106 protein-coding genes, 3 pseudogenes and 1 riboswitch (1 of these 110 running past the window's edge) are annotated in these 115343 nt (G+C 27.0%); of the genes and pseudogenes, 92 read left to right on the top strand and 17 right to left on the bottom strand.

The window, feature by feature from the left end; translation table 11 throughout:
• The 4 genes from I2H23_RS09760 to I2H23_RS09745 form a co-directional block, all read left to right on the top strand.
• Nucleotides 1-321: the 3' portion of an HAD family hydrolase gene (locus tag I2H23_RS09760; RefSeq protein ID WP_092925350.1), read on the top strand. 477 nt of this gene lie to the left of the window's left edge; only the last 321 of its 798 coding nucleotides appear in the window; the start codon falls outside the window, past its left edge; the stop codon is at nt 319-321.
• A 200-nt stretch (nt 322-521) separates the two neighbouring features.
• A complete protein-coding gene (locus I2H23_RS09755; protein WP_092925352.1) occupies nt 522-1310 on the top strand; it encodes an FAD binding domain-containing protein in 789 nt (262 codons plus the stop codon).
• Nucleotides 1310-1759: a (2Fe-2S)-binding protein gene (locus I2H23_RS09750; protein WP_092925355.1), complete on the top strand. Its 450-nt coding sequence runs from the start codon at nt 1310-1312 to the stop codon at nt 1757-1759. Before I2H23_RS09755 ends, I2H23_RS09750 begins: the two co-directional genes overlap by 1 nt.
• Nucleotides 1760-4024, top strand: coding sequence for a xanthine dehydrogenase family protein molybdopterin-binding subunit (locus I2H23_RS09745; protein ID WP_195581574.1), 2265 nt, complete (start codon nt 1760-1762; stop codon nt 4022-4024).
• A 132-nt stretch (nt 4025-4156) separates the two neighbouring features.
• Here the strand turns inward: I2H23_RS09745 and I2H23_RS09740 are convergent, their stop codons facing one another.
• The gene (locus tag I2H23_RS09740) at nt 4157-5005 is read right to left on the bottom strand and encodes a DegV family protein (protein WP_195581573.1); all 849 of its coding nucleotides are present in this window, start codon (nt 5003-5005) and stop codon (nt 4157-4159) included.
• Between the two features lie 234 nt (nt 5006-5239).
• Between I2H23_RS09740 and I2H23_RS09735 the strand changes: the two genes are divergently transcribed.
• The 3 genes from I2H23_RS09735 (at nt 5240) to I2H23_RS09725 (ending at nt 7404) form a co-directional block, all read left to right on the top strand.
• On the top strand, nt 5240-5989 hold the full coding sequence (locus tag I2H23_RS09735; protein ID WP_195581572.1) for an acyl-[acyl-carrier-protein] thioesterase: 750 nt from the start codon (nt 5240-5242) through the stop codon (nt 5987-5989).
• A 170-nt stretch (nt 5990-6159) separates the two neighbouring features.
• Nucleotides 6160-7092, top strand: coding sequence for a DUF362 domain-containing protein (locus tag I2H23_RS09730; RefSeq protein ID WP_195581571.1), 933 nt, complete (start codon nt 6160-6162; stop codon nt 7090-7092).
• An 87-nt stretch (nt 7093-7179) separates the two neighbouring features.
• Nucleotides 7180-7404 carry a hypothetical protein gene (locus I2H23_RS09725; protein ID WP_195581570.1) on the top strand — a complete coding sequence of 75 codons (225 nt, stop codon included), beginning with the start codon at nt 7180-7182 and terminating at the stop codon, nt 7402-7404.
• A 37-nt stretch (nt 7405-7441) separates the two neighbouring features.
• Here I2H23_RS09725 and I2H23_RS09720 read toward each other — a convergent pair whose 3' ends face one another.
• Complete coding sequence (locus tag I2H23_RS09720; protein ID WP_195581569.1) at nt 7442-7792, bottom strand: hypothetical protein; 351 nt, start codon at nt 7790-7792, stop codon at nt 7442-7444.
• A gap of 282 nt (nt 7793-8074) precedes the next feature.
• Here I2H23_RS09720 and I2H23_RS09715 point away from each other — a divergent pair, with 282 nt between their 5' ends.
• The 11 genes from I2H23_RS09715 to I2H23_RS09665 all read left to right on the top strand — a co-directional run bounded on the left by I2H23_RS09715 (nt 8075) and on the right by I2H23_RS09665 (nt 17232).
• Entirely contained in the window at nt 8075-8794 is a 720-nt protein-coding gene (locus tag I2H23_RS09715) for a TVP38/TMEM64 family protein (RefSeq protein WP_330615409.1), read from the top strand.
• 82 nt (nt 8795-8876) lie between these two features.
• Complete coding sequence (locus I2H23_RS09710) at nt 8877-9698, top strand: (Fe-S)-binding protein (protein WP_092925368.1); 822 nt, start codon at nt 8877-8879, stop codon at nt 9696-9698.
• Complete coding sequence (locus I2H23_RS09705) at nt 9691-10344, top strand: TVP38/TMEM64 family protein (protein WP_166505576.1); 654 nt, start codon at nt 9691-9693, stop codon at nt 10342-10344. The genes I2H23_RS09710 and I2H23_RS09705 overlap by 8 nt, the downstream gene beginning before the upstream one ends.
• Nucleotides 10345-10360: 16 nt before the next feature.
• Entirely contained in the window at nt 10361-10945 is a 585-nt protein-coding gene (locus I2H23_RS09700) for a CDP-alcohol phosphatidyltransferase family protein (protein ID WP_092925370.1), read from the top strand.
• Nucleotides 10946-11151: 206 nt separating this feature from the next.
• Complete coding sequence (locus I2H23_RS09695) at nt 11152-11643, top strand: QueT transporter family protein (protein WP_195581568.1); 492 nt, start codon at nt 11152-11154, stop codon at nt 11641-11643.
• Between the two features lie 18 nt (nt 11644-11661).
• Nucleotides 11662-12405 carry a cell division protein gene (locus I2H23_RS09690; RefSeq protein WP_207733574.1) on the top strand — a complete coding sequence of 248 codons (744 nt, stop codon included), beginning with the start codon at nt 11662-11664 and terminating at the stop codon, nt 12403-12405.
• A gap of 106 nt (nt 12406-12511) precedes the next feature.
• On the top strand, nt 12512-13222 hold the full coding sequence (gene yqeC, locus I2H23_RS09685; RefSeq protein ID WP_195581567.1) for a selenium cofactor biosynthesis protein YqeC: 711 nt from the start codon (nt 12512-12514) through the stop codon (nt 13220-13222).
• A 90-nt stretch (nt 13223-13312) separates the two neighbouring features.
• Nucleotides 13313-13891 carry a molybdenum cofactor cytidylyltransferase gene (mocA, locus tag I2H23_RS09680; protein WP_092925376.1) on the top strand — a complete coding sequence of 193 codons (579 nt, stop codon included), beginning with the start codon at nt 13313-13315 and terminating at the stop codon, nt 13889-13891.
• The gene (locus I2H23_RS09675) at nt 13878-14897 is read left to right on the top strand and encodes a molybdopterin-binding protein (protein ID WP_092925378.1); all 1020 of its coding nucleotides are present in this window, start codon (nt 13878-13880) and stop codon (nt 14895-14897) included. The genes mocA and I2H23_RS09675 overlap by 14 nt, the downstream gene beginning before the upstream one ends.
• Nucleotides 14898-14987: 90 nt before the next feature.
• The gene (locus tag I2H23_RS09670; RefSeq protein WP_166505574.1) at nt 14988-16607 is read left to right on the top strand and encodes an ABC-F family ATP-binding cassette domain-containing protein; all 1620 of its coding nucleotides are present in this window, start codon (nt 14988-14990) and stop codon (nt 16605-16607) included.
• Between the two features lie 76 nt (nt 16608-16683).
• Nucleotides 16684-17232 (top strand): hypothetical protein, encoded by a 549-nt coding sequence (locus I2H23_RS09665; RefSeq protein ID WP_195581566.1) that lies wholly within the window; start codon nt 16684-16686, stop codon nt 17230-17232.
• A gap of 28 nt (nt 17233-17260) precedes the next feature.
• Here the strand turns inward: I2H23_RS09665 and I2H23_RS09660 are convergent, their stop codons facing one another.
• Nucleotides 17261-17509 carry a hypothetical protein gene (locus I2H23_RS09660; protein ID WP_092925384.1) on the bottom strand — a complete coding sequence of 83 codons (249 nt, stop codon included), beginning with the start codon at nt 17507-17509 and terminating at the stop codon, nt 17261-17263.
• Nucleotides 17510-17726: 217 nt separating this feature from the next.
• Here I2H23_RS09660 and I2H23_RS15490 point away from each other — a divergent pair, with 217 nt between their 5' ends.
• Together I2H23_RS15490 and I2H23_RS09655 are read left to right on the top strand one after the other, a co-directional pair.
• Nucleotides 17727-17861: a hypothetical protein gene (locus tag I2H23_RS15490; RefSeq protein ID WP_271893476.1), complete on the top strand. Its 135-nt coding sequence runs from the start codon at nt 17727-17729 to the stop codon at nt 17859-17861.
• A 208-nt stretch (nt 17862-18069) separates the two neighbouring features.
• The gene (locus tag I2H23_RS09655; protein ID WP_195581565.1) at nt 18070-19239 is read left to right on the top strand and encodes a CD0519/CD1768 family membrane protein; all 1170 of its coding nucleotides are present in this window, start codon (nt 18070-18072) and stop codon (nt 19237-19239) included.
• A gap of 111 nt (nt 19240-19350) precedes the next feature.
• On the opposite strand, the gene I2H23_RS09650 is transcribed toward I2H23_RS09655, so the two are convergent.
• Nucleotides 19351-19515 (bottom strand): hypothetical protein, encoded by a 165-nt coding sequence (locus I2H23_RS09650; RefSeq protein WP_176698671.1) that lies wholly within the window; start codon nt 19513-19515, stop codon nt 19351-19353.
• Between the two features lie 162 nt (nt 19516-19677).
• Here I2H23_RS09650 and I2H23_RS09645 point away from each other — a divergent pair, with 162 nt between their 5' ends.
• The 5 genes and pseudogenes from I2H23_RS09645 to I2H23_RS09625 all read left to right on the top strand — a co-directional run bounded on the left by I2H23_RS09645 (nt 19678) and on the right by I2H23_RS09625 (nt 28624).
• Complete coding sequence (locus I2H23_RS09645; protein WP_195581564.1) at nt 19678-21276, top strand: Na/Pi cotransporter family protein; 1599 nt, start codon at nt 19678-19680, stop codon at nt 21274-21276.
• 300 nt (nt 21277-21576) lie between these two features.
• Entirely contained in the window at nt 21577-25791 is a 4215-nt protein-coding gene (locus tag I2H23_RS09640; protein ID WP_195581563.1) for a 2-hydroxyacyl-CoA dehydratase, read from the top strand.
• A gap of 281 nt (nt 25792-26072) precedes the next feature.
• Nucleotides 26073-27380 carry a hypothetical protein gene (locus tag I2H23_RS09635; RefSeq protein ID WP_092925391.1) on the top strand — a complete coding sequence of 436 codons (1308 nt, stop codon included), beginning with the start codon at nt 26073-26075 and terminating at the stop codon, nt 27378-27380.
• Between the two features lie 97 nt (nt 27381-27477).
• Nucleotides 27478-27789, top strand: a pseudogene (locus I2H23_RS09630) (Spx/MgsR family RNA polymerase-binding regulatory protein); the annotation flags it as partial.
• Nucleotides 27790-27919: 130 nt separating this feature from the next.
• Nucleotides 27920-28624 (top strand): N-acetylmuramoyl-L-alanine amidase, encoded by a 705-nt coding sequence (locus tag I2H23_RS09625; protein WP_195581562.1) that lies wholly within the window; start codon nt 27920-27922, stop codon nt 28622-28624.
• Nucleotides 28625-28684: 60 nt separating this feature from the next.
• On the opposite strand, the gene I2H23_RS09620 is transcribed toward I2H23_RS09625, so the two are convergent.
• Nucleotides 28685-28915 carry a hypothetical protein gene (locus I2H23_RS09620; protein ID WP_166505568.1) on the bottom strand — a complete coding sequence of 77 codons (231 nt, stop codon included), beginning with the start codon at nt 28913-28915 and terminating at the stop codon, nt 28685-28687.
• A 143-nt stretch (nt 28916-29058) separates the two neighbouring features.
• Between I2H23_RS09620 and larE the strand changes: the two genes are divergently transcribed.
• The 8 genes from larE to truA all read left to right on the top strand — a co-directional run bounded on the left by larE (nt 29059) and on the right by truA (nt 36974).
• The gene (gene larE, locus I2H23_RS09615; RefSeq protein ID WP_195238182.1) at nt 29059-29868 is read left to right on the top strand and encodes an ATP-dependent sacrificial sulfur transferase LarE; all 810 of its coding nucleotides are present in this window, start codon (nt 29059-29061) and stop codon (nt 29866-29868) included.
• Between the two features lie 9 nt (nt 29869-29877).
• Nucleotides 29878-31020 (top strand): THUMP domain-containing class I SAM-dependent RNA methyltransferase, encoded by a 1143-nt coding sequence (locus tag I2H23_RS09610; RefSeq protein ID WP_195581561.1) that lies wholly within the window; start codon nt 29878-29880, stop codon nt 31018-31020.
• A 60-nt stretch (nt 31021-31080) separates the two neighbouring features.
• Entirely contained in the window at nt 31081-31752 is a 672-nt protein-coding gene (locus I2H23_RS09605) for a hypothetical protein (RefSeq protein ID WP_195581560.1), read from the top strand.
• A 162-nt stretch (nt 31753-31914) separates the two neighbouring features.
• Nucleotides 31915-32538: an HDIG domain-containing metalloprotein gene (locus tag I2H23_RS09600; RefSeq protein WP_092925404.1), complete on the top strand. Its 624-nt coding sequence runs from the start codon at nt 31915-31917 to the stop codon at nt 32536-32538.
• Nucleotides 32539-32548: 10 nt separating this feature from the next.
• The gene (locus I2H23_RS09595) at nt 32549-33952 is read left to right on the top strand and encodes an FG-GAP repeat domain-containing protein (RefSeq protein WP_092925406.1); all 1404 of its coding nucleotides are present in this window, start codon (nt 32549-32551) and stop codon (nt 33950-33952) included.
• 17 nt (nt 33953-33969) lie between these two features.
• The gene (walR, locus tag I2H23_RS09590) at nt 33970-34668 is read left to right on the top strand and encodes a cell wall metabolism DNA-binding response regulator WalR (protein WP_092925408.1); all 699 of its coding nucleotides are present in this window, start codon (nt 33970-33972) and stop codon (nt 34666-34668) included.
• 2 nt (nt 34669-34670) lie between these two features.
• The gene (locus tag I2H23_RS09585) at nt 34671-36140 is read left to right on the top strand and encodes a sensor histidine kinase (RefSeq protein WP_092925410.1); all 1470 of its coding nucleotides are present in this window, start codon (nt 34671-34673) and stop codon (nt 36138-36140) included.
• Between the two features lie 96 nt (nt 36141-36236).
• A complete protein-coding gene (truA, locus tag I2H23_RS09580) occupies nt 36237-36974 on the top strand; it encodes a tRNA pseudouridine(38-40) synthase TruA (protein ID WP_166505563.1) in 738 nt (245 codons plus the stop codon).
• A gap of 30 nt (nt 36975-37004) precedes the next feature.
• Here truA and I2H23_RS09575 read toward each other — a convergent pair whose 3' ends face one another.
• A complete protein-coding gene (locus I2H23_RS09575) occupies nt 37005-37385 on the bottom strand; it encodes a DUF4363 family protein (RefSeq protein WP_195581559.1) in 381 nt (126 codons plus the stop codon).
• A gap of 25 nt (nt 37386-37410) precedes the next feature.
• Nucleotides 37411-38061 (bottom strand): DUF421 domain-containing protein, encoded by a 651-nt coding sequence (locus I2H23_RS09570; protein ID WP_092925416.1) that lies wholly within the window; start codon nt 38059-38061, stop codon nt 37411-37413.
• 194 nt (nt 38062-38255) lie between these two features.
• On the opposite strand from I2H23_RS09570, the gene miaB reads away from it, so the two are divergent.
• Nucleotides 38256-39689 (top strand): tRNA (N6-isopentenyl adenosine(37)-C2)-methylthiotransferase MiaB, encoded by a 1434-nt coding sequence (gene miaB / locus I2H23_RS09565; RefSeq protein ID WP_092925418.1) that lies wholly within the window; start codon nt 38256-38258, stop codon nt 39687-39689.
• 121 nt (nt 39690-39810) lie between these two features.
• Here the strand turns inward: miaB and I2H23_RS09560 are convergent, their stop codons facing one another.
• Nucleotides 39811-40422, bottom strand: a complete 612-nt coding sequence (locus tag I2H23_RS09560) for an NUDIX hydrolase (protein WP_195581558.1) — start codon at nt 40420-40422, stop codon at nt 39811-39813.
• A 224-nt stretch (nt 40423-40646) separates the two neighbouring features.
• Here I2H23_RS09560 and I2H23_RS09555 point away from each other — a divergent pair, with 224 nt between their 5' ends.
• The 20 genes from I2H23_RS09555 to I2H23_RS09460 all read left to right on the top strand — a co-directional run bounded on the left by I2H23_RS09555 (nt 40647) and on the right by I2H23_RS09460 (nt 61977).
• Nucleotides 40647-41693, top strand: coding sequence for a hypothetical protein (locus I2H23_RS09555; protein ID WP_092925422.1), 1047 nt, complete (start codon nt 40647-40649; stop codon nt 41691-41693).
• A gap of 124 nt (nt 41694-41817) precedes the next feature.
• A complete protein-coding gene (locus I2H23_RS09550; RefSeq protein ID WP_092925424.1) occupies nt 41818-42471 on the top strand; it encodes a diphthine--ammonia ligase in 654 nt (217 codons plus the stop codon).
• Between the two features lie 200 nt (nt 42472-42671).
• Nucleotides 42672-44288, top strand: coding sequence for a Na/Pi cotransporter family protein (locus I2H23_RS09545; RefSeq protein WP_092925426.1), 1617 nt, complete (start codon nt 42672-42674; stop codon nt 44286-44288).
• 138 nt (nt 44289-44426) lie between these two features.
• On the top strand, nt 44427-44966 hold the full coding sequence (locus I2H23_RS09540; protein ID WP_092925428.1) for a chromate transporter: 540 nt from the start codon (nt 44427-44429) through the stop codon (nt 44964-44966).
• Nucleotides 44963-45529, top strand: a complete 567-nt coding sequence (locus I2H23_RS09535) for a chromate transporter (protein WP_207733573.1) — start codon at nt 44963-44965, stop codon at nt 45527-45529. The genes I2H23_RS09540 and I2H23_RS09535 overlap by 4 nt, the downstream gene beginning before the upstream one ends.
• 229 nt (nt 45530-45758) lie before the next feature.
• Nucleotides 45759-48788, top strand: a complete 3030-nt coding sequence (gene mutS, locus I2H23_RS09530) for a DNA mismatch repair protein MutS (RefSeq protein ID WP_195581557.1) — start codon at nt 45759-45761, stop codon at nt 48786-48788.
• 41 nt (nt 48789-48829) lie between these two features.
• Nucleotides 48830-50950, top strand: coding sequence for a DNA mismatch repair endonuclease MutL (gene mutL, locus I2H23_RS09525; protein WP_166505557.1), 2121 nt, complete (start codon nt 48830-48832; stop codon nt 50948-50950).
• A gap of 14 nt (nt 50951-50964) precedes the next feature.
• On the top strand, nt 50965-51906 hold the full coding sequence (gene miaA / locus I2H23_RS09520) for a tRNA (adenosine(37)-N6)-dimethylallyltransferase MiaA (RefSeq protein ID WP_092925434.1): 942 nt from the start codon (nt 50965-50967) through the stop codon (nt 51904-51906).
• A gap of 85 nt (nt 51907-51991) precedes the next feature.
• Entirely contained in the window at nt 51992-52234 is a 243-nt protein-coding gene (gene hfq / locus I2H23_RS09515) for an RNA chaperone Hfq (RefSeq protein ID WP_092925437.1), read from the top strand.
• Nucleotides 52235-52392: 158 nt separating this feature from the next.
• Nucleotides 52393-53670: a methionine gamma-lyase family protein gene (locus I2H23_RS09510; protein WP_092925439.1), complete on the top strand. Its 1278-nt coding sequence runs from the start codon at nt 52393-52395 to the stop codon at nt 53668-53670.
• 329 nt (nt 53671-53999) lie between these two features.
• Nucleotides 54000-54095, top strand: coding sequence for a helicase C-terminal domain-containing protein (locus I2H23_RS09505; protein WP_166505556.1), 96 nt, complete (start codon nt 54000-54002; stop codon nt 54093-54095).
• Nucleotides 54096-54286: 191 nt separating this feature from the next.
• Nucleotides 54287-54484 (top strand): hypothetical protein, encoded by a 198-nt coding sequence (locus I2H23_RS09500; protein ID WP_092925443.1) that lies wholly within the window; start codon nt 54287-54289, stop codon nt 54482-54484.
• A gap of 156 nt (nt 54485-54640) precedes the next feature.
• Nucleotides 54641-56410 (top strand): hypothetical protein, encoded by a 1770-nt coding sequence (locus I2H23_RS09495; protein WP_242871312.1) that lies wholly within the window; start codon nt 54641-54643, stop codon nt 56408-56410.
• A gap of 81 nt (nt 56411-56491) precedes the next feature.
• Nucleotides 56492-57205, top strand: coding sequence for a DUF434 domain-containing protein (locus I2H23_RS09490; RefSeq protein WP_166505555.1), 714 nt, complete (start codon nt 56492-56494; stop codon nt 57203-57205).
• Nucleotides 57206-57325: 120 nt separating this feature from the next.
• Entirely contained in the window at nt 57326-58798 is a 1473-nt protein-coding gene (locus I2H23_RS09485) for a protein adenylyltransferase SelO (RefSeq protein WP_195581556.1), read from the top strand.
• Between the two features lie 274 nt (nt 58799-59072).
• On the top strand, nt 59073-59729 hold the full coding sequence (locus tag I2H23_RS09480) for a hypothetical protein (protein ID WP_195581555.1): 657 nt from the start codon (nt 59073-59075) through the stop codon (nt 59727-59729).
• Nucleotides 59730-59782: 53 nt separating this feature from the next.
• The gene (locus tag I2H23_RS09475) at nt 59783-60334 is read left to right on the top strand and encodes a hypothetical protein (protein WP_195581554.1); all 552 of its coding nucleotides are present in this window, start codon (nt 59783-59785) and stop codon (nt 60332-60334) included.
• A gap of 13 nt (nt 60335-60347) precedes the next feature.
• Nucleotides 60348-60800, top strand: a complete 453-nt coding sequence (locus tag I2H23_RS09470) for a YdcF family protein (RefSeq protein WP_195581612.1) — start codon at nt 60348-60350, stop codon at nt 60798-60800.
• A 227-nt stretch (nt 60801-61027) separates the two neighbouring features.
• Nucleotides 61028-61186: a hypothetical protein gene (locus I2H23_RS15380; protein WP_240275773.1), complete on the top strand. Its 159-nt coding sequence runs from the start codon at nt 61028-61030 to the stop codon at nt 61184-61186.
• Between the two features lie 260 nt (nt 61187-61446).
• Nucleotides 61447-61977 carry a transcription repressor NadR gene (locus I2H23_RS09460; RefSeq protein ID WP_242977238.1) on the top strand — a complete coding sequence of 177 codons (531 nt, stop codon included), beginning with the start codon at nt 61447-61449 and terminating at the stop codon, nt 61975-61977.
• 97 nt (nt 61978-62074) lie between these two features.
• Here I2H23_RS09460 and I2H23_RS09455 read toward each other — a convergent pair whose 3' ends face one another.
• Both I2H23_RS09455 and I2H23_RS09450 read right to left on the bottom strand, forming a co-directional pair.
• Nucleotides 62075-63028 carry an L-lactate dehydrogenase gene (locus I2H23_RS09455; protein WP_166505551.1) on the bottom strand — a complete coding sequence of 318 codons (954 nt, stop codon included), beginning with the start codon at nt 63026-63028 and terminating at the stop codon, nt 62075-62077.
• Nucleotides 63029-63346: 318 nt separating this feature from the next.
• The gene (locus tag I2H23_RS09450; protein WP_166505550.1) at nt 63347-63946 is read right to left on the bottom strand and encodes a hypothetical protein; all 600 of its coding nucleotides are present in this window, start codon (nt 63944-63946) and stop codon (nt 63347-63349) included.
• A gap of 238 nt (nt 63947-64184) precedes the next feature.
• On the opposite strand from I2H23_RS09450, the gene I2H23_RS09445 reads away from it, so the two are divergent.
• The 13 genes and pseudogenes from I2H23_RS09445 to I2H23_RS09380 all read left to right on the top strand — a co-directional run bounded on the left by I2H23_RS09445 (nt 64185) and on the right by I2H23_RS09380 (nt 80109).
• On the top strand, nt 64185-64742 hold the full coding sequence (locus I2H23_RS09445; protein ID WP_195581553.1) for a hypothetical protein: 558 nt from the start codon (nt 64185-64187) through the stop codon (nt 64740-64742).
• 182 nt (nt 64743-64924) lie between these two features.
• A riboswitch (SAM riboswitch) is annotated at nt 64925-65028 on the top strand.
• 55 nt (nt 65029-65083) lie between these two features.
• A complete protein-coding gene (locus I2H23_RS09440; RefSeq protein ID WP_195581552.1) occupies nt 65084-66355 on the top strand; it encodes an O-acetylhomoserine aminocarboxypropyltransferase/cysteine synthase family protein in 1272 nt (423 codons plus the stop codon).
• Nucleotide 66356: 1 nt separating this feature from the next.
• A pseudogene (locus I2H23_RS09430) lies at nt 66357-67247 on the top strand (homoserine O-acetyltransferase/O-succinyltransferase family protein).
• Between the two features lie 135 nt (nt 67248-67382).
• Nucleotides 67383-68174, top strand: coding sequence for an EcsC family protein (locus I2H23_RS09425; protein WP_166505548.1), 792 nt, complete (start codon nt 67383-67385; stop codon nt 68172-68174).
• A gap of 131 nt (nt 68175-68305) precedes the next feature.
• Nucleotides 68306-69430 carry a hypothetical protein gene (locus I2H23_RS09420; protein WP_195581550.1) on the top strand — a complete coding sequence of 375 codons (1125 nt, stop codon included), beginning with the start codon at nt 68306-68308 and terminating at the stop codon, nt 69428-69430.
• 84 nt (nt 69431-69514) lie between these two features.
• Complete coding sequence (locus I2H23_RS09415) at nt 69515-70387, top strand: DMT family transporter (RefSeq protein ID WP_330615408.1); 873 nt, start codon at nt 69515-69517, stop codon at nt 70385-70387.
• A 180-nt stretch (nt 70388-70567) separates the two neighbouring features.
• Nucleotides 70568-71773: a zinc dependent phospholipase C family protein gene (locus I2H23_RS09410; RefSeq protein WP_092925475.1), complete on the top strand. Its 1206-nt coding sequence runs from the start codon at nt 70568-70570 to the stop codon at nt 71771-71773.
• Between the two features lie 230 nt (nt 71774-72003).
• Nucleotides 72004-73392, top strand: coding sequence for an MATE family efflux transporter (locus I2H23_RS09405; RefSeq protein ID WP_195238152.1), 1389 nt, complete (start codon nt 72004-72006; stop codon nt 73390-73392).
• A 216-nt stretch (nt 73393-73608) separates the two neighbouring features.
• Nucleotides 73609-75531, top strand: a complete 1923-nt coding sequence (locus tag I2H23_RS15605; RefSeq protein ID WP_207741717.1) for an FUSC family protein — start codon at nt 73609-73611, stop codon at nt 75529-75531.
• Between the two features lie 271 nt (nt 75532-75802).
• Nucleotides 75803-76831 carry a threonine aldolase family protein gene (locus tag I2H23_RS09395; protein ID WP_195581548.1) on the top strand — a complete coding sequence of 343 codons (1029 nt, stop codon included), beginning with the start codon at nt 75803-75805 and terminating at the stop codon, nt 76829-76831.
• 206 nt (nt 76832-77037) lie between these two features.
• Nucleotides 77038-77601, top strand: a complete 564-nt coding sequence (locus I2H23_RS09390; RefSeq protein WP_092925483.1) for a PepSY domain-containing protein — start codon at nt 77038-77040, stop codon at nt 77599-77601.
• Nucleotides 77602-77792: 191 nt separating this feature from the next.
• A complete protein-coding gene (locus I2H23_RS09385; protein WP_195238146.1) occupies nt 77793-79214 on the top strand; it encodes an NAD(P)/FAD-dependent oxidoreductase in 1422 nt (473 codons plus the stop codon).
• A gap of 4 nt (nt 79215-79218) precedes the next feature.
• A complete protein-coding gene (locus I2H23_RS09380) occupies nt 79219-80109 on the top strand; it encodes an FAD-dependent oxidoreductase (protein ID WP_195581547.1) in 891 nt (296 codons plus the stop codon).
• Between the two features lie 109 nt (nt 80110-80218).
• Here the strand turns inward: I2H23_RS09380 and I2H23_RS09375 are convergent, their stop codons facing one another.
• A complete protein-coding gene (locus tag I2H23_RS09375) occupies nt 80219-81595 on the bottom strand; it encodes an MATE family efflux transporter (RefSeq protein ID WP_195581546.1) in 1377 nt (458 codons plus the stop codon).
• Nucleotides 81596-81899: 304 nt separating this feature from the next.
• On the opposite strand from I2H23_RS09375, the gene I2H23_RS09370 reads away from it, so the two are divergent.
• The gene (locus tag I2H23_RS09370) at nt 81900-82718 is read left to right on the top strand and encodes a MerR family transcriptional regulator (RefSeq protein ID WP_195581545.1); all 819 of its coding nucleotides are present in this window, start codon (nt 81900-81902) and stop codon (nt 82716-82718) included.
• Between the two features lie 574 nt (nt 82719-83292).
• Here the strand turns inward: I2H23_RS09370 and I2H23_RS09365 are convergent.
• A complete protein-coding gene (locus tag I2H23_RS09365; RefSeq protein ID WP_195581544.1) occupies nt 83293-83466 on the bottom strand; it encodes an ankyrin in 174 nt (57 codons plus the stop codon).
• Nucleotides 83467-83634: 168 nt separating this feature from the next.
• On the opposite strand from I2H23_RS09365, the gene I2H23_RS09360 reads away from it, so the two are divergent.
• Nucleotides 83635-83829, top strand: a complete 195-nt coding sequence (locus tag I2H23_RS09360) for a hypothetical protein (protein WP_195581543.1) — start codon at nt 83635-83637, stop codon at nt 83827-83829.
• A gap of 271 nt (nt 83830-84100) precedes the next feature.
• On the opposite strand, the pseudogene I2H23_RS15600 reads toward I2H23_RS09360, so the two are convergent.
• Together I2H23_RS15600 and I2H23_RS09350 are read right to left on the bottom strand one after the other, a co-directional pair.
• Nucleotides 84101-84457, bottom strand: a pseudogene (locus tag I2H23_RS15600) (VOC family protein).
• A 105-nt stretch (nt 84458-84562) separates the two neighbouring features.
• Complete coding sequence (locus tag I2H23_RS09350; RefSeq protein WP_195581541.1) at nt 84563-85288, bottom strand: GntR family transcriptional regulator; 726 nt, start codon at nt 85286-85288, stop codon at nt 84563-84565.
• Nucleotides 85289-85548: 260 nt separating this feature from the next.
• Between I2H23_RS09350 and I2H23_RS09345 the strand changes: the two genes are divergently transcribed.
• The 16 genes from I2H23_RS09345 (at nt 85549) to I2H23_RS09270 (ending at nt 101383) form a co-directional block, all read left to right on the top strand.
• On the top strand, nt 85549-86538 hold the full coding sequence (locus tag I2H23_RS09345; RefSeq protein ID WP_195581540.1) for an ADP-ribosylglycohydrolase family protein: 990 nt from the start codon (nt 85549-85551) through the stop codon (nt 86536-86538).
• Nucleotides 86539-87432, top strand: coding sequence for a PfkB family carbohydrate kinase (locus I2H23_RS09340; protein ID WP_195581539.1), 894 nt, complete (start codon nt 86539-86541; stop codon nt 87430-87432).
• 1 nt (nt 87433) lies between these two features.
• Nucleotides 87434-88123, top strand: a complete 690-nt coding sequence (gene pnuC, locus I2H23_RS09335; RefSeq protein WP_195581538.1) for a nicotinamide riboside transporter PnuC — start codon at nt 87434-87436, stop codon at nt 88121-88123.
• Nucleotides 88124-88339: 216 nt separating this feature from the next.
• A complete protein-coding gene (locus tag I2H23_RS09330; RefSeq protein ID WP_330615407.1) occupies nt 88340-88639 on the top strand; it encodes a PH domain-containing protein in 300 nt (99 codons plus the stop codon).
• A gap of 219 nt (nt 88640-88858) precedes the next feature.
• Entirely contained in the window at nt 88859-89791 is a 933-nt protein-coding gene (locus tag I2H23_RS09325; protein ID WP_195581537.1) for an ABC transporter permease, read from the top strand.
• Between the two features lie 10 nt (nt 89792-89801).
• The gene (locus I2H23_RS09320) at nt 89802-91253 is read left to right on the top strand and encodes a metallophosphoesterase (RefSeq protein WP_243248271.1); all 1452 of its coding nucleotides are present in this window, start codon (nt 89802-89804) and stop codon (nt 91251-91253) included.
• Nucleotides 91254-91584: 331 nt separating this feature from the next.
• Nucleotides 91585-92409 (top strand): MurR/RpiR family transcriptional regulator, encoded by an 825-nt coding sequence (locus I2H23_RS09315; RefSeq protein ID WP_092925519.1) that lies wholly within the window; start codon nt 91585-91587, stop codon nt 92407-92409.
• 140 nt (nt 92410-92549) lie between these two features.
• The gene (locus tag I2H23_RS09310; protein WP_092925521.1) at nt 92550-94223 is read left to right on the top strand and encodes an ABC transporter substrate-binding protein; all 1674 of its coding nucleotides are present in this window, start codon (nt 92550-92552) and stop codon (nt 94221-94223) included.
• A gap of 59 nt (nt 94224-94282) precedes the next feature.
• Complete coding sequence (locus I2H23_RS09305) at nt 94283-95245, top strand: ABC transporter permease (RefSeq protein ID WP_166505530.1); 963 nt, start codon at nt 94283-94285, stop codon at nt 95243-95245.
• A gap of 10 nt (nt 95246-95255) precedes the next feature.
• Nucleotides 95256-96179 (top strand): ABC transporter permease, encoded by a 924-nt coding sequence (locus I2H23_RS09300; RefSeq protein WP_092925525.1) that lies wholly within the window; start codon nt 95256-95258, stop codon nt 96177-96179.
• Nucleotides 96180-96190: 11 nt separating this feature from the next.
• Nucleotides 96191-97198, top strand: coding sequence for an ABC transporter ATP-binding protein (locus tag I2H23_RS09295; RefSeq protein ID WP_195581535.1), 1008 nt, complete (start codon nt 96191-96193; stop codon nt 97196-97198).
• Nucleotides 97191-98213: an ABC transporter ATP-binding protein gene (locus tag I2H23_RS09290; protein WP_092925529.1), complete on the top strand. Its 1023-nt coding sequence runs from the start codon at nt 97191-97193 to the stop codon at nt 98211-98213. Before I2H23_RS09295 ends, I2H23_RS09290 begins: the two co-directional genes overlap by 8 nt.
• The gene (locus I2H23_RS09285) at nt 98206-98907 is read left to right on the top strand and encodes an N-acetylmannosamine-6-phosphate 2-epimerase (protein WP_092925531.1); all 702 of its coding nucleotides are present in this window, start codon (nt 98206-98208) and stop codon (nt 98905-98907) included. Before I2H23_RS09290 ends, I2H23_RS09285 begins: the two co-directional genes overlap by 8 nt.
• Before the next feature lies 1 nt (nt 98908).
• On the top strand, nt 98909-99847 hold the full coding sequence (locus tag I2H23_RS09280) for an ROK family protein (protein WP_092925533.1): 939 nt from the start codon (nt 98909-98911) through the stop codon (nt 99845-99847).
• Nucleotides 99822-100736: a dihydrodipicolinate synthase family protein gene (locus I2H23_RS09275; protein ID WP_195238126.1), complete on the top strand. Its 915-nt coding sequence runs from the start codon at nt 99822-99824 to the stop codon at nt 100734-100736. Before I2H23_RS09280 ends, I2H23_RS09275 begins: the two co-directional genes overlap by 26 nt.
• 8 nt (nt 100737-100744) lie before the next feature.
• On the top strand, nt 100745-101383 hold the full coding sequence (locus tag I2H23_RS09270) for an SGNH/GDSL hydrolase family protein (protein ID WP_207733571.1): 639 nt from the start codon (nt 100745-100747) through the stop codon (nt 101381-101383).
• Nucleotides 101384-101516: 133 nt separating this feature from the next.
• On the opposite strand, the gene I2H23_RS09265 is transcribed toward I2H23_RS09270, so the two are convergent.
• Entirely contained in the window at nt 101517-102068 is a 552-nt protein-coding gene (locus I2H23_RS09265; RefSeq protein WP_092925537.1) for a TetR/AcrR family transcriptional regulator, read from the bottom strand.
• 217 nt (nt 102069-102285) lie between these two features.
• On the opposite strand from I2H23_RS09265, the gene I2H23_RS09260 reads away from it, so the two are divergent.
• From I2H23_RS09260 to I2H23_RS09240, 5 genes are all read left to right on the top strand, one after another.
• Entirely contained in the window at nt 102286-102987 is a 702-nt protein-coding gene (locus I2H23_RS09260) for an ABC transporter ATP-binding protein (RefSeq protein ID WP_195581534.1), read from the top strand.
• Between the two features lie 10 nt (nt 102988-102997).
• Complete coding sequence (locus I2H23_RS09255; protein ID WP_195581533.1) at nt 102998-106405, top strand: FtsX-like permease family protein; 3408 nt, start codon at nt 102998-103000, stop codon at nt 106403-106405.
• A 184-nt stretch (nt 106406-106589) separates the two neighbouring features.
• Complete coding sequence (locus I2H23_RS09250) at nt 106590-107906, top strand: FAD-dependent oxidoreductase (protein WP_195581532.1); 1317 nt, start codon at nt 106590-106592, stop codon at nt 107904-107906.
• 259 nt (nt 107907-108165) lie between these two features.
• Nucleotides 108166-110082, top strand: coding sequence for an anaerobic carbon-monoxide dehydrogenase catalytic subunit (gene cooS / locus I2H23_RS09245; RefSeq protein WP_195581531.1), 1917 nt, complete (start codon nt 108166-108168; stop codon nt 110080-110082).
• A 190-nt stretch (nt 110083-110272) separates the two neighbouring features.
• The gene (locus I2H23_RS09240; protein WP_092925547.1) at nt 110273-111181 is read left to right on the top strand and encodes an SDR family oxidoreductase; all 909 of its coding nucleotides are present in this window, start codon (nt 110273-110275) and stop codon (nt 111179-111181) included.
• 58 nt (nt 111182-111239) lie between these two features.
• Here I2H23_RS09240 and I2H23_RS09235 read toward each other — a convergent pair whose 3' ends face one another.
• Nucleotides 111240-111797, bottom strand: coding sequence for a spore coat protein (locus tag I2H23_RS09235; RefSeq protein ID WP_092925549.1), 558 nt, complete (start codon nt 111795-111797; stop codon nt 111240-111242).
• 443 nt (nt 111798-112240) lie between these two features.
• Here I2H23_RS09235 and I2H23_RS09230 point away from each other — a divergent pair, with 443 nt between their 5' ends.
• On the top strand, nt 112241-112750 hold the full coding sequence (locus I2H23_RS09230; RefSeq protein WP_195238120.1) for a DUF2798 domain-containing protein: 510 nt from the start codon (nt 112241-112243) through the stop codon (nt 112748-112750).
• 245 nt (nt 112751-112995) lie between these two features.
• Here I2H23_RS09230 and I2H23_RS09225 read toward each other — a convergent pair whose 3' ends face one another.
• On the bottom strand, nt 112996-113550 hold the full coding sequence (locus tag I2H23_RS09225) for a TetR/AcrR family transcriptional regulator C-terminal domain-containing protein (RefSeq protein WP_092925553.1): 555 nt from the start codon (nt 113548-113550) through the stop codon (nt 112996-112998).
• A gap of 171 nt (nt 113551-113721) precedes the next feature.
• On the opposite strand from I2H23_RS09225, the gene I2H23_RS09220 reads away from it, so the two are divergent.
• Nucleotides 113722-114642, top strand: coding sequence for an alpha/beta hydrolase (locus tag I2H23_RS09220; protein ID WP_195581530.1), 921 nt, complete (start codon nt 113722-113724; stop codon nt 114640-114642).
• Nucleotides 114643-115343: the final 701 nt, after the last annotated feature.

Genomic DNA, 115343 nt, shown 5'->3' with positions numbered 1-115343 from the left:
AATATTAAAGATTATAAGAAAGATTTAAGTATATCTATGTCTGGGCCTAATAGTCTAGATATATGTGAATCTAATGGAAATAAAAAGCAAGCTATAAAAGTAATACAAAAAAAATTTAATATATCATATGAAGAAACTATGGTATTTGGAGATCATATGAATGATTTAGAGATGATGGAATCGGCTTACTATAGTTTTGCAATGGGAAACGCAGAGGATAAAATAAAAGAAAAAGCAAGGTTTGTAACAAAAACCAATGATGAAAATGGAGTTATAGAAGCTATAAAAGAATTAGCTATAGGAAATGAAGCTTTTGCTTAATATTTAAATTTAAAGGTCATTCTAAAAAATATTTAGAATGACTTTTTTTATTAAAAATAGTAAATATATTTTAAGTTAAATAAAATCGAACTTACTTTTTAAATGGAAAATAAACGTTAGTATATATAACGAATTTTATTGTCTAGAATGGCTAAAATATGGTATAATTAATCAAAACTAATACAAATTGGGGAGGAAATATGTTTACACTTACAGACATTGTTCAACCGACAACAATAGAAGAAGCATATGCCATATTAATGAAAAGAAAAAATAATCAGATAATAGGTGGAAGTGCTTTTTTAAGGATGGGTAAAAAAAGAATAGGCACAGGAATAGAGTTATCTAATTTAAATCTAGATTATATAAAAGAAGATGAAGATTATGTTGAAATAGGTGCTATGACAACATTTAGAGAATTAGAAACTAGTGATATAATAAAAAATAACTTTGGTGATATTTTAAACCACAGTGTAAGAGATATAATAGGAGTTCAATTTAGAAGTGTTGTAACTGTAGGTGCTACAGTATTTTCTAAGTATGGATTTTCTGATTTAATAATAGCTCTACTTTGTTTAGATACTGAAATAGAGACTTTTAGTAAAGGAAGAATGACTTTAGATAAATTTTTAGATAAAGGTTATGAAAAAGATTTATTAACTAAGATATACATAAAAAAGAATAATAAAAAAGCATCATATAAATCTTTAAGAAATGCTAAAAGTGACTATCCAATAGTAAATGTAGCAGTATCAAAATTAGATAATACATTTAAAATATGTATAGGAGCTAGACCTCAAGTTGCAAAAGAAGCAAAAAATGCAAGTGAGTTTTTATCGAACAATAATATAACTGATGAAAATATAGATAAGGCTGTACAAATAGCAGTTGATGAATTATCTTTTGGAACTAATATGAAAGCATCTAAAGAATATAGATATGCTATGGCTAGGGTACTTATAAAAAGAGCTATAATGGAGGTTATATAATGTTAGTAGAACTTAAAGTAAATGGTAAAAAAAGAAAAGTTGACATAGAATGTGAAGAGTATTTAGTAGACACTTTAAGAAAATTAGGGAACTTAAGTGTAAAAAGAGGCTGTGATACAGGATGCTGTGGCTTATGTTCTATATGGATAGATAAAAAGCCAGTACTATCTTGTGCAACTTTAACAGTTAGAGCTATAAATAAAGAGATAACAACAATAGAAGGATTAGAAAAGGAAGCTAGTGACTTTGCTAAGATATTAGTTAGTGAAGGTTCTGAACAATGTGGATTTTGTTCACCAGGATTTATAATGACAGTAATAGCAATGAAAGAAGAATTAAACAATCCTACAGAAGAGGATATAATACACTACTTAACTGGAAATCTATGTAGATGTACAGGGTATATGGGACAGCTAAGAGCAGTTAAAACTTATCTGGGGGTAAATTAAATGAAGATAATAGGTAAAAGTATAGGTAAAATAGACGGAATGGCAATAGCTACAGGAAAACCAGTATATACAGACGATTTAGCATCAAAAGATGCTTTAGTTGTAAAAATACTAAGAAGCCCGTATGCATATGCGAAAATAAAAAATATAGACACTAAAAGAGCTTTATTAGTAGATGGAGTGGAATGTGTACTTACATATAAAGATGTACCAGATACTAGGTTTACACTAGCAGGTCAATCTTACCCAGAGCCATCGCCATATGATAGATTAATACTTGAAGATACTGTTAGATATGTAGGAGATGAAGTTGCAATAGTTGCTGCTAAGGATGAAAAAACAGCAGTTAAAGCTATGAATATGATAAAAGTAGAATATGAAGTACTAGAACCAGTACTTGATTTTGAAAAGGCAACTGAAACTAATATATTAGTTCATGATGAAGAGAGACATTGCAACTTTGATATAGGTATGATTAGAGAGAAAAATATAGTATCAACTCATAATTATACTAAAGGAGATGTAGAAAAAACTTTAAATGAATGTGACGTAGTTATAGAAGAAACATATTATACTCAATCACAACTTCATTCTATGATGGAAACTTATAGATCTTATAATTACCTAGATCATATGGGAAGATTGGTAGTAGTAAGTTCTACACAAATACCATTTCATGTTAGGCGACATCTATCGAGAGCTTTAAACATATCATCTAGTAAGATAAGAGTTATAAAACCAAGAATAGGTGGTGGTTTTGGAGGTAAGCAAACTGCTTGTGTTGAAATATTTAGTGCAATAGTTACACTTAAAACTGGAAAACCAGCCAAAATACTTTATGACAGAAAAGAAACTCAAAATTGTTCAACTAGTAGACATGCTATGAAATTAAATGTTAAAATAGGTGCCACTAAAGATGGAATAATAAAAGTTATAGATATAGATGCATTATCTGATACTGGTGCTTATGGAGAACATGCATCAACTACATTTGGATTAGTAGGTGAAAAAACTATGCCAATGTACAATAAATTAGAAGCATCTAGATTTAAAGGGCATGTAGTATATACTAATAAAATGCCAGCAGGAGCATTTAGAGGATATGGTGCTACTCAAGGATGTTTTGCAGTAGAGTCTACTATAAATAAATTAGCAAAAGAGATAAATATGGACCCAACTGAACTTAGGCTTAAAAATATAGTAAATGAAGGAGAAATTTCATTTGCATATGATAAGACTTTAAATTCAGTAGATCTAAAAGAGTGTATAGAAAAAGGGAAAAATCTTATAAAATGGAATGAAAAATACCCATCTAAAGACTTAGGAAATGGAAAAGTTAGAAGTGTTGGTATGGCACTTACTATGCAAGGTTCTGGAATTGCAGGGATAGATACAGCAAGTGCTGAAATAAGATTAAACGATGACGGAAATTATACATTACTAGTAGGCTCAACGGATATGGGTACGGGAAGTGACACTATACTTTCTCAAATGGCTTGTGAAATACTTGAAACTACCATGGATAAAATAACTGTAATAGCAGCAGATACAGATGTAGTTCCATATGATCCAGGTTCATATGCATCATCTACAACATATGTAACAGGTATGGCAGTAGTAAAAGCTGCTAATGAACTTAGAAATAAAATAATGAGTTTAGGAGCAACTAGACTTGGTGTAGATAAAGAAGATGTAGAGTTTGATGGGGAAAAAGTATTTACAGAAAATAAGTCTATATTAGTATTTGATATAGCTGTTGACTGTACCGTAGGGCCTGAAAAAAATCAATTAGTGGGATGTGCATCTCATGGTAGCCCTGTTTCACCTCCTCCATTTATAGCAGGATTTGTAGAAACTGAAATAGATAAAGAAACCGGTAAAGTTGATGTAATAGATTATGTAGCAGTAGTAGACTGTGGAACTGTTATAAATAAAAATCTTGCTAAAGTTCAAGTTGAAGGTGGAATAGTACAAGGTATAGGACTTGGATTATTTGAAGAAATAAGATATACAGATAAAGGTAAAATGGATACTAATACGTTTATGCAATATAAAATACCAGCTAGATGTGATGTAGGTAATATAATAGTTGATTTTGTAGAAACTCATGAACCAACAGGTCCATTTGGAGCTAAGTCTGTTGGAGAAGTTGTTGTAAATACTCCAGCACCGGCTATACAAGACGCTATATACAATGGCGTAGGTGTTAGAATAAATGATTTACCAATGACTCCAGAAAAAATATTTATGGCTATGAATAAATAATGATAAAAGGTATAGTATACAAATTTGTATACTATACCTTTTATAATATTTAAAAGTTATTTACTTAAATAAAAATGAAAAATATGTAATTCACAAAATGTTATTAATAAATAATAAGTGCCTAAAATTATATTATTTTGTATAGTAAGCAATACCTATACTTCCAGGCCCAACATGAATCCCTATAATAGGTCCTATAGACTGTATTTTAACAGGAATATTTAACTTAGATTCTAAAGTTTTAGCAAGTTTTAAACCGTCATCTTCACAATTTATATGATGGACTATAACATCTCCAAGTCCATTTTTTTCGATATCTTCAAATACAGCATCAGCAATCGTATTAATTGCTTTTTTTCTAGTTCTAACTTTGGTATATACTCCCGTTATACCATCTCTAACAGTAAGAATTGGTTTTATTTGAAGTAAAGTACCTAAAAGAGCAGAAGCTGAACCTATTCTACCGCCTTTTTTTAAATAATCTAGTGTTTCTGGTGTAAATAAGAAATTGCTTTTATCAAGTGTATGATTTACTATATCAACTATTTCGTCTTTGGATTTTCCTTCTAAAGATGCTTTAGCACCTTCAATAGCTGCAAACCCCATTTGCATACAAGTAGTATTAGAATCTATTATTGTAATATCTGCATTTGGGTAATTTTCAATCGTCATATTCTTTATTAAGTTAGCATTTGAAAAAGTCCCGCTTAGTTTAGAAGATAAGAATATTCCTACAATAGAATCTCCATTTTTTACTATTTTCTCAAATGTATCTAACATTTCTTCTGGAAATGGTTGAGATGATTTAGGGATTTCCTCACATTTTTCCATATCATCATAAAAGACTTTGTTATCTACATCTAACTCACGTATACTGTCATTATCCATAACTACATTTAATGAGACTATAGATATGTCATATTTTTGTATGTACTCCTTAGGTATGTAAGAAGTACTATCGGTAACTATTTTTACAGCCATATATGTATATCTCTCCTTTTTTATATGAACAATATTATAATAAATATATTATAATTTGGTAATAGAATATTAAATAATTACTCTATAATAGAATTATATACTAAATTTGTAACTAAGTAAAATATATAGTTTTTGAGTTCAGTCATATAAAATAATATTAATTTGATTTCGAATATAATTTAAAGTATAATCAATAAAGTAAAGGAATAAGTACGAGTATTAGGAGTTGGTATTATGTCTAAAATTTATGAAAAAATGTATGAGGTAACGTATAGAGATACGAATATAAGAGGTGAATGTAATTTTTCGTCATATATGGATTTTATGTCAGATGCAGCATTTAGTCAAGATATTAGCTTAGGAGCATCAATTTCTGATTTTAAAGAAAGTGATTCTGCTTGGGTTATATTTAATTATGATATAAAAGTATATAGTAAAGCTAATTATAAAGAAAAGCTTAAAGTTGTAACATATATAAAAGCATTTAGAAAATTTTATGCACTAAGAAGTTTTAAAATATATAATGAAAAAGAAGAACTAATATTAAGTGGAGAAACCTTAGCATTTTATATAGATATAAAAAAAGGTAAACCTTGTAGTATACCAAGCATCTATTATGATAGATATGAAGTAAAAGATGATAGAAGCATTAAAATAAATAAGTTAAAAATGAAAAGGCCATCTAGAATAGATATATCTAAAAATTTTGATATAAGATACTCTGATATTGATATAAATATACATGTGGGTAATTCTCATTATGTAATGTGGATAATAGACTCAATGCCTTTAGAAGTAGTTAAAAATTATAGAGTAAGTGAGCTTTTAGTAGCCTATGAAAAACAGCTTAAATATAATAATGAAGTAATGGTAGAAAGTCAGATAGAATACGAAGATGATTATATAATAGCAATACATCAAATAATTGATGAAAATAAAAATGAAATATCACTTCTTCAAAGTAAATGGGAAAAAATAGTCTAAGTTTATATAAACTTAGACTATTTTTTATGTATACATTAAATTATAATCCTTTAGTAATTACTAGTATTTTATTTAAATATATGAAAATAATAGATATATAAATATTGATGATAATAGATAGCTACATAAAAATTATAATTTAAAAAAAATAGTAAATAAGAGGTGAATTTATGATAAGAGATAGAAGGGTTAATGAACCTATAGTTGCAATAACTAAGGCAATGACAGAATCTAAATCATTAGAAAAAGCTTTAGATTTATTGCCAATAGATAAAATTATAAAAAAAGGAGACGTAGTAGTTATAAATCCCAACTGGGTAAAAGATAGCAAACCAAAAGATGCAGGAATTGTAGGTCCTAAAACTTTAAAAAAACTTATACAGTATATAAAAGAAAAAGAGCCTAGTAAAATATATATAGCAACAGGATCTGGAAGTAAAAAGACTACAGAGATTATGAAAAATGTAGGATATGACAAAATAATAGAGGAAGAAAAAGTAGGCTTTATTGATATGAATTATGGTCCATATATAGATTTAAAATTAAAGCATGACATAATAAAGTCAACTCCTATAAATGAAATAGTAAATAAAGCAGATGTAATAATATCATTTACTCAGTTAAAGCATCATGAAGAAGCAACAGTAACAAGCGCTATAAAAAATATAGCAATGGGATGGCCACCAGCGGAAATCCATGGATATCCAAAAAAAAATACAGGAATTCATGAGGATTTGCATGGATTCATAAGAGCTATGGCAAATGAAATACCTATAGACTTAAGTATAATAAGCTGTGATAAAGCTATGGTAGGGACAGGACCTCATAATGGAATGGCAGTGGATACACCAGGACTTATTATAGCATCCACAGACCCATTAGCAGCAGATTGTATAGGTGCGAGGCTTCTAGGTTTTTTACCACAAGCAGTATGTTATCTTTATGGATTAGATAAAGATAATATAGGAGAATCTGACCCTAAGAATATGGAAATAAAAGGACTAAGCTTAGAAGAAGCAGAAAAGATATTTAGCAAGTGTGCATATGGAGATAGTGAAGTAAGGGTTGATAAAGAAAAGTTAAAAGATATACATGGTAGATAGGTATATAAATTGGTAATGTTTTATAAGAATTTTAAATTATAGAAGTGAAATAATATATATAGAAATAAAACCAAAGGATGTGGCAACATGACTAACCAAAAAAAACATAGTACTAGAAGAATGCAAGATTATGAAAAGGAAAAATTAGAAATAGCACATGAATTAGGTATAAATGGAGCTAATGAAACTGAAGTAAATGCTAAGATGGCATCAGAAAATGAAGCTATTTATAGTAGCAAAACTAGAACTAAAAAGAGTAATTTAAACGATGAACAAAAAACAGCAAGAGAAAAAAATTACTACAGAGAGTAATTTAGAAAAAGGCTATAATGCATAAATTATAGCCTTTTTATTTTTTGTTATTGTATTTTTTTATGTATTTTTTCTTGATTTTTTTTATTCTCTTTCTTGGGGTGCTTCTTAAAAATACCTCATTAATTTCATCACCTTCTACTTTATCATTTAATTCTTTAAATTCTTTATTGGTTTCTTTACATATTATTCTACTTTCAGAAAGTAAAGATAATTGTTCTCCTAAAACTATAAAAAATGTACCAAGAAGTGCTAATTCTTCATCGTTTTCTATTTCTTGACCTATGATTGCTGCCAATATAGTAACTAGTATGAGGTTTTGATTAGAAAATGAATTACAATTATTTATTAATAAGTTACAGTTATTAAAACCTTTATTTCTAGGCATAAAACCTCCAATTATAAATATTAATATTTATAATATGTATCTTCATGAAAATTGTTACAACAAATTTATGTATAAATAAATCTTTGTAAAATATAAATTATGTATAGAAAAAATCAATATATGTAGTTATTGGTATATAAAATTACAATATATATATTTATAAGAATTTTGCACTGTTTATGCTAAAATATTTAAGAATGACTTTAAAAATTTAAATATTATTATGAATTATATTATAAATGGTCATAATGTCATAAAAAATATATAAATAGGACATAGTAGGTGATAAAAATAGATAATAAATTAAAAAATATATCAGTAAAAATAGGTGTATCGTTATTAGTAATAGGTATATATTTATTTATACCGCAGATAAATAAAGGTATAAATCAGATGATGTTTTATTTAAGTATGCTAAACATAGATGCTATAAAAGAATATATATTATCTTTTGGTATATTAGCACCTATAATATCTTTTTTACTTATGATACTTCAATCAGTGGCAGCACCACTTCCAGCATTTTTAATAACTTTTGCTAATGCGGCTTTATTTGGGTGGGTAAAAGGAGCAATGCTTTCATGGACTAGTTCAATGGTAGGAGCAGCATTATGCTTTTATATAGCAAGATTTTTAGGTAGAGATGTAGTTATAAAGCTTACAAGCAAATATGCATTAGATAACATAGATAACTTCTTTGACAAGTACGGAAAACATACAATATTAATAGCTAGATTACTACCATTTATATCTTTTGACCTTGTTAGCTACGCAGCAGGTCTTACTTCAATGAAGTTTAGTTCATTTTTTATAGCAACAGGCATAGGACAGCTTCCTGCAACTATAATATATTCTTATGTTGGAGATATGTTAACAGGTTCCTTAAAATTTGTAGTAACAGGCCTTATGATATTATTTGCATTAAGTATACTTGGATATATGCTTAAAAAGATTTACAATGAAAAAAATAGTAATTTAAATAAATCTTTAAAAGAAAAATAATGTGGATTGGCTAAGCCAATCCATATTGTTTTGTAAATTATATAAAAAATTATTTTAAAATAAGTTTAAGGAAGGTGATAAAATGAGTAAACTACCATATAAAATACATCAAATTAGCAGCAATAATAAATTATTTAGAAAAACTTTTATAGATGAAGATGCTGATGTATTATTTATGCCAGGGTGTAGTTTGAGTGGGTATGATGAAAAGATTATACTAAATATATATAATTATTTAAGAGGTCATATAAAAAATATAGGAATAACTTTTTCTTGTTGTTATAAACCAAGTATAATGATAAAAGATTATAAATCATTTGAAAAATACTATAAAAATTTAGATGAAACTCTAAATACTAACAATGTTAAAAAGGTTATAACGTCATGTCCTAATTGTTATAAAAGTTTAAGTGAAAATAGTAAAAATATAGAAGTATATTTTTTATTAGATGTCATAAGAGAATTTGGATTAGATAATAGGTTAATTGGATATTATAGTGATCTAAATATAGAATTTGCAATACATGATTCCTGCGCAATAAGAGGTGTTGAATCTATATATACAAGTGCTAGAGATATACTTAAAAGCTTAGGAATTAAATACACTGAATTTGAAAAAAATAGAAGTAGTTCTATGTGTTGTGGAGCTATATTTACAGACAATGAAAATAAGAAAAAACAACTTAAAAAAAGATGTTCTCAAACAAAAAGTGATTATACTATATGTTACTGTGAAACATGTGTTAAGTTTATGATAAATGGAGGGAAAAATTCAATTCATATATTAGACTTAATTTTTAATGAAGAATATTTAAACAAAGATAAGTTTACACAATATAATAAATCTAGTATAAATTCATGGATAAATAGATATAAACTAAATAATAGGAGAAAATATGAATAATAAGTTAAAAAAAATACTAGTCATAATAGGGATATTAGCTTTTGTAGTAATTACAAATAGATATATAGGTAATAATGTTGATATATATACAATAAAAGAATATGTAAAAACATTTGGTGTATTAGCTCCACTTATATATATAGTGATGTTTTCATTAGTACCTCTAACATTTTTTCCAGATTCAGTACTTGCAATATCAGCAGGTCTAATATTTGGATTTAGTAAGGGGTATATATATACAACAATAGGAGCTTTAATAGGTGCAAGTATAGCATTTTTTATAGCTAGGTATTTAGGAAAAGAAATAATTAAAAGAAAGTCAAGTGATAAGTTAGAAAAAATAGAAAGATTAATAGAAAAAAATGGATTTTATATAATATTTCTATTAAGGTTAATACCACTATTTCCATTTGATGTAATAAGCTATGGAGCAGGTATTACAAATGTAAAATATAAGGATTTTATACTAGCTACACTATTTGGAACTATTCCTGGTATAGCAGTATTTACAAATATAGGGGCTACTTCTTTAAATATAAAAAGTACTAGCTTTTATATTTCAATAGCTCTTTTAGTATTATTATTTACTGTATCAATATTTTTAAAAAATAAATTTCTAAAAGATAAATTAGAAGAAAAACATTAAATAGAAGGGAAATAATATGTTAGACACACATGCTAGAAAATATGTAAATCCATTTATAGAATTTGGAGCAAATATATTTATAAAAAGAAAAATTAGCGCAAATACTGTAACTACACTAGCTCTTATACTGGGGGTATTATCAGCAGTATTATTATATTTAGATAAAAATATACTAGCTGTAATGCTACTTTGGATATCTGGATACTTAGATGCAGTAGATGGAAGTATAGCTAGAAAAACAGACTCATCATCTAGTTTTGGAACAGTGTTAGATGTTACGTTTGATAGGATAGTAGAAATAGGTATAATATTTGTAAGTGCACTAAAATTTGAAGAGATAAGATTAAATATTATTGTATTATTAGCTTGTATATTAATATCAATGGTAATATTTTTAACAGTTGGTGCAGTTAGTGAAAAAAGCGGAATAAAATCATTTTATTATCAAGCAGGAGTAGCTGAAAGAAGTGAAGGATTTATAATGTTATCTCTTATGATGATTTTTGAAAGTTATTTAGGTATAGTAGTTAATATATTTTCGTTTATAGTTATAATAACAGCACTTCAAAGAATGATTGAAGCTAAAAACATATTAAAGTAATATTAAAATATTTGAAATAAAAAAATATATATTATATAATATCGTAAGTAACCTTAAAAAGACAGTTCGAAAGCCTCCTGTCTATAAAAAAAACTACGGTTAAAATAGGCATTTAATTAACTGCCATTAAAACTGTAGAATTTCTACGGTTTTTATTTTTTCCAAGTAGATTAGGCTATAAATAATAAGCACTTAGGAGAAAAAAGATGAGAAACAACACTAAAAAGATAGTTAAAACTGGAGTAGTAGCAGGTGTTTATGCAGCAGTTACTTTAGCTTTTGGTTTTATAAGTTATGGAACAATACAATTTAGAATAGCTGAGGTTATGACACTACTACCACTTATAAGTAAGGAATACATATTAGCTTTGACAATAGGATGTTTTTTAGCTAATGTAATAGGTCCTTATGGTGTTCTTGATATTATATTTGGAACTTTGGCAACATTTATAAGTGTATACTTAGTTTACTTAACAGGTAAAACAATGAAAGGAAAAAAAGGTTATGTACTAATCGCATCATTATGGCCAACAATAGTAAATGCTATAATAATAGGTATTATGCTAAATAAATTATTTGGTGTGCCTCTTATACTTTCAATGCTACAAGTAGGTTTTGGACAATTTGTAGTAATAACTATAATTGGTGTTCCATTATTTAAGATATTAGAAAATAAATATCTTAAACTATTAAAGTAATCTGATTAAGGAGATATTATGAATATAGAAGAAAAATTAGAAAAAGCTAAAATAATAGGTATAGGAAATGATGGAATAAATACATTAAATTCTATTAAATTTAAATTAGAAAATAATATGGATATAGAAGAAATATCTATAAATCAAGATGTAGATAAGGATTATGTTAGAGAATTATTAGATGGAGTAGACTTATTATTTTTAACTTATAATAGTGAAGATAAAAAGGCATTACAGATAGTCAATGCAATAGGATATATGGCAGATGAAAGAAGAATATTAAGTATAGGAATAGATTCTTCTAATAAAGAAAATAAAGACGAAGTAAATATAAATAGAGAATTTAAAGTAGATGAAGCTTCAATGGATAAATTTATAAATTTAGTAAATATGTTAGTTGAATCTATATCATATCAATGCATGATAAACTTAGACTTAACAGATTTAAAAGAAACTTTATGTACAGATGGTGGAATAAAATATTCTTATAAAGAGTTTGGTAAAGACATATCTAAAGAAGACATGGTAAGAAATTTACTAGAAAATGTAAGTGGATCACATAATGAACTTTTAAATAAAAAGCAAATAATATTTATTGAAATGGGATCTAATTATTGCAAAGAAGATGAAATGATATTTGTTGTAAATGATATATTAACTATTATAAAAGAAAAAAGCGAAAATTCTTGTGATAGCATTTTCTCATTGTATGTAAAAGAACAAACAAAAGATAAAATAAAAATAGGATTAGTATGTAATTAATCTGTATAAATCCATAGAATAATGTTATAATTATTCTATGGATTCTTTATTTTACATTAAAAAAATATTAAATAAAAGTTTATAAATATATAAAGTTAGGGTAGATATGAATTTAAAAGAAGCATTAAACTTAAGAGAACAAGAGATTATAACAGTAATAGGAGCTGGAGGAAAAACCTCACTTATAAATAAGTTGGCATCTAGCATTAATAGCAAAAAAATACTTATAAGCACAACAACAAAAATATATGTACCGCCAAAAGAATTATATGACAATATGTACATATTAGATAGTGCAAAATATAAAAAATGTGAAAAAGAAAGAGTCGTTATTGTTGGATCATATATAAATTTAGATAATAAGATAATAGGGCTAGATTTTTATGATTTAGATAAGATCAAAGGTGATTTTGATATTCTTTTAATAGAAGGTGATGGTTCTAAGAGAAAAAAGCTTAAAGGATGGAATATAAATGAGCCGGTAGTATATCCTAAAACCACGAAAGTTATAGGGGTATTAGATATAACTTCTTATGATATGTGTATAAACGATAAAAATATACATAGACTTAAAGAATTTGAAAAATTAACAAACACTAAAAATAAAGTAACTATAGAAAATATGGTTGATATAGTAATAAATAAAAATGGTATGTTTAAAAATATCAATTGTGAAAAAATATTATTAATTAATAAAGTAGAAACAAAAAAGCATTTAGATATAGCAAAAAATCTTATTAACAGTATTAATAAACATGAACATAATATAAAAATAATATATGGAAGTATATTAAATGATTTATTTTATTGTGTATAGAATATAAGATTTATTTTAATATCATAAATAATTAGTGTTTTATATTTGTATAAAAATAAACTTTTTAATAAATTAATAAGGATATAAAAAATGATAACAGCGATTATAATGGCATCAGGGCTATCAAAAAGAATGGGAGAAAATAAGCTCTTACTAAAATACAAAGATAAAACTATAATAGAATATGTATTTGATGAAATATCAAAAGTTGAATTTAAAGAAGTTATAGTTGTTAGTTCATATGATGAAATAAAGGATATTTCAAAAAAATACAACTATAAATATATAGAAAATAAAAAAAATTATATAGGTCAAAGTGAATCTATAAGATTAGGTATAAATAATAGCAAGCAATCCTTTGGATATATGTTTTTTGTAGGAGATCAACCTTTAATTGATAGCAAATATATAAATAAAATGATAGAAGAATTTAATGAAAATAAAGATTTTATAATAATTCCAAGATATAAAGATAGGAAAGGAAATCCTGTAATATTTCCAGAGTATAAAAGAGAGGAATTATTAAGTTTAAAAGAAGATGAAAAAGGTAAAAAAGTTATAACTAATTCATGTAAAATAAAATATGTAGATGTCAGTGAGTATATGTTATTTGATATTGACACAAAAAAAGACTATATACAATTAGGGGGAATATATGAAAAAGATTAAAACAGTAGATGCTATAGGACATATACTTTGTCATGATATAACAAAGATAATTCCAGGTGAATTTAAAGGAGTTGCTTTTAAAAAAGGTCATATAGTAAAAAAAGAAGATATAGAAGTTTTACTATCATTAGGTAAAGATCATCTATATGTTTGGGAAAAAAATGAAGATATGGTTCATGAAAATGATGGCGCTATATTTTTAAAAGATTTAACAGCAGGAGAAAATTTAGATTTTAGTGATATAAAAGAAGGTAAAATAGATTTTATATCAAATAAATATGGACTTTTAAAAATAGACGTAGATACATTATTAGAACTTAATATGATAGATGATATAATGTTATCTACCCTACATAATAATTTTATAGTAAATAAAGGAACTAAAGTAGCAGGAACAAGAGTGATTCCTTTACTAATAGATAAAAATAAGCTAACCGAAGCAAAAAATATAGTAGGTAATAAAAAAATAGTAAATGTAGTAGAGTTTAAACCTAAGAAGGTTGGTATAGTTACAACTGGAAATGAAGTATTTTATAAAAGAATAGTAGATAAATTTGGACCTGTTATAAAAGAAAAGGTTGAAAAGTTTGGGTGTGAAGTTATAGGTCAAGCTATATGTAAAGATGATACTATTATGATAAAAAATGCTATAGAAGATTTTATAAATCAAGGTGCAGAACTTATATGTTGCACAGGTGGTATGAGTGTAGATCCAGATGATGTAACACCTACTGCTATAAAAGAAAGTGGAGCAAGTATAATAACCTATGGTTCACCAATACTTCCTGGGGCAATGTTTTTATTAGCATATAAAGGTGATATACCTATAATGGGGATACCAGGATGTGCAATGTATAATAAAACAACAGTATTTGATGTTATTTTACCAAGAGTACTAGTAGATGAAAAATTAACTAAAAAAGATATAGCAATGTATGGGCATGGTGGACTTTGTATGAATTGCGATATTTGCACATATCCAGCCTGTAATTTTGCTAAGGTGTAGTACTCATCAGTTGACTAAATTAAATATTTATTATATTATAAAAATGTTATGTAATTTACGAAAATTAAAGAAAGAAAGGAATACACATTAATGTTACAAGTTACAAATGTTGGACTTAGATTTGGTGATAAAGAGTTATTCAAAGATGTTAACTTAAAATTCACTAAAGGAAATTGTTACGGGATAATAGGAGCTAATGGTGCAGGAAAATCAACTTTCCTTAAAATATTAGCTGGTGATATAGAGCCAAACACAGGAAGTGTTTCAATAACTGAAAAAGAAAGAATGTCAGTACTTAGACAGGACCACTTCAAATATGAAGAAGATACAGTTTTAGATGTAGTTATAATGGGACACGAAAGACTATACTCTATAATGAAAGAAAAAGATGCATTATACATGAAGCCTGATTTCACTGAAGAAGATGGTATAAAAGCTGCTGAACTTGAAGGTGAATTTGCCGAACTTGATGGATGGGATGCAGAGACTAATGCAGAGAGACTTTTAATGGGTCTTGGTATACCTAAAGAGGTACATTATAAGCAAATGAAAGAATTAACAGGTGGAGAAAAGGTTAAAGTATTACTTGCCCAAGCATTATTTGGTAAGCCTGAGATACTAATAATGGACGAACCTACAAACCACTTAGACTTCCAATCTATAAACTGGTTAAATGAGTTTATAATGGGACTTGAAGATTCTATCGTTATAGTTGTATCACATGATAGACACTTCTTAAATCAAATATGTACAAATATAGTTGACGTTGATTTTGGTAAGATACAAATGTATGTAGGTAACTACGATTTCTGGTATGAGTCAAGCCAATTAGCATTACAACTTGCTAAGGATCAAAATAAAAAGGCTGAAGAAAAAATAGCTCAACTTAAAGAGTTCATCGCAAGATTCAGTTCAAATGCTTCTAAAGCAAAGCAAGCAACATCTAGAAAAAAACAATTAGAAAAAATACAAGTTGAAGAAATACAACCATCAAGAAGAAGATATCCATATGTAGGATTTACACCTGAGAGAGAAATAGGAAATGAGGTTTTAGAAGTTGAAGGATTAACTAAAACTGTAGATGGTGTTAAAGTACTTGATAATGTATCATTTAGACTTGATAAAGATGATAAAGTAGCATTTATGGGTGACGAAATAGCTATAACTACATTATTCAATATAATAATGGGTGAAGATACTGCTGATAGTGGAACATTTAAGTGGGGAGTTACAACTTCTCAAAGTTACTTACCTAAAAATCACAATCAATACTTTGATGGTGTAGAATACTCATTAGTTGATTGGTTAAGACAATATTCTGAAGAAAAGAGTGAAAGTTTTATAAGAGGATTCTTAGGTAGAATGTTATTTAGTGGAGAAGAAGCTCTAAAGCAAGCTCAAGTTTTATCAGGAGGAGAAAAAGTTAGATGTATGTTATCAAAACTTATGTTAAGTAACGCTAACGTATTAGTTTTAGATGACCCAACTAACCACTTAGACCTTGAAAGTATAACTTCTGTAAATAAAGGACTTGAAAAGTTCCCAGGAGTATTAATATTTAATTCTCATGACCACGAAATGATACAAACTCTAGCAAATAGAATAATAGAAATAACTCCAGGTGGTGTTATGGATAGAAAAACTACGCTAGATGAATACTTAGAAAATAAAGACATACAAGCTCAATTAAAAACTATGTATGGTAAATAAATTAATACCCTCTAAGCACAGAGTATTTTATACTTTGTGCAAGGAGGTATTTTTAATATCCAAAAAGGAGAAATATATGAAAAAAGTAGATATAACTAATAAAGCCATAATGCTTTTAACCGCACTAAGTGTTATATACGCTATATTAGAAGGAAATATACTGTTTTTATCACCAATAGTCACAATAGCTATTCCATATAGACTAACTAGATATAAAGAAGATTATAACTATGGCAAAAATAAAAATAAGTTAACTACACTATTTTTATTTAATATAGCATCTTTTATTTTAGTAGCAATAATTAGTGATAGTATGACACAAGAGTTACTAGATAATGTAATAAATATTTTTGTTGCATTTATGTACTTTAAGATAATGTTTATATTAGAGAGAAAAAGTGAGCAAAATAATAATCCTAGGGCTGTATATGAGAAATTACAAAAGACTGTATATGTACTTGAAGCTATGAGTACTAAAATGGAAGATGAAATAAGAAATGCAAAAAGTGAAAAAACTAAAAAGAATATACAGCTTAAAAAAGAAAAAATAGAAATACAATTAGTAGCATATAAAAGTCAATTAGAAATATTAAAAATGAAAATAGATTCAGAGAAAAATAATTAAAAGTAGACTAAAATTAGTCTACTTTTAATTATTTAACACTATTTCTTATTAAAGCATCTATTACTTTATCTAAATTTAAATTATCAGTATCTATATCCTCAATTTCAACGATATAGTCTTCAAGTTCTACCTCAACATAAGAACTATGATTACCATTATCTTTTATATAATCAACAATTTTATAATCTTGTATCTCATCTTTGAAATATTCTTTTAATTCTTCATATTCATCATTACTTATTTTTGATTTATTGCACTTGCAGTTTGGACAAGACATGACGTACCTCCTCATTTTATGAAAATTAACTTTTATATTATAACCTTTATTATAAACTAAAAGTCAAAAATATAAAATAATATTGTATATATAAGTTAAATTGATTAAGTTTGGCATAAAAAATTTGATAAAAAATAAACTTTTAATAAAAGTATTGACTTGATACAGTATATTGTATACAATATCCTAAGTAGAAAACATAAAGGGGGAGTTAAAAATGGCAATGATAAATAAATTAGCAAAAACATTAAAAGGAATAAGCAACTACTTATTAGTAAGTGAAAGAATAAATAGTCAAAAATGCTTAGCTAAAGATTTAGATACAACAAAAACTATAATAGATAATAAGTAGAAATTAATATATAAATGTAAATGTTTAAAGTACTACCATATGGTAGTACTTTTTTATTAATAAATATAAATGCAAATTATCGCAAAGAAAAAATAAATATTTACATAAAAATAAATTTAATATATTATAGAATAATAAAAAATATTCTTTAAATTTATAATTTTAAGTTTAAAAGACACAGATAATAATTACATAGGGGATGATTTGTATGCAAAATACTACAACTAAAAGGAAAGTCAGGTCGGTAAATCTAGAGACATTTGTATTTTTAGCTATCTTATTAGGCGGATTTACCTATGTAGCAAGTATCATGGGAGCAGGTATAATGTTTAAAGTCATAATGAACACTGCTCACGATTTATTATTAAATACTGTATTTTTAATAATGGCAATGGCTGTTTTAGCAGGGGCACTAAGTGCATTATTATCAGAATTTGGAGTAATATCACTACTTAATAAAATATTTGCTATTTTTATGAAGCCTTTATATGGACTTCCAGGAGCTAGTATAGCAGGAGCTGTAACTACTTATTTATCTGATAATCCAGCAATCATATCATTTAGCAAGGATAAATCTTTTACTAGGTATTTTAAAAAGTACCAAGTGCCAGCACTTTGTAATTTGGGTACATCTTTTGGAATGGGTCTTATAGTTACAACATTTATGATATCTCAGGGTGAAAAATATGTACTTCCGGCGTTAGTAGGAAATATAGGTGCCATAATAGGTAGTATAATTAGTGTTAGAATAATGTTGCACTTTACAAAAAAATACTATAAAGATGAGATAGATAATACTAGTTTAGAAATAGAAAATTCTAAGATAGAAGAGTATAGAGAAATAAGAGATGGAAGTATATTCCAAAGAGTCCTAGATGCAATACTTGAAGGTGGAAAATCAGGTGTAGAATTAGGATTAGCTATAATACCAGGTGTTTTAATAGTATGTACATTAGTAATGTTACTTACATTTGGCCCAAGTATAGATCCAAATACCGGTAAAGAAGTATATACAGGGGCAGCATATGAAGGTATAGCTCTTTTACCTGTAATAGGAAAGAAGCTAAACTTTATATTAGAACCATTGTTTGGATTTACATCAGCACAAGCTATAGCATTTCCTATAACATCATTAGGTGCAGTTGGTGCAGCTATGAGTTTAGTACCACAGTTTATCAAAGATAATGTTATAACTCCTAATGATATAGCCGTATTTACGGCCATGGGAATGTGTTGGAGTGGATACTTAAGTACTCATGTAGGTATGATGGATGCATTAAATGCAAGAGGACTAACTAGTAAAGCAATAATTTCACATACGATAGGTGGAATATGTGCAGGTGTATCTTCTCATTTTATATTTATGCTAATTTCATAAAATTTATAGAAAATAGACTTAGATGATATCTAAGTCTATTTTTATTTGTATTAGGATATTTAAAATTATATTGATTAGTAATCTTGCACCATAAAAATTTTATATTTTAGATTACTTCTTTCTAGGCTTTATAGGTCTAGATGTATTTTGACTAACAGAACCAGTTTTGCTAGGTCTTAATCTTGGTGATATATTAAGTTCTTCAGCTATTTCTAGACTTGAACTTGCAACATTTTTACTTTGTTGAGGGGCTTTACAAGCTTTTTTTCTAGTCATATAGTCCTCCTTAAATAATTTATTAAACAATAATAATTTAACCTAAAAATATAATTACTATTCTAATCAATAAAATGTAGCTTTAGAAATTAGAGTGAATTATTAAATGGAAAAAGGAGAAAAATATATATAGAATGATGTTTAACCAAAGGAGGAATTAATTTGGAGATACTAATAAGTCTTATAGGAGGACTAGGACTTTTTTTATATGGTATGACATTAATGGGTAATGGACTTCAAAAAGCAGCTGGGGAAAAACTAAAGAAAATAGTAGAGCTTTTAACAAGTAATGTTTTACTTGGAGTATTAGTTGGAGCAGGAGTAACTGCGATAATACAAAGTTCTAGTGCTACTACTGTTATGGTAGTTGGTTTTGTAAATGCAGGTATAATGACGTTATCTCAAGCTATAGGAGTTATAATGGGAGCAAATATAGGTACAACTATAACTGCTCAATTAGTAAGTTTTAATTTAGAGGGGCTTGCTCCTATAACTTTAGGTATAGGTATAGCACTTTATCTATTTTCATCAAAAAGTAAAACTAAAAATATAGCAGAGATATTGCTTGGATTTGGTATATTATTTACGGGTATGGAGTTTATGAAAGATGCTGTCAGCCCTCTTGCTGAATATAAAGGATTCACAGATGCACTTGTTAATTTTGGTCATAGACCACTACTTGGTGTACTGTTAGGTCTTATAATAACAGGAGTAGTTCAAAGTTCAAGTGCATCAATGGGGATGCTTATAGCATTAGCATCACAAGGAATTATACCACTTCAATCTGCACTTCCTATACTTTATGGAGATAATATAGGTACTTGTGTTACATCATTATTGTCTAGTATAGGTGCTAACAAAAATGCAAAAAGAGCAGCAATTATGCATTTATTATTTAATATTTTGGGTACACTAATGTTTTTATTAATATTAAACAAGCCAATAGTTGCAGTAGTAACAAGAATTAATCCAACAGATGTAGCAAGACAAATAGCAAATGCACATACATTATTTAATATAGTAACAGTTATAATACTTTTACCATTTTCTAAGTATATTGTAAAATTAGCTATGAAGATAGTTCCTCAAACTGAAGAAGAAAAGGAAGTTAAAACTTATTTAGATGAGCGAATGTTAGAAACACCATCAATAGCATTTGCAAATACATTAAAAGAAACTAATAAAATGGCTAAAGTAACAAATTTATGCTTAAATTCATCTATGAGTGCATTTTTAAATAAATCTAAAAAAGATGTAGAAGAAACATTTAAAATTGAAAAAGATATAAATGATTATCAAAGAAATATATTAAACTATTTATTAAAATTGTCTAAGACATCTTTAACTGGTAACTCAGTAGAAGAGGTAGATAATTTATTTAACACTATAAATGATTTGGAAAGAATAGGAGATCATTCTGAAAATATAGCTGAACTTGCTGAGATAGCAATTGATAAAGATGTAAGCATATCCAATGATGGTCAAAAAGAAATTGAAGAAATGTTTGAAAAAGTCAAAAAAAATTATGAAGATGCTTTAATTCTTATAAATAAAAAAGACAAAAAAATAGCTGAAAGAATAATTAAAACAGAAGAAGAAGTAGACAATATAGAAAAATCAATAAGAGCAAATCATATATACAGATTAAACAATAATACATGTGAGATAGACTCTGGGATATTATATCTAGATTTAGTATCAAACTTAGAAAGAATTTCAGATCATTGCTCAAATATAGCTATAAGAGTATTAAATTATTAGCACACTAAATAAGTGTGCTTTTTTACTTATTAATGTAATATATTTACTTGAAAGTTGTGGATAATCTATGAATTAAAGTTATAGTAACATATTTAGAAAAAGTAAAGATATCCGCATATACAGTAGCTCAAAAATAATTTTTAAGCAACGAACGAAGTCGTTGGAGACATGAACGAAGCGAATTTTTTATGTATATATATAAATATCAACTTAAAAAACTTATAAATTTTGGCTACATATAAATATCTAAAAAAGCATAAAACTTAATAATAGATAAACAGAAAATATGGGGGATTTAACATGAATAGATTATTTTCATTAGGTATAGATATTGGCTCAACTACAGTCAAAGTTGTGGTATTTGATGATGATAATAATATTGTATATAAAAATTATAAAAGACATTTGTCAAGTATAAAAAATACAGTTTTAGATACATTATTAGACGTGCAAAGTATACTAGAAGGTAGAGAAATAACTGTAGCAATAACAGGGTCATGTGGAATCGATATGGCTAAGAGACTAAAAATAGATTTTATACAGGAAGTAATAGCATCTACAGAAGCTATAAAGTATTTTTATCCAGAAACTGATGTGATTATTGAATTGGGAGGAGAAGATGCAAAGGTAACTTATTTAACAGATGGAATAGATCAAAGGATGAATGGTATATGTGCAGGAGGAACAGGTGCATTTATAGACCAAATGGCATATCTTTTACAGACCGACTCTAATGGATTAAATGAACTTGCAAAAAATTATGATACGATTTACAAGATAGCATCAAGATGTGGTGTATTTGCAAAAACAGATATACAACCTCTTTTAAATGATGGAGCTAAAAAAGAAAACATTGCAATGAGTATATTTAATGCAGTTGCTATACAAACTGTTAGTGCATTAGCTTGTGGGAGAGAGATAAAAGGTAAGGTTGCTTTTTTAGGAGGACCGTTATATTTTTTATCAGAACTAAGATATGCTTTTAAGAGGGTGTTAAATTTAGATGAAGAAGATATAATATTTCCTAAGGATGCCCAACTTTATGTATGTATGGGAGCTAGTTTAATATCAAAAAAAGGCAGCAAAGTTAACCTTGAATCATTGATAGATAAAATTAAGAATTTGGATAAAGAAGGTATAAATAAAATAAGTAAATTAGAGCCACTATTTAAAGATAAAAATGAATATGAAATATTTTTAAAAAGACATAACAAAAAAGATATAGGATATAAAGATATAGAAAAAGTAGTAGGGAATTGTTATTTAGGTATAGACGCAGGGTCAACTACAACAAAAGTAGTTTTAATAGATGAAGAAAAAAATATATTATATAGTCACTATAGTAGTAATAATGGAAGACCTTTAGATACGGTTAAAGAAGTTTTAATTGATATATATAGCAAATTACCTAAAAAAGCTAATATATGTTACTCAACAGTAACAGGTTATGGTGAAGGTCTTATAAAGAAGGCATTAGGTATAGATTTTGGGGAAATAGAAACTATAGCACATTATAAAGGAGCAAAGTATTTCAATGATAAAGTTGACTTTATATTAGATATAGGTGGGCAAGATATGAAGTGTTTAAAAATTAAAGACGGTGTAATTGATAATATAATATTAAATGAAGCATGCTCATCTGGATGTGGTTCATTTTTAGAAAATTTTTCAGAATCATTGTCTATAGACATAAAAGAATTCGCAAAAATAGGAACATTATCTAAATTACCAGTAGATTTAGGTTCAAGATGTACTGTATTTATGAATTCAAAGGTAAAGCAAGCACAAAAAGAAGGCGCTAGCATAGCAGACATATCAGCGGGTCTTTCCTATTCCATAATAAAAAACGCATTATATAAGGTTATTAAAGAAAATAATTTTGATAATTTAGGGAGTAATATAGTTGTCCAAGGAGGTACATTTAATAATGACTCAGTACTTAGAAGTTTTGAAAAGATAATAAACAAAGAGGTAATAAGACCATCTATAGCTGGGTTAATGGGGGCTTTTGGATGTGCTTTAATATCAATGGATATGTATAATGGTAGCAATAAAAGCACCTTACTTAATTTAGACAAAGTAAAAAACATAGAAGTTAGTTCAGAAACTTCAAGATGTGGTGGATGCTCAAATAATTGTTTATTAACAATAAATAAATTTTATGATGAATTATTCATATCAGGAAATAGATGCGAGAGGGGAGAAGCTTTATATAATGATAATAAAATAAAAGAAAATAAGATAAATCTTTATAAATATAAATATAATCGAATATTTAACTACAAGCCATTAGAAAAATCTAAAGCATTTAGAGGTGAAATAGGTATTCCAAGAGTATTAAATATATATGAAAACTATCCATTTTGGCATACTTTTTTTACAGATATGGGATTTAGAGTAGTTTTATCTAAACGTTCATCAAAAGATTTATATGAAAAAGGAATATCATCTATAACATCAGACACAATTTGCTACCCAGCTAAGATGGTACATGGGCACATAAAAGATTTAATAGAAAAAGATATAAAATATATTTTTTATCCTTGTGTAGTTAATGAAAAAAAAGAAGATGAACGATGTGACAATAATTATAATTGCCCAATAGTTATATCTTACTCAGAAGTTATAAAAAATAATATAGATGAAGTAAAAAATATAAATTACATTAATCCTTTTATAAGTCTAAATAATCGTGAGAAACTTATTAAAAACTTATATGAAGAACTATTTAAGTACTTTAATATATCTAAGACTGAGGTAGAAAAGTCTCTAGATAAGGCATATATAGAACAAGAGAGATACAGAAAAGATATAGAAATTGAGGGAGAAAAAGCCTTAAAAGAGATTTATGATAAAAATGAAAAAGGTATAGTTTTATGTGGAAGGCCATACCATATAGATCCGGAGATAAATCATGGAATACCAGAACTTATAAACTCTTTAGGAATAAATGTATTAAGTGAAGATTCTATATGTCACTTATCTAAAATAAATAAATCACTTAGAGTAGTTGATCAGTGGGTATATCACCATAGAATGTATAAAGCAGCAAGTTTTGTAAAAGAAAGTTCTAATTTAGAACTTGTTCAACTAAATTCATTTGGATGTGGTATAGATGCTATTACAATAGATCAAGTCAAAGAAATCTTAAATGAGAAATCTAAAATTCATACAGTTATAAAAATTGATGAGGGAAATAATCTAGGTGCAGCTAAGATAAGGATAAGGTCATTAAAAGCTGCAATAGAAGAAAGAAAAAATAATAAATATATAGAAAATGATCATATCGAATATAAAAAAGGTAGAATAAATAAAAAACATACTATATTAGTACCTCAAATGTCACCTATACATTTTCAATTTTTTAAAGAAACAGTAAATTTAAGTGGGTATAATTTGGTTATTTTAGAAAATATAAAAAGAGAAATAATAGATGAGGGGTTGAAATATGTAAGCAATGATGCATGTTATCCTGCAATAATAGTTATAGGTCAAATTATAGAAGCTTTAAAAACTGGTAAGTATGATTTAAATAGCACTTCTGTAGCTATAACACAAACTGGTGGAGGATGTAGAGCTACTAATTATATAGGATTTTTAAGAAAAGCCCTTTATGATTCTGGTTACAAAGATATACCTGTAATATCTTTAAGTGTAAATGGAATAGAGAAAAATGGATTATCAAAACATATTACACTTAGTATGGCTAATAGATTATTAATGTCTTGTATATATGGAGATTTATTGATGAAAGTTTTATATAGAACAAGACCTTACGAAAAGTATACAAACAGTGCCAATAAATTGTATGATAAATGGGTTTGTATATGCAAAGAATCATTAAAAAAATCTAGTATATTAGAGTTTAAGAAAAATATAAAAAGTATAATACATGATTTTGATAATTTAGAGTTAATAGATATAAAAAAGCCTAAGGTTGGGTTAGTAGGAGAAATATTAGTAAAATTTCATCCTCTTGCAAACAATTATTTAGTTGATATTATAGAAGCTGAAGGAGGAGAAGCGGTAGTACCTGAGTTATCTAACTTCTTTCTTAGTTGTTGCTTAAATGCAGAATATAAATTTAAACATTTAGATGGAAAATGGATAAATAAAGAATTAGGAAATCTATTTATAAATGCAATGAATATTTATCAAAGCACTTATAATAAAGAATTAATGAAAAGTAAAAGGTTTATTCCTCCAAAAAATATAAGAACTATATCTAAGTATACTGAAAATGTAATATCATTAGGAAATCAAACAGGAGAAGGTTGGTTATTGACAGGAGAAATGTTAGAGTTATTAGAAGATGATATTAAAAATATTATATGCATGCAACCTTTTGGGTGCCTTCCAAATCATATAACAGGAAAAGGTCAAATAAAGAAAATAAAAGAAATGTATAAAGATGCAAATATAATAGCTATTGATTATGATTCATCAGCAAGTGAAATAAATCAAATAAATAGAATTAAATTAATGTTATCAACAGCATTAAAAAATAATTTTTAAAGTATGAATTAAGCCCCTTAAAATAGATAGAATTTAAAGTTATTAGATAACACTACTTTAAGGGGAATCTTTATGTAAGGAAATAATTCAAATATGTGTTTAAAAGAAGAGATTGAAAATGCTATAATATTATATAAAATTAATTTAAGTTAAAATGAAAAAGATAATTAGTATAATAGATAGTTATATACATTGATATAACAACGATTAATTTAAATCTTAGCTAAAGTTTATTATTTATGATATAATCAAGAAGTACTGCATGGAAGGAGGAAAACATTATGAAAGAAATAAATAGTGCTATATCTTCAGAATACTTAAGATACAAAATAGATGAAGATATAATCATATATCAAGGTAGATTTTGTATTTATTTAGATAAAAAATATAAATGTAGCGGAATAGTGTATTATAAAATGACTCCTCCAGTATCTATAAACTTTAAAGCACAAATACTTTCTGCATATGATGAAGATATAGACTTAGATTTAGATTATGATAATGCAATACTTGAAATTTATGGATATAAGCCAATTTCGATAAGTATAAATTCGATAAATGATTTTAATATAGAAGGATATACAAATGATAGCTATATAAAGTCAAAAAATGCATATGTAGATTATATAGATTTTCATATAATAAACTTAGATAAATTTCCGGGAACACTTATAAAACACGTGGATAAGTTGTTCGCAGGTAGAATTCAATTTGAAATTAATGACTTTGTAGTTACAATAGATAAAAGGTATGATTATAGAAAAGAATTAAATGAAAAACTAAAATCTAAATCTGGTAGTATAATAACTCATATAGGGAGAGTTCAAAGAAAAGATAAAAAACAATTTAAAACTAATAATATAATAGATTTTTTAGATAGGATATCAATAGCACTTAGCTTTATGTGTGGAAGGCATATTGGAATATGCTTAGCTAAAGGGTATCAAGGAAATAACAATGTCTATAGGTTATGGAGAGAAAACATAGTAACTCCATTTAAGTTTGTACCAACTTGGACAGATACTATATCAAATCACCATAATATAGAAAAGTATATGTCTTTAATGTGCAAAAAACTAGAAGATGGATATTGTGGACAAGTTATAAAAAATGTAATAGATTGGTATATAGAATCATTAGGTGAGATAACAATAGAAAATAATATAATATCAATTCAAATTGCATTAGAAGCACTATCTTATATGATACTTGTAGAGCAAGAACAAATACTTAATGATGATGAATTTGACTTAAATAGTGCAGCTAAAAATATAAAAATGGTACTAGATATATGTAAAATCCCATATGGAATGGAAGAATTAGATCTATTTGATGATTGGACTAAAACAAGATTTGATGATGGGGTAGATCTAGTAATATACTTTAGAAATAAAATAGTGCATCCAAGCAGAAGAGATAATAGAGCAAATCTTAGTGTTGAGGATATGTGGAATATAATACAAATAGGGACAAAGTATTTAGAACTAATAGTATTATCTTTTATAGGATATAAAGGAGAATTTTCTAATAGACTAAATGAAAGATGGTTTGGGGAAGTAGAAGTAGTTCCATGGAATAAGTTTGATTAAAAGTATAGCTGTTGGGTAAATATAAAATAAAATGTTAACTAAAAGGGTGAGACAAATGATAAAATTATATGGGTATTCAAAATGATCGACTGTAAGAAAAGCCAAGGCTTGGCTTAAGGAAAATAACTTAGAATTTGAGGATATTGAAATAGTTAAAAATCCTCCAACTAAAGAAGAATTAAAAAAAATGTATGAACTAAGTGGATATGAATTAAAAAAATTCTTTAATACTAGTGGTGTAAAATATAGAGAGCTAGGGCTTAAAGATGTAGTTAAAACTGAGAATGATGATAAATTACTAGATATATTATCTAGCGATGGAATGCTTATAAAAAGGCCTATAGCATTTGATGGAAAACATGTTGTGGTAGGTTTTAAAGAAGAGGAATGGAAAGAAAAATTACTATAAAACAAAAGCTGTGTTGTATAATTTATAACACGGCTTTTTGTATTAAAAATAATGTCAAATTATATACCTAAATCATATAATATATAGGGCTATTTATTATAGCTTAAGTACTATAAAAGGAGAATTAATTATGGTAAAAAAGGTATATATAGATCCAGGTCATGGTGGAAATGATAGTGGAGCTATTGGTATTAATAATCTATATGAAAAAAATATAAATATAGAAGTATCTAAAAAGGTAGAGAAATTATTAAAGAAACAAGGAATAGAAGTAAGGTTAAGTAGATCTGAAGATAAAACAATATCTTTAGAAGCGAGAACTAGTGATGCAAATAGTTGGGGTGCAGACTGTTTTGTATCTATTCATTGTAATTCATTTAATGGCACAGCTAACGGTATAGAGACGTACTCTCATACATCATCAACTAAGGATTTAGCAAATTATATACATGAAGAATTGCTAAAAACCAAAGCATATACTAAAAATAGAGGAGTAAAGACTGCTAATTTTTATGTAATAAGAAATACTAATATGAGAGCATGTCTTATAGAGCTTGCTTTTATAGATAATCAGGAAGATTACAAAATTCTTACTCAAAAGCAAGAGGTATTAGCAGATGGGATAGCAAGAGGCATATGTAGATATTTAAATATAACGTATACTCCAGTTGACAATGATGTTAATAAACCTATAACACCTATAGATAATAGGGATACTTTATATAGGGTAGTATGTGGCTCATATAATAATAGATTGAATGCTGAAAAAAGAATAGAAGAGTTAAAAGAAAAAGGATTTAATGATGCTTTTATAGTTATATACAAGAAGGAATAAGTAATAGATTAATTAATAAAATCCCAGAGAAATATTACTCTGGGATAAATTAATTATATTCTAGTTTTCTTTTACATATATTTTAGGAATATATATAGTTAAATTATCTAAATTAATAATACTTTCGTAAATTACTTTAGCATTAAGTTTCATGTCGCTATTTTGTAACTCTAAAGAAAGTATAGTGTTATTATAGTTACATATATCTAATGTTTTTTTATCCTCTTTAAATTTTAACTTTATGTTTTTGTTACATCTAAGAAAATTTTGTAAGATGTCATAATAATTCATAATAGTCATCCCTCCCCCTTTACTATTTTAATATTACAATAAATATATAAAAAACTCAATTTTAAAGTAAAGAGAAATTAAAGTTTGCTTTATATTATAACATTATATATAATTAATTTATTAAATAAGGGAGAGGTGTATTTGTGGAATTAAATGATAAGCTAGAAAAATTAAAAAATATATTAGCTAAATTAGACAATGTAGCTATAGCTTATTCTGGAGGAGTAGATAGCAATTTTTTACTTAAAGTAGCTAAAGATGTATTAGGTGAAAAAGTAGTGGCTATAACTTTAAATGCTATGATGCATAGTGAAAAGGAAATAAACGAAGCAAAAAAGTACGCAAATGAATTTGGTGTTAAGCACCTAGTTATAGATATAGATAATTTAGAATTAGATGAGTTTATCGAAAATAAAAAAGATAGATGCTATCATTGTAAAAAATATGTGTTTAATACTATTAAAAAGATAGCAAAAGATAATAATATAGAGTATGTACTAGATGGAACAAATATAGATGATTTAGGTGATTATAGGCCAGGGCTAAAAGCACTAGAGGAATTAAATATTATAAGTCCATTAAAAGAGTGCAATTTAACTAAAAAAGATATAAGAGTATTATCGAAAGAAATGGGACTAAAAACATATAATAAGCCGGCTTTCGCATGTCTTGCAACTAGAGTCCCATACAATACAAGAATTACTAAAGAACTTCTTACAAAAATAGAAATGAGCGAACAATATTTAGCAGATTTAGGATTTAATCAGTTTAGAGTAAGAATACATGAAAATATTGCTAGAATTGAAGTTGGATTTGATGAGATAGATAAGTTTTTTATTAAAGAAGTACTTAAAAACACTAGTAATAAATTTAAAGAATTTGGATTTGAATATGTTACCCTAGATATGAATGGATATGAAATGGGTAGTATGAATAAAGATATAAGCAACTAAGGAGGACGTATGAAAAGTTATACATTAGTATCACCATGCTTTTTTGGTATGGAAAAAATGCTAGCAAGAGAAATAAAAGAGCTAGGTTTTGAAATAGTAAAAACAGAAGATGGTAGAGTAACTTATAAAACTGGAGAAGATGGTATCGCTAAAGCTAATATGTGGTTAAGATGTGCAGAAAGAGTACACCTTAAAATTGCTGAATTTGAAGCTAAAACTTTTGACGAATTATTTGAAAATACTAAGAGAATAGATTGGTCAAGATACATTCCTTATGAAGCTGAATTTCCAGTATCAAAAGCATCATCTATAAAGTCAAAGTTATATAGTACTACACATATACAATCAATAGTAAAAAAAGCTATAGTAGATAGTTTAAAAGCTAAGTATATGGAAAGAGGACTACTAAAAGAATGTAAAGAAAAATATCCTATATATGTATTTATACATAAAGATATAGTAACTCTTTACATAGATACAACAGGAGATGCTCTTCATAAAAGAGGATACAGAGAAAGAGCTAACAAAGCACCTATAAGAGAAACTTTAGCTGCTGGTATAGTTGATTTAACACCTTGGAAACCAGGTAGAATATTGGTTGATCCTATGTGCGGTTCGGGGACTATGCTTATAGAAGCAGCTATGAAAGCTATAAATATGGCACCAGGTATGAATCGTGAGTTTATATCTGAAAAATGGAGAACTATAGATAAAAAAATATGGTGGGATGTTAGAAAAGATGCCTATGAAAAAATAAATGAAGATATAGATTTTAAAATTTATGGATATGATATAGATGAAGAAACTATAGAAATAGCTAAGGAAAATGCAGAAATAGCTGGAGTTGATCAATATATAGAATTTAATGTTTTAGATGCAACTAAATTTAAAAGTGATGAAGAGTATGGGTTTATAATAACAAATCCACCTTATGGAGAAAGACTTGAAGACAAAGAAAGTGTCCAAATGCTATATAGAAATTTAGGAAATGCCTTCTTTAGACTTAGAAATTGGTCATATTATTTAATAACTTCTTATGATGAATTTGAAAAAGAGTTTGGAAAACAAGCTGATAAAAAGAGAAAGTTATACAATGGAATGTTAAAAACAAACTTATATCAATATATAGGTCCAAAACCACCTAGAAAATAGTAATATTTAACCCTCTAATATACTATATATAATATAAAGAGTATTTTAGGGGGTGTATTTATGCTTAGAGTTAATAGTAAAAATCGAAAAAAATCACCTAAAGAAAAAACAATTAAGGCACCTAAATATGAAGAGGATTTAAATGAAGTCATACTTAATGATTTCCTTACTGAAGAAAGAAAAAATAATGATGAGTTAGAAAAAGATGTTAAGTCAAAAAAATCAAATAAGTTAAAGGTAAATTTAGGCCTAGGAAGCAAAAAATCTAAACCAAAAAACTCTAAGAAACATCAAGAAGAAAAAGATTTAGCACAGGTAGAGGAAAAAAATAGTAAACAAGTAGAAGAAAAGAGCAAAAATAGCAATAATCCTAGCAAAAAGAGTAAAAATCAAAAAAGTAATAAGTCAGCAACTAAGAAACCTTCTAAAAATAATAAGATAAAACCAAAAGAAGAAGTTAGCCATAAAAAAGTCAAAAGTAAAAAGTCTTCAAATCAAAAAGGAAAAAAAGTAAAACCTTTAAGTGATGAAAGTAATATATATGTAGATGAAAATCAACTTAGTAATGAAATTAATTCTGACGGATATTATGAAATTGAATCAGATGATTCAGTAGGATTTAGAACTATACAAGAAGAGTCATCTAATGAAGATAATGTAGTGGAAAGTGAAGAAAGCAGCAATAAATTTGAAAATATAGTTTGGTCAGAAGAAAAGTTTACAAAAAAATAAAGCTGTTAAAATCATATATAAATAAAAAAAAATAAATAGTGATAAAATAAAAAAGCTTAGTTATTCTAAGCTTTTTTTATATATTAAGGTATTATAAATATGTTCGCCAACACGTTGCTTAGGCGAAGTGAATTTTTTATTAAAAAAATAAGGAGAAAAAATATGACTAGTAAAGAGATATTTAATGAGGTAGATGAAATATTACTTAAAAGTAATAAACCTTCTAAAGATATAAGAAGGTTAATTGAAAATGGAGAATTTGATAAAGAGCCATTTGAAATGATAAAAAATCTAGAGAAGGTAGAACAAAATCTAAAATATCATCCAGAAGGAAATGTATTAAATCATATACTATTAGTAGTTGATAAAGCTAGTGAAGTAAAAAAACTTTCAGAAAATGAAAGAGTATTTATGTGGTCAGCTTTACTTCATGATCTAGGAAAACTTACAACGACAAAAATTAGAAGGGGCAAAATAACATCCTATAATCATGATATAGAAGGTGAAAAAATTGGTAAAGTTTTTTTAGATATGGTAAGTAATGACAAAAAATTTAATGAAAGTGTATCTAAAATGATAAGATATCACATGCAACCATTATTTTATGATAAAAATCTTCCTTTTTTTAATCCACAAAATATGATAAATGATGTAAAATATAAAGAGATAGCATTATTATCTTTTTGTGATAGATTAGGAAGAGGAAATTTAAGTTTAGAGACTATAAATAATGAAAAGGAAAGAATAGAAAAGTTTAAACAATATTTTAAAACATACAAAGGATAGGAGGTTTTAGATGAAATTTTTTAAGTTATTAATTGGGGCTAGCTTAATTGTATTTTTAACAACTGGATGTAGTATAACTTCAGAATCTCCTGAAGAGCTTATTAAAGATAAGCCTTTATATAATCAAAATGAATCAGATTTATATAAAGGTATAAAAAAATTACTAACAAAACAAACATCTTTGTTACAGCCAAATAATTCAAAAGAAGCAGCAAAAATAAATGAGGTAGATTTAGACAATGATGGAGAAAAGGAATTAGTAGTATTTCAAAAGAAAGAAAGCCAAGATGATAAAAAAGATGAAGTGGGATTTATTGTATTAACTAAGAATCCTGATGGTACATATACAAATAAAGAAAAAGCTTATTCACTTCAAGAAGGTGAAGAAATACAATATGCTAATTTTTATGATTTAAATAATGATGGAAAAAAAGAAATAGTACTTCTTATAAAATCAGAGGGAAAAACTAATATGTATATATATAATTTTATTGATGATGAAGTAAAAAAAGTATACACATTAGATCCTACATGGTTAGAAGATAGTAAAAATCTTTTAGATATGAAAGTAAAAATTGGATATATTGATGGAGATGATAAGTTAGATATATTAATGCTACATTTTAATCCAAAGACTAATAAAGCATATGCAAGTTTAGCTAACTTTGATAAAGGCCTTAAGCTTGTTAACTATGTTGAGTTTGATAATATAAAAAGTCTGAATAATTCATATATAACATTAGGCACTATATCAACTGAAAATAAAAAGGGTAAAACAATTGAACATAAAGGCATAGTACTTGATATGCCTATACTTAAAAATGATAACTATATAACACAGATATTGTACTTAAAAGATGGTAAATTAAAAAAAGCATTTAAAGATGACGATAAAAGTATAATGAAGCCATACTACATACCAGTAGAGGATATAAACAATGATAAGGTTATAGATATACCTATAGTAAATGGAAGTGGAAATATATATACTTCAAAAACCTCAGCAACTATAAGCTGGTATAGATGGAATGGAAAAGAAAATCTAGAAGATTCATCATTATTATTTACAATTCAGATATATTATAATTATCAATATAAATTTAGCCTTTTAATACCTAATGAACTAGTAAACAAGTTCTATATAGAACAAGATTATCAAGAGCAAAGTAGTGATGTATTATTTAAATTCTATTATTATGATATACTAGAAACAAAACCTAAAGAATTATTTACAATAGCTGTTGTTAATAAAAATATAATTGATGAAAATAAAAAGAATGTCAATCAATCGTCAATAACACTTGGTGAAAATAACGATTATACTTTCACATTATATATAAACAACTTAGAACAATTAAAAAAATTAAAAATAAATGAAGAGGCATTGAAAGAGTATTTCTCACTTATATATTAATTATTGGGAGGTTTAATATGAAGGAAAAAATATTAATATTAGAAGATGAAATAGGAATAAGAAGTTTTGTTAGTATAAACCTAAAAAGGGAAGGATATGAAATAATAGAAGCAGGAACAGGACAGGAAGCATTAGAAAAAATAAGCAAAGAACCAGATATAAAGCTAGCTCTTTTAGATGTTATGCTTCCAGATATAAGTGGTATAGAAGTATGTAAGTTTATTAGACAAAACTTTGATCAGGTAGGTGTAATAATGCTTACAGCTAAAGCACAGGAAGATGATAAAATCGAAGGGTTTATATCAGGTGCAGATGATTACATGGTGAAGCCTTTTAGTATAAAAGAACTATTAGTAAGAGTATCAGCGCTTTTAAGAAGAGTTAAAAAAGACGAAAATTTATCAAAGGGAAATGAGATAGTATCAGATTCATTTGTATTAAATTTAGATAAAAGGAAATTATTCAAAGATAATGAAGAAATAGAACTTACACCTACTGAATTTTCAATAGTTAAATACTTAATGAAAAATTCAAATCAATCATTAAGTAGAGATCAAATACTTAATGAAGTGTGGGGAACTAATTATTTATATGATTTTAAAATTGTAGATGTAAACATAAGAAGAATAAGAAATAAAATAGAAGAAGACCCATCTAAGCCTAAATATATACAAACAGTTTGGGGTTATGGATACTGTTTTAGAAAGGAAGAATGATATTGTTACATTTTGAAGGCTTAAGAAAGAAGATAATAAAAAATTATTTTACTATAATAATTATAACTGTTATATTATTTGAAGGTCTTTTTATGTTTTATGTACAAAACTACTATTATGATTATGTAAGTCAAATTTTAAAAAGTGAAGCAAATAATATAAATAGACAATATAATAATAACATAGTAAATGAAGCTGATAGCTTTGAAAATAAAGTAAATGCTATACTACAAAAAGAAAATAAAATAAATGCTATATTACAAAAAGAGCACTCAAGTAGTGATTCAAAATTTGCTATTTCAATTATAGATAAAAACTCAAAGATGATTATAGATCAATATGGATTTAAAACTAACGTAGATGTAAATGGAGAAGATATAAGTAGAGCTTTAAAAGATGAGAATAATTTGACTCCATATGTATATAAAATTCCTGAAACAGGGGAGCATGTTATGAGTATATCTGTTCCTCTTAAGACTAACAATATAATAGAAGGTGTAGTAAGATATACTATTTCTTTAGAAGAGATAGATTCAACTATATTTAGAGTAATACTTGGGTTAGTATTAGCAGGAATTTGCATATTGCTAATAGCAATATCTTTAAGTCTTAGATTTGCAGAAACTCTTATACAGCCTCTTAGAGAATTAAAACAATTTGCAAATGAACTAGCACACGGAAACTACAGTATAAAACTTAAAAATGTTAATATATCAGATGATGAAATAGGTGATTTAGCAGAAACTTTCATACATATGGCAGAGGAAATAGACAAAAGTGAAAAGTTAAAAGAAGAATTTATATCATCTATATCTCATGAACTTAGAACTCCTCTTACATCTATAAAAGGATGGAGTGAGACACTTTCTTATGAAGGTATAGGCAAAGAAGAGTTAGACCTAGGCTTAGGTATTATACAAGATGAAACAGAAAGACTTATAAAGCTAGTTACAGAATTACTTGATTTTTCTCGCCTTGCATCTGATAGAATAAAATTAAAAATAGATTTAGTAGATATAAGAAAATTATCAGTAGGTGTTGTTAATCAGTTGAAAGTTAAATCTAGTGAAAAAAATATAGATTTATCTGTAGAATTTATAGGAGATTATTTTGAACCTATACAAGGAGATAAAGATAGACTAAGACAAGTTTTAATAAATTTAATACAAAATTCTATCAAGTTTACAGATAACAATGGATTTGTAAAGCTTATAGTATCTCAAAATGAGGAGTATACAACAATAAAAGTTACTGATAATGGTTGTGGTATAGAAACAGAAAATTTAGATAAAGTACTAGATAAATTCTTCCAAGAAGATTATAACAAAGCAGGTAGTGGTTTAGGGCTTGCAATAAGTAATGAAATTGTAAAACTTCATGGTGGATATATGAATCTAGATAGTGAAAAAGGTGTTGGAACAACTATGACGATAGTTGTAAAAAATAAACTTTTAGAATCTATAGATTATTAAATAGTATTAAATATCATAAAAATAGGATATACTTAGATAAAGTATATCCTATTTTTATATAATTAAGGATTATAAATTAATGAAAAGAGGAACAAAATGAGAAATATAAAAATGACAATAAAATATGATGGCTCAAGATATAAGGGGTTTCAAAGATTAAAAGATAATGATATGACAATACAAGGAAAGATAGAAGATGTTCTTAGTAAAATGACTAACGAACATATAGAAATAATAGGATCTGGAAGAACTGATATGGGAGTTCATGCAAGAGGACAGGTTGCTAATTTTAAGACAAATTCTAAGTTAAGTTTAAAAAAAATGCAAGATTATCTATATAATTATCTACCGGAAGATATAGTTATAACTGAACTAGAAGAAGTTGAAGAAAGATTTCATAGTAGATATAATGTTAAGTCAAAAACTTATTTATATAAAATAGATAATAATAAATATCATGACCCATTTACTAGAAGATATACTACTCATATAGAAAAAAAACTAAATATAGATTTAATGAGAGAGGCAAGTGAATATTTAGTTGGGGAGCATGATTTTACTAGTTTTGCTTCTTCTAAATCTAAGAAAAAATCAAATGTTAGAGAAATACATTCAATAGTAATAAATGAAAATAATAATATGATTGATATATATGTTCAAGGTAATGGATTTTTATATAATATGGTAAGGATAATAGCGGGAGCATTAATAGATGTTGGGTCTAAAAGAAAAACTCCACAAGACATAAAAATAATGCTAGAAAATAAAGACAGATCTAAATCATCTGATACGGCACCAGCTAAAGGACTTTGCTTATATAAAGTTACATATTAATACTAAAATAGATGGGAGAAATCCCATCTATTAGAATATATGATTTAAGTCAAACTGTTCATTTTCTATTATATTATGTAATGCATTTTTTATTCTTTGTATCTGTTCAAGTGACATACCTTTATCTTTAGCATAAATAGAACCTTGAAGAATATCTAAATATAAAGATACTTCTCCAAAATACTCATGATTAAATACTTTATACCAAGAATCCTTACTTTCATTAAAGCTTGTGTCATATTCATCTAAAGCTTTTTTAGCACTATCCCAATCACCATCCTTTATATGAAGTTCTATTGATTCAGCTTTTTCAGTGTATAATTTAGCAAAATCATCAAATTTATCAAGAGAATAAAAACTAAATAATAAAAATAAAACTGTCCAAATAAGTGAACATATTAAAGCCTTCAATAAATTTCACCTCATATCTATCGATTTATCTTGTTTGTATAAATACCTTATCATTTTCATCAATACTTAATAATAGGATATCTTTTTTATTTTTTATATTTTTTTTACTTAATATTTCATATAGCCATTTTTTATCTTTTCCAATAATTCTAAGATTTTTATCTATAATATAACCATCTATTATAAGAGACATAGGAAGATGTTCAAAGCATTTTGTAGGGATATCTTTGTATGATGGTGAAGGTAATATACTTAAATTGCCATCTGTTTCAAGTATTGCATATTGAACATCACAAACCTTAAAATACCCTTCAATTCTAAGTTGTTCAAGAAGTTCATCTATTGTAACTCTTTGTTTTTCTAATTCCTTATAATCTATTTTGCCTTTATTTATTAAAATAGATGGAGCCCCGCATAAAAAAGTTCTAACTTTTCTATTTTTTAAAGTTATATAAGAAACAACTATTTGAATAAGCGTAAGGCCTGTAACAGAAGCTATACCATTAATTAAAGGTATATTATTGTTTTCCATAGGCAATGCAGCAACTTCTGCTATTAAAAGAGTTATTACTAAATCAAATGTATTCATTTCTGCTATTTCGCCTTTTCCCATAATTCTCAAAGATATTAAAACAACCATATAAAGTAAAATACTTCTTACCAATACTAACACCATAATTATTTTCCTTTCACATTATATGATAAGTTATTTTACCCTTATTTATAAATTATGATACATAAAACTTAAATTTAATATCTTTAAAATAATTTATAAATTTGATATAATATGGTTTAGTAAATTTGTTTGAAAATAAATAAATATTAATATAAATGTGTAGTTCATTTAAAATTACTGAGGAGATGAAATAGATGAGCAAAAGAAAACAAATAGAAGTTCCTATAGAAAAAATAAAAGAACAAGATAAGTTTATAGATGCAATAAAAGAACAAAACACTAGATATTATGCAATACATCAAGCAAAACCTAGATATTTGATACAAACATTTGGATGTCAAATGAATGAACATGATTCTGAAAAACTATGTGCTATGCTTGAAGCTATGGGGTATGAAAAAGGATTGACTGCTGGAGAATGTGATTTAATAATATACAATACTTGTGCGGTTAGAGAAAATGCAGAATTAAAGGTATATGGTAATTTAGGTCAGTTAAAAGGTCAAAAAAGAAAAAATCCTAATTTAAAAATAGCAGTTTGTGGATGTATGATGCAACAACCTCATGTTGTTAAAGAATTAAAGTCAAAATATAGACATGTTGATTTAGTATTTGGAACACATAATCTATACAAATTCCCTGAATTATTAGTTAAGTCAATGGATGAAAATACTATGTTAGTTGATGTATGGGATGTTGATGGTGAAGTTGTAGAAGGTTTAAGAAGCAATAGAAAATTTGAACTTAAAGCTTTTGTAAATATAATGTATGGTTGCAATAACTTCTGTACTTACTGTATAGTACCATACACTAGAGGTAGAGAAAGAAGTAGAAAGCCTGAAGATATAATATCTGAAATAAAAGAATTGGTAGCTAATGGGACAAAAGAGGTTACATTACTTGGGCAAAATGTTGATTCATATGGAAAAACACTAGAAGAACCAATAAGCTTTGATAAGTTGCTTAGAATGGTAAATGAAATAGAGGGAATAGAAAGAATCAGATTTATGACTTCTCATCCTAAAGATATATCTGATGAAGTTATATATGCTATAAGAGATTGTGACAAAGTATGTGAATTTTTACACTTACCAGTTCAATGTGGAAGTTCAACTTTACTTAAAAAGATGAATAGACACTATACTAAGGAATATTATTTAGAAATTATAGAAAAAGCTAAAAAAGAAATACCAGATATAGCATTTTCTACTGATTTAATGATAGGATTCCCAGGTGAAACAGAAGAAGATGTATTAGATACTATAGATGTAGTTGAAAAAGTAAGATATGACTCAGCATTTACATTTATATATTCAAAGAGAGAAGGAACTCCAGCAGCTAAGATGGAAGATCAAATACCAGAAGATGTAAAACACGAAAGATTTAATAGAGTACTAGACAAAGTTAATGAAATAGTTGCTCAAATAAATAAAAGTTATGTAGGTAAAACTGTTGAAGTTTTAGTTGAAGGAAAAAGTAAAACTGATGATAATAAGTTTACAGGAAGAACAAGACAAAATAAGTTAGTAAACTTTGAAGCTAAAGAGGATGAAGATTTAATAGGAAAGTTAGTAATGGTTGATATAACTAGTGCTACTAACTTCTCATTAGTAGGAAAAATAAAATAAATAAAAAAGGTATCTCTTGTGTAATTTCAAGAGATACCTTTTTATTTAAAATATAGAATATTAACTAGATGTATATAAGAATTAACAAAATTTTTAATTATTAAGGAAGTAATTAACACTTCTAATTAGATATTATAGATAAAAAGTTTTCTAGTATTTTTGCTGTTATACCCCAAATTGTATAATTTTTATAAGAATAAAATAAAACAGAATAATTACCTGTATCAAATTTATAATTTTCTTTATTAGGAATTTTATCAAATGGAAAATCTGAACTTGGTATAGTTTTAACATCGCTATTATAAATATTTGGTACACTTTCTAGTAAATATGATATAGGAACTAAGAATATGTGATCTACCTCAGAAGTATTTATACTAAAATTATCTATATCATTTATATATCCTAAAAATGGATGTATTATTAAGTTTGATGGAGTAACTAGTAAATCTAATTCACAAATAATATCAATATTATTATAAGTTGTTCCAAGCTCTTCACATGTCTCCCTTATAGCCGTATCTATAGGTAATTCCCCAAGCTCTATTTTACCACCAGGGAAACATATTTCATTAGGTTGTGCTTTTAAATTTTTAGATCTAACTTCAAATAAGATATAGTGCTTATTATCTTTTTTTACTATTGGAATTAACACAGATGCTTTTTTCATATTTTCATGTCCGTTTATATATGCCTTATAGTTTTTAAATTTTTCTTTAAAATTGTAAATCATAAAGTCCTCCTTGTTAATGTCATAATACTATTATAATATGAATTATAAAAAATTATAGCAAAATACAATTTAAATAATAGCTAATTAGTAAAATAATAGAAACATCAACTAAAAATATATGCTTATATAAGCTAGTTAATTTTTAAATTTAAAAACTAACTATAAGATAAAATTCATGTTATAATTATATATGACTTTAAACTATAATTAGTAAGGAGATTAAAATGTTAGAAGACATCACAAGAAATGACATAAATATATATGTAAAAGAAGATGAAAGATACATAAGCATACCAAAAGATATAATAAATAATAATACACATCTATTAGGTGATTATATAAAAATACAGTCAAGTATAAATAACTTAAAATCTGATATAAATAGATATCTATTTGATAAAAATAGTGCTAAAAACGATACACAGATATTAAATGATATTATAAAATTAAAAAGTGAAGAAAAATTAGAAGATGTACTTGCTTATACTGACATAGATTTAAGTAATATAGAAGATAAATTAAAAAAGCTTTGTGCATGTTTTTCTATAAGTGTAGATGATATAAATTCTATCAAAGATGAATTAGCAAGTAATTATGTAAATAATTCACACGATATGGGTGTAGTAGACAAGTTATACATAAATGAAATAATTAAACATATAGAGGATTCTCATATGTATTCCCTTAGAGATAGATCTAGATATGGGACTATATCTAATGAATATAAGGTAAAAAGTAGAGATGAGATAATAGATTTAAATGAACATGAAATAGGTGGACAATATGCTCCAATACTTGTTATATATAGACCTGCAAAGTATGTAAGAGGTGAATATATACTAGAAGAGAAATCTTATGTATATATAAAAAGGCAACCATTAAATGCCCTTATAAATCAAGAAAGATTAGAAGAAAAAGGTATTGATTCTATGGGAGCTATAATTTATAAAAAGTTAAAGGCAGATCTTACCAATGAAAATCTTCAAGAAATACTAGCCGAACTTTATGTATATTCACAACAAAACTCTTTAAAATTTGAAAATATAAGACTAGCAGATATAACTTCCAATAAAGTATGGATGACAGCAGATAAATTAAAAAAAGAATTCAAAGAACTTAGATATTACAATAAAAACCTTACACAAAAAGTTAAAGAAATATATGATTCTGCTAATAATTATTACACTCAAATAGGAGGAAAGTACATATTTAACACAAGAGAATTTATGCACTCATACAAAACATTTAAAGGTAAGGATATTAGTAAATAAAAATAAAGTCTACATATATTGTAGGCTTTATTTTTGTAAATTTACTTTTGAGTTGATACATAAAATGACTTTTTATATAATTAATATATAGTGTCATAAAAAATCAGATAAAAGGAGAACGTGTATGGGAGAGAAATTTGTAATGTCATTTAGCGGGGGAAAAGATAGTACTCTAGCATTATATAGAATGATAAAAAGAGGTTATGAGCCCGTGGGTTTACTTGTAACCTTTAAAAAAGGCAAAGATAGTTCATTTACACATAGTATAAAAAAAGATTTATTATATAAAGTAAGTAAGTCTTTAGATATACCATTATTAATAGTAGAATGTGACATGAATAATTATGAAAAAGAATTTACAAAAACACTTTTAAAAGCCAAGGATATGGGAGCTAAAATTTGTGTATTTGGGGATATAGATATAGTAGATCACAGAAAATGGTGTGAAGATAGATGCAGTGAAGCTAATATAAAGTGCGAACTTCCACTTTGGCAAGAAGACAGAGAAGCTTTAGTTTATGAATTTATAAACGAAGGATTTGAAACTGTTATAAAAATAGTTAACTTAAAATATTTACCAATTGATTTATTAGGACAAACTTTAAATAAAGATGTAGTTAAAAGAATAAAGGATTTAGGAAGTGATCCTTGTGGAGAAAATGGAGAGTATCATACTTTTGTAGTTGATGGACCTATATTTAAAAATAAAATAAAGTACATACAAAATGAGAATGTCGTAGATAATAACTATGGTATATTAGATATATCATTAGTATAATTATATTTTGTACAAGTAAAAAGATATAGTTTTTAACTATATCTTTTTATGATTATTTAAATATAAAAAATATTTAAAAAGTTAAAGAAATGTAAAAAATTTAACATAAAATTAACAAAACATGTCGAAAATTCTGATAAGATAAAGAGGTGACAAAAAAGTAAGAAAAATAACCATAATTTTCTGAGGAGGAATAGACAGTGAGCATATTCATAAACCTTATTGGAGGTTTAGGACTTTTCTTATATGGAATGAACTTAATGGGAGAAGGTCTTCAAAAATCTACTGGACCTAAGCTTGAAAAAGCTATCGAACTTTTAACTAGTAATGTAGTAATGGGTGTTTTAGTTGGTGCCGTTGTTACAGGAATTATACAAAGTAGTGGAGCTACTACTGTAATGGTAGTTGGTTTTGTAAATGCAGGTATAATGAGTTTATACCAAGCAATAGGTGTTATAATGGGTGCAAATATAGGTACTACAGTAACAGCTCAGTTAGTATCATTTGATGCAAGTATAATATCATCATTAGCCCTTGGGGTAGGAATTATATTATATATGATAGGATCTAAATCAAAGCCAAATCTAAAAAATATATCAGAAATATTAATAGGTTTTGCTATATTATTTATAGGTATGGAATTTATGAAAGAGGCTGTGGCACCTTTATCTAAAATTGAAGCATTTAGAAATATGCTGCAAGGTCTTGCAAGTCATCCAGTAATAGCTTTACTTGCTGGTTTTGCTATGACAACTTGTTTACAAAGTTCAAGTGCATCAATGGGAATATTAATAGCGTTAGCATCACAAGGATTAATGCCACTTTCTGGAGCATTACCAATATTATACGGAGATAATATAGGAAGTTGTACAACATCTTTAATATCAAGTATAGGAACTAACAAAAATGCAAAAAGAGCTGCAGTTATGCACTTAACATTTAATGTAATAGGAACAATATTATTTATGATAGTACTTAACAAACCAATAAGTATGATAGTTACACATTTAGATCCAACAGATATATCAAGACAAATAGCAAACTCTCATACTTTATTTAATATAATAAATGTAATAATATTATTACCATTTTCTAAGTACATAGTTAAGATAGTGATGAAGCTTATACCTGATAATGGTGATGAAGAATATGATGAAAGAGCAACTAAGTTTTTAGATGAGCGAATGCTAGAAACTCCATCAATAGCATTAGGAAATGTTGTAAAAGAAACCTTAAGAATGGGAAGAAAAGCCAATGAAACATTAGAGTGTTCAATAAAAGCTATTAGAGAAAATTCACAAGAAGATATTCAAAAAACTTTTGATAAAGAAGACATAGTAAATCAATTACAAAAGAAGCTTATAGATTATTTAGTGAAATTATCTAAGAAATCTTTAGATGATAAATTAATAGAGCAAGTTGACTTTTTATTTAATACAGTAAATGATATAGAAAGAGTTAGTGATCATTCTGAAAATATGGCTGAACTAGCACAAGATCTTATAAATTCAAATGCTAATTTATCAAAAGAAGCAAAAGATGAAATAGCATATATTTATGAAAAAGTTACAAAAGTATATACATTATCTCTTCAAGCTATGAAAGAAGATAATAAAGAACTAGCAAAAGAGGTACTAGGCTTAGAAGAAGAAGTTGATTGTATGGAGAAATCATTTAGATCAAGTCACATGGAAAGATTAAATAAAAATCTATGCAAAATAGACTCTGGTATAGTTTACTTAGATTTATTAAGTAATTTAGAAAGAATAGCAGATCATTCAACTAATATAGCTAAAAGAGTTATACATTCAAAATAATTAAAAAAACAACCCTAAAAAACAGGGTTGTTTTTTTATGATTTATATTACTATTTTGTATTAAAAATTTAAGATATAGATTTTTACAATACAAAATAGTAATATATACATATATGGTAGAAATAATAAGGAGACGATATGAAAGAGTTACTTGATTTATTTAAAACTTTTGCAAGGATCGGTGGATTAACATTTGGAGGTGGTTATGCAATGCTTCCTATGTTAGAAAAAGAAATAGTAGATAATAAAAATTGGGTTACAAATGAAGAACTATTAGATTACTACGCAGTAGGGCAAGCTACACCAGGTGTAATAGCAATAAATGTTGCAACATTTGTAGGATATAAAACAAAAGGTATATTAGGAGCAGCTTTTGCTACAATAGGAATGGTATTCCCATCACTAGTTATAATTATATTAATAGCATCAACTCTTAAGAATTTTTCTAATTATAAAATTGTACAGCATGCATTAGGTGGCATAAGGGTAGCAGTAAGTGTTTTGATATTTAATGCAGTTTGTAAGCTGTATAAAAACTCAGTTAAAGATAATATAGGAACTATAATATTTTTATCAACCGTTATACTAGGTGCATTTTTCTATGTTTCTCCTATTTATATAGTAGTAGGGGCGGCAGTATTTGGTATAGCCTTTAAATATAGGAGAGATGAAAAATGATTACATATATACAGTTATTCTTTGAATTTTTTAAAACTGGACTATTTGCAGTAGGTGGTGGACTTGCAACACTCCCGTTTTTAAGTGATATAGCAAGTAAATATAATTGGTTTGATAAATCAATGTTAGCTGACATGGTGGCAGTTAGCCAATCAACACCAGGGCCTATGGGAATAAATATGGCAACATTTGCTGGATATAATGCTAAAGGTATTATAGGTTCTTTAGTTGCAACAACAGGACTTGTACTTCCATCATTTATAATAATAATTATAATAGCTAACTTTTTAAATAAATTTAAAGAAAATACTATAGTTACATCTATATTTTATGGATTAAGACCCGCAGTAACTGGACTTATAGCAGTAGCTTTATTTGAAATATTAAAGTTATCTATAATAACTGTAAGTAATTTTGTTGAAAGTAAAAATATATTATATATATTTGACTACAAAGCTTTAATATTAGCTATAGGTATATTTATATTATCTAGAAAATCTAAAAAACACCCGGCTATATTTATTTTAATAGGAGCAGTAGCTGGAATAATATTAGGGCTTTAAAAGATTAGTCAATTTGACTAATCTTTTTTATGATAAAGCAATAACTGTAGAGTTAAAATAGATTTAATAAAAAAGAACTGACATAAATTTTGCTAGTTCTTTTTTATTATTAACTTAATAACAATTTTCAGTTATGGTATAATAAATAATTAGATTAAAGTTAAAGATTAAATATTTAAACTTACGAAGTCTTAAAATAAACATTAGCATAAAACATAAGGAGGCAAATATGAATATAGACAGAAATAAACTAACTCCTATGATGAAACAATATTTTGAAGTTAAAGATAGATATCCTGATTGTATATTGTTTTTTAGATTAGGAGATTTTTATGAAATGTTCTTTGAAGATGCAATAGTTGCTTCAAAAACACTTGAAATTGCACTAACAGGAAAATCTTGCGGATTAGAAGAAAGAGCACCAATGTGTGGGGTACCTTTCCATTCTGCAAATGCATATATATCAAAGTTAGTAGAAAATGGATATAAAGTAGCTATAGGTGAGCAATTAGAAGACCCAGCTAGCGTTAAGGGAATAGTTAAAAGAGATGTTATAAGAGTAGTAACGCCAGGGACAGTACTTGATGGAAGCTTACTTGAAAATAAGAAAAATAACTACTTAATGAGTTTATATAAAAACAATGATAATATAGGTCTTACTTATGTTGATATAAGTACAGGTGAAGTAAATGCCACTTTCTTAAAAGAAGAGAAAGTTATAGAAGAAATAGCAAAAGTTCACCCAACTGAAATTATATTAAATGATTTAGATTTTATAGAGAAACTAAAAAACATAGCAACAGTTAGTAATATATATATAAATGAAAACTTTGATAATAACTACCTAGATGCTGAAATACTTAAAGAATACTTCACAGAGGCATACCTTCAAAGATTAAACTTTGATGATAATGGACTTATAAAGTCTTCTTTATCAATATTACTTAACTATATATACAACACTCAAAAGCAAGTAACATCAAATATTAATAATATAAACATATATAATAGTAGTGAATATATGGTATTAGACATGTTTACAAGAGTAAACTTAGAACTTACTCAAACTATAAGAGGAAATAAGAAAAAAGGTTCACTTTTACATGTATTAGACAAAACATCTACTGCTATGGGAGGGAGACTTCTTAGAAAATATGTAGAAGAACCATTAGTTAATAAAGAGCGTATAAAGAGAAGACTTGATGTCATAGAAGAAATCAAAGAAGATTTTATGTTAAGAGAAGATTTAAATGAAATACTTAAAACTGTATACGATATAGAAAGAATATGTGGGAAAATTGCCTTTGAAAGAGTTACTCCAAAGGAACTAATACACCTTAAAAATTCTATAGAAAATCTTCCAAAGCTTAGAGAAACTATAAATGATTCTAGTGCAAGTATACTTAAAAAATATATAGCTAATATGGATATATTAGATGATATATATAATCTTATAGAAGAAGCTATAAAAGAAGACCCAGGTATAAATTTAAAAGAAGGAAACATAATAAAATCTGAGTTTAATGATGAATTAAAAGAGCTTCGTGATATATCTAAAAATGGAGCATTTTTAATAAAAGAAATTGAAAATAGAGAAAAAGAAAAGCTTGGTGTTAAATCACTTAAAATTGGATTTAACAAGGTATTTGGATATTTTATAGAAATAACTAAAGCTAGCTTAGCTACTGCTAATATAGATGAGAGCTATATAAGAAAGCAAACTTTAAGTAATGCAGAAAGATTTATAACTCCAGAACTTAAAGAAATAGAAGATAAGATATTAAATGCTGAAGAAAAGATAAAGTCTTTAGAGTATGAGATATTTGTAAATATAAGAAATAACATATATGAAAATATAGATAGAATACAAAAAACTGCTAAAACAATAGCAAATATAGACGTATTTGTGTCACTTGCTACTGTGGCATATATTAACAACTACGTTAAGCCAACTATAAGTGACAACAATAAACTAGATATAAAAAATGGTCGTCACCCTGTAGTTGAAAACTTAGTAGGAGAAGAAAACTTCGTACCAAATGATACTTATTTAAATACTGGTGAAAATATAATAAATATAATAACAGGGCCAAATATGGCAGGTAAGTCTACATATATGAGACAAACTGCAATAATAGCTTTAATGGCACATATTGGTTCATTTGTACCAGCAGAGTTTGCTGAAATTCCTATAATGGATAGAATATTTACTAGAGTTGGTGCTAGTGATGATTTAAGTCAAGGGCAATCTACATTTATGGTAGAAATGAGTGAAGTATCTCATATACTTAAAAATGCTACAGAAAAAAGTTTAGTTATACTTGATGAAATAGGAAGAGGAACAAGTACTTATGACGGTATAAGTTTAGCTTGGTCAATAGTTGAATACATTCAAAATAATATAAAATGTAAAACACTATTTGCAACACATTATCATGAATTAACAGATTTAGAAAATGAGTTTAGTGATGTCAAGAATTATTCTATAGCTGTTAAAGAAGATAATGACAATATAATATTTTTAAGAAAAATAGTACCACAAGGCGCTGATAAGAGTTATGGGATATATGTTGCTGAACTTGCAAAGTTACCAGATTTAGTTATAGCTAGAGCTAAAGAAATACTTAGTGATTTAGAAAAAAATCATATGTATGAAAGTGTAACTATAAACAATGAAAAGAATTTAGTTTTAAGTGATAGTATTGATATAGGTAGATTAGAAGACGAATACAATATATTAAAGTATAAATATGAAGAGCTAAATAGGGACTATATATCTTTACAAAATAGTTATAATAATCTAGATAAAGAAAACGAAGAATTAAATAGAAAAATAAATAGTAGTAACATGATAAAAGAAGTTGCAATATCTCAAGAATTAGAGGATGCTTTAAGTAAAGCAGAGGTTAATATAGATTCTTCAAAAGAGTTAGAACTTGAATCATTAAGAACTGAGGTAAATAAATTAGAAGACGAATATAATATATTAAAGTATAAATATGAAGAGTTAGATAGAGACCATATATCTTTACAAAATAGTTATAATAATCTAGATAAGGAAAATGAAGAATTAAATAGAAAAATAAATAGTAATAACAGGGTAAAAGAAGTTGCAATATCTCAGGTATCATTTGATAATCTGGGGCAAACATCTTTACTAGATGAAATAGCAAATATAGACATATTAAATATGACTCCACTAGATGCTATGAATACTATATATATGCTCCAAAGAAAAGCTAAGGATTCACTTAAATAATTACCTTACTAAACTAAAGGTTTGATAAGGGAGGAATAAATATGAATAGAATTAACATCTTAGACGATTTAACTATAAATAAAATAGCAGCAGGAGAAGTGGTTGAAAGACCATCTTCTGTTGTTAAGGAATTAGTTGAAAATAGTATAGATGCAGGAAGTACTAAAGTAATAGTTGAGATTATTGACGGTGGTAAAAAGTTAATAAGAATAACTGATAATGGTTGTGGTATAGCCTCTAGTGAAGTTGATAAGTCATTTTTAAGACATGCAACAAGCAAAATTGAGAAAATTGATGATTTATATGACTTATATTCCCTAGGTTTTAGAGGAGAGGCACTAGCATCTATAAGTGCGGTAAGTAAGCTTGAAATGATAACAAAAACTAAGGAAGAATCAATAGGAACCAAGGTTATAGTTGAGGGTGGAAAGATTATATCTAAGGAACCAGTAGGATGTTCTAATGGAACTACTATCATAATAAAAGATATATTCTTTAATACTCCAGCTAGACAAAAGTTCTTAAAATCAAATCATGCTGAAACTATAAATATAAGTGATTTAATAAACAAATTAGCTATAGGAAATCCTAATATTCAATTTAAATATATAAATAACAACAAACCTATGTTAAATACACCTGGAGATAATAGATTAATTAGCGCCATAAGAAGTATATATGGAAAAGATGTATGTGAAAATTTAGTTAAGCTTAAATATAAAAGTGATAACTTTGAAATAAAAGGTTATGTTGGAGATAATAATGTGTATCGTTCAAATAAAAACCTTCAGCATATATATATAAACAATAGATTTGTTAAAAGTAAAATTATATTAGATGCTATAAATGAAGCTTATAAAGGTATAATACCTATAAATAAACATGCTGTATGCTTTTTAGATATAAAAATTAATCCAGGTAGTATAGATGTTAATATACATCCAACAAAACTTGAGGTAAAGTTTGAAAATGAAAAAGAAGTATATATAGAACTTAGAGATTTAATAAGAAGAACATTACTTAACAATCATTTAATAGGAAAATATGAAGCTAGCGATAGTATAAATAATTTAGATAAAATTAATGCAGTAGATAATAAAAGTAGTATACTAAATAAAAAAGAAGGCAAAGTTAATTTAGATGATATAGCTATGGATAAGATAGAGGTAGTAGAATTAGACAGTCAAAAACCTATAGATAATTTTTTAGGATTAGATGATGTATTAAAAAGTAAAACATCAAACGACAAAAATATAAATGTTTCACATGAAAACAAAAATATTTTATACAACGAAGAAAGTACTAAAGAGGATGTTATAAAAGAAAATACACCTAAAATCTATATAGATGACGATATTAAATTAACTAAGGATTCAAATAATGAATTTTTAATAGAAGGAAAGATAAATTTAGACAAAACATTTTCTATAGAGGAAATAAGTAAGTTAGATGAAGATAAAAATGATAGCTTACAAAAAAGTTTAGAAAACAATATATTAAACACTACTAATATAAATGATTTATCTATAACAAGTGATAGTGAAAGTATTCAAGAAGGATTTTTTAAAGAGGAAAAAAGTAAATTCTCTTTAAGTGAATACAAAGTATTAGGAACTATATTTGATACTTATATAGTAATGTCCAAAGGAAATTCTATGTATTTGCTAGATCAACATGCAGCACATGAAAAGGTCTTATACGAAAGGTATATGGACAAGTTTTATAAAAGTGATATAAGTATGCAAATGTTACTAGATCCAATAATATTAGAGTTATCAAATGTAGATATGCTTCAGGTAGAGAAAAACTTGGAATTATTTATGAAATTTGGGTTTGAAATTGAAATCTTTGGTAATAATCATATAATGATAAGATGTGTACCAACTGTATTTGGAGTCCCTGAAAGTGAGAAATTTATACTACAAATAATAGACAATATAGAAGATATAAATAATAACTATGAACTAAAAGGAGAAAAGTTTGCATCAATGGCTTGTAGATCAGCTATAAAAGCTAATGATAAGATAAAAAATGTAGAAATAAATAGCTTATTTAGTCAGATGGAAGCTTGTGAAAATCCTTTTACTTGTCCTCATGGTAGACCAGTATTAGTAGAGATTTCTAAAAAAGAAATAGAAAAAATGTTCAAAAGAATTATGTAGATAGGAAGGTAATTATGAAAAAGATTCCACTTATAATACTTACAGGACCAACAGCTGTTGGTAAAACAGAATTATCAATAAATTTAGCAAAGTCCTTAGATGCTGATATTATTTCAGCAGATTCTATGCAAATATATGAGTATATGGATATAGGAAGTGCGAAGGTAACTAAAGAGGAAATGAACGGTGTAACTCATTATTTGATAGATGAAGTAAAACCTAACTATGCTTTTTCGGTGTCGGAATTTCAAAGTCGAGCAAACAAATATATAGAAAAAATACATCAAGAAGGTAAAAATGTTTTAGTAACTGGTGGTACGGGATTATATCTAAACTCATTAATATACAATATGGATTTTGCAAAATCTGATGCAAACAACGAATTAAGAGATAAATTACAGCAAGAATTAAAAGAAAATGGAATAGATTATATGCATCAAAAACTAAAAGAACTAGATAGTGATGCGGCGGATAGAATACACAAAAATAATACAAAAAGAGTTATAAGAGCATTAGAAGTATGTCTTAGCGGAGAAAAAATGAATGATTTTTCTAATGACTTAAGATTTAATGAAAAATATGAACCGATAATAATAGTTCTAAATAGAGAAAGAGAACATTTATATGAAAGAATAAACAAAAGAGTAGATATAATGATGGATTGTGGACTTATAGATGAGGTTAAAAATCTTTTATCTATGGGATATACTAAGGATATGATATCTATGCAAGGAATTGGTTACAAAGAGATAATAAAGTATTTAGATGGAGAGTACACTCTTGACGAAGCAGTAGAAATTATAAAAAGAGATTCTAGAAGATATGCAAAACGTCAATTAACATGGTTTAGAAGGTATAAAGATGCGAAATGGTTTAATCTAGATGAATATAGTGATAAAAAAGAATTGGAAAAAGAAGTAAATAACTATATTGAAAAAAGATTACAACTTGTATAAAATAGAGTATAGAGGAATAGTATAAAATAAATTAAAATATATTAATCTTTAAAATTTAATTAAGATCTCGGGAGGATATATACAAATGAAAAATGCCGTATTAAATTTACAGGATATGTTTTTAAATAATGCTAGAAAAGATAAAACACCTGTAACTATATTTTTAATGAATGGAGTTCAAGTAAAAGGTTTAGTTAAGGGGTTTGATAGTTATATAATATTATTAGAAGGCGAGAACAAGCAACAAAATATGATATATAAGCATGCGGTATCAACTATAATACCTGCAAGACCTATTAATTTACAGAATCCAAATATGCAAAAATAAACTTAGATAGATAAAAGGCTAACATGTGTTAGCCTTTTTTATTTAATTATAAATGTAAAATATTTTTGAAGATATTAGTGAATTTACTTTTTAATTTGCATTAAAAAATTCAATATGATAAAATTTGATTGTTAAAATAAATAAGACAGGTGGAAAATATGCTAAAGGAAACAAAAGAATTATTACAAAGTTTCTACGGATTAGATGATGAAACATTCAACTTATCTGAAGAAGTTATAAAAGAGATAGAACCAAGATTTGAAGAAATAAAAAAAATAAGAGAATATAATCAATATAAAGTATTAAAAGCAATGCAGGAAGCCAACTTAAGTGATAATCACTTTAACTGGACAACTGGGTATGGATACAATGATATTGGACGTGAAAAAATAGAAGAAATATATGCAAGTGTATTTAATGCAGAAGATGCAATAGTTAGACCTATAATAGTTAATGGAACTCATGCACTAACTCTTTGCTTACAAGGTATAGTTAGACCAGGTGATGAGATATTATCAGTTACTGGGAAACCATATGATACATTAGAAGGTGTAATAGGTATAAGAGAAGAAAAAGGTTCTTTAAAAGAGTTTGGAGTAACTTATAACCAAGTAGATTTCTTAGAAGATGGAAATGTTGACTTAGAAGGAATTAAAGAAAAGGTAAATGATAAAACTAAACTTGTAATGATACAAAGGTCTAAAGGATATTCTTGGAGAAAATCTTTAACAATAGAAGATATAAAAGAGATAATAGATACTGTAAGAAGTGTAAAGCCTGAAGTAATAGTTATGGTTGATAACTGTTATGGGGAATTTATAGAAACTAAAGAGCCAACAGATGTAGGTGCTGATATAATGGCAGGATCACTTATAAAAAATCCAGGTGGTGGACTTGCTCTAACAGGTGGATATATAGTAGGAAGAAAAGACTTAGTAGAACTTATATCATATAGATTAACTTCTCCTGGTATAGGTAAAGAATGTGGATTAACATTTGGTACTAGTAGAACTGTACTTCAAGGATTCTTTATGGCTCCATATGTAGTTAGCCAAGCTGTTATGGGTGCAATATACTGTGCTAGAATGTTTGAAAAGTTAGGATATGAAGTTCTTCCAAAGTATGATGATCCAAGAAGTGATATAATACAAATAGTTAGACTTAAAAATGCTGATGAGGTTATAGCATTCTGTCAAGGAATACAAGCAGCGGCACCAGTTGATTCATATGTTAAGCCAGTACCTTGGGCAATGCCAGGATATGATAGCGATGTTATAATGGCAGCAGGTGCATTTATACAAGGTTCTTCTATAGAATTAAGTGCAGATGCTCCTATAAAGCCTCCATATAATGTATATTTCCAAGGTGGACTTACATTTGACCATTCTAAGATGGGTACATTAAAGGCTATAGAATACATGAAAAAAAATAGTTAATATAAATACTCTATGTTATAGATAATAAGTCTATAATGTAGGGTATTTTTTTAATAAAAAGAAAACTAATATGAATAATATAAAGATATCACTAAGAAACTTAGTTGGATTTATAATGAGGCGAGGAAGTATAGATAATAGATAGTTAGGTTGAGAAAAAGCAATAGAAGGAATTAGAGGGAACAAAAGGGTTAAAAAATTATATGGCGAAAACTATACACCAGAAGTACCTATAAAGCATGCTTTTATATATGAAGGTTTAGACATAATAGTAGAAGGTAGAATAGATGAAAATACAAATCCACTATATTTAGAGCAAGCAAAGAATTATGGATTATATGACTAAGGTACTTCAAGGAGCTAGAAGATGTATAAGAACTAATAGAGATAAAGGAGTAATACTTCTCTTAGACAATAGGTATTAGCAAAGAAGGTATCAAAGTTTATTTTCATCTGATTGGAGAGATAATATTAGAGTTAGAAAAAGTGAAGACGTTAAGAATTGTTGTGATAAGTTCTGGAGATAAATAAAGGATATAAAATATAATGATAAGATATATAATTTGTTTTAAGGAATATTAAATTGATACATAGGGGTAAATACTAGAGGTGAAAAATGAAAGAAGAATTAGAAATACTAGAAAAATACCTTAAAAAGAAAAATTTAAAATACAATGAATTTAATGAATTAATAGGAAATTATTTTGTTAAAGAATATGAAGAATTAGATGATGATTACTATTTAATAAAGATAGTAAGACCAAATGGTTTAAAAGGAGAAGTATACACAGATTATATAAAGGTTATAAATTAGTTTTTTTTATCGTAAAATAAGAAAAGGTTAATTACTATTTGAACAAGCATTTATTCACGCTTAAAAATAAGATGAGGATAAACTTATAGTAAACATTTAGAGGTATATAAAAATTGGGTATAATATATAACAAAATATAATTTAGGGCGTGAGCTAATGGCAAAAGAAAGAAGACGTATAATAATAGACTTTGAAGTACTATCTAAAGCAGGGTTTTGGATGTGCTGTATGAAAGATTATAAAACGCAAAAAGAACATATTATAATAAATAATAGAGAAGAACTTTTAAGAGTATTTAACAAAAATAAAGAATCAGTATGGGTAGGATATAATATAAGAGGATACGATCAGTGGATATTAAAGTCAATAATAGCAGGCATAGATCCTTGTGATGTATCGTATAAGCTTGTTGAACGAAAAGTGTCAGGATGGAAAATAGATAGAAACTTACACAAGATACCTTTATATATATTTGAGATAAGTGACAGTTATAGAAGTTTAAAAGAGCTTGAATTATTTATGGGAGAAGATATAAGAGAAAGTAGTGTATCTTTTGATTTAGATAGATATCCAACAAAAAAAGAAATAGATGAGTTAACATCTTATTGTTTACATGATGTAAGAATGACTTATAAAGTATTTGAACAGATTTATTATAAATATGAAGCACAGTTAGGGCTTATAGAATACTTTAATTTAGATAAAGATATGTTTAATAAAACAGAAGCTCAACTAAGTGCATATATACTAGGTGCAAAAAAGCCTAATTACGATAGGAATGATACTAATGAATTTGATATAGTCAATACTTTAAAGCTTAGTAAATATAATCATATAAAAGATTGGTATGAAAATTATAATAATAGAGATTTAAAAAAATATCTAAGAACTAATGTATATGGAATTGAAACTGATTTTGGTTGGGGAGGACTTCACTCTGCTAGAAAAAAATATGAAGGGGAAGACTTTATAGTAAACTCAGATGTAAGCTCTTTTTATCCTTCTATAATGATAGAATATGATTTACTTAGTAGAAATGTAAAAAAACCTTCTAAGTACAAAGAAATAAGGGATACTAGAATTAAATTTAAAAAAGAAAATAATCCTATAGAAAAATCTCTTAAACTAGTATTAAATAGCACTTATGGTGCCTGTATGGATATTAATAATGAACTTTATGACCCTAGACAAGGAATATCTATATGCGTAAATGGACAACTTTTACTATTAGACCTTATAGAAAAGGTAGAATTGGAGTTTGGAAGCAGTGCAGAATTTATACAAGGCAATACTGATGGAGTTATGTTTAAGTTTAGTTCTAAGGAAGATGTAGATAAGTACTTAGATATTTGTAGCAAATGGTGCAAAAGAACTAGGATGGATTTAGAACATGATTTTATAAAGAAGATTATACAAAAAGATGTTAATAATTATATTTATATAAAAGAGGATGGTAATATTAAAAGTAAAGGTACTTATGTAAAGAAATTAAGTTTAATAGATAATGATTTACCTATAGTTAATAAAGCTTTGAAAGAAAAGTTAATTAATGATGTAGATATAGAAACTACTATAAATAACTCTAATAAGCTTATAGATTTTCAAAAATGTGTTAAGATAACTGGCAAATATAGTCATGCTGTATATGGTAGCGAAGAGATAAAATTAAAAGTCCTTAGGGTATTTGCCAGTAAGTCGAATTTAGATTTTGCTGTTATGAAAATGAAGTCAGATAATAAGCTAGAGAAGATAAGTTATACTCCTGATAGAGTATTTATAGATAATAGTAATATTATAAATAAAGATATACCAGATAAGCTTGATAAGGATTGGTATATATCTTTGGCTAAGGATAGACTAGGTAGCTTTGTTAGTGAAGATAAATTTACTTTATTTGATTACTTAGATATATTAAATAAAAAGTAATAAATAATATTTTGATCAACGTACAAAGACATTGGCGACATGAACGAAACGAATTTTATATAATAAGGGGTAAAATATAATATGGCTAAAATATCTAGGCGTGGATTTGATGAAAATGATAAAAGATGGTTTTCTGATAAAGAATTGATGAAACTAAAAAAAGCTAAAGAAGAAGTAGAATGGTTGATAAATAGAGATTATAAAATAGAACCGGTAGTAAATTTTGTTTCAAATAAATATCAATTCTCAATAAGACAAAGGGATGCTATAAAAAGATCTGTATGTTCTTATAAAAAGAAAATGATAAGAGAATCTAAAAAACTTCCAATAGATAAGGTAAGTGAAGGAACTATATATATAGATGGATTCAACTTGATAATAACACTAGAAGTCGCATTATCTAAAGGAACATTAATCATAGGAACTGATGAAAATATTAGGGATTTAGCAGGGCTTAGAGGAACTTATAAAATCATAGATAAAACAGAAGAAGCATTAAATTTAATTGGAATGTTTTTTAATGAATATGATCCTAGCGAAGTTATATTTTATTTAGATTCTCCAGTTTCTAATTCTGGTAATCTAAAATATAAAATATTAGATCATACAAAAAATTGGAAATTTAATACTGATGTTGTATTAGTTAACAATGCAGATATAATACTAGATAAGTTAGATAGAGTAGTTAGTAGCGATGCAGCTATAATTGATAAATGTATAAGTTATTTTAATATAGCAAAAGAGATAATAGATAAGTATATACAAGAAGCAAATATTATAGATCTGAACACATAGATATAAGGTTAATTTATAAATAATAAATAAAAAAGTAGCAAATGAAAATAATATATAAAAATAGAATATATAAAAATTAATATAAGATAAATTAAATATAAAAAATAGATAGGAGAAAAAATGACTAATAAGAACGAAACTAAAAAAATAGGATGGAATTTAGATAATAGCTATATTACTTTACCCAAAACATTTTTTAGTAAGATTAATTTAAATAAAGTAAGTTCACCAAAATTAGTTATTCTAAATTATCCACTAGCAGAATCTTTAGGGCTTAATAGCGATGCTCTTAAAAGTGATGAAGGAGTATCAATACTTGCAGGTAACAAAAAAATAGAAGAAGGCGCTTTTATTGCACAGGCTTATGCAGGACATCAATTTGGGTATTTTACAATGCTGGGAGATGGAAGAGCATTATTAATCGGTGAACAAATAACACCAAGTGGTGAAAGATATGATATTCAACTTAAAGGCTCTGGTAAAACACCATACTCTCGCCGAGGAGATGGGAGGGCAGTACTTGGCCCTATGCTTCGTGAATATATAATAAGTGAAGCTATGTATGGTTTAGGTATTCCAACTACCCGCAGCTTGGCAGTAATTAAAACTGGTGAATCTGTAATTCGAGAAGATATAAAACAAGGAGCAATACTTACTCGTATTGCATCTAGTCATATTAGATTTGGAACATTTGAGTATGCAGCAAATTTTGGAAGTACAAGTGATATTAAGGCTTTAGCAGATTATTCATTAAAAAGACACTTTCCACATATAGCTGATGATGAAGATAAATACATTAATTTACTAAAGGAAGTTATAAAAGTACATGCAAGCTTAGTTAGTAAATGGCAAAGCGTTGGATTTATACATGGTGTTATGAACACTGATAATATGACTATTAGTGGAGAAACTATTGACTATGGTCCTTGTGCATTTATGGACACATATAACCCTAATACTGTATTTAGTTCTATAGATACTCAGGGTCGTTATGCATATAAAAATCAACCAATTATGGCCGAGTGGAATTTATGTAGACTTGCAGAAGCATTATTACCATTATTACATGAAGATCAAAAAGAAGCTATAAAAATAGCTCAAGATGCTGTTTCTGAATTTTCAAATTTATATTATATAAATTGGCTATCAATAATGAGATCAAAGCTTGGAATATTTAATAAAGAGGAACAAGATAAATCTATAATTGAAGATTTACTTAATATGATGGAAAAATATAATGAAGATTATACTAATACTTTTATAGAGCTAACATTTAATAAAAATAGCAAAAAAGGTATGTTTAGTAGTGAAGAATTTAAAAATTGGTATAATATTTGGAAGGAAAGACTCAAGAGACAGTCTAGTTCAGAAGAGGAAATACTTAAATTAATGAAGAAATCTAATCCAGCAGTAATTCCAAGAAATTATAGAGTAGAAGAAGCTTTAGAAGCTGCTGATAAAGGCAACTTTGAAGTTATGATAAATCTTATCAATGCTATTTCAAAACCATATGAGCATTCAAAAGAGCAAGAAGAGTATTCAAAGTTACCTAAACCATCGAACTGCTCTTATAGAACTTATTGTGGAACATAAAAAATTAATAAAAATGAGAGAGGCTTTTATATAAAAGCCTCTTTTTAAACTTAAGAAAATTATGATACTTCAAAAATTGTGGGCGACATAAAGTGTTTCACTGACACGTCGCTTAGGCGAAGTAAATTTTTTATTACTAATATATTGAATTAGCTAAAATATTATTAATAATCTTACCTTACAAATTTGTAATCTTTATGAAAGATAAATCAATATGTAGATTTTAAGTTTTATAATAATATAATCATATATAAAAATAAAAGGAGAATTATTTATGAAACTTAGTAAAAGAACGATAGTAGGATTACTTTCAGCTGCAGTAATTTTAATAGGAGGGAAATTTGTATATGATAATTTTATAGACGATGATTTTACTTATCCATTAACTTATATATCAATAGAAGGGAATAAAAGAGAAAAAGATCAAATTGATACAATAGAGAAAAGCTTAAATAGTAATAAGTGTAAATTTGAAGAAATAAACTTTGAGATGCTTAAAGTTGATGATAATAATAATATGGTTATTAAAGAGTCTGAATATAATAAATTAGCTAATAAATTAGATTTAGAGAAGGTAAGGGTAAATGATAAAGAGGCCGCAATAATACCAAGATATGATGGTATAAAAAACTTTAAGTATATGAATGAGTTAAAAGAATTAACTAATTATAAAGTAGAAAACAACAATTTAAAAGTAGTAAGCGTAGTAGATAAAAAAATATTAATTACAGGTCTATTCAAAAGTCAAATTATTATAAGTGATAATTTGTATAACAAATTAGAAAAAGACAGTGAAAATAAAATAGTTACAGTTAAAGGATATGAATTTAAAGAAAATTCAAAATCAGATAAAGCTATATTACAGATAAAAGAGAATAAATTATTCTCAAATAATAATGAAAATGATATATTTTATCTTTTTTCTAAATAAATAGTAAGATTTAGAAAAAGATAAAAAATTATCTTTATTAAGAAAGGATGAATATGAATACCTTATTGTTTACCAGTATAATCATAATTTTATCAGGTACAATTTTATTTCTAGTAGAAAAAAGAAGTTTTCTAACAGGGCTTATATTAATAATTGGATTTTTAGGAATAACTTTTTATACATTAGCAACTTTATCAGATAAAAGTAATATTGCTAACACTTTAATACTTTTAATAGTCTATGGGTTAATACCTATATTAGTAGTAATATGTGCATTTTTATTTATTAAAAATGGAAGAAGTATGATAAAAAAAGAGGGGAAAAAGTTAGCAAATCTTCTTTCGTTAATTATAGGTATATATATATTTATTATGATATTTCTTAGTTACGTATTGATATATCATGGTAATAAATTAAATGTATTTACTTATATGGTTATTATATCAAAAATCGTAATGTCAGTATATTTAGGATTTATGTTTATAAGCTATTTAATTTATTCATATATATACCAAGTGATACCAGTAAGAAACAATATAAATTATATAATAGTTCTTGGTTCTGGATTGATTGGAGATAGAGTACCACCTCTTTTAACAAAGTAGATTAGATAAAGGAATTGATATATATAAAGATCAAAAAGACAGAGGGAATTTACCTAAGATAATTGTATCTGGAGGTCAAGGTCCAGATGAGTTAGTTTCAGAAGCATATGCTATGAAAAAATACTTAATATCACAAGGTATAAATAATGAAGATATTATTGCTGAGGATAAATCCACAACAACGTATGAGAACATGAAGTTTTCTAAGGCAATTATGGATAAATCAGGTAATTATAAATGTATTTTTGTAACTAATAATTATCATGTATTCCGTGCATCAATATTTGCTCGTAAGGTTGGATTAAAGGCAAATGGTGTAGGAGCTCCTACAGCTTTTTATTTTCTCCCAAGCGCGCTGATTCGAGAGTTTATAGCTATATTGTTCATATATAAATGGTTAAATATCATTATTATACTTTTATATTTAGTCTTAGTTATTAATTCATTATTACCAATCAATTTTTAGTTTTAAATAACATCAATAATCTATTTATTGAATAAGTATAAGTATATATAAATAGATGGAGGTACTAGATATGAAGGTAAATTTACCACAATCTGCAATAAATTTATTAAAAGGTATAATAGAAAAAAAATAAAGATAAACCGGGCACAATAAGAATATATTTTGCAGGATTTGGATGTAGCGGAGCAATATTTAATCTAGCATTAGATGAAAAAGAAGAATCCGATGTGGAGTATTTTATAGATGGACTACATTTTGTTATGGATAAGTTAGAGTATGAGAAATATAAAGATGTGACAATTATAGAAACACCTAACGGATTTATAATAAATGTTGATAATATGCCTCAAGGTGCAGGCTGCCATGGATGCACTGGTTGTAGTTAATAGTATCAAATTTATATATTAAATAAGAAAAAAATATATATAATTATAATAAGATACTAAAGATGGTACAGTGATTAAATTGGCATAATAAATTAAAGAGTTTACTGTTAAATATATTAAAATTATATTATATAAATAATAACAGTTTGGGTATTATACTCAGACTTTTATTATGAATTAAATGTAGTTTTGCTATAGATATTTTATATTATTTTATAGATAAGCAACATTTATTAAGATATAATAAAAATAGCATGTATATGAAAAGAGGTATTAAAATGACAGGTTCAGATAGAAGAGATAAGATATTAAATCTACTAAAAAATAAAAATAAAGCTGTGAGTGGATCAAAACTATCAAGTGAACTTAATGTAAGTAGACAAGTTATAGTAGGAGATGTTGCTCTTCTTAGAGCTAGTGGCATCCATATTATATCTACTCCAAGAGGGTATATATTAAATGACAATAAAGAAGACAATTATATAATAAAAACTATAGCTTGTAAGCATGATAAAGAAGATATAGAAGATGAATTAAATACTATAGTTGATGAAGGTGTTATAGTTGAAGATGTAATAGTAGAGCATAGTATATATGGTCAAATTAGTGGCAATCTGCACTTAGAATGTAGAAGAGATGTAAAAGAATTTATAAACAAGTTAAATTCAAAAGAAACTAGCCCTCTATCTCATTTAACAGATGGTGTACATCTTCACACGATAAAGTGCAAAGATGAAAAAACTTACGAACAAGTTGTAAACTCTTTAACTGAAAAAGGGTATTTATATTAATCTATATTGTATATTAAAACTGAGATGAAACTATATAATTTAAATAAAAAGTAAGGGGGAACAAATCGTTCCTCCTTACTTTTTATTTAAATATAAATTAATATCCAATACTTTTTAAATATTGTCTTAGTATATTATTTGAATTATTAAACTTAGCCTTTTCTTCTTCAGTCATATCGATTTCTATAACTTTTTCAGCTCCATTTATACCTATTATAGTTGGGACACCTGTATATACATCTGTTTCTCCATATTCACCTTCAAGTAAAGCTGAAACTGGTAAGATTCTTCTTTCATCACTAAATATTGATTTTATGATTCCAACAACTGCTGAAGCTATACCATAGTAAGTAGTACCTTTTCTATTGTATACTTCCCAACCAGCTTTAGCAGTTTTTTCTACTAAATTATCTAAATCTATTTCTTTTTTTAGTTTTTTGTTTTCTTCAATTAAGGTTAAAAGCGGTTTACCTGCAATGCTAACATTTGACCAAGGAACCATTTGAGAATCTCCATGTTCACCCATAGAATATGCATGTATAGATCTTGTGTCCACTTCATCTAAATATTTAGATAAGAAGTTTTTTAATCTTGATGAATCTATGGTAGTTCCTGTTCCTATTATTCTGTTTTTAGGAAGTCCAGATAACTTCCATATATGATATGAAATTATATCAACTGGATTTGAAGCAACTACAAAGAAACCATCAAATCCTGATTTCATTATTTCCTTAATTACTGAGTTACATATAGAAGCACTAACTTCTAAAGTATCAAGTCTAGATTGACCTTGTTTAGGTGCTGGTCCTGCAGTAAATATAACAATATCAGCATCACTACAATCTGCAAATGTTGCTTGTCTTATTTTAGTTCTTTGAGACATAAATTCTACTCCGTGAGTTAAATCCCAAGCTTCGCCTTTAGCTTTTTCTTCATTTATATCAATCATTAAAAGCTCATCACATACACATTGATTAACTAGTGCAAATCCACAGCTAGACCCAACTAGTCCCGTACCTACTATTGCTATTTTTCTTAATTTTAAACACATAAGTCATCCTCCTAAAGTTGTCTTTTGTAAAGTGTTTTGAAATGAATTTATTTGTATGGCTTAAGAAATAAGATAAGCAACCTATAAATTTTATTAGTTAAGTCTATATTGGTTATAAAATCATTATTATATATTTATTTTATAAAAAATTATAAATTGATGTATTCGGCATTATTATACTGCTGAATCTTTATAAAGTAAAGGATGAATTGATAATAAAAGAATAAAAAATCATTAAATTATATAAAGTTAAAGTAGCTTTTGTATTATATTTTACTTAAAAATTTGATTATAGATTCATATATAGATAGCTAGTATTTAAAATAAAGTTATTATACAATATATAACTAGTAAAAGTGATGTTATATAGTTAGCAATTTTAACATTAAATTTAAAGTAAGATAAGTATTTTATTAACTTTGGTTTTAAGTATTTATTAAATATTGAATATATAAAAATAAGTGAAAATCCACTCAGAGTATATGAAGAAATATTATGTATAAATTGTGGTAAATGAAATATATTAACTGTGATAACAAGCATAAGCAAAGTAAATGTAGTTGAGAGTATGTTAGAGTATTCTTCAGGTTTTAATATATATTCATTAAAAAAATTTTTATCATCAAAATTTATAATTTCACTTACTATCTTGTCTATTGACATAAAATCATAGTCATTGGTATAAACTCCAACATCAACTAAGTAAAGTGTTATTTCTTCATATATATGAATAATTTTTTCTTCAAAAATTTTTCTTATCTTAAATATGTCTTTTTCTAATACATTGTATATTTCGGTTTTTATTATATTCTTAATATCCCTATTAGAATCTAATTTAGTTTTTATATAAAAGCTTCCATCACAAAGTAAAAACTTATCATTTTGATTTCTTATGATTATCCCAATATATTCATTCATAATATCACCACTCATTGAAAATTTATGTAAATTATAGCATATTAGTTGATATTATCAATATTAAAAAATTATAAATATGAATAAATTAATTTTATATATGTAAGCAAGCTTAAATGAATAAACATAAAAAAGTATTTGACAATTATAAATTTAGTCACTAAACTGTAAATATATATGTAAAGACACATGTAATATGAATTAAATATACTAAATTAAAAAATATATTTGGAGGAGAGATATGAGAACTAAAAATATTGTATTATCAGCACTTTTATGTGCAATGGGAATTATTATACCAATGTTTTCACCAATTAAAATAATATTAGAACCGGCATCTTTTACATTAGCTAGTCATATACCAATATTTATAGCTATGTTTATATCATCAAAGACTGTTCTATTTGTAACACTTGGAACTACAATAGGTTTTTTATTTGGTGGTTTCCCATTACCAATTGTAATTAGAGCACTAAGTCATTTATTATTTGTTAGTATTGGGTGTATTTACTTAAACAAAAATAGGGATCTTATAAAGAGTATAAAAAGTTCTTTAGGATATTCATTTGTTATAGGATTAATTCATGCTATTGGAGAAGTTTTAGTAATTATACCTTTTTATTTTTCATCAAACCTTTCGGAAGGATTTTATAATCAAGGTTTTTTAGTATCTGTTATAGGATTAATAGGAGTTGGAACTATAATACATAGTATGTTAGATTTCTCTTTAGCAGTTTATGTATGGAATATTCTACCTAAAGAGGTTAGAAATAAATATGTAGTAAAAACTCAAAACTAGACAAAATTTTATAGAATATAGTAATTTGGAATAATCAATAATTAAGCAAAAATGGTAAGTTATAGTATAAAATATTTTATGAACATATACATATAAATATATATATAAATTAATTTATTAAATTATAATTTCGATAATTATAATATATAATACTTATTAAATAATAAAAATAAGTAGAAAGTCTTTTATTAAGAATAGTGGAGGGACTGGCCCTATGAAGCCTGGCAACAGCTAACTTAGTTAGAATTGTGCTAAATCCTGCAGGAGTTTTCCTGAGAGATAAAAGGCATATTGATTTGTTGCGTTAATAAAAGGCTTCCTAGATAAAAGGGGCTTTTTTTATGAAAAATTATAACAAGGAAACTTTATGTGTAAGAGGGGGATATAAACCAAATGTTGGGGAGCCTATGGTGTATCCTTTGGTTCAAAGTACAACCTTCAAATATGAAGATCCAGACTTAGTGGCAGATATATTTGATTTAAAAGCAGATGGCCATATGTATAGTAGAATAAGCAATCCAACAGTAGCAAATTTTGAAGAAAAAATAGCATATCTTGAAGGTGGCGTCGGAGCAGTTGCAGTTAGTTCAGGACAATCGGCGGTGCTTTTAGCTATTTTAAATATATGCAAAAGTGGAGACAATATAATATCAGTATCATCACTATATGGTGGAACTTATAATTTATTTAATATAACTCTTAGAAGTTTTGGAATAGAAACAAAATTTGTATCCAATAATGATGATAAAGAATATATACTATCCTTAGTAGATGAAAATACTAAAGCTATATATGGAGAAACTATAGGAAATCCAGGACTAGATATATTAGATTTTAAGAAATTAAGTGAAATAGCTAAAAAGGGGGATATTCCTTTTATAGTTGACAATACAGTAGCAAGCCCGTATTTATGTAATCCTATAAATTTTGGTGCAAATATAGTTATACATTCTACATCAAAATATATAGATGGTCATGCAGTGGCACTTGGAGGAATAGTTATTGATTGTGGTAATTTTAATTGGGATAATGGGAAATATCCATTATTAAGTGATGGAGATGTTAGTTGTCATGATATTAAATATGTTGAAGAATTTAGGAAAAGTGCATATATAACAAAGTTAAGAGCATCACTGCTTAGAGATTTAGGTAGCACAATGAGCCCTTTTAATGCATTTTTAAGTAATCTAGGATTGGAAACACTTCATCTTAGAATGAAAAAACATAGTAAAAATGCTTTAGTATTAGCAAAGTATTTAGAAAATCATGAAAAAGTAAGCTGGGTAAACTATCCATACTTAGAAAGTAGAGAAGATTATAAGAAAGTAAAAACTTACTTAAAAGGTGGAAGTGGAATATTAACATTTGGTATAAAAGGTGGAATAAATGAAGCTAAGACTTTTATAAAATCTTTAAAATTAGTAGATTTAGCAATACACCTTGGATTTAATAAAACATCAGTACTTCATCCAGCTAGCACTACTCATAGCCAACTGTCTAATGAAGATAAGATAAAGTGTGGAGTTAGTTTAGAGATGATTAGAGTATCTGTTGGAATAGAAAATATAGATGACTTAATAAATGACTTTGATATAGCACTTAAGGAAATATAATATGACTGTATATCTTTGTAAAAAAATAAATGGAGCCAAATTTGTAGATAATTGTATAATAGAAAACAAAATTTATAATAAAAAGTTATATAGAAAATTTAGTTTAGATAAGATCAGCCCTCATTGTAAAACTATAGGTATACTAAATCTTATGCCTAATAAAGTAGAGACAGAGGCTCATTTATTAGAGTTATTTTCAAAAATGAATGAGGATATAAATATAAAGTTTATAAGGCTTAAAACGCACGTATACAAAAATTGTAATAGACTATATTTGATGAAAAATTATTATACCTTTGATGAAGTAAAATATGATTTAGATGGACTTATAGTTATAGGAGCTCCTATTGAAAAAATAGATTTCAAATAGGTTAAATATATAGATGAATTAAATTATATATTTGATTATTCTATTAAAAACTTAAAAAGTATGTTAAGTATATGCTGGGGAGCGCAGGCTTGTTTAAATCATATATATGGAATAAACAAAGAGATACTTGATAAGAAGATATTTGGAGTATATAAACATAATATACTTTGTGATGATGAAATACTCAAAAATATAAATAATGGTTTTATATGTGCTCATTCTAGGCACACTATATTAAATAGGAAGGATTTAAAAAATTGTAAATCTATAAAAATACTATCGACAACAGATGAAGGTATAGAGCATATTATAAAAGGGAAGTACAATGACTATTATATATTTGGACATCATGAGTATGATAAAGAATGCTTGAAAAGAGAATATTTAAGGGATAGAAATAAAAAAATATATATAGATATACCTAAAAATTATTTTATTGAAGATGATATGAACAAAGGAATAAGTGTAGATTGGATGGAACACAGCATTAAGATATACAATAATTGGATTAATATAATTTAATAAGAAATTAAGCAAGCTAGTTAGATAACTAGCTTGTTTAGTTTGGAAAAATAAGTACATAGTAATATTAAAAATCTATATGTATAATAAATATATTATGTAAATAATTAATATAAATTTTAAATAGGTGAAAAAATGCAAAATTATAATGAGATTAAACTAAAAGAATTAAAAAAATGGAAAAAGAAAATACGAAAAAAACCATCTATAATAGATAAAGCATCAAAAGAAACTCAAAATAAAATAAATTCCGTTTTACCTCAAAAGTACCACGAAATATTAACTGTAGCTATAAAAAATATGACTAAAATGGTTTTATTTGGGTCTAAGTATACTACTAAAAAACCTATACTAGATATATCTTTAGAAGAAAGAGATAATCTAGCTCTTGAAAAGATAAAAATTTATAAGAGAACTGCTATGATAGAAGGTGCTGGAACAGGGGCAGGAGGCATATTTATAGGGCTTTGTGACTTTCCATTACTTCTTAGTATAAAAATAAAGCTTATTTATGAAATTGCTAGCATATATGGATTTGATACAAATGATTATAAAGAAAGATTATATATATTAAACATATTTCAGCTTGCTTTTTCAAGTAAAGAGCATGTAAACTATGTATTTGAAAATATGGAATGCTTTGATGATTTTAAACATAAGTTATCTGATGATATTAATGCATTTGATTGGAGAAGCTTTCAACAAGAGTATAGAGATTACATTGATTTAGCAAAGTTATTTCAGTTAGTGCCAGGAATAGGAGCTTTTGTTGGGGCATATGTAAACAATAAATTAGTAGATAAACTAGGTGAATATGCAATATATGCTTATCATATGAGAATATTAGATGATAAAGACCACGAGGCTAAGAAGGAAAACTTTATATATACAAAATATAAAAATTTTATTAATAAAATAACTTTATAATATATGCCAAGTAATTTGACTAGTATATTAATTTGTGTAAGTTTATAATGTGTATTTTAAATATAACATTAATATATAAAGTCTCATAAGATATTATAACTAGAGTAAAATAGTTTAGGGGGGGAGTAGCCATGGAAAGCCCTACAAAGAAAGTTTTAATAGATAGTAGTTATGGGAATATAAGTAAAGTAAACTCAAAAGATGAAGTAATATTAGTAGGAGTATATCCTTTTGAAGGAATCTCCTATGTCGATAATATAGAACTTATTTTAAAACCAGAAAATAGTGAGCATATTACTGTTAATATCAAATATTCTGGTTATAATATGCAACTATTTTTAGGAGATTTTACAGGAGACAATAAATCAGAAATAATGGTTAGAGGTGGATTCGGGGGGTCTGGAGGATTTGAAATTGGAGTTATATATAAATATGAAGATGGTAAATTAATAGAGATATTTAACCAAGATATATTTTATAAAAATAATAATTGTAGCGCAACTTTTAAAGATGATTATAAGGTAAGCGTAAATTGTGGAAAGAAAAAATATACAATAGATATTTCATCAAAAGAAAAAGAATATCTGGAGTATTTATATTTACCTAATAGTAAGCTTAAAAATGCAGTTGACGCATATGTAGATGCACCAAATGGAATTTTTCCCACAAAGCAAATTTACAATAATTATTATGAACTCTTAATACAACAAAGAGTAGTCGGAATATCTAATGCAGATACATTAGGTATTATACAAACGTATAGTAACTTAATAGATTCAAATATAAAAAACATATATAAAGGATTATTACTTACCGATTATAATTATAGGAAAAGACAAAGATATAATAAATTTATTACTGAAAAAGATGTAAATAATTATGACTTTAAAAATTTAAAAGGTAATTATTTAAATAGAAATAGTATTTATTCTGCAAGAGAGTTTAAGGTAAAGAAAGATAGTATGAATTTAATAGTAAATAATATATTTGAAGAAAAAAATACTTTATACCTTAATGGATATTTACTAAACTTAACAGAAAATACTATTAATGATATTAATAACTTTAAGATTGAGTTAAAAGATGCTACTGGCAGAGTATTTGCTAAAAAGATTTTTAAGAGAATAGACATAAATGGAGGTTTAGAACCATTTGAAGGTAAAAAAATATTACTGACTTTTTTTGGAGAAGAATATAATTTATATAATATAAACACAAGTAATGTAACGTTGGACTATGATTATGAGATTATATAAAAAACTAGCTAGATAGTTTTTTTTAATATATAATAAATAATTGCATACAAAAGATAAATATAAAAATTACATAGGAGGTATATCGTGCAGACAGAGTTAAGTAACAGAAATAAAGGCATAATATGTATAATAATTTCGGCATTTGGATTTGCTATGATGTCAGCCTTTATAAAATTAGCAGGAGACTTACCAACTTTTCAAAAGACATTTTTTAGAAATTTAGTTTCTTGTGTAGTAGCATTTATAATGGTTACAAAAGCAAAACAAAGTTATTTTGGAAGTAGGGAAAATAGAAGATTATTAAACTTAAGATCAGCATTTGGCACACTTGGTATAATATTTAATTATTATGCAATAGATAGAATGGTGTTATCAGATGCCAATATGTTAAATAAGTTAAGTCCATTCTTTGTTATAATATTTTCTGCGTTATTTTTAAAAGAAAAGATAAAAACTAATCAAATAGCTGCTGTATTAGTGGCATTTGTAGGAGCTTTATTTATAATAAAACCAACATTTGATTTAGAAATGTTACCATCAATTGTGGGTGTAGCAGGTGCTTTATGTGCGGCATCAGCATACACTTGTCTTAGGGTATTAGGTAAAAAAGAAAATGGAGCGACTGTAGTATTTTATTTTTCTTTATTCTCATTAGTTGTAATATTTCCGATAATGATTATGACTTATGAGCCAATGAGTATGATACAACTTATGTATTTACTTCTTGCAGGGGTATTTGCGACTGTAGGCCAATTTGGTGTAACTTGGGCTTATAAATATGCGCCAGCTAAAGAGATATCTATATTTGATTATTCTAATATAATATTCTCTGCAATAATAAGTGTAGTATTATTTAGTGTATTTCCCGATAAGTTTAGCGTATTTGGATATTTTGTAATATTTAGCGCATCGTTTTATATGTTTATGTACAATAAAAAAAGTGAAGAATGTAATTAAAGTGAGGTTATTATACCTCACTTTAATTATTATTTAAAATAATGATTTCACCTTGAAGAAATACAAAAAATTATAAAAAATTACAAAAAGTTACAAAATATGCAAAAATATTGAAAAAGAAAGCGTTTTTATATATTTTTAATTATAAAGTATTTTGATATTTGGAGGTAAAACAAGGCTATGATAAGAAATATAAAGAAAAATAGCGCAAAAGCATTTGTAATTTCAATGTTATTTGTAGCTATGGGTTCAACATCTTATGCTTGGGATGGTAAAAAAGATGGGACAGGAACGCACGCTTTAATTGCAACTCAAGCAGTTAAAATGATTGAAAAAGATTTAAGCAAATCAGAACCTCAATTATTAAAGTCAAATCTTGATATTCTAAAATCTAACTTAAGAGACTTACAACTTGGATCGACATATCCAGATTATGATCCAAATGCTTATGATTTATATCAAGATCATTTTTGGGATCCAGATACTAAAAATAATTTTACACTTGATAATAAGTGGTATGTGGCATCACCTATATATGATAATGCAGAATCACAAGTTAGAAAATTTACAACTGATGCAAAAAATGAGTGGGAAAAAGGTAATTATAAAGAAGCTACTTTTTTATTAGGACAAGGATTACATTATCTTGGAGATCTGAATACTCCTTATCATGCAGCCAATATTACAGCTGTTGATAGTATAGGACATGTAAAGTTTGAAAGTTATGTTGAAGAACGAAAAGAAAATTATGCAATAGATTCAATGAATTATAATACAGAAAATGGTGCTTATAAATATGCATTAGAAAATAAAGATTTTGATGCTTGGATGAGTGAAAATTCTTATGAATATGCAAAAAAAGCTAAGAATTTATATTATGGTTATTCAACAATGAAAAATTCAACAAAAGATTGGGAATATTCGGCAGTAGAATCTATGAAAAACTCTCAGATCAGTTCAGCTAAGCTTATATATAGATTTTTAAATGAAGTATCTAATACTATAATAGATTCTTCAGATACTAAGAACTTAAACGAATTTAATGTTATTTTAAAAACTTCAAATGAAAAATATGCAGGAACTGATGATTTCGTATATTTTGGATTTGAAACTTCTGATAATAAAAAATATGAATGGAAGTTAGATAATGCAGGAAATGATTTTGAAAAAGGTCAAATAGATAATTATATAATAAAGCTTAAAGATGGAAAAAATATTGATTTAAGTAAGATAAATAACTTCTGGATAAGAAAAAATAATTTTGTTACTAATGGTGATGATTGGAGTGTTGATAATATTAAAATCTTATCAAGAGGAAAGGTCATATTAGAAAAAAATATACATAAAACATTACGAGGAAATGAAACATATAGTATAAATAAGTAAATAGCAAAAAGCCTTAAAGTTGGATTTAATAATATTTAACCACTTTAAGGCTTTATTTACTATAATAGAAAATATATTAAAAATATGTATAAATAATTTAATTATATTGAAAATAAAAAAATTTCTGATATACTTTTATAAATATGCTTTTTATTTAAGTTATATTTAAAAATACATACTATTAAGTGATATTAATCTAGTTTATTTTGTTTACAAAAGAGGTGAAATATTTGGAAAAGAGAATAGATTTAACTAATGGTAAGATATTAGATAAATTAATAAAGTTAGCACTTCCTATAATGGGGACGTCATTTATACAAATGGCTTATAACATGATAGATATGATCTGGGTCGGCAAGGCTGGTAGTAGTGCAGTTGCAGCAGTTGGAACAGCAGGATTTTTTCCTTGGTTAGCTATGGCATTTGTAATGATATCCAAAATTGGTGGGGAAGTTAAAGTTGCACAAAGTATTGGTGAAGGAAATCTTGATAAAACGAGATCTTATATAAAATCAGCTATAGAAATAAATATTATACTATCAACATTATATACATTATTTTTAATAGTGTTTAATAAAGGATTAATAGGATTTTTTAGATTAGGCGATATAAAAGTTATAGATATGTCTAGAACATACTTATATATAGTATCTTTAGGAATGATATTTTATTTTATAAATCCAGTATTTACAGCTATATTTAATGGAATGGGTAATAGTAAAACTCCATTTAAAATAAATGCGGTAGGTCTTATAACTAATATTATACTAGACCCAATACTTATACTTGGTTTGTTTGGTTTTCCTAAACTTGGAGTAGCAGGAGCTGCTATTGCAACAGTCGTAGCACAAATAGTAGTTACATCTTTATTTATATATAGAATAAAAAAGGATGATTATGGATATTTTAAAATAAAACTATTTAGAAATATAGAAATAACATATTATAAAATACTATACAAAGTAGGGCTTCCAGTAGCTCTACAAAGTGGATTGTTTACAGGATTTTCTATGTTACTAGGAGTGGTTGTGGCGTCATTTGGACCAGTAGCAGTAGCTGTTCAAAAAGTAGGATCTCAAATAGAGTCTATATCATGGATGACAGCAGAAGGTTTATCTTCATCTTTATCTAGCTTTATTGGGCAAAATTATGGGGCTAAAAAGTTTGACAGAGTTAATAAAGGATTTAAGTTAACTTTAATATTAGCTATAATACTTGGATTTATAAATACTTTAATATTAGTCTTTTTAGGAAAGCAGGTATTTACTATATTTATACAAGAAGAAATGGCTATTAAAGAAGGAACTATTTATCTTAAAATACTTGGATATTCTCAATTGTTTATGTGTATAGAAATAATAACATCAGGAGCTTTTAAAGGGCTTGGTAAAACTTCAATACCATCTATAATAAGTATTATATTTACAGGACTTAGAGTACCAACAGCTTACTTAATATCAAATCCAAGATTACTTGGACTTACTGGAGTTTGGTGGAGTATAACTATAAGTAGTATAATTAAGGGAATATTGATGCTTGGTGTGTTTTTAGTTATGAAAAGAAAAAAGAAATTATATGATGATTATAATACTAAAGGAGAGTTAAGTCATCAGTATTAAAGAAGAGAGTACTTTCTATAAAATTTATAGTAAGTACTTTTTTTATATACAAATGATTTATATTAATTATAAAGTTGCTTAGATTTTTTTGCATAAAATAGAGTTGGAATTTAATTAATAATCTAAAAATTAGAAAAAAAACTAAAAATATATTATAAATAAAATTTTTGATTTATACTTAAAGAAGTACGTAAATTCTATAAGAAGGTGATGAAAGTGAAAATTGACATTAAAAAACAAATAAAAAATATGAAAATATTTCTTATATCTGCGATAGCTATATTTTCATTTATGATATTTGGAAAAGAAAATGTTTTAATAGGAATTGCGACAGTTTCTATAGCAGCTAGCATGTTTGGGGAGAATCACACAATAAATGTTCCAAGAAGAATAATCATATTATCTTTGATACAAATAGTTATAGGAGTTGCAGCTTATATTGCAAGTTTAGATATTTTTTTAGCATATATAGTTAGCTTGATTTTAAGCTTTTGGATATATTATAGATTTAGCTATGAACTTAAAACGCCAAAAACTGCTGGATTTATGATGTTATATATACTTTTACTTTATTATCCAGTAACATTTTCACAGATGCCTAAAAGAATATTAGCTCTTATATTTTCATCATTTGTGATAATGGCTTTATATTATATAATAACTAAATATAATTTTTATAAAGTTACTGATAAGCAAATTACAGGTGCTATAGACTTAATAAAAAAAGAGATAGATTTATTATTAGATAATAAAAATATAAAAGATGAAAACAAAAAAGTAAGTATCTTACTTAAAACTATACAAATCAATATATATGAGGTTATAGAAAAATCTAGTAAAGAATTAGATGATATATATATATTAGAAGTAATAGTAATACTATTAAAAAAAATAAATACTACCATAAGTTATATAAAGGAAAATGAAATATATGAAGATAGATTACTAAAATTAAAATGTATTCTTGAAGACGTAAATTTATATATCTTAGGTAAAAAAGATATAAAAGATATAAAAATTACATTTAGAAAATACTATAATGAATTAGAATTAGAAAATATAGAAGGTGATTTAGCTAGATATAATTACTATAACTTAAGGTTAGCTATAGATGAAACTTGTAGATATATAGAAGATAAATCTAGAGGTGAGAAGATAAGAAAGAGATTAAATTTACAAAAAAAGTTAAAATCAAATATAGATATATTTAAAAACAATTTTAACATGTCATCTCTAAGATTTAATATAGCCTTAAAGGCATCTTTAGTAATTTCTACATTTGTGTTTATAGTAGGTTATTTTAATATATACGAAGGTAAGTGGATAGTACTTTCATTAGCTTTAATATTGCTTCCATATGCAGAACAAGGAAGTAAAAAGGCTATTGATAGAGTTGTAGGAACAGTTGTAGGCGCTATAATATTTGAATTAATATATAGAATGATAGACAAAAATATAATACTAATCGGAGCCGTGTTTTTAATAGCATTATATTTTGCCTTATCTATAAAAAAATATAATATAAGATGTATATTTACAACTATGACTGCTATATTAGCTGTAAAAATGCTTCAACCAAGTGCTGTTATATTTAAATTATTAGAGGATAGAGTTATATTTGTTTTAATTGCAGCTATAGTTGCTTGGTTAGCTATGAATATGGTGTTTCCATATAGAATTAAAAATGATATGAAAAATATTATGAAAAAATATGTAGATTTTGATAATGAGACACTAGATTCAATAGTTCAAGGAACTATAAGTAAGAAGGATATAGAAACAATAACAATAAAAAATAATTATTTTTGGATGAGAATTAATTATATAAATAAACAGATGAATTTAAGTTGTATTGAAGAATTTTTAAGTAAGCAAAATGATATTTTTACAAATATAAACTTTACTATATTAATAAGTGGAAGTTCTAAAGATAAGTCTATTTTAATAAAAAAATTGTTAGAAAAGTTAAATCCAAATTTAAATGAAGAAGACTTATTTAAGGTTTATAAAAATATTTTTGAAACTTCTAAAAATGACTTAGAAAAATCATTAATAATAAGTTTATATAGAATTTACTTAGATAAAAAAGATATAGATATGCTTGAAAGTGAAATTATTGAAAAATTAAATATAGCTTAAATAATAAAAAGTGCTTTCTATAATTTTTAATAGATATAGAGAGTACTTTTTTATGTACAAGGATTTAATACTAAGAATAAAACTGTTGATAACTCATACATATAAGATATGTAAATATATCATAAAATGTAAAAAAGTATTTTGAGATGATTTGCTGACACATATTTTAAGAGAAACAAATTTTTATTAAATATATTTACTGTATATAAAAAATATTTAATAAATGGTAGAATTAAGTAAAGTATAATTATCTACACAAATAGGGGGAAATATGTATAGTTTAAAAAATGATTATAGTGAAGGGGCACATCCTAAAATACTTGAGGCAATAGTAAAAACTAACCTAGAACAAAGTGAAGGTTATGGAAAAGACACTTACTGTGAAAAAGCGAGTGAATTAATTAAAGAAAAGTTAAAAAATGATAATGTAGATATACATTTTCTATGTGGAGGAACTCAAACTAATTTAACAGCTATCTCTGCATTTTTAAGACCTTATGAGGCAGTAATATCGGCTAATACTGGTCATATATTAGTACATGAAACAGGAGCAATAGAATCAACAGGACACAAGGTTATTTCTGTTGATTCTACAGATGGCAAATTAAAAAAAGAAGATATATTATCAGTACTTAAAGAACATACTGATGAGCATATGGTAAAGCCTAAACTTGTATATATATCTAATTCAACAGAAATAGGAACAATATATACTAAAAGCGAGCTAGAAGAATTAAGTTATGTTTGTAGAAAAAATAATTTATTATTATATATGGATGGTGCAAGACTAGGTTCTGCATTATGTGTTAAAGAAAATGATTTAACTTTAAGTGAGATTTCATATTTAACTGATGCATTTTACATAGGTGGAACTAAAAATGGAGCATTATTTGGAGAGGCTTTAGTTATATGTAAGGATTCATTAAAAGAAGAATTTAGATTTAATATAAAGCAAAAAGGTGCAATGATGGCTAAGAGTAGATTACTTGGGATACAGTTTTTAGAGTTATTTAAAGATGATTTATTCTTTGAAATAGGTAAGCATGAAAATGACATGGCAGATATATTAAAAAAAGAAATTAGTGAATTAGGATATAAATTTTTAGTAGATTCACCATCTAATCAATTATTCCCAATATTTAAAAATGAAATTATAGAAAAGCTAGAAGAAGATTATTCATTTAGTCTATGGAGTGAAATAGATGAAAATAGTTCATGTATAAGGCTCGTTACATCTTGGGCAACACAAAAAGAAAATGTTATAAAATTTATTGAAGATTTGAAAAAATATTCTATCTAATAAATACTTTAGTGCTATATCTAAAATTATATAAAGAGGATATAGCACTATTTGTATATTGAAAAGCTATAAAATCAAGATTATAGTCTATAGAAATAAAAATATGTTTGAATATGTAAAAAATGGTTATATAACTAATAATAAGGAATTATATTGATAAGACATAGAGGAGGTGAAGCTGTTATAATTTTTATAACAGTAATATCATGAAATTTAATAAATCAGTAGCCATAGGGCTAGGGGTAATTGTAATATGTGGAGCTGGATTAAGTTATTGGCTAATGAGAAATAGTGATGCCGTTTTATCACAAGAACAAGCGCAAGAAATAATACTACAAAAAGTACCAAATGGAAATATAGTAGAGATAGCCTATGAAAATGATGATACACCAAAATATAATTCAAAAGTATCTAAAGATAATGTAGTCTATGAAGTAGATGTAGATGCAAAAACTGGTGATATAGTTGAATATGAGCAAGAAATTATTCAAAATAATAATACAAATAATAAAACAAATAACAGTAGCGAAAAACTAATAAGTGAAAAAGAAGCTAAGGATATAATGTTAAAAAAAGTTCCTGATGCTACTATAAAAAGTATTCATTTAGATAAAGATCATGATGGTGATGAATATAAAGGAGTACTTGTAAAAGGTAATGAAAAATATGAAATAACTGTGAATGCTAAAACTAAAGAAGTAAAAGAATTTAGTCATGAGATGATAAGTAAAAGCGATAAAGAGTATGGACAATTAGAGATAAATGACTAAAATGAAAAGTGTAATTATTTAATAAGAAATTATTATATGATTACACTTTTCATTTTACTTTTATACATATAAAATATTGATGGTTATCATTATTATTATCAATTTTACTTATGAAAATAGTAATAATATAATATAGTTATAAATTAAACAATTGAAAAAATTAAAATGCTCTTTACAAAGGAGGAACTAATATGAAAGACATTGCTGTAATAGGGGCAGGAGTAGTAGGTTGTGCTATAGCTAGGGAATTATCAAAATACGACTTAGATGTAGCTATAATAGATAGGAATAAAGATGTAGCTGAAGGAATATCAAAAGCTAATAGTGGTATTATACATGGTGGATACAATGAGAAAAAAGGTACTTTAAAAGCTAAGTTAAATCTAAGAGGAAATGAAATGATGGATGATTTAGCTAATAAATTACAATTTCCTTTTAAAAGAAATGGAGCTTTAGTATTGGCTTTTAATGAAGAAGAATTAGAAAGTATAAAAAAATTAAAGTCTAATGGAGAAGAAATAGGAGTTAAGGGATTAGAAATTTTAGACAAAGAAAAAGTTTTAAGTATAGAAAAAAATATAAATAAAGATGTATTAGGGGCTTTACATGTAAAGACATCAGGTATAGTAAGCCCATATGAAATGGCTTTAGCTTTTGCTGAAAATGCAGTAGAAAATGGAGTTGATTTTATACTAGGAAAAGCTGTTGTAGATATAAAATTAGAAAATAATATATATAAAATACATTTAGAAGATGAAGAAGTAATAGAAAGTAAAATAGTTGTAAATGCATCAGGATTATGTGGTGCACATTTAAACAATCTAGTTAGTGAGATTAAATATGAAATAGAACCTGTAAAAGGAGAATACTGTTTATTTGATAAAGTTTCAGGTAACTTATGTGAAAAGACTCTATTTCAAGTTCCAAGTAAATTAAGTAAAGGTGTATTAGTAACTCCTACAGTAGATGGAAATCTATTAGTAGGTCCAAATGCTAAATATAATGATAATTTAGAAACTTCAAGAGAAGGTATAGATGAAATATTATATAAAAGCAAAAAAACTATAAAGGATATACCGGTAGATAGAATATTAAATACTTTTAGTGGATTAAGACCTAAAATAAATGGTGGAGATTTTATAATTGAAGAAGTTAAAGATTGTAAAAATTTTATAAATGTAATAGGTATAGATTCACCAGGATTAACAGCGGCACCAGCTATTGGTGAGTACGTAGTTGACATTATATCAGATATTATTAATTTAAAGGAAAAAGAAAACTTTAAAGAAATTAGAAAAAAAATGATTAGAATGTCAGAGTTAGGTATAGAAGAGAAAAATAAATTAATAGCTATAAATCCATCATATGGAAAGATGATATGTAAATGTGAGTTTGTTACAGAAGGGGAAATAATAGATGCTATAAAAAGACCATTAGGTGCAACAACTCTTGATGGAATAAAAAGAAGAACTCGTGCCATGATGGGTGGGTGCCAAGGAACAGGATGCATGATACCTATAAGTATGATATTAAGCAAAGAATTAGGAATAGATATAAGCGAAGTAAATAAAAATTCTAAATCTTCAATAGCTGTTGGATTTAAGGAGGATTAAGACTATGAGAGAATATGACTTAATTATAATTGGAGGAGGAGCTAGTGGTATAATATGCGCCATAGAAGCTTATAAAAAGGGAATAAAAAATATATTATTAATAGAAAAAGATAATGTATTGGGAGGAAGTTTAAATTTAAGTTATTATAATATAAGTAAACAAAGATATATAACAGGAAAAACTTACGAAAAGTTTTTACTAAAAGAACTTGAGAAATGTGAAATAGATATAAAACTAGATACAATGGTAATAAAGATAGAAGATGAAAATAAAGTACTTTGCACAAATCCAGCAAATGGTATAGAAAAGATAAAGGGAAAAAATATAATACTTGCAAATGGTGCTAAAGAAGGTTCAAGAAAAGCATTAGATATGGTAGGAGATAGATGTTCAGGAATACTTACTGTAGGTATGGCAAATAAAATACTTAATATGGGAAATATTGTACCAGGAAAAAATATACTTATATATGATAATAAAACACTATATATGATAAAAGATGAGTTAAAAAATAGAAATATAAATGTAGTTGGTATAATATCTAAAGATAGTGATGTAGATACTTATGGTTTAACTGATAAAGTATATAATAACTATGAAATAGATTCAATTTATGGAGAAGGAAGAATAGAGAGTGTTAAATTAGTCAAAGACGACAAAGAAGAAATAGTAAAATGTGATACATTAATATTTGCAAGACCTATGTTATCTGATGGTCTAGTTGCCATGAGAAGTAATATAAAATTAAATCCATCAACAACAGGACCAGAGGTTAATGATAAATTTATGACTTCTATGGATAATGTATATGCTTGTGGAAATGGTATATATATACATGAGTATATAGAAGATATAGAAGATGAATGTAAAAAACTTGTTGACAATCTTTTATAAAGTAAACTAATTAAAAAAACTATGAAATACATATATTACTATAAATTATGTATTTCATAGTTTTTTGTTTAAGGATATTATATTTAAGTTAAATATAAACATTATAGGATTATATAGTTTTTATCTCGTGAGCTGTAGAGTTATAAGTAAGTTGGTCTAAATTTTTATTAAATCTCTTTAAAAGCATAATTGATAATAATAATACTATTCCTTCAGAAGCTATTGTTGAAATCCATATTCCATTACCACCGAAGATTAAAATCATAATTATTAAAGATAAAGACACAGCAAAAAGACCTCTATTTAAAGATATTATACAAGCATCAGCAGTTCTTTCTAATGATGCTAAAAATCCTGATATAACCACATTGAAGCCTAGTAATAAGAAAGATACTGAAAAAATCTTAAAAGTGTTTTTTGTAAAATTAAATAAATTCATATCAGATTTATCTATAAACATAAGGACTATAAAATCATCAAATAACATACACCCTATAAATATTAAAATTGAACATACTAAAACAACCTTAAGTGAAAGGTGAAGTAAATATTTTATAGCATATTTGTCGTTAGTTCCATAATAATAACTACATAATGGCTGAATCCCTTGGGATATACCAAGCATAGTAGATAACACTAAAGTATTTATATAAGAAATAACACTATAACTTACTAAAGCATCTTCTCCTAAGAATTTAAGTATACACTGATTAAATAAAAGTATAACAATACCTATACTCAACTCTGTAGTACAATCTGAAAAACCTATTGTCATTATTCTTTTAAAGTAACTAAACTCAAATTTAAATTTACAAATTTTTAACTTAGAATTTTTACTAAAAAAATGGAACATAAAAAATATAAAAGAAAAAGCACGTGCAAGGCCAGTAGCAAGTGCAGCACCCTCAAGACCCCAGTTAAATTTTAAAACAAAAACATAGTCAAGAACTATATTTGTTATAGCAGATATTATAACTCCTATAGTAGATAAATGGGGATAACCATCTGTTTTGATTAATACTTCTAGTGCATAACTTACTATGTAAAACACGATAAATAAAATTATAATACTTAAATAATTTTTAGCCATAGGTAAAATCCCAGGTGTAGCACCTAAAAATAAGGCTATTTCATCTAAAAATAATAAACTAATTATAGTTATAATAAAAGATATTATAATTAGCCCTACTATTGTCATAGAAAAATAATTACTAGCATTTTTAGTATCATTGTTTCCAAGTTCCATAGATATAACGGCTGATGAGCCTATTGAAAATAAAACTGATAGAGCAAATATAAAGTTTGTATAAGGCATAGCTATATTAACAGCTGCAAGTGCATCTGGTCCGACTCCTTTACTAACAAACATTGCATCCACCATTACGTATAAAGCAGAAACCCACATGGAAGCAACAGAAGGAATTACATATTTAACAAATTTTTTATTTAAGCCTTTGTTATTGCTTTTTAATGCTATTGTAGACATAATATCAACTCCCTTCAAGAATAACTATAAACTATGGTATAATACACAGGTCAAATACTTTTTAATAAAAAAGATTGTTAAATCTAAGATTATTAATGTTGGATATAATTAAGTTATATCAATATATTCATAAGATTTGATTTGTTAAATTTATTTAATATAAATACATACATATAAGTATATTTATTATTTGTATTTTAGTGATACAAATAAATATTTTAGACAACTTATATTACAAAAGTGAGAGTAAGTGTCACATCATTGGCGAGACGAGAGAAGTGAATTTTTTTATAGGAGGAAAATCATGAAGCGCTATTATAAAATTGGAGAATTAGTAAAAACTTACAATATAGGAAGAGATGCTATCAAATATTATGAAGAACTTGAAATATTAAAGCCAACTAGAGATAAAAATGGATATAGATTATATAGTATAGATGATGTATGTAAACTAAATTTAATAAGAGAACTTAGAAATTTAAATATACCTATGAAAGAAATAAAAAAATATCTTGAAAAGAGAGATATAGAGTCTACTAAAAAAATGCTAAAAGAAGAAATGAACATAATTGAAAATAAAACAGAAATATTACTAAATCAAAAAAGAAATATTCAAAGTAGGCTAAATGTAATAGAACAAAGTATCAACAAAAATAATTTTGGAACATTAAAAGTGAAATATTATGATGAGCGAAAAGCATTAGTAGTTGGGGGAAATATAGATTGTAATGAAAGTGTAGATTATCTTATTCAAAAACTAAGAAAAGAGCTTGAAGATAATTTTTATATAATAGGAAACAACAATATAGGTTCTATATTTGATAGTAAAAGTATAGAAAAAGGAATAATAGATAAGTATAAGCATGTAATTGCTTTTTTAGAAGATGATAGTGAAATATTTAATTTTAGCCTGGAAAAAGGTGATTACATAAGTTGTACTTATAAAGGAAAATATGAAAATAATAGAAAATATTTAAAAGCTATGTATAACTATGCAAAAGAAAATGGCTATAAGATAGTAGGCGATCCTATAGAGATATATGATGTTGATATATATGAGACTAGTGATGAAGATGAGTTTATAACTAGTTTAGAAGTTAGAGTAGAGAAAATATTTAGCTAGATAAAATTCAATTTTATGTAAATAAAGACTACTTTCAATGTTTAACAGGGTTTTATTTTACATATTTAGGGTATATTTAATTTATATATATAAAATAAAATTTTATAACATTTCATTACATAAGGCTAAGGAGAGTAGATATGAGATAAGAAATAATAGACGTAGATGTTAGAAAGTACAAGACCGTAATTTGCCCATGTTGTGGGAAAAATGACAAAATAGAATTAGAAAAAGTTTATAAAGATGGTAACAATGATGATATATATAAGTATCTATGTGAATATTGTAATATTACATTTGATTTAAAAAAAGAAGACAGACTTTATAAAGAAGACTCTAATAAGAATGAGTGGAAGTATGTAATAGAAGAAATGGAATACATAATGGGAATAAAAATGTAAATAATATAAATATTAGATAAAATTTGTACAATTCAAACGATGGTTTGTGTTGTACAAATTTCATCTAAATAATTAGGTATATATTAATACCTAATTATTTATTATAAAAAATGCAAATAAGAAACAAAAATAGTTAAAAAATCACCTAGATAATATTCTAGATGATTTTTCTATTAATCTTCTGTTACGATACCTTTTCCATTACAAACAGGACAAGTGTGAGTAGCAGATCCACCACATGCATAACAATCATCATCAGCAGCTCTTCTTCCACATTCTCCAGTACAGTCACATTCAACTACTTTCTTTCCACCACACTCAGGACAAGAAACATAACCTCTTGGCATATTAATTTACCCTCTTATTTATAATATAAAAGCTTATTTAATCTGATTATAGTTTAATATAGAATCTATTGTAAATATTATAAAAAAAATGAAACAAGAAAAAATAAATATACATTATTCCTATGATTATTAAATAATCAAATAATGGTAAAGCTAAGGAGTAATAAAATGTTTGAGAAAAAAGGATTTAACATGGAGTTTCCAGGAGGGATAAAAATAAAAGATGTAGCTACAAAAATAGGTGGGATACTAAGGGGAGAAGAAGGTTCAGAACTAGGTAGACAAATTGATGAAGTAACTAAGAATATAACAATAAAATTTGAACCTAATTCTGATGATAAGGACAACTTTAAAATTTGGTAACAGTAAGGTAGATGTGGTAAATAAAAGCCATATCTACTTTTTTAATTGTAAGGAAATTATATATTATCTGTTCTGTGGATAACGTATAATTTCTAACTTTGTTACTTGTGCAAGGTCGTTGCCTGAAATTGCATGTCGCCCACGCAGTGGCTTAAAGTGGTAACGAGGATATATCGTTGACGATATGCTTCTCAATTTTGGCGATATGAAGTGTTTCGCCGACACGTCGCTCAAGCGAAGAGAATTTTACTTGTTGCAGTAAGTTTTAGTACTATTTATCTAAAAGTTGAATCGTATATCCATCAGGATCATTTACAAAGAAAAATCTTATACCTGGCATAGGAGCTATTGGACCTACAACAGGTATATTTTTTGATTTTATTTTTTCAACTAAATCATCTAGTTGTTTAAAAGCAATACCGATAGAAACACTATTACCTAAGTTTTCCCTAGATACAGTTGAGATAGGTATTAGCTCGATTTTAGCATCATCATCTTAACCAAGCATGACTATTTGGTGATTTACACCCTCAATGACTTCAGCTATTTTCATTCCTAACAAATCTTTATAAAACTTTAAGCTATTATATAGATTAGTTACTTGTATAGTAGTCCACTGGAATTTCATATGTACCTCCTAAAAATTTTTATATTTAATTATGCATTTTAAAACATAAATATTAAAGCATATGAGAGATTTCATAAAACTAGTAATATATTATATGTCAAATACTTATCTTGATTGTTCAATAACATATTTCATATTATCAGTTTTATAATAAGATACAAAGTATTCTATAGGAAACTCAACCCCATTTTTTTGTCCATAAGTAGTTGTATTAAATAATAGAAGAGGATGCCCATCCTCCACGTCTAGCAATTCACTAATTTCATCTCTAGATGAAGCAGCCTCAATAACTTGAGTAGCTCTAGTAATTTTTATATTATAGAAATTCTCCAATACATTATATAAAGAATTACCTGCGAAGTCGAAACATTCAATATTTGAAAATTGACTATAAGGAAGATATGCTTTAGTTAAGCATAGAGGCTTTTCATCAGCATAATAGACCCTTTCTAAGACAAAAATATTTTCATTTTCTAATAAATCAAGCTTTTCACAAATTTCATAACTACCTTTTTCTACAGTTGTTTTAAGTAGTTTTCTAGAAGGTTTTTTACCTTGATTAGTAATTTCTTCTGTATAACTATGCACTGTATTAAGATTTTGTTTTGAAGTATTTTTATTTACAAAACTACCTTTACCAGAAACCTTATATACATACCCTTCTTTAACAAGTTCCTCAATTGCTCTTCTAACAGTTATTCTACTAACATTATAAGAATCAACAAGCTCTCTTTCTGAAGGTAATGGCTGGTGAGGAGCTAGTTCGTTATTGTTAATCTTTTTTATAATATCACTTTTAATAATATAGTATTTTGGTAATACCCTATCCATAATTTTACCTCTTTTATATTGTATTTATATAATTTTATTATATCAAGATACAATAATTATGTCTAATATAAGGCTATATATAGTAATAGTATTTAATTTAAGTAAAAAAATATGTAATTAGTGTGTTTTTTATAAAAATATGTTGACATAAAAACGTTACTTTAATATAATTAGAGTACAATTATATATAACAAGTTGTTATATTGATAGTACGAAATATAATATAATATGGATAATATAGTATAAAAATAGGAGGGAATATGGTAAATAAGATAGCAGGAGCAATATATGGCATGGCATTAGGAGATGCAATGGGAATGCCACCAGAGTTATGGAGTAGAAAAAAAACAAAAGAGTTTTTTGGAGAAATAAAAGAATTTTTAGATGGACCAAAGGAAAATGATGTAGCATGCAATTATACAAAAGGTCAATTTACAGATGACACAGCTCAAGCACTAGTTATAATTGATTCTTTAGTGGATACAAATTTTATTCCTAGTCAACTTGATATAGCAACTAAACTATTAGAGTGGGCAGATAGAGAAAATGCTTTTGAAAATAATATATTAGGACCTACATCTAAAGCAGCATTGAATGGTTTTAGAGAAAATAAAGATACAAAATCTATTACAGATGCAGCACAAAGTAACGGTTCTGCCATGAGAATAGCTCCAATAGGATGTTTATTTCCATCAGACAAGAAAAAGGAATTAGTTGACTATGTTTATGAAATATCAAGAACTACGCATAGTAGTGATATTTCTATAGCAGGTGCAGCAATGATTGCTATGGCAGTAAGCTCATCTATAGAAAATGATGATTTTGATAAAGTAATGGAAGATGTATATGAAATAGAAGAGTATGCTCTAAGTTTAGGGTGTGAAACTATTAATCCATCAATAGCAGCTAGAATAAAACTAGGTGTTGAGTTAGCTAATAAACATGAAGGTAATGATGAGGAATTTTTAGAGAACATATACAACATAATAGGTGCAGGAGTAATAATAAGTGAGTCAGTACCAGCGGCATTAAGTATAGCTTATTATGCAAAAGATCCTAATAAATGTAGCATATTATGTGCTAATTTAGGTGGAGATACAGATACAATAGGAGCAATGGCTTGTGCTATATGTGGAGCATTTACTGGTTTTGATAAAATAAATAAGGAATATGTGGCTGACTTAGATAAGAATAATGATATAAACCTACAAAAGTATGTGGACATTTTATTAGAAAGAAGGGAAGCATAAATGAAAACATTGGTGCTAGGGGCAGCAATAGTAGATAAAATAATGAATGTTAATATGCTACCAAAAAGTGGAGACGATATTGTTGCATCTAAGGAAATTACAACAGTAGGTGGATGTGCTTACAATGTAGCTAATATACTTAATAATTTAGAAGTAGCTCATGATTTAGTAGTTCCTGTAGGATGTGGTATGTATGGTCATACCATAGAAAAAGATCTTTTAAATAATGGATATGAAATTTTTATAAAAGATGAAAATACTGATAATGGATATTGTTTATGTTTAGTAGAAAATAGCGGCGAGCGAACTTTTATAACAGTGCAGGGAACTGAATGTGAATTTAAAAAAGAATGGCTAGATAAACTAGATACAAATAAATATAACAAAGTATATATATCAGGATATGAATTAGAAGGGAAAAGTGGAGCAGCAATAGCAGAGTTTCTGGAAAGAAATACACATATGGAAATATATTTTGCTCCAGGACCAAGAATTTCATACTTAGATAAAGATATTATGAATAGAATTTATAATTTATCTCCTATAATTCATTTAAATGATAAAGAAGCTAGTGAATACACTAATAAAAGTGATTTACATCAAGTTATAGAAGAAATACATGAAAGAAACAATAATAGTGTGTTTATTACCTTAGGTCCTAAGGGAGTATTATACAAAGAAAAAAATAATGATCCTATTATAGTAGAAGGATATAAGGCACAAGTAATAGATACAATTGGAGCAGGAGATAGTCATATTGCAGGAATTATAGGTGCAAAATCAATGGCATATGACAATATATCAGTTTGTAAAATTGCAAACAAAATAGCATCTAAAGTAGTATCAACAAAAGGACCAAAATTAGAAAATAAGATAAATATAGAGGAGATATAAGATGGAAGTTTCACAAAACAAAAAAATGTTTTTAAACGACTGGACTATGTTTGAAAAAATGTGGTTAATAATATCAACAATTACGATGATAGTATTAAGTATTATATGGAAAGATTCTGCGATGGCTTTAATAAGTGGAGTTACAGGAATTATAGGAGTTGTATTATGTGCAAAAGGTAAAGTATCAACTTATGTATTTGCAACAGTAAATGTAGCACTTTATGCAATAATATGTTATCAAAATGCTTTATACGGTGAAGTAATGTTAAATGCACTTTATTTTATTCCAATGAATATTATAGGATTCTTCCTATGGAACAAGAGAAAAGATGATGAGGGAAATGTTGAAGCTAAAGCATTAACAAAAAATCAAGTAATAATATTATTTGTAGGTTTAGGAATAGCTATATTCTTATATTATCAATTATTAAAATCTCTAGGTGGAAATCTTCAACTTGTAGATTCAATAACTACAGTTACATCAGTTGTTGCCTTAATATTACAAGTAATGAGATATAAAGAGCAATGGTTAGTATGGATACTTGTTAATCTTGTTTCTATAGTAATGTGGGTAATGTTATTAAATACTCCAGAAGGTAGCGTTACGATGATAGTAATGTGGGCTGCATACTTAATAAATTCTATATATGGATATGTAAACTGGAGTAAACTAAGTAAAAAAGAAGCTTAATATTGTATAATAATATTTAATTAAAAAGTTTATAGCAGTTTTAGTGATAAAAAATATATAAAAACTAAGTAAATGAGATAGCTACTATGAGATTATTAACATAGTAGCTTTATTTTTACCAAGAACATTTTTACTATGGAAAATATTGATATATATTTTTTTATGCTATAATTTGATACAATGTAAATAAATATTACTTATTGAAGAGAAAATGTTATGGAAGAAACAACAAATATATTACACTGGACTTTTGTAAGTGAATGTCCAATACCAGAAGATGTAGAAGAGGTATTAGTACCTGGAGAAATAGCTGTTGCAGCATACAAAACATTTAGGGATAGTGCAATTTTTACCAACAAAAGATTAATAGTAAGAGATGCACAAGGATTAACGGGTAAAAAAGTAGAGATCTATTCTTTACCATATTCATCAATAAACATGAGGTCAACTGAAAATTCAGGGAAACTATTTGATTTAAATGCAGAAGTTGAATTATGGACAAGAGCGGTCATATAAAAATAAATCTACAAAAAGGTGTAGATATTAGAAAATTTGATAGATTAATAGCTCAAGCAGTATTTAAATAGAAAAAATCTGAAACAAAGTCAAGTCATCATATTAGTATCAGCAATACTTCCAGCAATTAACTCATCAAAAACTTCTCCACTTGAAGCTATAAGAAATAGTGAAAATTTAAAATTAGGAAAAGTAAAAAATTCTAAAATAGTTAAGCTATTGTTTAAAACTGAAGGAGTTCTTGCATACAAAAACCTTAGAAGAAATAAAAAGAAATTTAGAATAACTTTATTTTCTTTAGTGATTAGCGTAGTTATATTTATATCGTTTAGTGGATTTATTGATTTATTTGAAAAAGCTAACCAGGTAAACATAGGAGAGATAAACTACGACATGAGATTGTGGTATAGCGGAATGAGAGAGAAAAATGGCATAGTTAAAGAATTAAATAATATAGATGGAATAAACAAATTAAGTGCAATAAATTCTTATGGTGTAGAAACATATATAAATGAAAGTGATATAAATAAAGAATATAAGGATTTAATAGATAAACGTTTCTCAAAAGAAAATAAAGACGGAAAAATCGTATATAATTTTAAATCAAATGGTATTGATTTTGCAGGAGACAGAGTTATAAAAGAATTAGAATTAAAAACAGGTAGCTTTGACAAAGAAAGTGCTATAAAAGAAAATAGAATAATACTTCGAAATAAAAGTGACAATAGCTCTAGCAGAAAACAAAGTGAGATCTCATTAACAAATTATAAAGTAGAAGATACAATAAATATTTGTAAGGTATATAGAGACAAAAATGATAAGGAAGTAAGAGAGCCTATTAAGCTAAAAGTACTAGCTACCACTGAAGATTTTCTTCTGGATACAGATAGTCTACTTATATTGATATATCTTGAAAGCTTATTATATGGAGTATTAGCTTTATTATACGGAATTCCTATAGTGCTTTTAATAGATGTATATATGAATGAAGTTCTTGGAGATGCTATAGAAATAGGTATGGTACTTCCTATAAAGGCAGTTTTAATATCTATTGTAGGTGTATTTGTCATTACCTTTGTATCGGCCTATATTCCTATGAAAAAAATAAACAAAGAAAATACAATTGAAAATATAAGACAAGAAAGTATATAGGGGGATGAGTATGAGTAAATTATTTTCAAAGAGAAAAATATTATGGTCAGTAATAAGCATTTCATCTTTATTAATAATAGGATGCAGTTCTACTAAGTCAGTAGATTTAAATATACTTGCAACGACTGACTTACATGGAATAATACCTAATGAAATGGTTTCTTATATAGAAAAACAAAAGAAGGAAAATCCAGATACTGTAGTAATAGATGCAGGGGATTTTCTAGATTCTGGATTTGGAACATCTGGAGATATGTTAAAATATTATGACCAAATGAGTAAAAACTATAAAAATAACAATGCAGATTATATAGAAATTCCTTTAGCAAAAGAAATGAAAGAAGCTGGATTTGACACAGTAACTCTTGGAAATCATGAGTTTGTGTCAAATGACAAGACCAGCTTAGATAATATGATATCAGACTTTGAAAAGCAAGGAATAAGTGTATTATCAGCAAATACATATAAGAAAAATGGAGAAAGTTATACAAAACCATACGTTATAAAAGAAATTAAAACACCAGAAGGTAATATAAAGCTAGGTATATTAGGTCTTACTCTAAAAGAAGTAGGAGAATCTAAAGAATGGGATGGAGAAAAGCTAGTAAAAGCTAAATCTTTAGAGTTAAAAGATCAAAAGGGATACAATGGAGAACTTTATATGAATGATTTAGTAGAAGATGCTAATAAATGGGTAAAAGTTATGAAGGAAAAAGACCATGCAGATATTATAATAGCAATAACTCATAGTGGTGAAAGACCTAAAAAACCAAAACACCCAGGAAATAGAATACAAGACTTAGCTCAAAATGTATCTGGAATAGATGTAATAGTTGCTGGGCACAACCATGTTCAAATAAAACAACATGACTATAAAAACAAAGATGGACAAACTGTTATAGTAACAGAACCAGGAAAACACGGTGAGTGTATTTCAAAAATTGATATAAAATTAAAAAAAGATAAAAATGGATGGGATGTAATAAATAAGTCTAGTGATATAGTTCAGTTTAAAAATGTTAAAAAGAACTTAGATATGCTATGTAACAATCATGGAATGTTTTATAGTGAAACTAGTTTTCTACTAGATAAAGGTAAAGAAGGTAAAGTTATAAGTCTTAAGGATGAGATACCTTTTAAATGGGATAAAATGTATATATTTAAACCAGGTACTCCTAGAGATGAAATATACAAAAAGGCAGGATATAAGTTTTTAAATATTGCTGAAAGTGATGATATGTATCAGTTTATAATTATGGATAAAGAAAAAGTGATTTGCTATTCAAATGCTATAGGAAGTGATGTTCCAACTACATTAAAATTTGATAATGCCGATTTTAAGGATAATTGTTTAACTATAATACCTGGAGAAAATGATTATTTTAAAGTTTCAAAAGGTGAAAAAGAAAAGTATATTGACCGTTATAAAGTTATATTAAATTATGAGAAAAAGGAAAATTAAAAAAAGATATAAATTTAAATTTTTAAACAAAAAAGTGTATTTAGCAAAAATTCATCAATTTTACTAAATACACTTTTTGTTTACTAAATAATATAAAAATCCCTATGGACATGCCAAGTAAATGAAAGTAATTTCTAAAATTTAGAAAAAGTACATCTAATAAATCTTTATTTTATAGAAAATCTGAAAAATATTTAAAATTTCTTTCAAAATCTTTCAAAAATGTTGCGATTGAATTAATATCTATATACACTTATAGTATAGAATTAAATAAATAAAATGATTTAAGAATTTAATAGCTTGACTACCTAATGAAAAGGAGACGGATGGTATGGAATATTCTGATAATACTGTTTTGAAAAATCTAAAGTCAAGATATGATAAATTTACTAATGTAGAAAGAACTATAGCCAATTTTTTTATAAATAATAGAGAAATACAAAAGCTTTCATCTAAAGCAGTATCAGAAAAGCTATTTGTGTCAGAAGCTTCTTTATCTAGGTTTGCGAAAAAATGTGGATATAAAGGTTTTAGAGAATTCATATTTGAATATGAGAAAAATATTAGTAAATACAATAGAGAAGAAATTTCTAATTTAGTTATTAATACATATCAAGATTTATTAGATAGTTGTCATATGATGATAAATCAAAATCAAATGAAAGAAGTTGCTCACCTATTAACAACATCTAAGAGGGTTTGCGTTTTCGGAATGGGAAGTTCTGGGATTGCAGCTGAAGAAGTTCATCTAAGGTTTATGAGGTTAGGGTTAAATATTGAAGCTGTATATGATTCACATAGAATAAAAATGTTATCTTCACTTGCTAATGAGGAAAGCGTTATTATAGCTATATCGTTAAGTGGTACAACAAAAGAAATTCTTCAAGGAATAGGGATAGCAAAGGCTAATGGAGCTAAAATTATTATGATCACTTCAAATAATTCTTTCCATTTATCGAGTTTTTGCGATGAAGTTATATTAATTCCAACTATAAATGCACTAGAAGCTGGAGATTGCATATCACCTCAATTTCCTATTTTAGTAATGATAGATATACTATATACCTATTTTATAAAAATAGAGAGTTATTATCAAAAAAAGGTAAATACTTTAAATGCATTATTTAAGTATGATGAAGAAAATATTTTAATCTAATTTGGTTTTACTAGGTAGAAAATACCTTGATAAAATAAAAAATTCGCTTTAATTTAGATGAATCTAAGCGAAACATTTTAAGTTATTCATAAGATAGAAAATTTATATTTTCTTATAATTAAAAAAGAGGGGATGATATTATGAAGAAAAAAAAGCTATTAAGCTTGCTTGTAACTTCAATGCTAACGCTAAACCTAGTTGGATGTGCTAGTACAGGCGGAAAAGAAGAAAAATCACAGGGGGAAAATTCAACAAAGCAAGAAGCAGCAGCAAACACTCTTTATGCAAATGGAGGACCTGAAGAATTTTTCGAAGCGCCGTGGTTAAATCCAGGTACTTTCGTTTACAACAAAGTTTTATATGATAGGTTAATATTTGCAGATGAAAAATTAGACCCAATACCAGGGGAAGGTCAATTAGCTAAATCTTATGAAATGTCAGAAGATGGAAAAAACCTTAAGTTTGTATTAAGAGATAATATATTCTGGCATGATGGAGAGCCTATAACAGCAGAAGATATAAAATGGAGTATAGAATACAGTTTAAAGACGACAGTTTTAAACAATGTATTTGGAAATACTTTTAAATCTATAGAAGGAGCAACTGATTACATAGATGGAAAGGCAGATGAAATATCTGGTATTGTAATAGATGGAAATAATATAGAAATAAAATTTGAAAAGCTAGCACCAGATGCTCTACTTACATTTACACAATTTGCACCACTTCCTAAAAAGCATCTTGAAAATGTTGATCCTGTTAAGTTTCAACAATCAGAATTCTTTAGAAATCCAATAGGTTCTGGGCCATTTAAAGTAGATGAAGTAAAAATGGGTAATTACACAACCTTAGCTGGATTTGATAAGTATTGGGATGGTAAACCAGCATTTAATATGCACTTAAATCCAAGTCCTGGAGACAGTGATCCAAACTTAGTAACAAATGCTAAAGCTGGACTTCTTGACTACTCATACACTAAAAATATAGCAGATGTTAAAGCACTTGAAGGTACTAAAGGTATCAATATGGATACTGTAGATGTTAGATATACAAGATTATTCTTTGCAAATAAGTTTAAGAAAAAAGATGGATCAGCTGCACCATTAGCAGATAAGAGAGTTCGTCAAGCTATAATGTATGCTTTAGATATGGATAAAATACTTGATGGTATATTTGAGGGTGCAGCACTACCTGCAAATAGTTTAACTCCAAATGGACCTGATAAAGTTGATGGATTAAATAATTATGAGTATAATCCAGAAAAAGCTAAAGAATTATTAAAAGAAGCTAACTGGGATCCAAACACAGTTTTAGATGTAGTTTATTATTATACAGATCAACAAACAGTTGATTTAATGGCAATAATACAAAACTACTTATCTCAAGTTGGAATAAAAATGGAATTTAGATTAGTTGAAGGTGATTTAGCTTCATTATTATGGGCATTACCAGAAGATCCTGTAAATGGACCTTCAGCAGTTGATTTTGATTTATGTTATGCTGCAACTGCTGCACTTTCAATGCATGAGTACTATGATAGATATCAAACAGGTGCTGAACTAAACTCACATACACCAGGAACACCTGAATTAGATAAATTAATAGAAAATACAAAAACAATAGATCCAGAAGAAAAGAGAAAAGCATTCTTTGAATTACAAAAATATGAAAATGAAGAATTATTCGTAATGCCTTTATATTACCAACCAATATTTGTTATGACAAGCGATAAGATAAAAGGTATGCCTGAAACATTTGGTAACCCACAATTTAATTATAAGTGGGATATTCACAAATGGACATTAGCTGAGTAATAAACAGAGGGGGTGTATAATTTTAATTATACATCCCTTTTATTATAAGGAGGTAGTAAATGCTAAAATACATATTAAAAAAAGTGCTTGGAATGATTCCAATGTTATTAATAATAACATTTATTATTTATTTTTTACTAGATTTAACTCCAGGAGACCCAGTATCTCATTTAATGGATCCAGAATCTTTAGCAAGATTATCACCAGAACAATTAAATGCACTTAGAGAAGCTTATGGTTTAAATGATGGTTTTGTAATTAGATATTTTAAATGGTTAATACAATTACTACAAGGCAATTTTGGATATAGCTCAAGTAGTGGTGTAGCAGTTATAGATATTATAAAAGATACACTACCAGCAACTTTAGAATTATCAGTTGCAGCACTTTTAATTTCTACAGTTTTAGGTAGTATCTTAGGAGTAATAGGCGCTATAAAACGTGGTTCTATAGGAGATAATGTTATGACAGTTGCAGGTATGATAGGAGTATCTATACCACAATTTTTCTTTGGTATGGTAACTATATTAATATTTGCATTAAATTTAGAATGGCTTCCAGTAGGAGGTAGAACAGCACCAGGTCTTGAAAGTTTTATTGATAGAATAGAGTATTTAATATTACCTGCTACAGTACTAGGGTTATCGCTTACAGCAGGAGTTATGCGTTATGCAAGAACTAGTATGTTAAATACTATGAATAAAGAATATATAAAAACAGCTAGAAGTAAAGGAATTCCAGAATGGAGAGTTAACTTAGTTCATGGATTTAGGGTTTCACTAACACCGGTTATAGTTTTAATAGGTTTTAGATTGCCTACACTAATAGCAGGTTCTGTAGTTATAGAGTCAATATTTCAGTGGCCAGGAGTTGGAAATGTATTTAACACTGCAATAAGATCAGCAAATTATAACTTAGTCATGGTTGTAGCACTTATGTTTGTAACTATGGTTTTAATAGCAAGTACATTAGTTGATATACTTACTGCTGTTTTAGACCCTAGAGTAAAACTTGAGAAATAGGGAGGATATTATGATTACTTTATCACCTAAAAAAAGATTAAATAATAAATTTGATAAAATTAAAGAAAGAGAAGAGAATAAAACTTTTAAAAAACAAAAAAGTAGAGTAGTAAGTAAGTTAATTTCAAATAAACTTACGACGATAGGGATTGCAGTATTTTTACTTATATTACTTGCTTGTATATTTGCACCATTATTAACACCGCATGACCCGTTAGCTGTTGATATGTCAAATATACTTAAGCCACCATCTAGTGAACATATACTAGGAACAGATAAAATAGGTAGAGATATATTTTCAAGAATATTATATGGTGGAAGATTATCTATATTAATAGGATTTGGTAGTGCATTAGGTTGTGCAGTAATAGGAGTATTGCTAGGATGCTATAGTGGATATAAGGGTGGACTAATAGACAAAATATTAGTTAGAATATCTGAAATATTTATGTCATTCCCACAATTAATATTAGTGTTAATGTTAGTTTCAATAATAGGCCAAAGTGCTTTTAATATAATAATAATATTTATTATTTGTGGTTGGGGAAGCGTATTTAGAATGGCAAGATCACAAATATTATCTATCAGGGAAGAAGAGTATGTACAGTCATTAAAAGTATTTGGACTTAATGATTTTGTTATATGCTATAAGCATATGCTACCAAATATCATAGGACCAATATCAGTAAATATAACTTTAAGTACTGCAATGTTTATACTAGAAGAAGCAGCGCTTAGTTTCTTAGGACTTGGTGTACCTCTTGAAATACCAACATGGGGTAATATATTAAATGCATCACAAGATTTATTTACACTTCAAAATAATTGGTGGATGTGGTTACCTGTTGGGATAGTTATATCACTATTTGTTATGAGTATAAACTTTGTAGGAGATGGTTTAAGAGATTCTACAGATCCAACAAGTGTTGAATAGGGGGAAAAATCATGGAAAATATTATCACAGTCAAAAATCTTAAAACATATTTTTATGCAAATAATAGATGTAATAAAGCCTTAAATGGTGTATCAATGGAAATAAAAAGAGGTAAAACACTTTGTATAGTTGGAGAAAGTGGATGTGGTAAAAGTGTTACAGCATCATCAATAATGCAACTTCTTCCTAAGTTTTCAAGAATAGAAGAGGGAGAAATAATTTATCATAATGAAGATGGAAAAGACGTTGAAATACATAAGTTAGAAAAAAATTCAAAAGAAATGAGAAGACTTAGAGGAAAAGATATAGCAATGATTTTTCAGGATCCAATGACAGCACTAAATCCTGTTTATACAATTGGGTGGCAAATAGTTGAGATGATTAGAAGTCATGAAAATATATCTAAAAAAGAGGCAAAAGAAAGAGCTTTAAAGCTACTTAAAGATATGGGAATACCTCTTGCAGAAAAAAGAATAGACCAATATCCACATGAATTTTCAGGTGGTATGAGACAAAGGGCAATGATAGCTATGGCTATGAGTTGTAATCCAAAAGTACTAATAGCAGATGAACCAACAACAGCTCTTGATGTTACAATACAAGCACAAATATTTGAATTAATGGAGAAATTAAAAAGAGAATATAATACAGCTATAATGCTAATTACCCATGATATGGGAGTTGTATGTGAATTAGCAGATGATGTGGCTGTTATGTATATGGGAAATATAATTGAAAGTGGTAGCGCAAAGGAAGTTTTAGAAAATCCAAGTCATCCATACACTAAAGCATTACTTAAATCTATTCCAGTACTAGGAAAAGGTGCTGACCAAGATATTAATCCTATAAAGGGAGCTACACCAGATCCATTTGACAGACCACCAGGATGTCAGTTTGCTCCTAGATGTGATTATTATTCTAAAGAATGTGATGAAAAAATGCCAGAAGAGGAATTTGTAAATGGAAGTACTCATATGGTTAGATGTATAAAATGCAAGGAGGTGGCTTTAAATGTCTAAAGAAGTATTACTTACATTAAAAGGTGTTAAAAATTATTTCCCTGTAAAGAATGGAACATTTTCTAAAGCAAAAACTTATGTAAAAGCAGTAAATGATATAAATTTAGAAATATATAAAGGAGAAACATTAGGCTTAGTTGGAGAATCTGGATGTGGGAAAACTACCCTAGGAAAAACAATTCTTCAGTTATACAAAGCCACAGATGGAGAAATAATATATAATTTTGAAGATGGACCAAGAGATTTAATTAAGCTTAATAAAAATGAAATGGATTTAGCTCGTAAGAAAATACAAATAGTATTTCAAGATCCACATTCTTCATTAAATCCTTCATTTACAATATATCAATCTTTATCAGACCCACTTAAAAAGTTTGGGATTAAATCAAAAGAAGAAAGAAGAAAAATAATAGGTGATTTACTTGAAGCCGTAAATATGAGAAGAGAATATATGGATAGATATCCACATGAATTCTCTGGGGGGCAACGTCAAAGAATAGGTATAGCAAGAGCTTTATCAATAAATCCTGAATTAGTAATATGTGATGAAGCTGTATCAGCACTAGATGTATCAATTCAAGCACAAGTATTAAATTTACTTAAAGACCTTAAAGAAAAACACAATTTAACATACATATTTATAACACATGACTTAAGTGTTGTAGAATACATAAGTGATAGAATAGCAGTAATGTATTTAGGAAAAATAGTAGAACTTGCAGATGCAAAATCTTTATATAAAAATACACTACATCCATACACAAAGGCATTATTGTCAGCAATACCAGTAGCAGATATCAATCATAAAAAAGATAGGATAGTCCTTGAAGGGGATGTTCCAAGTCCTATGAATCCACCAAGCGGATGTTTCTTCCATCCAAGATGTAAACATTGTATGGATGTTTGTAAATTAGAAGAGCCAGAAATGAAATCTTATATTATTGATGGAAAAGAACATTTTGTAGCTTGTCATGTAGCATCAATGGAAATGGAAGAAGGTGTGCTAAATGAATAAAGAAGAAATATTTAAAAGTATAAAAGGAAGTGTAGTTATATCTTGCCAAGCACTTCCTAATGAACCACTATATGTAGAAGAAAAATCTATAATGTATTTAATGGCAAGAGCAGCAAAAATGGCTGGAAGTCCAGCTATAAGAACAAATAGTGTAAGAGATGTCATAGCAATAAAAAAAGAAACAGGACTTCCTGTAATAGGGCTTATAAAAATAGAATATGAAGGTAGTGAAGTATACATAACACCTACTATGAAAGAAGTAGATGAATTAGTAGATGCTAAAAGTGATGTAATTGCATTAGATTGTACATTTAGTAAGAGATTAAATGATGAATCTATAAATGATTTTATAAAAAGTATAAAAGAAAAGTATCCTGATGTAATACTAATGGCTGATATATCAACATATGAAGAAGGAATTAATGCATATAAATGTGGAGTAGATATGGTTGGAACTACTATGAATGGATATACTCCTCAAAGTATAAAAGAAAATATAAACAACTTAGAATTAGTAAAAAAATTAACTAAAGAAATAGACATACCAGTAATAGCAGAAGGAAAGATACACTATCCATATCAAGCAAAAGAAATGTTAGACGCTGGTGCTTATGCTGTTGTCGTAGGTGGGGCTATAACTAGACCTTTAGAAATTGCACAAAGATTTATAAATGCAGCTAAAGGAGAAATTTAAAATGAACTATTTAGCACTTGATATAGGAGGAACAGCTTTAAAAATAGCAATTGTAAATGAAAATGGGAAAATCTTAATTAGTGATAAGTATCCAGTTAATTTTGATAATTATAAAACACCAATAATAGATACAGTTTTAAAAGAAACTGATAAATTTTTAGCTGATAATAAGATAGAAAGCTTTAAAGGAGTAGCAGTATCTGCTACAGGTCAAATAGATGTAAATAAAGGTGAAGTAATAGGAACAGGTGGAAATATAAAAAACTACGAAGGTTCAAAATTTAAAGAAAAAATAGAAGAAAAGTATAAAGTAAAAGCCACTGTAATAAATGATGCAAATGCAGCAGCACTAGGAGAATTATTCTTAGGAAATGGTAAAAATTCTAAAAATATAGTTATGATTACTATTGGAACTGGTGTTGGAGGTGGAATAGTAGTAAATGGTGAAATTTTAAATGGAAGGTTAGGAATAGGTGGAGAACTAGGTCACTTCTCTATAAATAATAAAGGAAAAAAATGCACTTGTGGAAACACTGGTTGCTATGAACAGTATGCATCTATGAGTGCTTTAATAAAGAGAGTAAAAGAAGAATTAGATATTAATGATATAAATGGAAAAGAAATATTTGAACAAATAAATCATAATGAAAAAATGAAAGAAATAGTAGATAGATGGATAGAAGATGTAGCTTGTGGAGTTGTATCTTTGGTGCATATTTTTAATCCTGATATAGTTTTAATTGGCGGGGCAGTAAGTGAGCAAAAAGAACTATTTATAGATAAGCTAAGAAAATTAGTTAAAGAAAGAGCTATGAAAAATTTTGCAAAAGATTTAAAAGTAGAACCTGCTAAATTAAAAAATGATGCAGGTATAATTGGTGCACTTTACTACTTATTAAAAGGGGAGAATAAAGATGAATTACAATATGGAGAGATTTAAAAATATTACAGTAGCACTTAATACACCATTTAAAGAAAATGGAGATGTTGATTTAGAAAAAACTAGAGAATTAGTTAATTATTTATATAACAAAGGAATAAAAAATCTATATGTATGTGGAAGTACTGGAGAAGGTTTCTTACTTGACAATGAAGAAAGAAAGGCAGTAGTTGAAGCAGTTTGTGAAGAAGTAAAAGATAAAATGACTATAATTGTTCATGTAGGGTGTGCTAGTACAAAACATTCATGTGAACTTGCAGCTCATGCTGAAAAATGTGGAGCTCATGCAACATCAGCAGTTCCATGTGTATATTATAGATTAGGTGAGGAAAGTGTATATACCCATTGGAATGAGATAACTAAAGCAAGCAACTTACCATTTTTTATATACAACATACCACAACTAACAGGATTTAACTTATCAGATGGATTACTTAAAAAAATGTGTGAAAATGAAAGAGTAATGGGTGTTAAATGTTCTTCAGAGCCAGCTCATGATATAGCAAGATTCAAAGCTATTGGAGGAGAAGATTTCTTAGTATTTAATGGTCCTGATGAACAATATCTAGCAGGAAGAATGATGGGTGCAGATGCTGGAATTGGTGGTACTTATGCAGGTATGCCAGAATTATATTTAAAGCTTGAAGATTTAATAAGAAAAAATGAATTTGAAAAAGCTAAAAAACTTCAAGCAACAATGGTTCAATATGTGTATAGAATGTGTAGTTTTGGTTCATTATATGGTTGTGTAAAAGCCCTAATTAAGCTAGATGGACTGGATATCGGAGTACCTAGACTTCCATTTTTACCTGTAAGCTGTGAAGATGAAAAGTTAGTAAACTTATACAATGATATTAAAGGAACTATAGAAGAAACTAAAAATTGGTAGGTGATATTTTGAATATTTTATGCTTCGGTGACTCTAATACACATGGATATAATCCTGAAAATGGGAAAAGATATGAAAGAAATGAACGTTGGACAGGAATTTTACAAAACCTTCTTGGAGATAGTGATTATGTTATAGAAGAAGGGTTAAGTGGAAGAACTACTGTATTTGACGACCCATTATATGAAGGATTAAGTGGACTTGACTTTATAATTCCTACCCTTATGACTCATGAGCCTATTGATTTACTTATTATTATGCTTGGTACTAATGATACTAAGGATAGATTTGGAGCAAGTGCTGAAGTTATATCATTAGGGCTTGATAGACTTATAAAAAAGGCTAAGTTTTGCGAGGTAGCTTTTAGAAATAGTAAGCCTAATATATTAGTAGTAGCTCCTCTTCCAATTAGAGAAGAGATAAAAAATGCTGAGTGCTATTATACTATGGGAAAAAGCTGTTCTGAAAAGTCTTATAAAATAATTCCTCTTTATGAGAAGGTGGCTAAGGAAAATGGATGTCATTTCTTTGATCCATCACCTTTTGCAATTTGTAGTGATTATGATTATATGCATCTTTCAAATAAAGCTCATGAAATATTAGGTAAGAAGCTTTATGAAATTATTAGTGAGATAAAAAATAAATAGATTGTAAGAAGTAACTGAGGTGTCTTTCATCTTAACTATTGAAATTTAAAAATACTCATATTAAAAGGATATGAGTATTTTTTATATTTTTAAAAATTTATATAAAAACAATATAATAATTCATACTAAAATATTAAGGCTGAAAAGCACTAATATTATTTATAAGATTAACTATTTCTTGAGGAGATTCATTTAAATCATTTTCTATCCATGATTGAACAACTGCAAAAACTCCTCCTACATTGTATTTTATAAAGTAATCTAAAAATACATCATCAACTTTTGAACTACTAATGAGCTTATCTATTTCAGCCTTATTTGCTATATAAATAATACGATCCATAATATTAGTTTCTATATGTTTACAGAATAATATTTTGCACAACTTTTTATTTTCCTTAATCAATTCAAGAGCTTTAAGTAATAAAATATCTTTATAATCTTCAACTGGAGTCTCTTCAATATATTCTAGTATTTGATTAAATAATTCATCTTCCATTGATTTAAGTAGGTCATAAGCATCTTTATAATGAGTATAAAAAGTTCCTCTATTAATATTTGCAGTTTTACATATATCAGTAACAGTAACTTGATGAATTTTTTTATCTTGAAGTAGATCAAGTAAACTTTCCTTAATTACTTTTTTTGTATATAAAATTCTTCTATTTCCTTTAACTCCTGCCATGTAATCCATCCTTTTTATTTATTAAAACAATTTTAAATTATATGTTATTAAATGAACAAAAATAACTAAAATGTCTATTTAATAACAATATGAAAATATATGATTATTGTAACTAGTTTATATATTATTTATACTTAGTATTATAGCATTAAGCAAACAAGGTGTCTATTTAATAACATTTAGTATTTAATAGTCCATATAGATAGGGGAGGTATAGATGTCATATATAAAAATAATAGATGAATACAAAATATATAAGGTTGGGGAAAATACTGTTGTAGCAAATAATGGTATTAACTTTTCTATAGAAAAAGGAGAATTTGTTATTATTCTAGGTCCTAGTGGTGCTGGTAAAACAACTGTACTAAATATACTTGGGGGAATGGATACTTGTGATGAAGGTAAGATAATTATTGATAACGTTGATATATCCAAGTTTAATAAAAAACAGCTTACAAATTATAGAAGATATGATGTAGGATTTGTATTCCAGTTTTATAATTTAGTTCAAAATTTAACTGCAAAAGAAAATGTGGAACTTGCTACACAAATTTCAAAGAATGCTTTAGATGTTGATAAAACTCTTGAGTTAGTTGGGCTTGGTCACAGAAAAGATAATTTTCCATCTCAATTATCAGGGGGAGAACAGCAAAGAGTATCTATAGCAAGAGCTATAGCTAAAAATCCTAAGTTACTTCTATGTGATGAGCCAACTGGTGCTCTTGACTATAAAACAGGAAAACAGATTTTAAAAATATTACAAGATACATGCAAAAATACAGGAACAACAGTAATTGTTATAACTCATAATTCAGCTCTTTCACCAATTGCAGATAGAGTTATAAGTATTAAAGATGCAAAGGTTAGAAGTGTTAAAGTAAATGAAAATCCTGTTTCAGTTGAAAATATAGAGTGGTAGAGGATAGAAAATGAAAAATAGAGCATATAAAAAATCAATAACAAGAGAAATATTATCTTCAAAAGCAAGATTTATTTCTATATTAGCCATAATCTTTTTAGGAGTTGCCTTTTACTCTGGAATTAAATCAAGTGGACCAGACTTAAAAGAATCCATAAATGAATTTTTTAGCCAACAAAACTTAATGGATAGCAAGATAGTATCTAGTATAGGTCTTAATGAAAATGATTTAAAGTTACTTGAAAATAATGATAAAATTCTAGATTACTATGCAACACATAGTATAGATGTAAACTTAACTAATACAAATAATGTTGTTAAGTTTATGGAGTATAATCCAAATGATGCTAACAACATAAATAAACTTATTGTTACAGAAGGTAGATTACCTAAAAATAGTGGTGAGATATCTTTAGATGAAAATGCTTTAAAGGAAAATAAAAATCTAAAAATTGGTGATAAGTATACAATAGAATCGGATGAAGACTCAAATAATTATTTTAATAAGAAAACTTTTAAGATTGTTGGATTTGTACAAAGTCCTATGTATATAGATAACATGTCTAGAGGAACAACTAATGTTGGAAAAGGAAGTGTAGATTACTTTGCAATATTAAATAGCTCTGATATATCAATGGATATGTATACTGAAATATATGTACGATTTAAAAATGTAGAAAAACTTGGTGCATATAGTGATGAGTACAAAGAAAAGATGGAAGAAAATAATAAATATCTTGAAGATTTATACTCAAATAGAGTTATAGAAAGAATTGAAGAAATAAAATTAGAGACACAAAAAGAATTTGATAAAGCTTATAAAGAGATAGAAGATGGTGAAAGAAAGCTTGAAGATGCTCAAAGGGAAATAGAAAATGGGAAAATAAAGTTTCTTGATGGTAAAAAGCAATATGAACAATTTGTGAAAAAGTACCAGCAAGAAATTAAATATGGTGAAAGAAAATTAATTGAAGGTCAAAAACAATTAGATAATGGTCAAAGGGAACTTGATAAGCAAAAAGAGCAGTTTTTAGAGGGCGAAAAACAGCTTAATACAGCTAAAATTGAACTTGATAAGGCAAAACAAGAATTTTTAAACCAAGGAATTGATCCTACACAAAGTACAATAAAGTATAAAGACCAAATAGATGGTTTAAATATGTTAATTACAACATATAATACACTTTCAAATGATATGAAAGAAACATCAAATAACCTTAAAGAAGATGAAAAAATTTCAAATGAAAAAATTCAGTATTGGAAGAGTATTATATCTAACCCTAGCTTGGGATTAAATGGATTAAGCAATTTAATAAATAGTTTAGAAAAAAATCCAACAAACATTTCTTTAGCTCTAAATATTTCAAAAGAAATAGAAAATGCTAGTAAAAGTTTAAGTGAAAATAAAGCTAAGTTAGAAACCTTAGTAGCTAGAATAACTCAGTATCAACAAGGGGTAAGTGCCTATGAAGGAAAAGTTATTGAATTTAATGAAGGAAAGGTGCAACTTGAAAAAGCTCAAAAGCAATTAGATAATGGAAAAGAAGAGATTAAAAAGGGGAAAGAAGATCTTGTAAAAGGTAAAAAACAAGGTCAGATAGAACTTGATAAGGCTAAAACAGAGCTTGATAATTCAGAAAGAAAACTTTTTGATGGAGAAAAAGAAGTCAAGGAAAATAGAGAAAAACTAATAGATGGACGAAAAGAGATAGATAAAGAAAAAGAAAAATTAAATGATTTAGATGATAGTAAATATTATTTCTTTGATAGAAATGATAATCCTGGTTACTCAACTTACAAAGGTTCAATTGACAGTTTAGATAAAATAGCTTCAGTATTTCCTGTATTTTTCTTCTTAGTTGCAGCACTTATATGCTTAACTACAATGACGAGAATGGTAGAAGAAAACAGAGTAGAAATAGGAACACTAAAAGCCTTAGGATATAAAGATTTAGAAATATCTAGAAAATTTGTAGTTTATGCAGCATTAGCTAGTACTTTTGGATGTGTAATTGGTATAGTAGTTGGAAGTAGTATTCTTCCATACATAATTAATGAAGCATATTCATCTACATTTACTTTACCAAAGGTTAAAATAAACTATTATCCATCGTATATAATTCAGTCTTTAGTAGCTTCAATACTTTGTACAGTAGGAGCATCATTAATTGTACTAAAAGAAGAATTAAGAGAAAATCCTTCTAATTTAATGAGAACTAAGGCACCTAAACTTGGTAAAAAGATATTGTTAGAAAGAATTACGCCTTTATGGAGTAGACTTAACTTCAATCAAAAGGTTACATTTAGAAATCTTTTTAGATATAAGCAAAGAATGTTAATGACAATACTTGGTATATCAGGATGTATGGCTATGCTTGTTGCAGGAATATCTCTTGAAAAATCTAATTCTTCATTTATGGACATTCAATTTGGTAAATTATTAAAGTATGATGCTATAGTAGTATTTAAGGATAAAAGTACTAAAAAAGAAGATTCACAATATGATAAAAGTTTAAATAACTTAAAAGGATATGAAAGTAGTTTAAATATTTATCAAGAGTCAGTCACTTTTAGTAAACCAGGTACAAGTAAGCAAGCTGCTACTATGTATGTACCACAAAATATAGATGAGTTAAATAAATATATATTATTAAATGATAGAGTAAGTAAAGCTAAGTATAAATTATCAGATGATGGAGTAATTATAAATGAAAAATTGGCGAAACTTTTAGGAGTATCTGTTGGTGATTATATGAGTGTAACTGATTCGGATAATAATACTCATAAAGTTAGGGTTGATAATATAGTAGAAAATTATGCTGGTCATTATATATATTTATCACCATCATATTATAAAAAGATATTTAAAAGTGAACCAAGATATAATGCACAATTACTAAAGTTTAATTCAGATATAGAGGATGAAAGCAAAATAGCTACTACTCTTATGAAAAATGACAAGGTAGTAAATGTTACTCTTGCTTCAAAGATAAGAAGCTTGAGTGAATCTGCTGATTTAGGATTAGTTATGATAGTAATAATAGTTGCTTCAGGAAGTTTAGCATTTGTTGTACTATACAACTTAATAAATATAAACGTATCTGAACGTATAAGAGAGATCTCTACAATAAAGGTACTAGGTTTTTATGATAATGAAGTTGCAATGTATATATTTAGAGAAAATATAATACTAACAATATTAGGAATACTTGCAGGCTCATTTTTGGGTAAAATTTTATATGTATTTTTAGTAAGTACAGCAGAGATGGATAATATGATGATGATACCAACTGTAGATATTAGTAGTTATGTAATCTCTGGTTTAATTACCATGTTTTTTGCCATATTAGTTATGGTGATGATGTATATAAAATTAAAAAATGTAAATATGATTGATGCACTAAAATCTGTAGAGTAAAATTTATATTAAAGGGAGTCGGAAATTTCGACTCCCTTTAATATTTAAGAATATGTTAAGTTACTCATAATATATTTTTATATTTATGGCTTTAATTATATACTATAACAGTCTTAAAGTTATTAACATATTATAACATTACGTTTGGTTTTATAATATATAGTCAAAAAGAGGTGGAATTAATATGATTGAAGGATTAACAGGACTTGTTATAACTAAAGCAGATAAAATTTATAATATTGTTCGTAGAAATGCAAATTTATATTTTAACTACTACCCAAAGGTAATTGTATATCCTAATAACATAACAGATGTAGTTAATGCAGTAAATTGGGCAAGAAAAAAAGGTATAAATATTCGCTGTAGAAGTGGTGGTCATAACTATGAATCTTTTTCTGTGGCAGATGATGCTGTTGTTATAGATGTTTCTAATTTACTTGATTTTGAAATAGATACTAATAAAGGTTATATAAGAATAGGATCAGGGTACACCCAAGAACAACTTTATTCTAAGCTTGAAGAATATGGATTTGCATTTGTTGGAGGAAGTTGTTCATCTATTGGTGTTTCGGGAGTTACACTAGGAGGAGGAGTTGGATATTTACAAAGAGAATATGGGCTAGCATGTGATAATTTAGTAGAAGCACAAATAGTAGATGCTTTTGGTAGGATAATAACTGCCAATTCACATGAAAATAAAGATTTATTTGCTGCATTAAGGGGGGCAGGAAGCAATAATTTTGGAGTGGTAGTGTCGCTTACCCTTAAAGTACACCCAAATGATAAAGTAACAGTAATGAATGCTATGTGGCCTAAAAATAGTAGATATGAAGTAATTCAAGCATTTCAAAAAGTAGGAGAAGATTTAGATAATAGGTATACAATTAAGGTTACTATGACTAAAGACACTATTTTACTATATGGAGTAGGAGTACGAAGTACAGAAAAAGAAATGGAAAAAGCTTTAAGCCTTTTATTAAAAGTTCCAAATAAAATAAATTATACAACAAAATATATTACTTTTAATGAATCTGTACAGAAACGCCCAGGTTTTGTGCCTACACCAACAGGATTTAAAATTACAGGATTATTAGCATATAAGTCATTTGGAAAAGAACCTTGCCAAATAATGTTTAACTATTTAGACAATTCACCGCCCATACAGCCACCTATAAACATTGGATTTCTTCTATTGGGAGGAAAGATTGCAGAAAATAAAGATTTACCTAGCGCATATCCTCATAGAGGTGCTAAGATATTAGTACAAATTGATGCTCAGTGGACTCTTAATTATAGTATGCATGCTAATGATACAATTAGATGGGTAAACAATTTAAGAAAATCTTTACTTCCATATGCAGGATTTGGATATCTCAACTATTGTGACATTAATATCTCTAATTACTTATATAGTTACTTTGGAAATAATGTGCCTTGGTTAAAAATTGTAAAAGAAAAATATGATCCATATAACTTATTTTATTACCCTCAAGGAATATGATATTTTATAAAAATACTTGAAATCACTATGTTTTAATATAGTGATTTCTTTTTTTACTCCTATACAATCATTAAGTTGCATTTACCCCCTACTTTTTAAAAGTATTTGCCATAGCAATTATAATCACTGTATGCATATTTGTAAAAAAGTGGTAGGGTTTATATTCAATAACAAAATACAAGTATGTAAATAATATGTAAATAATATGTAAATAATACTAAATAATATATACATATAGAAAGGAGATTAATACAAAAATATGAGTGAAACAATTAGAGAAAGATTAGAAGGTCGTGTAAGTTATCATGATTCAGTTGAGGAAATGTTAAAGAGAATACAAACTGACGGCCTTTCAAGTGTGTTTTCAAGATGGGAGCCGCAAGAAAAAATTAGATGTAAGTTTTGTCTTCAAGGTTTAAGTTGTCAATTATGTACACATGGTCCTTGTAGAATTAATGAAAAAACAGGAGTTGATAAAGGCGTTTGTGGTATCGGGGCAGATGCCATGGCTATGAGAAACTTCCTTATGAGAAATATAATGGGTGCAGCTACATATGGTCATCATGCATTTGAAGCTTTTAGAACACTTAGAGCTACTGGGGAAGGTAAATCTCCATTTAAAATAAAAGATGAAGCTAAGTTAAAATGGATGTGTGAAAAAGTAGGAATAGATGCTAATCAAGATATTAATAAACTTGCTATTGAGTTAGCTGATTTTCTTGACAAAGAAATGAAAGTAGGTCCTGATCAACCTAGTATAATGACAGAAGCTTTTGCTCCACAAAAAAGAAAACCAGTATGGAAAGAACTTCATATTTATCCTTCTGGTGTTCAACATGAAGTTGAAAACTCAATTGCAAGCTGTTTAACAAATGTGGATGGAGATTATGTATCACTTGCTACAAAAGGTCTTAGATTAGGATTATCTACTATATATACAGCACAAATAGGACTTGAAATGGTACAAGATATATTATTTGGAACACCTATGCCTCATGAAGTTAATGTTGACTTAGGTATAATGGATCCTGACTATGTAAATATAGTATTTAATGGACATCAACCTTGGGTAGGAGCACTTACAATAGAAAAACTTAGAAAAGGTGAATATAAAGATGAAGCTATAGCTGCTGGTGCTAAAGGTATTAGAGTAGTTGGCTCTATTGAAACCGGACAAGAGTTGCTACAAAGATATGAAGTAGACGATGTATTTGTTGGCCTTATGGGCAACTGGTTGGCTATAGAACCACTACTTGCAACAGGTACTGTAGATGCTATTGCTATGGACGAAAACTGTTCACCACCAGCTATAGATCAATATGCTGAAAAATATCAAGTAGCATTAGTTAGCATAAGTACAATAATAGGTGTGCCTGGTACAGAACATAAAATGCCATATTATCCAGAAAAGGCTAATGAGATGTCAGATAATTTAATTAAAATAGCAATAGAAAACTTTAAGAAAAGACATGGTAAAATTGAACCTATGGTACCTAAACATGTTACAAAAGCTATCGCAGGATTTTCAACAGAAGCTGTTTTAGGTGCCCTTGGGAACAAACTTGATCCATTGGTTGATGTAATTACAGAAGGTAAAATAAAAGGTGTTGTTGCGCTTGCAAACTGTTCTACATTGAGAAATGGTCCTCAAGACTGGAATACAGTTAATATAACAAAAGAATTAATAAAAAGAGATATATTAGTAGTTGCTGGAGGTTGTGGTAATCATGCTCTTGAAGTAGCAGGATTATGCAATTTAGATTCTGTAGAAAAATATGCAGGGGAAGGATTAAAGGAAATATGTAATATGCTTAAGATACCTCCTGTACTAAGTTTTGGTACTTGCACTGATACAGGTAGAATATCAATGCTTGTTACTGCTTTAGCAGATCACCTTGATGTTGATATTCCAGACCTTCCAATAGCAGTTACTGCTCCAGAGTGGATGGAACAAAAGGCTACTATAGATGGTATATTTGCAGTAGCATATGGAGCATATACACATTTATCTCCTACTCCATTTGTTACTGGTGCTCCTAATCTAGTAAAACTTCTTACAGAAGATGTTGAGAACCTAACAGGTGGTAAAGTAGCTTTAGGAGATGATCCAGTTGAAGCTGCAAAGGCTATAGAAGCTCATATAATAAGCAAAAGACAAAAACTTGGACTTAAATAATATTTTGTAAAAATGGTGTTTTTAATAAATAAGCTATATTTTAATACAGTGTTAAAAATATAGCTTATTTATTTTTATTGAATTAGTACATTTATTTATAGGATATTTTATCATAAGTAAGCATAATTATTAATATAATTTATATTGAATTAAATTTTATTTATAAATTAATAAATAGAGGTGGTGCTATATGTATCCAGTTTATAAAAGTATTGGGAAAAAGGAAAAATGCGAAAAAGTAAAAGTATTATTTCCACCACAGCATCAAGAGTGTCAGCCTGGATTAGAATATCTTATGGAACCAAGACCTATATCAGATAATCCATATTACAGAGGAAGTTGTAAATTACAAGGTAAAGTAGCAATTATTACTGGTGGAGATAGTGGAATCGGAAGAGCAGTAGCTTATGCATTTGCTAAAGAAGGAGCAGATATTGCTATTTCATATCTTTGTGAACATAAGGATGCAAATGAAACTAAAGCTTATATAGAAGGATTAGGTAGAAAATGTATATTAATACCTGGGGATTTAAGAGATGAAGAAATGTCTAATGTTGTTGTTGAAAAGACTCTAGAGTGCTTTGGGAAAATTGATATATTAGTCAATAATCATGGAGTACAGTTTATTCAAAATAGTATACTAGACATTACAGCTAAACAACTAGATGATACATTTAAAACTAATGTATATGCTTTTTTCTATATGACAAAAGCTGCGCTTCCATATTTAAAAAAAGGTGCATCTATAATTAATACAACTTCTATTACAGCTTATAAAGGAGAGCCACTCCTTATAGATTATAGTGCAACTAAAGGGGCAGTACTAACATTTACTAGATCTCTTTCTCAGTCATTAATAAGTAAAGGCATAAGAGTAAATGGAGTAGCACCAGGACCTATTTGGACTCCTTTAATACCATCTTCTTTTTCAGCTGAACAAGTAGAAACTTTTGGCAGTGATACTAGTAAAGTTCCTATGAATAGAGCAGGCCAACCATTTGAAGTCGCTACTAGTTTTGTATTTTTAGCTAGTGATGATTCTAGTTATATGTCTGGTCAGATTTTACATCCTAATGGTGGAGCTATAGTTGGATCTTAACTTATAAATAATATATAAAAAACACTCATATTTAATAAATATGAGTGTTTTTTATATATTATGAATTTAATTGCTGTACTTCATTATAAAGAGATCCGACTTTATCTATTTCTGTCTGTGGTGCAGAGCATAAAGGATAGAATCCTTTTTTAATTAACCACCCAGATACTTCATAAGCATGATTACAAGCCATTGTAAAGGCATCTTTTAAGAACTCTCTTAATACTGGATTAGTTGCTTCCATTGAACTCCAAGCATATTCTCTACCAGCTCTTTTTAAAGTTAAAAGATACCCTGTAGCTATTTCTCTATCATTTAATTGCTGGATATCTGTTCTAGGTGTAACTGGTATTGGTTGTACAGGAGATGTAGTAAAGTCCTGCAAGTTTATTTTTAACTGAGGTACATTTAATTTTTCATTAGGTGCACTAGCTTCTTTAACAAATCTTACCTTAAGGTTATAATCCTGTATATGAACTGGAAATTGAGCTTCAACCATAGCTTTTAGTTCTGGATCTGTAATTTGGTTTTTATATAGTGCCATATTTGTTATACTATTTACACAACTTAAAATTAGTTCGTGTAAATTATGTAATTCTGCTGGTGTTAATTGCATAATACATTTCCTCCTAAGTAAATAAAATTTTCTACATTATTAATATTCCAAATTAAATAAAATTTTCACATGGTAAATACTTCTTAAGTAAAACTTTTTACAAATAAGTACAAGTAAGAATATAGTAGTATCAGAAATATTGAGAAAATTTGAATAAAACTCATAGAAATGTTTAAATTGACTTTTTATAAAAAATATAATAAACTAAAAAAGTAATTAAATATTAAACTAAAAGAAACGACACATGTAGTGCATTGCACGTAAATCTGATTACGGTACAAAATTCTCATATGTGTCTTTTTTATTACAAAAAATAAAATACTGAAATAACTGACACATATGAAGCTTTCTACGTAATTTAGATTACGATATAAATGCTTATATGTGTCTTTTTATTGTTTAAGTATTAAAAAATATTTTATTAAAAGGAAGGAGCATATTATATGCCAACGACAAAATTACAAAAAATATTTTTCGCTTTTTTTACTGTAATGATAACAGTACCTTTATTTGTGTTTTACAACCTTGCAATTGAAATAGGAGGTATGTCTAATCAAGTATTTATAAAATCACTTAAGATAATTCCAGTTGAATTTGTATTTGCAATCATATTAGAAATACTTATAGCAGGTCCACTTTCAGAAAAAATAGCTTTTAGTATTGTAAATCCAAGAGAAGAAAAGCCATATATAATTACTACAGTAATGATATGTTCAACAATAGTATTAATGTGTCCGATGATGTCATTTGTAGCAGCATTTTTATTTCATGGTATAACTGTAGAATTTATTACACAATGGATGCAAAACATAGTAATTAATTTCCCATTTGCATTCTTTGCGCAACTATTCTTCATACAACCACTTGTAAGATTTATTTTTAGATGTGCTTTTAAGAATCAGTTAAATAAAGAAACGAACTATAATATAAGTGAAACAATTCAAAATTATTAAATATAACTAATTTATATTTTATTGGGGGAAAAAATCCGATTCGGGGGTTGGTAAAAACAAAAGAGTTAGATTAAAATATTTATTTATCATATTTTTATCTAACTCTTTTTTAGTTTTATTAATAAAGATTAAATTACTTATTTAGTTTTATATATTATAGTAATTTAATAAAAGAATATATTGTTTATTTTTATGTTATTACTCACAATTATACTATACATTGTTAAAATACATGATGAAGTATTTTAATGTGAATATAGGGAGATATTTTGAGCAAGCAATTCTCCAACTTGTTTTGCTATTTCATCTGTACTAAAATTTAATTCATCTAATATAAATGATTCTATAATTCCTAGTACAGCCATACTTAAAAATCTTACAAGTATTTCTGTATCTTTTTTATGAGTTATCTTATTTATTTTTTTACTTAGTTGGTTCATCATGAAATCTAGAAGCTGCTTTCTAAATGAAACAGTGCTTTTACTCGAAAACAAAGCCGAAAAGAAATCTTTATTTTGCTCAAAATAATTAAACCAAATAACCGTTCCTTCTATAAATCCTTTTTCTTTTTTTTGTGCACAAATTTCTTCTAATTCCTTTAATTGCTGATTGACGATTGTATCTAGTAAGTCATATTTATCTAAATAATGTAAATAAAATGTCTTTCTACTTATATCAGCTTGTTCAGTAATTTTTTTAACCGTGATTTCATCAAATCCATCTTTAATCAACATTGTTAAAAATGTAGACTGAATTAGTTTTTGTGATTTTATAATCCTTCTATCTATTTTACTATTCATATAAAAGACTCCTTTTATTTAGTATACACAATTTAAAAAATGTGTATTAATACACAAAAATATAAATCTGGTAATTGAAGTGATTCTATTTATAATATAGTATAAATATACACGAGAGTATTAAAACTCACAAGTGTATATTTTATAAATTAATAAAAGGTGGTAATAAATATGAAAATAAATAAGAAAAATGTAAAATTTAATGCACGTGGTTTACAAGTAGCAGGTATTTTAAATATACCTGAAAATGCTGAAGAAAAGAAACAAAATCCTGCAATTGTTTGTGTTCATCCAGGAAGTAGCTGTAAAGAACAAACTGCAGGTATCTACGCCCAAAAACTTGCTGAACTAGGATATGTAACTATTGTATTTGATGCATCATATCAAGGAGAAAGTGAAGGAGAACCTAGATATATCGAAGAACCAGCTGCAAGAGTTGAAGATATCCGCTCAGCAATAGATTATCTAACGACACTTGATTTTGTAGATGAAAATCGTATTGGTGTATTAGGAGTTTGTGCAGGAGGCGGTTATGCAGTAAATGCTGCTATGACAGAGAAAAGAATCAAAGCTGTTGGTACAGTAGTGGGTGCTAATATTGGCCGTGTATATCGTGAAAGTAGTGATCCTATAAAAACATTAGAAGCAATTTCTAAGCAACGTACTGCTGAAGCTCGTGGGACTGAAACAATGATTACAAATTGGATTCCTAAAAATCAAGAGAAAAGAGAACAAGCAGGTATTAATGATATAGATATTATAGAAGCTGTTGATTATTACACAACTTCAAGAGGTCAAAGTCCTAACTCTCCAAATAAGTTAAACTTTACTAGTGTAGCATCAGTGATAGCTTTTGATGCTTTTAATTTAGCAGAAAGTTTACTAACTCAACCTTTACAAATAATTGTTGGTGATGTACAAGGAGCATTTGGCTCATATAGAGATGGTCATGAACTTTACAATAAAGCAGCTTCAAAGAAAAAGGACTTATTCATTATTGAAGGTGTAAGTCACTATGATTTATACGACAAAGAAGAGCCAGTTAGAAAAGCTGTTGAAAAATTAGAAGCTTTTTATAAAGAAAATATCTAATCGAACATAGTATAAGAAGAATTATTAAAATAAGTAATAAATAGAAATTAAGTAAATGTCTTAAGGTAATTAATGAAAAGTTCTTAGTATACTAATCAATATAGCATTAGAGTTATTTAATAACAATTTTAATATTTTCACACCTTTACCTTATTCATTTTTGGAAGTAGTTTTTTGTTTTAGATAATTAGAATAAATAGAGATGAACCGTATCACAAGTAAGTGATACGGTTTTATTTTTAATATATAAAATTATAAAAATTATTGTCTCTAAGCATTTGGGCATGTTTACAATTAATTAAAAACTTCTTTAATTCAGTTAAGCATAAGAATAAAATAGCTCTATTCTCAAATTTCATTCTATATTAATAAATGATTAATAAATGAAAAACTAAAGGTATTTTTCAAATAAAAGTATATAAAATATACATCTGTAATTTACAGGTGCTTTTCATTTGTAATTTATTGTAAAAATTTAGGAAAAAGTATTGAATTAGGAAAAATAATATGCTAGTATACAAGTATATAAGGAAGGTGGAGGTACAATAAATGAAATTACCATTTAATATTGATTTAAATAATAAAGTAGCTGTAGTAACAGGTGGAACAGGAATACTTTGTGGGGCTATGGTTGAAGCTTTAGCTAAATGTGGAGCTAAAGTAGCTATACTTGCACTTGGAAAAGAAGCTTGTGAAGCTAA

This window comes from Romboutsia sp. BSD2780061687b_171204_C1 (assembly GCF_015560225.1).
Lineage (GTDB): Bacteria > Bacillota > Clostridia > Peptostreptococcales > Peptostreptococcaceae > Romboutsia_C > Romboutsia_C hominis.
Note: the sequence above shows the minus strand (reverse complement) of the source record. Positions and strands in the feature narration are given on the sequence as shown.

Bases quoted from the DNA above. Each gene is read 5' to 3' on its own strand.
- I2H23_RS09755 (WP_092925352.1), top strand. From the start codon at position 522: ATGTTTACACTTACAGACATTGTTCAACCGACAACAATAGAAGAAGCA.
- I2H23_RS09750 (WP_092925355.1), top strand. From the start codon at position 1,310: ATGTTAGTAGAACTTAAAGTAAATGGTAAAAAAAGAAAAGTTGACATA.
- I2H23_RS09745 (WP_195581574.1), top strand. From the start codon at position 1,760: ATGAAGATAATAGGTAAAAGTATAGGTAAAATAGACGGAATGGCAATA.
- I2H23_RS09740 (WP_195581573.1), bottom strand. From the start codon at position 5,005: ATGGCTGTAAAAATAGTTACCGATAGTACTTCTTACATACCTAAGGAG.
- I2H23_RS09735 (WP_195581572.1), top strand. From the start codon at position 5,240: ATGTCTAAAATTTATGAAAAAATGTATGAGGTAACGTATAGAGATACG.
- I2H23_RS09730 (WP_195581571.1), top strand. From the start codon at position 6,160: ATGATAAGAGATAGAAGGGTTAATGAACCTATAGTTGCAATAACTAAG.
- I2H23_RS09725 (WP_195581570.1), top strand. From the start codon at position 7,180: ATGACTAACCAAAAAAAACATAGTACTAGAAGAATGCAAGATTATGAA.
- I2H23_RS09720 (WP_195581569.1), bottom strand. From the start codon at position 7,792: ATGCCTAGAAATAAAGGTTTTAATAACTGTAACTTATTAATAAATAAT.
- I2H23_RS09710 (WP_092925368.1), top strand. From the start codon at position 8,877: ATGAGTAAACTACCATATAAAATACATCAAATTAGCAGCAATAATAAA.
- I2H23_RS09705 (WP_166505576.1), top strand. From the start codon at position 9,691: ATGAATAATAAGTTAAAAAAAATACTAGTCATAATAGGGATATTAGCT.
- I2H23_RS09700 (WP_092925370.1), top strand. From the start codon at position 10,361: ATGTTAGACACACATGCTAGAAAATATGTAAATCCATTTATAGAATTT.
- I2H23_RS09695 (WP_195581568.1), top strand. From the start codon at position 11,152: ATGAGAAACAACACTAAAAAGATAGTTAAAACTGGAGTAGTAGCAGGT.
- I2H23_RS09690 (WP_207733574.1), top strand. From the start codon at position 11,662: ATGAATATAGAAGAAAAATTAGAAAAAGCTAAAATAATAGGTATAGGA.
- yqeC (WP_195581567.1), top strand. From the start codon at position 12,512: ATGAATTTAAAAGAAGCATTAAACTTAAGAGAACAAGAGATTATAACA.
- mocA (WP_092925376.1), top strand. From the start codon at position 13,313: ATGATAACAGCGATTATAATGGCATCAGGGCTATCAAAAAGAATGGGA.
- I2H23_RS09675 (WP_092925378.1), top strand. From the start codon at position 13,878: ATGAAAAAGATTAAAACAGTAGATGCTATAGGACATATACTTTGTCAT.
- I2H23_RS09670 (WP_166505574.1), top strand. From the start codon at position 14,988: ATGTTACAAGTTACAAATGTTGGACTTAGATTTGGTGATAAAGAGTTA.
- I2H23_RS09665 (WP_195581566.1), top strand. From the start codon at position 16,684: ATGAAAAAAGTAGATATAACTAATAAAGCCATAATGCTTTTAACCGCA.
- I2H23_RS09660 (WP_092925384.1), bottom strand. From the start codon at position 17,509: ATGTCTTGTCCAAACTGCAAGTGCAATAAATCAAAAATAAGTAATGAT.
- I2H23_RS15490 (WP_271893476.1), top strand. From the start codon at position 17,727: ATGGCAATGATAAATAAATTAGCAAAAACATTAAAAGGAATAAGCAAC.
- I2H23_RS09655 (WP_195581565.1), top strand. From the start codon at position 18,070: ATGCAAAATACTACAACTAAAAGGAAAGTCAGGTCGGTAAATCTAGAG.
- I2H23_RS09650 (WP_176698671.1), bottom strand. From the start codon at position 19,515: ATGACTAGAAAAAAAGCTTGTAAAGCCCCTCAACAAAGTAAAAATGTT.
- I2H23_RS09640 (WP_195581563.1), top strand. From the start codon at position 21,577: ATGAATAGATTATTTTCATTAGGTATAGATATTGGCTCAACTACAGTC.
- I2H23_RS09635 (WP_092925391.1), top strand. From the start codon at position 26,073: ATGAAAGAAATAAATAGTGCTATATCTTCAGAATACTTAAGATACAAA.
- I2H23_RS09625 (WP_195581562.1), top strand. From the start codon at position 27,920: ATGGTAAAAAAGGTATATATAGATCCAGGTCATGGTGGAAATGATAGT.
- I2H23_RS09620 (WP_166505568.1), bottom strand. From the start codon at position 28,915: ATGAATTATTATGACATCTTACAAAATTTTCTTAGATGTAACAAAAAC.
- I2H23_RS09610 (WP_195581561.1), top strand. From the start codon at position 29,878: ATGAAAAGTTATACATTAGTATCACCATGCTTTTTTGGTATGGAAAAA.
- I2H23_RS09605 (WP_195581560.1), top strand. From the start codon at position 31,081: ATGCTTAGAGTTAATAGTAAAAATCGAAAAAAATCACCTAAAGAAAAA.
- I2H23_RS09600 (WP_092925404.1), top strand. From the start codon at position 31,915: ATGACTAGTAAAGAGATATTTAATGAGGTAGATGAAATATTACTTAAA.
- I2H23_RS09595 (WP_092925406.1), top strand. From the start codon at position 32,549: ATGAAATTTTTTAAGTTATTAATTGGGGCTAGCTTAATTGTATTTTTA.
- walR (WP_092925408.1), top strand. From the start codon at position 33,970: ATGAAGGAAAAAATATTAATATTAGAAGATGAAATAGGAATAAGAAGT.
- truA (WP_166505563.1), top strand. From the start codon at position 36,237: ATGAGAAATATAAAAATGACAATAAAATATGATGGCTCAAGATATAAG.
- I2H23_RS09570 (WP_092925416.1), bottom strand. From the start codon at position 38,061: ATGGTGTTAGTATTGGTAAGAAGTATTTTACTTTATATGGTTGTTTTA.
- miaB (WP_092925418.1), top strand. From the start codon at position 38,256: ATGAGCAAAAGAAAACAAATAGAAGTTCCTATAGAAAAAATAAAAGAA.
- I2H23_RS09560 (WP_195581558.1), bottom strand. From the start codon at position 40,422: ATGATTTACAATTTTAAAGAAAAATTTAAAAACTATAAGGCATATATA.
- I2H23_RS09555 (WP_092925422.1), top strand. From the start codon at position 40,647: ATGTTAGAAGACATCACAAGAAATGACATAAATATATATGTAAAAGAA.
- I2H23_RS09550 (WP_092925424.1), top strand. From the start codon at position 41,818: ATGGGAGAGAAATTTGTAATGTCATTTAGCGGGGGAAAAGATAGTACT.
- I2H23_RS09540 (WP_092925428.1), top strand. From the start codon at position 44,427: ATGAAAGAGTTACTTGATTTATTTAAAACTTTTGCAAGGATCGGTGGA.
- I2H23_RS09535 (WP_207733573.1), top strand. From the start codon at position 44,963: ATGATTACATATATACAGTTATTCTTTGAATTTTTTAAAACTGGACTA.
- mutS (WP_195581557.1), top strand. From the start codon at position 45,759: ATGAATATAGACAGAAATAAACTAACTCCTATGATGAAACAATATTTT.
- mutL (WP_166505557.1), top strand. From the start codon at position 48,830: ATGAATAGAATTAACATCTTAGACGATTTAACTATAAATAAAATAGCA.
- miaA (WP_092925434.1), top strand. From the start codon at position 50,965: ATGAAAAAGATTCCACTTATAATACTTACAGGACCAACAGCTGTTGGT.
- hfq (WP_092925437.1), top strand. From the start codon at position 51,992: ATGAAAAATGCCGTATTAAATTTACAGGATATGTTTTTAAATAATGCT.
- I2H23_RS09510 (WP_092925439.1), top strand. From the start codon at position 52,393: ATGCTAAAGGAAACAAAAGAATTATTACAAAGTTTCTACGGATTAGAT.
- I2H23_RS09505 (WP_166505556.1), top strand. From the start codon at position 54,000: ATGGATTATATGACTAAGGTACTTCAAGGAGCTAGAAGATGTATAAGA.
- I2H23_RS09500 (WP_092925443.1), top strand. From the start codon at position 54,287: ATGAAAGAAGAATTAGAAATACTAGAAAAATACCTTAAAAAGAAAAAT.
- I2H23_RS09495 (WP_242871312.1), top strand. From the start codon at position 54,641: ATGGCAAAAGAAAGAAGACGTATAATAATAGACTTTGAAGTACTATCT.
- I2H23_RS09490 (WP_166505555.1), top strand. From the start codon at position 56,492: ATGGCTAAAATATCTAGGCGTGGATTTGATGAAAATGATAAAAGATGG.
- I2H23_RS09485 (WP_195581556.1), top strand. From the start codon at position 57,326: ATGACTAATAAGAACGAAACTAAAAAAATAGGATGGAATTTAGATAAT.
- I2H23_RS09480 (WP_195581555.1), top strand. From the start codon at position 59,073: ATGAAACTTAGTAAAAGAACGATAGTAGGATTACTTTCAGCTGCAGTA.
- I2H23_RS09475 (WP_195581554.1), top strand. From the start codon at position 59,783: ATGAATACCTTATTGTTTACCAGTATAATCATAATTTTATCAGGTACA.
- I2H23_RS09460 (WP_242977238.1), top strand. From the start codon at position 61,447: ATGAAAAGAGGTATTAAAATGACAGGTTCAGATAGAAGAGATAAGATA.
- I2H23_RS09455 (WP_166505551.1), bottom strand. From the start codon at position 63,028: ATGTGTTTAAAATTAAGAAAAATAGCAATAGTAGGTACGGGACTAGTT.
- I2H23_RS09450 (WP_166505550.1), bottom strand. From the start codon at position 63,946: ATGAATGAATATATTGGGATAATCATAAGAAATCAAAATGATAAGTTT.
- I2H23_RS09445 (WP_195581553.1), top strand. From the start codon at position 64,185: ATGAGAACTAAAAATATTGTATTATCAGCACTTTTATGTGCAATGGGA.
- I2H23_RS09440 (WP_195581552.1), top strand. From the start codon at position 65,084: ATGAAAAATTATAACAAGGAAACTTTATGTGTAAGAGGGGGATATAAA.
- I2H23_RS09425 (WP_166505548.1), top strand. From the start codon at position 67,383: ATGCAAAATTATAATGAGATTAAACTAAAAGAATTAAAAAAATGGAAA.
- I2H23_RS09420 (WP_195581550.1), top strand. From the start codon at position 68,306: ATGGAAAGCCCTACAAAGAAAGTTTTAATAGATAGTAGTTATGGGAAT.
- I2H23_RS09410 (WP_092925475.1), top strand. From the start codon at position 70,568: ATGATAAGAAATATAAAGAAAAATAGCGCAAAAGCATTTGTAATTTCA.
- I2H23_RS09395 (WP_195581548.1), top strand. From the start codon at position 75,803: ATGTATAGTTTAAAAAATGATTATAGTGAAGGGGCACATCCTAAAATA.
- I2H23_RS09390 (WP_092925483.1), top strand. From the start codon at position 77,038: ATGAAATTTAATAAATCAGTAGCCATAGGGCTAGGGGTAATTGTAATA.
- I2H23_RS09385 (WP_195238146.1), top strand. From the start codon at position 77,793: ATGAAAGACATTGCTGTAATAGGGGCAGGAGTAGTAGGTTGTGCTATA.
- I2H23_RS09380 (WP_195581547.1), top strand. From the start codon at position 79,219: ATGAGAGAATATGACTTAATTATAATTGGAGGAGGAGCTAGTGGTATA.
- I2H23_RS09375 (WP_195581546.1), bottom strand. From the start codon at position 81,595: ATGTCTACAATAGCATTAAAAAGCAATAACAAAGGCTTAAATAAAAAA.
- I2H23_RS09370 (WP_195581545.1), top strand. From the start codon at position 81,900: ATGAAGCGCTATTATAAAATTGGAGAATTAGTAAAAACTTACAATATA.
- I2H23_RS09365 (WP_195581544.1), bottom strand. From the start codon at position 83,466: ATGCCAAGAGGTTATGTTTCTTGTCCTGAGTGTGGTGGAAAGAAAGTA.
- I2H23_RS09360 (WP_195581543.1), top strand. From the start codon at position 83,635: ATGTTTGAGAAAAAAGGATTTAACATGGAGTTTCCAGGAGGGATAAAA.
- I2H23_RS09350 (WP_195581541.1), bottom strand. From the start codon at position 85,288: ATGGATAGGGTATTACCAAAATACTATATTATTAAAAGTGATATTATA.
- I2H23_RS09345 (WP_195581540.1), top strand. From the start codon at position 85,549: ATGGTAAATAAGATAGCAGGAGCAATATATGGCATGGCATTAGGAGAT.
- I2H23_RS09340 (WP_195581539.1), top strand. From the start codon at position 86,539: ATGAAAACATTGGTGCTAGGGGCAGCAATAGTAGATAAAATAATGAAT.
- pnuC (WP_195581538.1), top strand. From the start codon at position 87,434: ATGGAAGTTTCACAAAACAAAAAAATGTTTTTAAACGACTGGACTATG.
- I2H23_RS09330 (WP_330615407.1), top strand. From the start codon at position 88,340: ATGGAAGAAACAACAAATATATTACACTGGACTTTTGTAAGTGAATGT.
- I2H23_RS09320 (WP_243248271.1), top strand. From the start codon at position 89,802: ATGAGTAAATTATTTTCAAAGAGAAAAATATTATGGTCAGTAATAAGC.
- I2H23_RS09315 (WP_092925519.1), top strand. From the start codon at position 91,585: ATGGAATATTCTGATAATACTGTTTTGAAAAATCTAAAGTCAAGATAT.
- I2H23_RS09310 (WP_092925521.1), top strand. From the start codon at position 92,550: ATGAAGAAAAAAAAGCTATTAAGCTTGCTTGTAACTTCAATGCTAACG.
- I2H23_RS09305 (WP_166505530.1), top strand. From the start codon at position 94,283: ATGCTAAAATACATATTAAAAAAAGTGCTTGGAATGATTCCAATGTTA.
- I2H23_RS09300 (WP_092925525.1), top strand. From the start codon at position 95,256: ATGATTACTTTATCACCTAAAAAAAGATTAAATAATAAATTTGATAAA.
- I2H23_RS09295 (WP_195581535.1), top strand. From the start codon at position 96,191: ATGGAAAATATTATCACAGTCAAAAATCTTAAAACATATTTTTATGCA.
- I2H23_RS09290 (WP_092925529.1), top strand. From the start codon at position 97,191: ATGTCTAAAGAAGTATTACTTACATTAAAAGGTGTTAAAAATTATTTC.
- I2H23_RS09285 (WP_092925531.1), top strand. From the start codon at position 98,206: ATGAATAAAGAAGAAATATTTAAAAGTATAAAAGGAAGTGTAGTTATA.
- I2H23_RS09280 (WP_092925533.1), top strand. From the start codon at position 98,909: ATGAACTATTTAGCACTTGATATAGGAGGAACAGCTTTAAAAATAGCA.
- I2H23_RS09275 (WP_195238126.1), top strand. From the start codon at position 99,822: ATGAATTACAATATGGAGAGATTTAAAAATATTACAGTAGCACTTAAT.
- I2H23_RS09265 (WP_092925537.1), bottom strand. From the start codon at position 102,068: ATGGCAGGAGTTAAAGGAAATAGAAGAATTTTATATACAAAAAAAGTA.
- I2H23_RS09260 (WP_195581534.1), top strand. From the start codon at position 102,286: ATGTCATATATAAAAATAATAGATGAATACAAAATATATAAGGTTGGG.
- I2H23_RS09255 (WP_195581533.1), top strand. From the start codon at position 102,998: ATGAAAAATAGAGCATATAAAAAATCAATAACAAGAGAAATATTATCT.
- I2H23_RS09250 (WP_195581532.1), top strand. From the start codon at position 106,590: ATGATTGAAGGATTAACAGGACTTGTTATAACTAAAGCAGATAAAATT.
- cooS (WP_195581531.1), top strand. From the start codon at position 108,166: ATGAGTGAAACAATTAGAGAAAGATTAGAAGGTCGTGTAAGTTATCAT.
- I2H23_RS09240 (WP_092925547.1), top strand. From the start codon at position 110,273: ATGTATCCAGTTTATAAAAGTATTGGGAAAAAGGAAAAATGCGAAAAA.
- I2H23_RS09235 (WP_092925549.1), bottom strand. From the start codon at position 111,797: ATGCAATTAACACCAGCAGAATTACATAATTTACACGAACTAATTTTA.
- I2H23_RS09230 (WP_195238120.1), top strand. From the start codon at position 112,241: ATGCCAACGACAAAATTACAAAAAATATTTTTCGCTTTTTTTACTGTA.
- I2H23_RS09225 (WP_092925553.1), bottom strand. From the start codon at position 113,550: ATGAATAGTAAAATAGATAGAAGGATTATAAAATCACAAAAACTAATT.
- I2H23_RS09220 (WP_195581530.1), top strand. From the start codon at position 113,722: ATGAAAATAAATAAGAAAAATGTAAAATTTAATGCACGTGGTTTACAA.